104 protein-coding genes, 1 tRNA gene, 1 other RNA gene and 1 pseudogene (2 of these 107 cut by a window edge) are annotated in these 114,567 nt (G+C 60.9%); 44 read left to right on the top strand and 63 right to left on the bottom strand.

Annotation, left to right across the window (positions count from 1 at the left end):
• A protein-coding gene (locus A6U87_RS23330) for an arylsulfatase (RefSeq protein ID WP_065693688.1) crosses the window boundary here: on the top strand, positions 1-605 show its 3' portion. It extends 1,006 nt beyond the left edge of the window; only the last 605 of its 1,611 coding nucleotides appear in the window; its start codon lies beyond the left edge, outside the window; its stop codon occupies positions 603-605.
• Positions 606-739: 134 nt separating this feature from the next.
• Here the strand turns inward: A6U87_RS23330 and A6U87_RS23325 are convergent, their stop codons facing one another.
• From A6U87_RS23325 to A6U87_RS23290, 8 genes are all read right to left on the bottom strand, one after another.
• Positions 740-2,146: an adenylate/guanylate cyclase domain-containing protein gene (locus A6U87_RS23325; protein ID WP_065693687.1), complete on the bottom strand. Its 1,407-nt coding sequence runs from the start codon at positions 2,144-2,146 to the stop codon at positions 740-742.
• Between the two features lie 358 nt (positions 2,147-2,504).
• Positions 2,505-2,580, bottom strand: a tRNA-Lys gene (locus A6U87_RS23320).
• Positions 2,581-2,706: 126 nt separating this feature from the next.
• Positions 2,707-3,618, bottom strand: a complete 912-nt coding sequence (locus A6U87_RS23315; protein ID WP_065693686.1) for a PhzF family phenazine biosynthesis protein — start codon at positions 3,616-3,618, stop codon at positions 2,707-2,709.
• Between the two features lie 64 nt (positions 3,619-3,682).
• Positions 3,683-4,429, bottom strand: a complete 747-nt coding sequence (locus A6U87_RS23310) for an NUDIX hydrolase (protein WP_141684033.1) — start codon at positions 4,427-4,429, stop codon at positions 3,683-3,685.
• Positions 4,426-5,535 (bottom strand): endonuclease/exonuclease/phosphatase family protein, encoded by a 1,110-nt coding sequence (locus A6U87_RS23305; RefSeq protein WP_065693685.1) that lies wholly within the window; start codon positions 5,533-5,535, stop codon positions 4,426-4,428. The genes A6U87_RS23310 and A6U87_RS23305 overlap by 4 nt, the downstream gene beginning before the upstream one ends.
• Positions 5,536-5,605: 70 nt before the next feature.
• A complete protein-coding gene (locus A6U87_RS23300) occupies positions 5,606-6,634 on the bottom strand; it encodes an ABC transporter ATP-binding protein (RefSeq protein ID WP_065693684.1) in 1,029 nt (342 codons plus the stop codon).
• The gene (locus A6U87_RS23295; RefSeq protein ID WP_065693683.1) at positions 6,622-8,316 is read right to left on the bottom strand and encodes an iron ABC transporter permease; all 1,695 of its coding nucleotides are present in this window, start codon (positions 8,314-8,316) and stop codon (positions 6,622-6,624) included. The genes A6U87_RS23300 and A6U87_RS23295 overlap by 13 nt, the downstream gene beginning before the upstream one ends.
• 16 nt (positions 8,317-8,332) lie before the next feature.
• Positions 8,333-9,310: an ABC transporter substrate-binding protein gene (locus tag A6U87_RS23290; RefSeq protein ID WP_065693682.1), complete on the bottom strand. Its 978-nt coding sequence runs from the start codon at positions 9,308-9,310 to the stop codon at positions 8,333-8,335.
• A gap of 176 nt (positions 9,311-9,486) precedes the next feature.
• Between A6U87_RS23290 and A6U87_RS23285 the strand changes: the two genes are divergently transcribed.
• Positions 9,487-10,545, top strand: coding sequence for an aldo/keto reductase (locus tag A6U87_RS23285; RefSeq protein WP_065693681.1), 1,059 nt, complete (start codon positions 9,487-9,489; stop codon positions 10,543-10,545).
• Between the two features lie 21 nt (positions 10,546-10,566).
• On the opposite strand, the gene A6U87_RS23280 is transcribed toward A6U87_RS23285, so the two are convergent.
• Both A6U87_RS23280 and A6U87_RS23275 read right to left on the bottom strand, forming a co-directional pair.
• Positions 10,567-11,790 (bottom strand): PLP-dependent aminotransferase family protein, encoded by a 1,224-nt coding sequence (locus tag A6U87_RS23280; protein WP_065693680.1) that lies wholly within the window; start codon positions 11,788-11,790, stop codon positions 10,567-10,569.
• 202 nt (positions 11,791-11,992) lie between these two features.
• Positions 11,993-12,460, bottom strand: a complete 468-nt coding sequence (locus A6U87_RS23275) for a YidB family protein (protein WP_065693679.1) — start codon at positions 12,458-12,460, stop codon at positions 11,993-11,995.
• A gap of 142 nt (positions 12,461-12,602) precedes the next feature.
• On the opposite strand from A6U87_RS23275, the gene A6U87_RS23270 reads away from it, so the two are divergent.
• Both A6U87_RS23270 and A6U87_RS23265 read left to right on the top strand, forming a co-directional pair.
• Positions 12,603-12,860, top strand: a complete 258-nt coding sequence (locus tag A6U87_RS23270) for a GlsB/YeaQ/YmgE family stress response membrane protein (RefSeq protein WP_065693678.1) — start codon at positions 12,603-12,605, stop codon at positions 12,858-12,860.
• Between the two features lie 79 nt (positions 12,861-12,939).
• Complete coding sequence (locus A6U87_RS23265) at positions 12,940-13,527, top strand: bifunctional 2-polyprenyl-6-hydroxyphenol methylase/3-demethylubiquinol 3-O-methyltransferase UbiG (protein ID WP_065693677.1); 588 nt, start codon at positions 12,940-12,942, stop codon at positions 13,525-13,527.
• A gap of 48 nt (positions 13,528-13,575) precedes the next feature.
• Here A6U87_RS23265 and ilvC read toward each other — a convergent pair whose 3' ends face one another.
• The 3 genes from ilvC to A6U87_RS23250 all read right to left on the bottom strand — a co-directional run bounded on the left by ilvC (position 13,576) and on the right by A6U87_RS23250 (position 16,371).
• Positions 13,576-14,595 carry a ketol-acid reductoisomerase gene (ilvC, locus tag A6U87_RS23260; RefSeq protein ID WP_065693676.1) on the bottom strand — a complete coding sequence of 340 codons (1,020 nt, stop codon included), beginning with the start codon at positions 14,593-14,595 and terminating at the stop codon, positions 13,576-13,578.
• A 51-nt stretch (positions 14,596-14,646) separates the two neighbouring features.
• Entirely contained in the window at positions 14,647-15,297 is a 651-nt protein-coding gene (locus A6U87_RS23255) for a TetR/AcrR family transcriptional regulator (protein WP_065693675.1), read from the bottom strand.
• Positions 15,298-15,462: 165 nt separating this feature from the next.
• Complete coding sequence (locus A6U87_RS23250) at positions 15,463-16,371, bottom strand: AraC family transcriptional regulator (protein WP_065693674.1); 909 nt, start codon at positions 16,369-16,371, stop codon at positions 15,463-15,465.
• 284 nt (positions 16,372-16,655) lie between these two features.
• Here A6U87_RS23250 and A6U87_RS23245 point away from each other — a divergent pair, with 284 nt between their 5' ends.
• Positions 16,656-17,045 (top strand): hypothetical protein, encoded by a 390-nt coding sequence (locus A6U87_RS23245; RefSeq protein ID WP_065693673.1) that lies wholly within the window; start codon positions 16,656-16,658, stop codon positions 17,043-17,045.
• A 140-nt stretch (positions 17,046-17,185) separates the two neighbouring features.
• On the opposite strand, the gene A6U87_RS23240 is transcribed toward A6U87_RS23245, so the two are convergent.
• Positions 17,186-19,954, bottom strand: coding sequence for an autotransporter outer membrane beta-barrel domain-containing protein (locus A6U87_RS23240; protein ID WP_065693672.1), 2,769 nt, complete (start codon positions 19,952-19,954; stop codon positions 17,186-17,188).
• 489 nt (positions 19,955-20,443) lie between these two features.
• On the opposite strand from A6U87_RS23240, the gene A6U87_RS23235 reads away from it, so the two are divergent.
• Positions 20,444-21,490: an NAD(P)-dependent alcohol dehydrogenase gene (locus A6U87_RS23235; protein ID WP_065693671.1), complete on the top strand. Its 1,047-nt coding sequence runs from the start codon at positions 20,444-20,446 to the stop codon at positions 21,488-21,490.
• A gap of 44 nt (positions 21,491-21,534) precedes the next feature.
• Here the strand turns inward: A6U87_RS23235 and A6U87_RS23230 are convergent, their stop codons facing one another.
• Entirely contained in the window at positions 21,535-22,800 is a 1,266-nt protein-coding gene (locus A6U87_RS23230) for an NAD(P)/FAD-dependent oxidoreductase (RefSeq protein ID WP_065693792.1), read from the bottom strand.
• A gap of 213 nt (positions 22,801-23,013) precedes the next feature.
• Here A6U87_RS23230 and A6U87_RS23225 point away from each other — a divergent pair, with 213 nt between their 5' ends.
• From A6U87_RS23225 to A6U87_RS23210, 4 genes are all read left to right on the top strand, one after another.
• Positions 23,014-23,718, top strand: coding sequence for an aspartate/glutamate racemase family protein (locus A6U87_RS23225; RefSeq protein WP_065693670.1), 705 nt, complete (start codon positions 23,014-23,016; stop codon positions 23,716-23,718).
• Between the two features lie 69 nt (positions 23,719-23,787).
• Positions 23,788-24,705, top strand: a complete 918-nt coding sequence (locus A6U87_RS23220; protein WP_065693669.1) for a helix-turn-helix domain-containing GNAT family N-acetyltransferase — start codon at positions 23,788-23,790, stop codon at positions 24,703-24,705.
• A gap of 61 nt (positions 24,706-24,766) precedes the next feature.
• Entirely contained in the window at positions 24,767-25,384 is a 618-nt protein-coding gene (locus A6U87_RS23215; protein ID WP_065693668.1) for a TetR/AcrR family transcriptional regulator, read from the top strand.
• Between the two features lie 76 nt (positions 25,385-25,460).
• Positions 25,461-26,678: an MFS transporter gene (locus A6U87_RS23210; RefSeq protein WP_065693667.1), complete on the top strand. Its 1,218-nt coding sequence runs from the start codon at positions 25,461-25,463 to the stop codon at positions 26,676-26,678.
• On the opposite strand, the gene A6U87_RS23205 is transcribed toward A6U87_RS23210, so the two are convergent.
• Entirely contained in the window at positions 26,675-27,094 is a 420-nt protein-coding gene (locus tag A6U87_RS23205; RefSeq protein ID WP_065693666.1) for a helix-turn-helix domain-containing protein, read from the bottom strand. The two genes, A6U87_RS23210 and A6U87_RS23205, sit on opposite strands and share 4 nt — an antisense overlap.
• 119 nt (positions 27,095-27,213) lie before the next feature.
• Between A6U87_RS23205 and A6U87_RS23200 the strand changes: the two genes are divergently transcribed.
• Positions 27,214-28,101 carry an SDR family oxidoreductase gene (locus A6U87_RS23200; protein WP_065693665.1) on the top strand — a complete coding sequence of 296 codons (888 nt, stop codon included), beginning with the start codon at positions 27,214-27,216 and terminating at the stop codon, positions 28,099-28,101.
• 49 nt (positions 28,102-28,150) lie between these two features.
• Here the strand turns inward: A6U87_RS23200 and A6U87_RS23195 are convergent, their stop codons facing one another.
• Positions 28,151-28,903 (bottom strand): pyridoxine 5'-phosphate synthase, encoded by a 753-nt coding sequence (locus A6U87_RS23195; RefSeq protein WP_065693664.1) that lies wholly within the window; start codon positions 28,901-28,903, stop codon positions 28,151-28,153.
• Positions 28,904-29,332: 429 nt separating this feature from the next.
• Here A6U87_RS23195 and A6U87_RS23190 point away from each other — a divergent pair, with 429 nt between their 5' ends.
• Complete coding sequence (locus tag A6U87_RS23190; RefSeq protein WP_065693663.1) at positions 29,333-30,028, top strand: MerR family transcriptional regulator; 696 nt, start codon at positions 29,333-29,335, stop codon at positions 30,026-30,028.
• Between the two features lie 41 nt (positions 30,029-30,069).
• Here the strand turns inward: A6U87_RS23190 and A6U87_RS23185 are convergent, their stop codons facing one another.
• Positions 30,070-31,197: an ATP-dependent RecD-like DNA helicase gene (locus tag A6U87_RS23185; protein WP_065693662.1), complete on the bottom strand. Its 1,128-nt coding sequence runs from the start codon at positions 31,195-31,197 to the stop codon at positions 30,070-30,072.
• A 135-nt stretch (positions 31,198-31,332) separates the two neighbouring features.
• On the opposite strand from A6U87_RS23185, the gene A6U87_RS23180 reads away from it, so the two are divergent.
• From A6U87_RS23180 to A6U87_RS23170, 3 genes are read left to right on the top strand one after another with little or no spacing between them, the layout of a single operon-like run.
• The gene (locus tag A6U87_RS23180) at positions 31,333-31,713 is read left to right on the top strand and encodes a hypothetical protein (RefSeq protein ID WP_065693661.1); all 381 of its coding nucleotides are present in this window, start codon (positions 31,333-31,335) and stop codon (positions 31,711-31,713) included.
• 21 nt (positions 31,714-31,734) lie between these two features.
• Positions 31,735-32,250 carry an RNA polymerase sigma factor gene (locus tag A6U87_RS23175; RefSeq protein ID WP_065693660.1) on the top strand — a complete coding sequence of 172 codons (516 nt, stop codon included), beginning with the start codon at positions 31,735-31,737 and terminating at the stop codon, positions 32,248-32,250.
• Positions 32,247-33,029, top strand: coding sequence for an anti-sigma factor (locus A6U87_RS23170; RefSeq protein WP_065693659.1), 783 nt, complete (start codon positions 32,247-32,249; stop codon positions 33,027-33,029). Before A6U87_RS23175 ends, A6U87_RS23170 begins: the two co-directional genes overlap by 4 nt.
• Before the next feature lie 3 nt (positions 33,030-33,032).
• Here the strand turns inward: A6U87_RS23170 and A6U87_RS23165 are convergent, their stop codons facing one another.
• The 3 genes from A6U87_RS23165 to nthA are packed head-to-tail and all read right to left on the bottom strand — an operon-like array spanning position 33,033 to position 34,700.
• Positions 33,033-33,404 (bottom strand): nitrile hydratase accessory protein, encoded by a 372-nt coding sequence (locus A6U87_RS23165; RefSeq protein ID WP_065693658.1) that lies wholly within the window; start codon positions 33,402-33,404, stop codon positions 33,033-33,035.
• Positions 33,391-34,050, bottom strand: coding sequence for a nitrile hydratase subunit beta (gene nthB / locus A6U87_RS23160; protein WP_065693657.1), 660 nt, complete (start codon positions 34,048-34,050; stop codon positions 33,391-33,393). Before nthB ends, A6U87_RS23165 begins: the two co-directional genes overlap by 14 nt.
• Positions 34,047-34,700: a nitrile hydratase subunit alpha gene (gene nthA / locus A6U87_RS23155; protein ID WP_198928750.1), complete on the bottom strand. Its 654-nt coding sequence runs from the start codon at positions 34,698-34,700 to the stop codon at positions 34,047-34,049. The genes nthB and nthA overlap by 4 nt, the downstream gene beginning before the upstream one ends.
• Positions 34,701-34,798: 98 nt before the next feature.
• On the opposite strand from nthA, the gene A6U87_RS23150 reads away from it, so the two are divergent.
• Positions 34,799-36,082, top strand: coding sequence for an SDR family oxidoreductase (locus tag A6U87_RS23150; protein WP_065693655.1), 1,284 nt, complete (start codon positions 34,799-34,801; stop codon positions 36,080-36,082).
• Positions 36,082-36,484 (top strand): annotated as a pseudogene (locus A6U87_RS23145) (DUF2269 family protein). The gene A6U87_RS23150 and the pseudogene A6U87_RS23145 overlap by 1 nt, the downstream one beginning before the upstream one ends.
• Here the strand turns inward: A6U87_RS23145 and A6U87_RS23140 are convergent.
• Positions 36,476-37,069, bottom strand: a complete 594-nt coding sequence (locus A6U87_RS23140; RefSeq protein ID WP_065693654.1) for a LysE family translocator — start codon at positions 37,067-37,069, stop codon at positions 36,476-36,478. The pseudogene A6U87_RS23145 and the gene A6U87_RS23140 overlap by 9 nt on opposite strands.
• Positions 37,070-37,226: 157 nt before the next feature.
• Between A6U87_RS23140 and A6U87_RS23135 the strand changes: the two genes are divergently transcribed.
• Entirely contained in the window at positions 37,227-38,075 is an 849-nt protein-coding gene (locus A6U87_RS23135; protein ID WP_065693653.1) for an aldo/keto reductase, read from the top strand.
• Between the two features lie 37 nt (positions 38,076-38,112).
• Here the strand turns inward: A6U87_RS23135 and A6U87_RS23130 are convergent, their stop codons facing one another.
• The gene (locus tag A6U87_RS23130; protein ID WP_065693791.1) at positions 38,113-39,237 is read right to left on the bottom strand and encodes an alkene reductase; all 1,125 of its coding nucleotides are present in this window, start codon (positions 39,235-39,237) and stop codon (positions 38,113-38,115) included.
• 85 nt (positions 39,238-39,322) lie between these two features.
• On the opposite strand from A6U87_RS23130, the gene A6U87_RS23125 reads away from it, so the two are divergent.
• Entirely contained in the window at positions 39,323-40,300 is a 978-nt protein-coding gene (locus A6U87_RS23125; protein WP_065693652.1) for a LysR family transcriptional regulator, read from the top strand.
• Positions 40,301-40,376: 76 nt separating this feature from the next.
• On the opposite strand, the gene ilvN is transcribed toward A6U87_RS23125, so the two are convergent.
• On the bottom strand, positions 40,377-40,949 hold the full coding sequence (ilvN, locus tag A6U87_RS23120; RefSeq protein ID WP_065693651.1) for an acetolactate synthase small subunit: 573 nt from the start codon (positions 40,947-40,949) through the stop codon (positions 40,377-40,379).
• Positions 40,950-40,975: 26 nt separating this feature from the next.
• Positions 40,976-42,769, bottom strand: coding sequence for an acetolactate synthase 3 large subunit (locus tag A6U87_RS23115; RefSeq protein WP_065693650.1), 1,794 nt, complete (start codon positions 42,767-42,769; stop codon positions 40,976-40,978).
• 345 nt (positions 42,770-43,114) lie between these two features.
• Between A6U87_RS23115 and A6U87_RS23110 the strand changes: the two genes are divergently transcribed.
• Entirely contained in the window at positions 43,115-45,211 is a 2,097-nt protein-coding gene (locus A6U87_RS23110; protein ID WP_065693649.1) for an ATP-binding protein, read from the top strand.
• Between the two features lie 9 nt (positions 45,212-45,220).
• Here A6U87_RS23110 and miaA read toward each other — a convergent pair whose 3' ends face one another.
• Positions 45,221-46,114 (bottom strand): tRNA (adenosine(37)-N6)-dimethylallyltransferase MiaA, encoded by an 894-nt coding sequence (gene miaA / locus A6U87_RS23105; protein ID WP_065693648.1) that lies wholly within the window; start codon positions 46,112-46,114, stop codon positions 45,221-45,223.
• On the opposite strand from miaA, the gene serB reads away from it, so the two are divergent.
• Positions 46,113-47,003, top strand: a complete 891-nt coding sequence (gene serB / locus A6U87_RS23100; protein ID WP_065693647.1) for a phosphoserine phosphatase SerB — start codon at positions 46,113-46,115, stop codon at positions 47,001-47,003. The genes miaA and serB overlap by 2 nt on opposite strands.
• Before the next feature lie 32 nt (positions 47,004-47,035).
• On the opposite strand, the gene A6U87_RS23095 is transcribed toward serB, so the two are convergent.
• The 5 genes from A6U87_RS23095 to A6U87_RS23075 form a co-directional block, all read right to left on the bottom strand.
• A complete protein-coding gene (locus A6U87_RS23095) occupies positions 47,036-48,625 on the bottom strand; it encodes a DegQ family serine endoprotease (RefSeq protein WP_065693646.1) in 1,590 nt (529 codons plus the stop codon).
• Positions 48,626-48,824: 199 nt separating this feature from the next.
• Entirely contained in the window at positions 48,825-49,751 is a 927-nt protein-coding gene (gene hflC / locus A6U87_RS23090; RefSeq protein WP_065693645.1) for a protease modulator HflC, read from the bottom strand.
• 3 nt (positions 49,752-49,754) lie between these two features.
• Positions 49,755-50,840 carry an FtsH protease activity modulator HflK gene (gene hflK, locus A6U87_RS23085; RefSeq protein WP_065693644.1) on the bottom strand — a complete coding sequence of 362 codons (1,086 nt, stop codon included), beginning with the start codon at positions 50,838-50,840 and terminating at the stop codon, positions 49,755-49,757.
• 156 nt (positions 50,841-50,996) lie between these two features.
• Positions 50,997-51,509, bottom strand: a complete 513-nt coding sequence (locus tag A6U87_RS23080; protein ID WP_065693643.1) for a dihydrofolate reductase — start codon at positions 51,507-51,509, stop codon at positions 50,997-50,999.
• 12 nt (positions 51,510-51,521) lie between these two features.
• Positions 51,522-52,316, bottom strand: a complete 795-nt coding sequence (locus A6U87_RS23075) for a thymidylate synthase (protein WP_065693642.1) — start codon at positions 52,314-52,316, stop codon at positions 51,522-51,524.
• A gap of 115 nt (positions 52,317-52,431) precedes the next feature.
• Here A6U87_RS23075 and ssrA point away from each other — a divergent pair.
• The 5 genes from ssrA (at position 52,432) to A6U87_RS23050 (ending at position 55,195) form a co-directional block, all read left to right on the top strand.
• Positions 52,432-52,801: a transfer-messenger RNA gene (ssrA, locus tag A6U87_RS23070) on the top strand.
• 130 nt (positions 52,802-52,931) lie between these two features.
• A complete protein-coding gene (locus A6U87_RS23065; RefSeq protein WP_065693641.1) occupies positions 52,932-53,444 on the top strand; it encodes an SspB family protein in 513 nt (170 codons plus the stop codon).
• Between the two features lie 50 nt (positions 53,445-53,494).
• Positions 53,495-53,689 (top strand): DUF4169 family protein, encoded by a 195-nt coding sequence (locus A6U87_RS23060; protein WP_065693640.1) that lies wholly within the window; start codon positions 53,495-53,497, stop codon positions 53,687-53,689.
• A gap of 97 nt (positions 53,690-53,786) precedes the next feature.
• Positions 53,787-54,002 carry a ribbon-helix-helix domain-containing protein gene (locus tag A6U87_RS23055; RefSeq protein WP_065693639.1) on the top strand — a complete coding sequence of 72 codons (216 nt, stop codon included), beginning with the start codon at positions 53,787-53,789 and terminating at the stop codon, positions 54,000-54,002.
• Positions 54,003-54,268: 266 nt separating this feature from the next.
• Positions 54,269-55,195, top strand: a complete 927-nt coding sequence (locus A6U87_RS23050) for a hypothetical protein (RefSeq protein ID WP_065693638.1) — start codon at positions 54,269-54,271, stop codon at positions 55,193-55,195.
• 252 nt (positions 55,196-55,447) lie between these two features.
• Here A6U87_RS23050 and A6U87_RS23045 read toward each other — a convergent pair whose 3' ends face one another.
• From A6U87_RS23045 to A6U87_RS23035, 3 genes are all read right to left on the bottom strand, one after another.
• Positions 55,448-59,203, bottom strand: coding sequence for an AsmA-like C-terminal region-containing protein (locus tag A6U87_RS23045; RefSeq protein WP_065693637.1), 3,756 nt, complete (start codon positions 59,201-59,203; stop codon positions 55,448-55,450).
• A 201-nt stretch (positions 59,204-59,404) separates the two neighbouring features.
• Positions 59,405-60,817, bottom strand: coding sequence for an FAD-binding oxidoreductase (locus tag A6U87_RS23040; protein ID WP_065693790.1), 1,413 nt, complete (start codon positions 60,815-60,817; stop codon positions 59,405-59,407).
• Positions 60,818-60,923: 106 nt separating this feature from the next.
• Positions 60,924-61,958: an aldo/keto reductase gene (locus A6U87_RS23035; RefSeq protein ID WP_065693636.1), complete on the bottom strand. Its 1,035-nt coding sequence runs from the start codon at positions 61,956-61,958 to the stop codon at positions 60,924-60,926.
• A 91-nt stretch (positions 61,959-62,049) separates the two neighbouring features.
• On the opposite strand from A6U87_RS23035, the gene A6U87_RS23030 reads away from it, so the two are divergent.
• Complete coding sequence (locus tag A6U87_RS23030; RefSeq protein ID WP_065693635.1) at positions 62,050-62,952, top strand: LysR family transcriptional regulator; 903 nt, start codon at positions 62,050-62,052, stop codon at positions 62,950-62,952.
• Between the two features lie 166 nt (positions 62,953-63,118).
• Complete coding sequence (locus tag A6U87_RS23025) at positions 63,119-64,213, top strand: AbrB family transcriptional regulator (RefSeq protein ID WP_065693634.1); 1,095 nt, start codon at positions 63,119-63,121, stop codon at positions 64,211-64,213.
• Here the strand turns inward: A6U87_RS23025 and A6U87_RS23020 are convergent.
• Positions 64,173-65,060 carry an AraC family transcriptional regulator gene (locus A6U87_RS23020; RefSeq protein WP_065693789.1) on the bottom strand — a complete coding sequence of 296 codons (888 nt, stop codon included), beginning with the start codon at positions 65,058-65,060 and terminating at the stop codon, positions 64,173-64,175. The genes A6U87_RS23025 and A6U87_RS23020 overlap by 41 nt on opposite strands.
• 33 nt (positions 65,061-65,093) lie before the next feature.
• Between A6U87_RS23020 and A6U87_RS23015 the strand changes: the two genes are divergently transcribed.
• The gene (locus A6U87_RS23015) at positions 65,094-65,501 is read left to right on the top strand and encodes a DUF2000 family protein (RefSeq protein ID WP_065693633.1); all 408 of its coding nucleotides are present in this window, start codon (positions 65,094-65,096) and stop codon (positions 65,499-65,501) included.
• Positions 65,502-65,552: 51 nt separating this feature from the next.
• On the opposite strand, the gene A6U87_RS23010 is transcribed toward A6U87_RS23015, so the two are convergent.
• The 4 genes from A6U87_RS23010 to A6U87_RS22995 all read right to left on the bottom strand — a co-directional run bounded on the left by A6U87_RS23010 (position 65,553) and on the right by A6U87_RS22995 (position 71,975).
• Entirely contained in the window at positions 65,553-66,218 is a 666-nt protein-coding gene (locus tag A6U87_RS23010; protein WP_065693632.1) for an OmpA family protein, read from the bottom strand.
• A 203-nt stretch (positions 66,219-66,421) separates the two neighbouring features.
• Positions 66,422-67,417, bottom strand: coding sequence for a flagellin (locus A6U87_RS23005; protein ID WP_065693631.1), 996 nt, complete (start codon positions 67,415-67,417; stop codon positions 66,422-66,424).
• A 251-nt stretch (positions 67,418-67,668) separates the two neighbouring features.
• Complete coding sequence (locus A6U87_RS23000) at positions 67,669-70,824, bottom strand: efflux RND transporter permease subunit (RefSeq protein WP_065693630.1); 3,156 nt, start codon at positions 70,822-70,824, stop codon at positions 67,669-67,671.
• Positions 70,821-71,975, bottom strand: a complete 1,155-nt coding sequence (locus A6U87_RS22995) for an efflux RND transporter periplasmic adaptor subunit (RefSeq protein ID WP_065693629.1) — start codon at positions 71,973-71,975, stop codon at positions 70,821-70,823. The genes A6U87_RS23000 and A6U87_RS22995 overlap by 4 nt, the downstream gene beginning before the upstream one ends.
• 11 nt (positions 71,976-71,986) lie before the next feature.
• Here A6U87_RS22995 and A6U87_RS29800 point away from each other — a divergent pair, with 11 nt between their 5' ends.
• Positions 71,987-72,280, top strand: coding sequence for a hypothetical protein (locus tag A6U87_RS29800; RefSeq protein WP_141684032.1), 294 nt, complete (start codon positions 71,987-71,989; stop codon positions 72,278-72,280).
• Between the two features lie 27 nt (positions 72,281-72,307).
• On the opposite strand, the gene A6U87_RS22990 is transcribed toward A6U87_RS29800, so the two are convergent.
• Positions 72,308-72,568, bottom strand: a complete 261-nt coding sequence (locus tag A6U87_RS22990; protein WP_065693628.1) for a hypothetical protein — start codon at positions 72,566-72,568, stop codon at positions 72,308-72,310.
• A gap of 269 nt (positions 72,569-72,837) precedes the next feature.
• Here A6U87_RS22990 and A6U87_RS22985 point away from each other — a divergent pair, with 269 nt between their 5' ends.
• Positions 72,838-75,315, top strand: coding sequence for an ATP-dependent helicase (locus tag A6U87_RS22985; RefSeq protein WP_065693627.1), 2,478 nt, complete (start codon positions 72,838-72,840; stop codon positions 75,313-75,315).
• 337 nt (positions 75,316-75,652) lie between these two features.
• Here A6U87_RS22985 and A6U87_RS22980 read toward each other — a convergent pair whose 3' ends face one another.
• Entirely contained in the window at positions 75,653-76,000 is a 348-nt protein-coding gene (locus A6U87_RS22980) for a hypothetical protein (RefSeq protein WP_065693626.1), read from the bottom strand.
• 287 nt (positions 76,001-76,287) lie between these two features.
• Here A6U87_RS22980 and A6U87_RS22975 point away from each other — a divergent pair, with 287 nt between their 5' ends.
• The 3 genes from A6U87_RS22975 (at position 76,288) to A6U87_RS22965 (ending at position 79,869) form a co-directional block, all read left to right on the top strand.
• Positions 76,288-77,124: a siderophore-interacting protein gene (locus A6U87_RS22975; protein WP_065693625.1), complete on the top strand. Its 837-nt coding sequence runs from the start codon at positions 76,288-76,290 to the stop codon at positions 77,122-77,124.
• A gap of 369 nt (positions 77,125-77,493) precedes the next feature.
• Positions 77,494-77,991, top strand: a complete 498-nt coding sequence (locus tag A6U87_RS22970) for a hypothetical protein (RefSeq protein WP_065693624.1) — start codon at positions 77,494-77,496, stop codon at positions 77,989-77,991.
• A 237-nt stretch (positions 77,992-78,228) separates the two neighbouring features.
• Positions 78,229-79,869 carry a Na+/H+ antiporter gene (locus tag A6U87_RS22965; RefSeq protein WP_065693788.1) on the top strand — a complete coding sequence of 547 codons (1,641 nt, stop codon included), beginning with the start codon at positions 78,229-78,231 and terminating at the stop codon, positions 79,867-79,869.
• 22 nt (positions 79,870-79,891) lie between these two features.
• Here A6U87_RS22965 and A6U87_RS22960 read toward each other — a convergent pair whose 3' ends face one another.
• A complete protein-coding gene (locus A6U87_RS22960; protein ID WP_065693623.1) occupies positions 79,892-80,398 on the bottom strand; it encodes a GrpB family protein in 507 nt (168 codons plus the stop codon).
• Positions 80,399-80,714: 316 nt separating this feature from the next.
• On the opposite strand from A6U87_RS22960, the gene A6U87_RS22955 reads away from it, so the two are divergent.
• Both A6U87_RS22955 and pncA read left to right on the top strand, forming a co-directional pair.
• Positions 80,715-81,989, top strand: a complete 1,275-nt coding sequence (locus A6U87_RS22955) for a sugar MFS transporter (RefSeq protein WP_141684040.1) — start codon at positions 80,715-80,717, stop codon at positions 81,987-81,989.
• 107 nt (positions 81,990-82,096) lie between these two features.
• A complete protein-coding gene (pncA, locus tag A6U87_RS22950) occupies positions 82,097-82,723 on the top strand; it encodes a bifunctional nicotinamidase/pyrazinamidase (RefSeq protein ID WP_065693621.1) in 627 nt (208 codons plus the stop codon).
• Here the strand turns inward: pncA and A6U87_RS22945 are convergent, their stop codons facing one another.
• On the bottom strand, positions 82,724-82,972 hold the full coding sequence (locus A6U87_RS22945) for a DUF2164 domain-containing protein (RefSeq protein ID WP_065693787.1): 249 nt from the start codon (positions 82,970-82,972) through the stop codon (positions 82,724-82,726).
• Between the two features lie 131 nt (positions 82,973-83,103).
• Here A6U87_RS22945 and A6U87_RS22940 point away from each other — a divergent pair, with 131 nt between their 5' ends.
• Together A6U87_RS22940 and A6U87_RS22935 are read left to right on the top strand one after the other, a co-directional pair.
• A complete protein-coding gene (locus A6U87_RS22940; protein ID WP_065693620.1) occupies positions 83,104-83,820 on the top strand; it encodes an AzlC family ABC transporter permease in 717 nt (238 codons plus the stop codon).
• Position 83,821: 1 nt separating this feature from the next.
• Positions 83,822-84,130: an AzlD family protein gene (locus A6U87_RS22935; protein WP_065693619.1), complete on the top strand. Its 309-nt coding sequence runs from the start codon at positions 83,822-83,824 to the stop codon at positions 84,128-84,130.
• A gap of 18 nt (positions 84,131-84,148) precedes the next feature.
• Here the strand turns inward: A6U87_RS22935 and A6U87_RS22930 are convergent, their stop codons facing one another.
• A complete protein-coding gene (locus A6U87_RS22930) occupies positions 84,149-85,984 on the bottom strand; it encodes an aminopeptidase P family protein (RefSeq protein ID WP_065693618.1) in 1,836 nt (611 codons plus the stop codon).
• Positions 85,985-86,259: 275 nt separating this feature from the next.
• On the opposite strand from A6U87_RS22930, the gene A6U87_RS30230 reads away from it, so the two are divergent.
• Positions 86,260-86,433 carry a hypothetical protein gene (locus tag A6U87_RS30230; protein WP_198928749.1) on the top strand — a complete coding sequence of 58 codons (174 nt, stop codon included), beginning with the start codon at positions 86,260-86,262 and terminating at the stop codon, positions 86,431-86,433.
• A gap of 159 nt (positions 86,434-86,592) precedes the next feature.
• Here the strand turns inward: A6U87_RS30230 and A6U87_RS22920 are convergent, their stop codons facing one another.
• The 3 genes from A6U87_RS22920 to A6U87_RS22910 are packed head-to-tail and all read right to left on the bottom strand — an operon-like array spanning position 86,593 to position 89,221.
• Positions 86,593-87,471 carry a 50S ribosomal protein L11 methyltransferase gene (locus tag A6U87_RS22920; RefSeq protein WP_065693616.1) on the bottom strand — a complete coding sequence of 293 codons (879 nt, stop codon included), beginning with the start codon at positions 87,469-87,471 and terminating at the stop codon, positions 86,593-86,595.
• A 15-nt stretch (positions 87,472-87,486) separates the two neighbouring features.
• Positions 87,487-88,614, bottom strand: a complete 1,128-nt coding sequence (locus tag A6U87_RS22915) for an NAD(P)/FAD-dependent oxidoreductase (RefSeq protein ID WP_065693615.1) — start codon at positions 88,612-88,614, stop codon at positions 87,487-87,489.
• A gap of 4 nt (positions 88,615-88,618) precedes the next feature.
• Positions 88,619-89,221: an SCO family protein gene (locus A6U87_RS22910; protein ID WP_065693614.1), complete on the bottom strand. Its 603-nt coding sequence runs from the start codon at positions 89,219-89,221 to the stop codon at positions 88,619-88,621.
• A 362-nt stretch (positions 89,222-89,583) separates the two neighbouring features.
• Here A6U87_RS22910 and A6U87_RS22905 point away from each other — a divergent pair, with 362 nt between their 5' ends.
• Entirely contained in the window at positions 89,584-91,548 is a 1,965-nt protein-coding gene (locus tag A6U87_RS22905; RefSeq protein WP_065693613.1) for a methyl-accepting chemotaxis protein, read from the top strand.
• A 2-nt stretch (positions 91,549-91,550) separates the two neighbouring features.
• Complete coding sequence (locus tag A6U87_RS22900) at positions 91,551-92,021, top strand: chemotaxis protein CheW (protein ID WP_065693612.1); 471 nt, start codon at positions 91,551-91,553, stop codon at positions 92,019-92,021.
• A gap of 75 nt (positions 92,022-92,096) precedes the next feature.
• Here A6U87_RS22900 and A6U87_RS22895 read toward each other — a convergent pair whose 3' ends face one another.
• The 3 genes from A6U87_RS22895 to A6U87_RS22885 all read right to left on the bottom strand — a co-directional run bounded on the left by A6U87_RS22895 (position 92,097) and on the right by A6U87_RS22885 (position 94,265).
• Positions 92,097-92,966: an aldose 1-epimerase family protein gene (locus A6U87_RS22895; protein WP_065693611.1), complete on the bottom strand. Its 870-nt coding sequence runs from the start codon at positions 92,964-92,966 to the stop codon at positions 92,097-92,099.
• Between the two features lie 114 nt (positions 92,967-93,080).
• Positions 93,081-93,575: a CreA family protein gene (locus A6U87_RS22890; protein WP_065693610.1), complete on the bottom strand. Its 495-nt coding sequence runs from the start codon at positions 93,573-93,575 to the stop codon at positions 93,081-93,083.
• 99 nt (positions 93,576-93,674) lie between these two features.
• Positions 93,675-94,265 carry a 3'-5' exonuclease gene (locus tag A6U87_RS22885; RefSeq protein WP_065693609.1) on the bottom strand — a complete coding sequence of 197 codons (591 nt, stop codon included), beginning with the start codon at positions 94,263-94,265 and terminating at the stop codon, positions 93,675-93,677.
• Positions 94,266-94,536: 271 nt separating this feature from the next.
• Between A6U87_RS22885 and A6U87_RS22880 the strand changes: the two genes are divergently transcribed.
• Complete coding sequence (locus tag A6U87_RS22880; RefSeq protein WP_083199652.1) at positions 94,537-95,064, top strand: GNAT family N-acetyltransferase; 528 nt, start codon at positions 94,537-94,539, stop codon at positions 95,062-95,064.
• A gap of 9 nt (positions 95,065-95,073) precedes the next feature.
• On the opposite strand, the gene ligA is transcribed toward A6U87_RS22880, so the two are convergent.
• From ligA to aqpZ, 9 genes are all read right to left on the bottom strand, one after another.
• Positions 95,074-97,236, bottom strand: coding sequence for an NAD-dependent DNA ligase LigA (gene ligA, locus A6U87_RS22875; protein ID WP_065693607.1), 2,163 nt, complete (start codon positions 97,234-97,236; stop codon positions 95,074-95,076).
• 108 nt (positions 97,237-97,344) lie between these two features.
• Entirely contained in the window at positions 97,345-99,018 is a 1,674-nt protein-coding gene (gene recN / locus A6U87_RS22870) for a DNA repair protein RecN (RefSeq protein WP_065693606.1), read from the bottom strand.
• 6 nt (positions 99,019-99,024) lie between these two features.
• Positions 99,025-99,891 carry an outer membrane protein assembly factor BamD gene (locus A6U87_RS22865; protein ID WP_198928748.1) on the bottom strand — a complete coding sequence of 289 codons (867 nt, stop codon included), beginning with the start codon at positions 99,889-99,891 and terminating at the stop codon, positions 99,025-99,027.
• 274 nt (positions 99,892-100,165) lie between these two features.
• Positions 100,166-101,122 (bottom strand): UDP-3-O-acyl-N-acetylglucosamine deacetylase, encoded by a 957-nt coding sequence (lpxC, locus tag A6U87_RS22860; protein WP_065693604.1) that lies wholly within the window; start codon positions 101,120-101,122, stop codon positions 100,166-100,168.
• Between the two features lie 287 nt (positions 101,123-101,409).
• The gene (gene ftsZ / locus A6U87_RS22855; RefSeq protein ID WP_065693603.1) at positions 101,410-103,152 is read right to left on the bottom strand and encodes a cell division protein FtsZ; all 1,743 of its coding nucleotides are present in this window, start codon (positions 103,150-103,152) and stop codon (positions 101,410-101,412) included.
• Between the two features lie 56 nt (positions 103,153-103,208).
• Positions 103,209-104,540: a cell division protein FtsA gene (ftsA, locus tag A6U87_RS22850; protein WP_065693602.1), complete on the bottom strand. Its 1,332-nt coding sequence runs from the start codon at positions 104,538-104,540 to the stop codon at positions 103,209-103,211.
• A complete protein-coding gene (locus A6U87_RS22845; RefSeq protein WP_065693601.1) occupies positions 104,537-105,469 on the bottom strand; it encodes a cell division protein FtsQ/DivIB in 933 nt (310 codons plus the stop codon). Before A6U87_RS22845 ends, ftsA begins: the two co-directional genes overlap by 4 nt.
• Positions 105,457-106,383: a D-alanine--D-alanine ligase gene (locus A6U87_RS22840; protein ID WP_065693600.1), complete on the bottom strand. Its 927-nt coding sequence runs from the start codon at positions 106,381-106,383 to the stop codon at positions 105,457-105,459. Before A6U87_RS22840 ends, A6U87_RS22845 begins: the two co-directional genes overlap by 13 nt.
• 238 nt (positions 106,384-106,621) lie before the next feature.
• Positions 106,622-107,308 carry an aquaporin Z gene (aqpZ, locus tag A6U87_RS22835; RefSeq protein ID WP_065693599.1) on the bottom strand — a complete coding sequence of 229 codons (687 nt, stop codon included), beginning with the start codon at positions 107,306-107,308 and terminating at the stop codon, positions 106,622-106,624.
• A gap of 213 nt (positions 107,309-107,521) precedes the next feature.
• Between aqpZ and A6U87_RS22830 the strand changes: the two genes are divergently transcribed.
• Both A6U87_RS22830 and A6U87_RS22825 read left to right on the top strand, forming a co-directional pair.
• Positions 107,522-108,826 (top strand): MFS transporter, encoded by a 1,305-nt coding sequence (locus A6U87_RS22830; protein WP_065693786.1) that lies wholly within the window; start codon positions 107,522-107,524, stop codon positions 108,824-108,826.
• A gap of 140 nt (positions 108,827-108,966) precedes the next feature.
• Positions 108,967-110,040, top strand: coding sequence for a metallophosphoesterase (locus tag A6U87_RS22825; RefSeq protein ID WP_244499562.1), 1,074 nt, complete (start codon positions 108,967-108,969; stop codon positions 110,038-110,040).
• 3 nt (positions 110,041-110,043) lie between these two features.
• On the opposite strand, the gene murB is transcribed toward A6U87_RS22825, so the two are convergent.
• The 4 genes in view from murB to ftsW are tightly spaced (at most 6 nt apart) and all read right to left on the bottom strand, a layout consistent with a single transcriptional unit that may run on beyond the window.
• A complete protein-coding gene (murB, locus tag A6U87_RS22820) occupies positions 110,044-111,018 on the bottom strand; it encodes a UDP-N-acetylmuramate dehydrogenase (protein WP_065693597.1) in 975 nt (324 codons plus the stop codon).
• The gene (murC, locus tag A6U87_RS22815; RefSeq protein ID WP_065693596.1) at positions 111,015-112,430 is read right to left on the bottom strand and encodes a UDP-N-acetylmuramate--L-alanine ligase; all 1,416 of its coding nucleotides are present in this window, start codon (positions 112,428-112,430) and stop codon (positions 111,015-111,017) included. The genes murB and murC overlap by 4 nt, the downstream gene beginning before the upstream one ends.
• Entirely contained in the window at positions 112,427-113,557 is a 1,131-nt protein-coding gene (gene murG, locus A6U87_RS22810) for an undecaprenyldiphospho-muramoylpentapeptide beta-N-acetylglucosaminyltransferase (RefSeq protein WP_065693595.1), read from the bottom strand. The genes murC and murG overlap by 4 nt, the downstream gene beginning before the upstream one ends.
• A 6-nt stretch (positions 113,558-113,563) precedes the next feature.
• Positions 113,564-114,567, bottom strand: the 3' portion of a protein-coding gene (gene ftsW / locus A6U87_RS22805) for a putative lipid II flippase FtsW (RefSeq protein WP_065693594.1). The gene runs 151 nt beyond the window's last position; 1,004 of the gene's 1,155 nt are visible here — the last part of the coding sequence; the start codon falls outside the window, past its right edge; the stop codon is at positions 113,564-113,566.

Below are 114,567 nucleotides of genomic sequence, written 5' to 3'. Positions count from 1 at the left end.
GCGTTCCGGCTATGGTTCGTTGGCCAAATCATATCAAGCCAGGCGTCGTATCGAATGAGATGGTATCCGGGCTTGACTGGTTCCCTACCCTTCTTGCGGCGGCAGGCGATACGGACATCAAGCAGCGCCTCCTGACGGGAGCCAGCATCAACGGCAACCAGTTCAAGGTTCATCTCGATGGCTACAACCAGCTTCCCTACCTGACAGGACAGCAGTCGAAATCGGGACGCGAGGACTTTTACTATTTCAATGATGACGGCGCGGTCGTTGCCTATCGCTATGGCGACTGGAAGATCGTCTTCTGCGAACAACGAGAGCCGGGAGGCTTCCAGGTGTGGGCCAATCCGTTTACCTGCCTTCGCGCGCCAAAGGTCTTCAACCTGCGGATGGACCCCTTCGAGCGGGCGGACACGGTCTCTGACCAGTACTATGACTGGCTGGCGAAAAACGCCTATCTGATCCAATACGGCGTCTGGCGCGTTGCACCGTTCCTGCAGACGTTCAAGGATTATCCCCCGAGCCAACACCCGGCAAGCTTCAGCATCGACCAGATGGTGGAAGCCTTGATGCGAAGCGTGGAGCAAGGACCCGCCGCCGGCAAGTAGCAAGGCGCTGCGAGCGGGTCGCCGTTTAAGCGGTCCGCTTAACCCGTCCTTTGGCCCCCGACATCCAGAAATAGGGCCGCGCGGACGATCTCAGGAACGGTAACGCGGCCCAACAGCATGTGGCATCCATGACCCTACGACAGCGCGAAGATCTTCACCTCTCTCGCGATGCCATGCAGTTCCTCCATCCGCGAGACCGAGTTGATGCTCCTGTCATGCAGGATCGCTGAAACATGGCTATCCGCAACAATGGCCTCCGTCGTCAGGATCACATTGGGATCGGCGAGCCCCTGAACCCGTGACGCGATATTGACCGTCTGACCGAAGTAGTCCTGCCGGTCGTTCAGGCTGACGGCAAGGCATGGCCCCTCGTGGATGCCTATCTTCAGAAGCAGATCCTCGCTGCCGCGCTCGGCATTCAGCCGCAGCATGGCCTCCCGCATCCGAAGAGCAGCAGCCACGGCGCGATCCGGGCTCGGGAAGGTTGCCATGACAGCATCCCCGATCGTCTTGACCACTGCCCCCGCTTCCGCGGCGACAATCTCATGAAGAACCCTGAAATGCGCCCGCACCAGATCGAACGCCGCGAGGTCCCCGACACGTTCGTAAAGCGCGGTCGATCCCCTCAGGTCGGTGAAAAGAAACGTCAGGCTTGTGATCTTGAGGCGCTGGTCGACATCCAGCGTATCGGTCCGGTAGATGTCCCTGAAACTCTGGTTCGTCAACAGACGCTTGGCCGTGAGGAAGGCGCGCCTTCGACCGAGAATGTCATGCAACTCATCTCCCGCGACGCAGACATTCGGCACGACCCTGCGGTCGGTATGATTTTCCAGCGTAAGGCGCAGCGGGCCGGGCCGCAGCGTAAGCGTTTCGTTCGAGGCATGACCGGGGCTGATGACCATCGACAGGTTCTGCCGCTCGGCGGTGGGTTCGCCCGTCACGTCGATGAACTGCGCCGAGTGCGTCACGGCATCGAAAATGATGACGAATTGCGCCGGTAATTGCAGCGAGACGAAAGCCCTTTCGCCCGGGTCGAGCTCGATCATCTCCAATACGCTGCTTCCAAACCGCGATTCGAAGTCCTCCGGCAGGTCGACTCCGGAACTGAAGAAGATTTGCCGATAGTACTCCATCGGGGGCAGCAGGTCGGGTTCGTGGGCCGCAATCCTGCGCACGCGCGGGCTGACGGTAAACGTAACCTCGACCATCTCGTCGAGGGTCGGTTCATATCCGGCCGCACAGAGCGCGCAATGGTAGCTCTCCTGGTCGACACCTTTCAGTGTAGTGCCGCTATCCAGGACGCCGCCACACCCCGGACAAAGAACATTCCATGTCATCTCGAACAGACCTATTCGGGCTGCGTGGAGAAGCGCCGCGATGGTTTTCTCCTGATCGAGATGATGCTTGTCGGCGAATGCGAGCGCATTGATACGATTGAGATCGCGGTCGGAGCCGCGCATGACCACGCTCTCTATGCACTCGACCGTCTGCGGATCGGCAGCCTGTCGCAGGGTGGCAAAAAGCACGTCTACTTCGCTCATTCGACAGGTCTCCGCGTGTAACGCGATGGCGAACAACGCCAGCCTATCAAAATTATAGCACGAGAAATTCTTCACCGATATCGCGGTGCCCGGCTCGAAAATCGTTTGGTCTAGCCGACAAAAAATGCACCCGGCGGCCGTGATGACGGCGACGGCACACCATCTGCGAATCATCCGATGTTCGTTCGTCTACGACGAAAACCGAATCGCTTTCGATGGCATTGCCGCTTCAATTTAAAGAAGTGATTCTGTCGGAAACTTTGCGAGAAAAATCAGGTGACATGGACATTTCTCGACCTGTTACCACGTGCGCCCAAAGGGCGTTTCTATCTGCTATTTGAGAGTAGAAACAAGAGTTTGGTGGGTGATGTAGGGCTCGAACCTACGACCCGCTGATTAAGAGTCAGCTGCTCTACCAACTGAGCTAATCACCCGTCCGCCGCGCTTGTTTGCGTGGTGTGAGAGGGCGTATAAACAGGATCGTTCAGCTTGTCTAGCGCCCTTCCGAAAATTCTTTCAACAATCGCGAAGTTTTTGTGCATGGCTGAAATGCAATGAAATCAAAGGTCCAATGTACCGCTTGCGAGACGCACTGCCTGGCCACCAATCCGGGCGTTGGAAATCGCCCCGCCTTCGATATCCATATGCAGATGAATGAATGAGGGACGGCCCATTTCCACACCCTGTTCGATCAACACGCCATGGTGACCATCCGTCAGACGGTCGAAGTGGTGGATCGCGCCCGAGAGCGCTGCCGCCGCCGAGCCGGTCGCCGGGTCCTCCACGATGCCCATGCCGCTGGCGAACATCCGCGTGTGGAACTTCGCGACGTGGTTCACGCCACCGCGACAGTAGATGTAGGCGGAGGCAAGCGCGCCATCGACGAATGGCACGGTCGTTTCCCACAGCTGCGGATCGAAATCGAGCCGCTGTGCCGCACCGACGTCGTGCACCGGCACCATCAGAAACGGAACGCCGGCGCTCCACAGTGAGGGCAAATGGTTCTCGAACCCGATCTCGGTCACTTTCAGCGATAGGGCATTGGCGATGCCCAGCCGGTCGAGCGGCATGTTGATCTGCTGCGATTTCCGCGGCAGGTCGAATTCCGCAAAGCTCGCATCCTCGGCCTTGAGCTTGACCGCGCAGCGTACGGGCCCGACGTTCTCCTCCAGCACCGAGACGATATCGATCGTGCTGCCGCCATGCGCCTGCTCGGCCAGCGCAATGGCCGTTCCCACGGTCGGATGCCCGGCAAACGGCAGTTCGCGGCCGGGCGTGAAAATGCGAAGTCGCGCCGTATAGGCCGGATTACTGGCACGCTGGACGAAGACCGTCTCCGAGAGATTGAACTCCTTGGCGATCGCCTGCATCGCCTCGTCGCTCAAGCCGTCACCGTCGAAGATAACGGCCAGTGGGTTTCCGGCAAGCCGGCGATCGGTGAACACGTCATAGACGCTGTAGCTGCGCGCCACATCGGCCTCCTACTGTCGATCCTCGTGCGTCAACCTGCCCGACACCGAAAGCAAGTGCAAGGCGTCAGGCGCCCCGCTCTCCACCGAAGTACCAGTCGATCACCGGCAGCATCGCAATATTGTAGGGTTGCGCAGTGTGATCGGCCGATCGGATTGCAACCGCACCTGATATCTCCTGATCCTCGGCAACCAGCATGTGTGCATGGATACGTTCAGTCACTTCATCGGCAGTCATGTCGAACCGGAAAAGGCGCAGCACCACCACTGTCCGCCCGATACGGCTTGCGAAATATCGGTCCCCAGCCCGAGCCGCCTTGAGATCGAGGCCGGTCTCCTCGAGGACTTCGCGCCGCATGTTGGCCTCCAGATCGCAGCGCCCATCCACGACATCCTCCGGCTCCAGCGAGCCTGCAGCGAAATAGACCTGCCCTGGATTGGCCGTGTGCGCCCCCATACGGATGGCGACAAGCGCGCCGTCGGATGTTTCCAGGACGGGATAGGCAAAGAGATGGATGCCGCCGCGTCGGTCGGACTGCTTGCGCCACCACATGAAGGCAGAAAAAGGAATGACATGCCCCTCGCCCGCCAAGCCTTTATCGGTCAGCGTCAACCGCCTTTGAAAGACCATCCGCCCGTCGAACAAGGCCGGGTTGGCAGCCGTTTCCCTGGCCCAGTTTTCGGCAATCGCTTCTTGTTCAGCAAGGTAAAGCGGATGATCGCCGGGCATCACCCGGAGATCGAGCCCTGAGAGAGGAAAGACCGTCCGTTCGGCGCGCCAGCCTATGAAGTCATCAGGTACAGGTGCGTTCATATCAGATCCAATGTCATGACGACGGGGCAATGATCGGAGGCCTTCGGTCGGTCCCACCCCGTTCGAGGATAGCGTTCGACCTCCTGCCCCGGCGGAAAGACCGTCCGGTAGGGTTGGCCATTGCGGACAATTTCAGGGAGCCGTCCGGCGTTCGCTTTCGCAAGCGCCGGAGACAGCCAGATGTAATCAAGTTGGCACAGCCATTGTTCCTCCGGTCCGCGGGCGTGGTAGAGCGTCCAGCGATCAAGCGGATCGCGCCGGCGAACGACGTTCTCAGAAAACCCGTCATGGCTGAAGACATCGAGCGCGCTCTCGCTCTCGACTTGGTGGTCGAAGGTGTAACCCGCGCGGCGCGCGCCAATCACATCGACGCGCTCCTGATAATCGTTCATGTCGCCGCAGATGACGAAGCGTTTGCCGGCAGTGTGCCCGGCCCCGAAGCGGTCTTCGATGATGCGACGCACCGCCCTCGCCTCCGCACGGCGGACAGGCATCGTGTAGCGCCGCCCATCGAGCCCATCCCGTGGCGACCCCATGGATTTGAAATGGACGACATAGAGCGTCATCGGGAGACCTCCGACAAGAAGATCGAGCTCAAGACAATCCCGCTTGAAGATCTTGTCGTCGATATGGCTGGTCGCGGCCAGATTCTCGTCGAAAAGGCCAAGATCGCGATAGGTCGTCATCGCGTGGCTCTTGATCTCCTTGAGCTCGATCTTTTGGCCGTCACGGGTTTCCTCGCGCATCAGCACGGCAACATCGATGCCACGGCTGTCATTTCCCTCGACGAGGTACTTCTGGCGATAGCCGGTGCCCACCATTCGGAAAAGATAGCCGTATTCGAAGGCCTGCAGCGCCTCCATGTTGTCGATTTCCTGCAGGCACAGAATATCGGCGTCGGCATCAGCGATCGCCAATGCTGTCATCTGCCGCGTGTCGTCGGTGGAGGCGATCACACGGGCCTGCTCAAGCTGTTGGTAAACCCCTTCGCTGCGCACCTCGAAGAGCTTGATCACGCGATCCTGGCGCAGCTGGTTGCGAAACCCGGTAAAGTCGAAACGCGTCATGAGGTTTTCGACGTTGAACGTAGCAATGCGTAACGACATCAGGCATTTCCGATTGGCACTACACCATTAGTAGAGACGAACGACCGGTTCGAAAAGCCCGGTTCGCCGTTCACAACCGCCACGCACCACGAATGACCACCCTGACCTCCTCGCCGATCGATAAAGGCAGGCGGCTGTAGGCACGCAGGATCTGGCCGTCAGCAAGCCGCAACCGGGCGGCGTACCGCTCGCCCTCGTAAAGCACGGATTCGACGGTGGCGGCGATGCCCTCGGCATCCAGAACGACATCCTCCTGCCGCACGAGAATATCCGCGCTCCGGTCACCGTTCGCCCTGCTCGCCAGCAGTGGCGCGATCGCCGTCCACTCCAGCTGCCTGATATCACCAGCCGGAGACGGAAGAGAAAGGATGGCCCCGCGCCCGATCAGCCCGCCCACGATGCGTCCTTCTGGTCGCGCATAGATGTCGGCTGGGGGCGCCACCTGCAACAGTCGCCCCTCTGACATCACGGCAACATCAGTGGCCAGTGCCATCGCCTCGCTCTGGTCATGCGTAACGTAGACCATCGTTGCGCCGGAGCGCTGGTGGAACTCGCGAAAGGTCTCTTCCATCTCCTGCTTCAGATGCCGGTCGAGATTGGCGAGCGGCTCGTCGAGCAGGACGACGTCAGGCGATGTCACGAGGCAGCGCGCCAGCGCCACCCGCTGCCTCTGGCCGCCCGACAGATCAGCCGGACGCCGCTCCGCGTAGTCGCCAAGCCTCACCGTCGACAGCGCCTCGCCCACTTTCTGCCGATAGGCGTCGCCAGAGATGCCGCGCACCTTCAGGGGGTAGCCGACATTGTCGGCAACATTCATGTGCGGCCACAGCGCGTAGGACTGGAATACCATAGCCATGTTGCGCTTTTCCGGCGGCAGCGCCTGGGACGCATCGGCCAGCAGGCGCTCGCCGAGATGGATGGAACCGTCCGTGGGCGTCTCGAAGCCCGCGATCATTCGCAGCACCGTCGTCTTGCCGCAGCCGGAGGGCCCGAGCAGCGCCAGGAAGCCGCCTTCCCGGACATCCAGCGACAGGTCGCTGACGGCCGCCCGGCCCGTGCCAAAATCCTTTGCAACACGATTGAGGATCAGCTTCGCCACGGAACGACTCCCTTCGGCAGCCGCTTTGCCAGCAGTTCCAGCAACAGCATCATGAAAACGACCATGAGAACGACAAGCACGGAGAGCGCCGAGGCAAGATCGGAGCTGCCGCTGTCATCGAGATTGTAGATTGCAACGCCGAGCGTCTGCGTCCCTGCCGACCAGAGCAGAGCCGAAATCGTCAGCTCGTTGCAGGCAATCAGGAAAACCAGGATGACGGCGGCGCCCGCCGCCGGTGCGATCAAGGGCACGATGATGTCCTTCAATCGCCGGAAGAAGCCAGCGCCGGACAATCGTGCCGCCTCCTCGAGTGCCGGATCGAGCTGGTGGAAAGCACTGACGACGGGCTTGAGGCTGACAGCGAAGAAGCTGGAGAGATAGGCGATCAGGATGATCCAGATCGTTCCATACAAGGTCACATGGATGAGCGGGATCGGCGCGGCAAAGACGAGAATGAACGATACAGCCATCACGATACCGGGCAGTGAATACGGGATCTCGATGACGCTCGAAACGATCCGGCTCAGCACATCCCTGCGCTTCGTCAGCGCGTAGGCCGCAAGCATTGTCACCAGAAGGAGACACATGGCAGTCCCGCTCGCCAGCGACAATGAATTGACGAAGGCAGTCCTGGTTACCGCCTGCCGGAACAGGATTTCATGGAAGGCATTGAACGACATCGTCTTGAAGGTGAGCGGCACACCGTAAGCAGGAACGAGCGCACCTGCCAGAAGCGCGAAGAATGGCGCGGCAAGCATGAAGAACAGCGTCAGCCAGAGAGGCGGCGCCACGAGCAACTTCCAGCGGCCAAGCTGGAACGCCGCCGTCGCACCCGAAAGGCCGAGCACGCGATAATCACGGCCGCGCAGGGCACGATCCTGGATAGCAAGACCCGCCACCGATATGATCGCGATGATCGCCGACAACAGCGCCACATCGCCGAACGTCCGGCTGGTGAAAGCGGAGAACTTCGTGAAGATCAGCGTCGGCAGGGTGTAGATCGAGGCAGGAATGCCAAGGATGGCGGGAATACCGAAATTACCGGTGCAGGAAACAAAGGAAATCGCGGCCCCTGCGATGATCCCCGGCAGCGACAGCGGCAGGATGATATCGAGAAACACACGCAAACTGGAAGCGCCCGACAGCCTCGCCGCCTCGACGCCATCACGCGGCAGGGCCATCAACCCTGCCCGCAGCGCCAGAAAGACGAGCGGTGCATGCTGAACGCCGTAGAGAAGCGCAATGCCGCCGACCGAATAGAGAGGCTGCGGCGAACCGAGCGGCGGCGCGATGTGCAACGCCTTCAGAAGCGGGCTCGAAGGCCCCGACATCTGCACCCAGGCAAGTGCCGTGACCTGCGGCGGGATCATCATGGGCAAGACAAACAGAAAGCTCAGCAGGCCCTTTGCCCCGACATCCGTCAGCGTCAGCAGAAAGGCAAATGCGCAGCCGATCATCAGCGAAATGATCGTGCCGAACAGAGCCGTCACCAGGGTGTAATAGGTCGCCGACCATAGCGCCGGATCGCCAAGGGCCCCGGCAGCTCCACCATTGGCAAGCGCTGCGGCGCCTGTCATCGCCAGCCGCGCCAGCGGAAGAATGCTGAGGATCAGGACGATTAAGACGATAAAGGGAAACAGCCAGGCGGGCTGGCTGTTTCCGGGACGAACATATCCGTGCATCGACTGTCTGCGTCGATCAGTTGGAGCCGTAGATGCCCGAGAAGGTCTTCAGGTCGGCATCGGTGCTTTTCAGCGCCGCGGCAGCGTTGATCGGCAGCACCTTGATGCTGTCGCGCGCCGGGAAACCTTCCGGAACCGACATGCCATTGCGAGCCGGGATATAGCCGAGCTTGAGGAAGCCTTCCTGGCCCTTTTCCGACAGAACGTAGTCGACAAATTTCTTCGCCGCGTCGGCGTTCTTGCTGCTGGAAAGAATGCCCACCGGCTCGGTCACTGCGGAGACGCCTTCGCTCGGGAAGACGAACTCGATAGGAGCGCCCTTCGCCTTTTCGCGGATCGGCATGTAGTCGACGATCATGCCGTATGCCTTTTCGCCCGAGGCGACCGCCTTCAGGATCGCACCGTTGCCACCGGCAGCGGTTGCGCCGTTCGCCGCCAGATCCTTGTAGAGGTCCCAGCCGAGACCATCGACACCGGCGAGCGTCTGCGCGTGGATGAGAGCGGCGCCTGAGGTCAGCGGGCTCGGCATCGTCACCAGGCCCTTGGCCTCAGGCTTCGTCAGGTCCTTCCAGCTGGTCGGCTTCAGGGTTGCGGACGTGTTGTAGACGATGCCGGTGGTGATCAGCTTTGTCGAGTAATAGTAGCCGTCTGCGTCATAGAGCGCGGCATCGTAATTGGCAGCTTCCGGCGACTTGTAGGCAAGCAGCTTGCCTGCTTCCTTAAGGCGCTCGAGCGTCACCGTATCGGCGATGAGGAGAACATCGGCAACCGGGTTTCCGGCCTCGATCTCGGCCTGCAGCTTCGCCATGATCTTCGGCGTTCCGTCACGCACCCAATCGACCTTGATATCTGGATTGGCAGCCATGAAGCCATCGACAGTTGCCTGCGCATCCTCGTTCGGCTGGCTCGTGTAGAGCACGAGATTGGCGGCGGCCGCAGGAATGGCAAACAGGCTCGCGGCGAGAAGCGCTGCGGCGGAAACAATGGTCTTCATGGATAATGCCCTCGGTGACGGAAGGCCTGTTCCATAGACAGCTGGATTAACATGATTGTGACAGTCGGTTTTCGGCGAGAAGCGAATGCACCGACCAACCGCCCTTGACCCCGTCACCTCACCTCTATCTTCTAGCGCGCGTTTTGATTGTTCATTTCGGGATCGGAGGAAGACTTATGGAATACCGCCAATTGGGCCGCTCAGGCCTCAGGGTTTCGACGCTTACGATGGGCACCATGACCTTCGGCGGCAAGGGCTGGGCGAAGACCGTGGGCGACCTCGGCGTTTCGGAAGCGCGCCGTCTGGTCGACATGTGCATCGACGCCGGCGTCAACCTCATCGATACGGCCGACGTCTACTCGGCGGGCGCCTCTGAGGAGATCATCGGCGAAATCCTCGGCGGTGTCAGAAAGAACGGCACGCTGATCGCCACCAAGGCTCGCTTCCCGATGGGCGAAGGCCCGAACGACGCCGGCAATTCGCGCTACCACCTGATCAGCGCCTGCGAAGCGAGCCTCAAGCGCATGAAGACCGATGTCATCGATCTCTATCAGGTTCATGAATGGGACGGCCAGACGCCGCTCGAGGAAACGCTGGAAGCGCTCGACACGCTCGTGAAACAGGGCAAGGTCCGCTACGTCGGCTGCTCCAATTTCTCCGGCTGGCATATCATGAAGGCACTCGGCATCAGCGAGCGCGAGCGCCGTGAGCGCTTTGTCAGCCAGCAGATCCACTACACGCTGGAGGCCCGCGACGCCGAATTCGAGCTGCTGCCGATCAGCCTCGACCAGGGGCTGGGTGTTCTGGTCTGGAGCCCGCTCGCCGGCGGCCTTCTATCCGGCAAGCACCGCCGGAACCAGGCCGCCCCCGAAGGCACACGCCAGTTCGCCGGCTGGACGGAACCGCCGATCCGCGACGAGAACCGCCTGTGGAATATTGTTGAGACGTTGGTATCAATCGCCGAAAGCCGCAATGTCTCGGCCGCCCAGGTGGCGCTCGCCTGGCTCATTGGTCGCCAGGCGGTGACATCAGTCATCATCGGCGGGCGCACGGAAGCGCAGTTCAAGGATAATCTGGCGGCAGCCGAACTCAAGCTGTCGACGGAAGAGTGCAAGCGGCTCGACGATGTCAGCCTGCCGCAGCTTCTCTATCCCTACTGGCACCAGCGCAACACCGCCAGCGACAGGCTTGGCGAGGCCGATCTATCCCTGCTCGGCCCGCACCTTAATCGATAAGAGACCGAAACGGTCGGCGGCTCACTGGCCGCCGATCTCGCCTGCGATCAGCTTTCCGAGACGGGCGATGCCTTCCTCGATCTTCTCCTCGTTGCTCGAAGAGAAGCTCATGCGCAAGGTGTTCTCGCCCGAACCATCAGCAAAGAAGGCGCGCCCCGGCACGAAGGCCACCTTGACGGTCTCGATCGATTTCGCGAGCAGCTTGGCACCATCCATGCCCTTCGGCAGCGTGACCCAGACGAACATGCCGCCCTCGGGCTTCGTCCAGCTCACGCCCTCTGGCATATGCTTTTCGAGCGCAGACAGCATCACGTCGCGACGCTTGCTGTAGGCTGCCCTGATCTTCGCAACCTGAGCGTCGAATCCGTTCCTCGCGACCTCGGTGATGGCGATCTGGTTGATCGTCGAGGAATGCAGGTCGGCGGCCTGCTTCATCAACACCAACTTGCGGATGACGGGAGCGTTGGCGACGATGAAACCGACGCGAAGCCCCGGCGCAAGCGTCTTCGAGAAGCTGCCGCAATAGATGGTCCGAGTGTGGTTGATGTCGCCCTTCTGGGCGATCTCGAGTGCTAGGATCGGCGGGATCGCCTCGCCGTCATAGCGCAGCGACTGATACGCCGCATCTTCGATGATGGCGATGTCCATCTCGTCTGCGAGCTTAATCAGCTTCTCTCGCCCTGCGAGGTCGACGGTCTCGCCGGTCGGATTGGAAAAGTCAGCGGAGAGATAGGCGAATTTTACCTTCCCGCCCGCTTGGACCGCCTGCGCACGATATGAATCCGGCGTCCGGTTGCCGTTGGGCGTCAGCTGGTCATAGGCCGGCTCGTAGGCGTTGAAGGCCTGCAGCGCACCGAGATAGGTTGGCCACGTCACCAGCGCCGTATCGTTCGGTGAAAGGAAGAGCTTGCCGAGATAATCGAGCCCCTGTTGCGAGCCGGAGACGATAAAGACGTTATCGACACCGCACGGGATGCCGAGCTTGCCCAGTTCGCCGACGAGCCATTCGCGCAACGGCTTGTAGCCCTCGCTGACGGAATATTGCAGCGCTGAATTCACCGTCGTGCTGTCGAAAATGTCGGCATAGGCGGCTTTGAATTCCTTGTCGGGAAACAGGGCCGGATCAGGAATGCCACCGGCAAACGAGATGATATCCGGCTGGTCAAGCAGCTTCAAAAGCTCGCGGATTTCCGATGCGCGCATCCGCGAAGAGCGCGTTGCAAAGATGCCATCCCAATTCAACATAGGGGTTTCCTCGTAATTTTTTGTCTTTAAGGCAGAGAAACACGCAACAAATGATAAGTCAACATTGCTGACCTATTAGTTTGCTACCGTGACAATTTTTCGCGGCCGTCAGTCCAAAAAATCGAGGTCAATGAGCATGCGCTTCCTGCCCTTGCTCCCATCCGGGAGCAAGGATTGTGCTTGCGTTTGAGTGATGTGCTGATCAGGAGCGGAAGAGCGAAGCAACCTGCTCCTGGCTTGGAATCTGGCCTTGCGGCGTGAGCTTGTCAACGACACCTGGCAGGACGGTCGAAAGCTGCTTCAGCAGCTCCTGCTCGCTGATGCCGGCATGCCGGGCGAGATCGCTGATGGTCTGTGAGCCAAGCGCACTTTCGAGGCTTCCGGGTGCGATCGGCTGGTTCTGGCCAGGCTTGACCCAGGAGTCGACCGTGGATCCCTGCCCTGCTTCAGCCAGTTTTCCGAGCAGGCCGCCCAATCCACCAAGACCGCCCAGACTTCCGAGCAGGCCTCCATCGTCACCCGCCTGCGCGTTCGGCTGCTGCTGCTGGGGTGCCGCGTCCTCCGGTGCACCACGACCGCCGAGAAGCTTGCCGACAAGCAACGCGCCGAGCGCGATCATGATCGGCTTCGAAATATTGCCGCCGGGAACGGCGTCATCAAAGATTCCCATGTCATCCTCCTTTTTCAATTTCTCGGCGAGAAGAGTAAAGACGCAATATGCAGCCAGCCGAGGCTTGAATTCCCGCATCTTCACTTTAGCTACAAAACGGAAATGGTCGGATTATTCGGCCATTCAAGGAGGGACTTCACAGATGTCTGTTATCGGCTGGATTATTCTTGGATTGATTGCAGGTTTTATTGGCAGCAAGATCGTCAACAAGACGGGCTCGGGCATGCTGATGGACATCGTGCTCGGCATCGTCGGCGCCATCGTCGGCGGCGTGATCTTCACCTTCTTCGGGGCATCCGGCGTAACCGGCTTCAACATCTACAGCCTGGTGGTCGCCGTCATCGGCGCGGTCGTCGTGCTCTGGCTCTACCATGCCGTGAGTGGCCGCCGGTCGATCTGATGCCTGTCGGGTAATGCCCTTCGGGCGCCGCGCGTAGGCGAAAGCTGGCGCGCGATCTCAGCGATTGAAATGAGCCAGCATGTGCAGCGAAGGCACGTTCTCATTCTACAGACAGAACGCGGTCGACTATGCCGCGCGCAATCGAACGCTTCCCATTCGGCGGCTCGATGCCTTCCTCTCGGACCTCCCGGCAGGCGCATCGGTCATCGAGCTCGGTTGCGGTGGTGGTCAGGACAGTGCCTACATGCTGTCGCAAGGCTTTGAGGTCACGCCGACGGACGGATCGGCAGAGCTGGCGGCGCAAGCCGAAGCCCTGCTCGGACGCCCTGTGGAGGTGATGCGCTTTGATGAGCTCGATGCCGAAGACGCATTCGACGGCACCTGGGCTGAGGCCTCTCTGTTGCATGTACCGCGCACGGAGCTGCCGGGCGTTCTCGAGCGCATCAGGCGCGCCCTGAAACCGGGCGGGATATTGCACGCCACGTTCAAGGCCGGCGATGCCGAAGGGCATGACGGCTTCGGGCGTTACTACAATTATCTCTCCGCAGAATTGCTTTCAGACATGCTGGGCGGCACCGGCTGGCACCAGATCGTCATATCGGAGGCCGACGGCATCGGCTACGACCACGCGCCGACACGGTGGCTCGCGATGCGCGCACAAAAATAAGGGCCGGCGCTTTCGCACCGACCCTCGAAGATCTTGCGATCGCAAAGCTTAGTTGACGGACTTGTCGACCAGCTTGTTCTTGCCGATCCAAGGCATCATGCCGCGCAGCTTGGCGCCGACTTCTTCGATCTGGTGGCTGTCATTCATGCGGCGGATGCCCTTGAAGCGCGAGCCGCCAGCCTTGTATTCCTGCATCCAGTCGGAGGTGAACTTGCCGGTCTGGATGTCGTGCAGGACGCGCTTCATTTCAGCCTTGGTTTCAGCGGTGATGATGCGCGGACCGGTGACGTATTCGCCCCACTCAGCCGTGTTCGAGATCGAGTAGTTCATGTTGGCGATGCCGCCTTCATAGATCAGGTCGACAATGAGCTTCACTTCGTGCAGGCACTCGAAGTAGGCCATTTCTGGCGCGTAGCCAGCTTCGACCAGCGTTTCAAAACCGGCGCGGATGAGCTCGACGAGACCGCCGCAGAGAACGACCTGTTCGCCGAAGAGGTCGGTTTCGCACTCTTCGCGGAAGTTGGTTTCGATGATGCCCGAACGGCCGCCGCCAACGCCGCAAGCGTAGGAAAGAGCGAGTTCAAGAGCGTTGCCCGAAGCGTTCTGGTGAACGGCAACGAGGCAGGGAACGCCGCCGCCCTTCTGGTATTCGCCGCGAACCGTGTGGCCCGGGCCCTTCGGCGCGATCATGACGACGTCGAGCGAAGCCTTCGGCTCGATCAGGCCGAAGTGAACGTTGAGGCCGTGCGCGAAGGCGATAGCGACGCCATCACGGATGTTGCCGGCGATGTCGGTCTTGTAGATTTCGGCCTGCAGTTCGTCAGGCGTCGCCATCATGATCAGGTCGCCCCACTTGGCGGCGTCGGCAACGGTCATGACCTTGAAACCATCGGCTTCTGCCTTCTTGATGGTCGGCGAGCCGGCCTTGAGAGCGATCGCCACGTTGGCATGACCGCTGTCCTTCAGGTTCAGGGCGTGTGCGCGACCCTGGGAACCGTAGCCGACGATGACGACGTTCTTCGACTTGATGAGGTTGAGATCTGCATCACGATCGTAATAGACGCGCATTTGAATGTCCTTCCCTTTGCTTGTCTTGTTTGACTGTCAATAAAAGCGAAATCAGCCGATGAGCGGCATCTCCGCGAGAGCTTTTTCCGAGCCGTAGAGCCTCAGGAAGGCGGTCACCGCCTTCTCCGCCTGGCGCGCAGTATCCTTGCTACCCGGCTCGCCGAGCAGCATGCGGACATGGAGGTCGGAAACGATCAGGCCGTAGAGCGTATGATACGCCTCATCGGCATCGTTGAAACGAAGCAACCCGGCGCGCTTGCCGGAATCGATCAGCCCCATGGCGCGGCGATCGATCTGGCGCCGACCGCGCTCCAGCAGCAGCTTGCCGAGCTTGGAGCCGTCGCGGTGCGACTGGCCGATCGCGAGGCGATTCAGCGCCAGCGACACATCGCCCGCAAGCACTTCGAGAAGGTCACGCGAGAAGATCACCAGATGGTCATGCAGGGAGGTCGCCGTCAGGCGCTCGCCATTGCGTTCGAAGGTACGGACCTTGCTCGCCTGGTAGGCGATCATCGCCGAAAGAAGGCCGTCGCGATCACCGAACCACTTGTAGAGGCTTTCCTTCGAGCAGTTAGCCGCACGAGCGACGCCCGAGGTCGTCAGAGCCTTTTCGCCGCCGTCCACGAGCAGCCGCAACGCCTGTTCCAGAACAGCGTTCTGGCGCGGCGAAAATTCGCTGGGCTCCAAGTTTTCGACAGACACGACGTAAGCTCCCGATAAGTACCGTACGGTACGGTTCGTGGGCTTTATGCTGCAAACCGCCTTGTGCGTCAAGCAGCATTTTACGAAATCGCGGACCGGAAAACCGGTCCTGAAACAGCATCGTCCACCGAAGCAGGTGGACGGGTACACGATACCGGCCGCAGGCTACTCCGCGGCCACGGGATCGCGCGCCGACTCCACGTCCCTCAGTGGTGACAAGCCGTAAAGCCGGCTGTATTCACGACTGAATTGCGACGGGCTCTGATAGCCCACACGAAAGCCCGCCGTCCCGACATCGAGCCGCTCGACGACCATCAGGCGCCTGGCCTCGTGCAGCCGAAGCTGCTTCTGATACTGGACCGGCGTCATGGCCGTCACCGACTTGAAATGGTGGTGAAACGACGACACGCTCATGTTGACGCGCTCGGCAAGTTCCTCGATCCGCAGGGGCTTGGAGAAATTTCCGCGCAGCCATGCCACCGCACGGGCAATCTTGTTGCCCTGGTTTTCAGCCATCGCGATGTTGAGAAGGCGCGGGCCATCCGGCCCCATCAGGATACGATAGAGGATCTCCTCAACGATCAAGGGCGCCATCGCGGCGATCTCGTCCGGACGATCAAGCAGCCGCAAGAGCCGCACGGCGGCGTCAAGCAACTCCGGAGGCGCGACGTTGACCGCCATGCCCCGCAGGACGCTGGCATCCGTCGTCTGCCGCGGCACATCGATCCGCCTGAGCAGCGTGGCCAGTGTCTCGCCGTCGATGGCAAGCGCCAGACAGAGATGCGGCTGTTGTTCGCTCGCTTCCGTGACCCGGGAAGCCACGGGCAAGTCGAGCGATGTCAGCAGATAGTCGCCCGTGCCGTAATTCAACGTATCCGAACCGAGCCGCAAGCTCTTTGCCCCTTGCAGGACCAGCGCGAAACACGGCCGGTAAGCCGTATGAAGCGGCTGTGTCGGACTGGATCGCCGGCTCAGGAAAAGATTGTCGATCGGTGTCGCGACCTCACCATCCCCGCAGACGAACCGCGCCGCAATCGAGGCTATTTCCTGGTAAGGACTGAAAGGCAAGGTCATGCGCGGAAATCCGTGTCTCGAAGCAATGGAAGCTGCGTTTATTTAGGACAATGCCGCGCCACTGCAAGAGAGGGATATTTGCGCGATCGTGCGGCCGACACCGCGACGGCCGCCGGCAGGCGAAAGCAGACGAGAGTTCACGTTCAAGGACGCGCCAATGCCATTCCCAACATTAGCGTCTTCCACGCAATGTACCGCGTGGACATTCGATGAGCTCTCTTGGCGCTACCTCGCCTCTTTATGGTATGCAGGCGGCGGTAAGCCGAACGATGGGAATTGTCCGCATGAAGTGCCTGCGCATCTATGCCACCCCGGACGGCGAATCGCATTTCGACGAAGTTGAATTGCCGACGACAAAGAGGTCGGTGCATCCCGATGCCGTTCCATTTGACGTTACGGCCAGCTACCCGGCGTCCCGCGTCCGCCTCACCCATATCCCCGCGGGAATGCGAGAGGTTGCCTGGCACACGGTCCCTGAGCCGGTGCTGACCGTCAGGCTGGACGGATCGGTTGAATATGAAACGAGCGACGGAGAGACACGCCACGTCCATGCGGGCGGCTTCGTGCTGGTGGAAGACACGCATGGCAAGGGCCATCTGTCGCGTCATTCGCCGGAGGCCCAGACCGTCATCTGGATCTCACTGCCAAACGGTCTTGATCTGCCACCTGTATAGTCTCTTTCATACAACGCCGGCATCAGGAACTGAGGCAAACGCATCCCACGGCATGACACCATTCGCCGATGGCAAACGTCTACGCTCTGGTCGGGTCGTGGTCTACCGCCAAAAGAGGTGAACTCCTCCGTGAGGCAGTGTCAGAACGCGGTGCTGAATCCTACCGTACCCTTGAAGCCATTGCTGCCGTCGAAGCGTGTCGCGGCAAGTGCTTCGCCATACAGATTGTACTTGCCGTCGGCCCACCTGTAGGTTCCACCGACGCCAACCTCGGCGCCAAGGGACTTCGGCTCGAACTTGGTGACGACGTCCGACACGTTAACACGGGTTCCATCAAGAAAATCGTAGGTCAGGTTGGCGATGGCATAGACATGGCTGTTGTTGGCGCTCGCGCCTTCATCATAGTCCACAGCCACCCCGATGCGACCTTTAGCGCTGTCCGCACTATCAAGGCTTACATGTGCATTGAAACGATCGGTGAAGCTGTCGAAGTTCACCGAGTTGTACGAAAACTGCGCCTGGGGCATGATCGACCAGCTGTTGTTGATGGCCATCTTACGACCGGCTTCGATGCTGACGCCATAGCCATTGCCGTCGTTCCGGTCCACGAGCCTGCCGACTTCGTCAGCGGAGAGATCGGTCGACAGTCGTGCGAGCGTGGCTTGTCCATCGACATAGGAACCGTCGTTGCCGTACCATGTCAGCGTCGCGCCGATGCTGTAGCTGTCGGTATCGTTGTCCCCGTTCCCGATTGGCGAGATGACGTTGGCGTGCGTCTGGCCGTACTGAACGTTCAAGCCACCGATCAGCAGTCCCTTGTCGGATTCACTGAGCAACCCGTCGATACCGACCTGCACCAGATAGTGGTTGCTATCGTAGGACGCGCCCGTGGTCGAACTGCCTTCCTCGTGGCTATGTCCGCCTTCGATCCGGGTCCAGAAATTGCGAGGTCCTGTGTAGCCATTGGCGGCACCAAATTCCTCCTGATCAGACAAATAGCGATCGCCGACGCGCTGCCGCAGCGTTGGCAACTCCGTCATGCCGAGGAGAATGACCGGATAGCTTTCGTAGACGGGTACTGTTGGGGCGAGGCCAGCGCTGCGCAGATACCAGTCACCATCCGTCGGATCGGTGATGCCGTTCTGATAGAGGTTGTAGCGGTAAGCTCCGCCGATCGCAGGAGAGCCGAGGACAAAGACGTCGGACGCCGAAATACCGTCAACGTCGACGACCTTGATTCCGTCGCCCGTCGTCTCGCCGCCGACCCCACTGAGGTTGGTCACGAAGATCCTGGTCGCACCGGTGCCAAGAATGGTGTCGCCGGTGATCATGAGAAGATCGGTCGGAGATGAGTCATCATAGAGCACGGATTCGATCTGGAGGGCACCGCCGTTGCTCGTATAGTCACCATTGATCGTCAGTGTACCGATACCGTTGACCCCAGGCGCGATCGAACCGCCGGAATTGTTCGTCGTATCGCCGACCGTACCTATGCCGCCAAGCGTTCCGCCCAGGACGTTGACTATCCCGCCGAGAATGCCGTTCACCTCCAGCATCCCGCCGTAGATGCTCGCCAAGCCGGAAAAACCGGTCTGGTCGGCGTTGAATATGGTCCGGCCTGCATACTGGTTGACCGCGCCGCTGCCGTTGATCGCCGTATCGAATACGTAGCCGGTTTCGGTGTGGTTGAAATTGATCTCCGCGCTGGCAGCAAGCGTCACCGCAGAGGCCACAAGCGTACCAGCCGCCGTTGCCGCCGCGCCGACTGCCCCGCCGATGTTCAGCGTGGCGTTGCTCTCCGGATCGGTGCCACCAAGGACGAGCGCGGAAGCGCCACCATTGATGAGGACCTGACCATCGTCCGCAATCGTGAGAGTACCGGTCCCGTAAGTCCCGACATTCAACGCCAACGCTTTCAATTCCGACCCATCGCCGGACACTAGGACAGCGAAAGTGGGAACGATCGAACCGGTGCTCGTCGCAATGTTTACTGCGGCCGTTGCGTCCAAAACAGCGCGGTCGAGGATCGACAGCGAACCTCTGTAGAGGTTCATGGCGCCCGTGTTGGTCCATTTGGAACCTTCACCCGACACGATGACCGAAACCAGTGCTCCGGCGTAGGTTGTGGTTGTGAGGCCACCGAGACTAGTGAGACCGTTGACGTTCATCACGCCGCCGTCGAGCACGTTGATATAGGTCGTACCGTAGTAGGATCCCAAATTGGCGGTGCTGAACGATGAGTTCTCACCGAGAACGTTGATGGTTGCAGTGCCCTGAGAACCAGTTGTGTGGATCCGGATAGCGCCAGCGGTATTGTAAGACGCCCCATCTTCGACCGTGAAGACCGATGTGCTCAAGCCCCCGCGACTGAGATCAGTCGGTTCGGTGCTTGTCGTAACCACACTCGTACCCGCGCCCGTGATTGTGAGGCTTGTTACCGAGCCAGCAGCCGAAGCGAGGGCGAGCTGTGCCGTCCCGCTGGCACTGGACGGGCCAAATTGGACCAACCCACCACCGTTGATGATCGTCTGACCGCCGTTCAGGTTGATCCTGCTGATCCCGGAGGCCGTACTGTCCAGTACGAGTGTGCCACTGCCAGTCTTACCCAGCACTGTATTGCCGTCCAGGAGCTGACCGGTAAAGGTGAGTATAGCACCAGCCGCCACATCGAAGGCCGGTGCCATCGAGAATGTCAGCGTGTTGGTTCCGGTCTCGACAGTGATGGTTTTGCCAGTGACGGCGGGAAAGGCACTGGTGAGCGCGAAGCTTCCCGTTAGAGTGATGGTGGAGGACGCATCCGCACTGGCCTGAGCGTCCGCTATCGCCTGATAGAGTTCCGCTTGGTTCGAGGCTGTGAAGGTGGCAGCAAAAGAGGGCTGAAAGGTGCAGCCGAGTGCTAGGGCACCCAAGGAAACACCTGAAAGGAACCGTAACTTTCGATCGGTTTCGCCTGAAGCCCGCGCCCCAAACCACAATGCCATGATCAAATTCCCATGCAGATTTTGATATATCTGCTACCTATTGGCGATCATGAGTTTTGAGAATTGTCAAATTTCACAGGTACTTAATTAGGATATCCACTTCACGTCACTATCGTCATGGTTGATTAAAGCTTAACTGGAATCTCGCGAACCGTTCCGGTAGAAAGGTCACCGATGCCCCCTGCTGCCGGCTTTGAGCGTTGACGGGATCGATAATCACGCGGCTTGGCCGACTTGGCCGTCGGATATCTGCTTGCGGCTCAGAGTCAGGGTTTTGTGTCGGCGGCGGTCTTCGTCAAAGCCGGACATTTGCAGGATCGTGCAAAAAGCTAGGAGGATCGCTCTAACGCCAATGGCGGTCGATGCGTCATAAGTCTCACCATCAGATTCCCGACCACAAACAGATGGAGTTCTCCCATGGCTATTGCAAAAGGCTATGCCGCGACCGACGCGTCGAAACCTCTGACGCCCTTTACCTTCGAGCGTCGCGAGCCGAACGCCGACGACGTCGTCATCGACATCAAGTTCGCCGGCATCTGCCACTCGGACATTCACACCGTTCGCAACGAATGGAAGAATGCCGTTTATCCGATCGTGCCGGGCCACGAGATCGCCGGCATCGTTTCGGCCGTCGGTGCCAACGTCACCAAGTTCAAGGTCGGCGATCACGTCGGCGTCGGCTGCTTCGTTGACAGCTGCGTCGGCTGCGCCACTCGCGATCTCGACAACGAGCAGTACATGCCCGGCCTCGTCGGCACCTACAACAGCGTCGAAGCCGACGGCAAGACGGCAACGCAGGGCGGCTATTCCGACTCAATCGTCGTCAAGGAAGGCTATGTCCTGTCGATCCCCGAAAACCTGCCGCTCGATGCCTCCGCTCCGCTTCTGTGCGCCGGCATCACGCTCTACTCGCCGCTGAAGCACTGGAATGCCGGTCCTGGCAAGAAGGTCGCGATCGTCGGCATGGGCGGCCTCGGCCATATGGGCGTGAAGCTTGGTGCGGCCATGGGCGCGGATATCACCGTTCTCTCGCAGTCGCTCTCCAAGAAGGAAGACGGACTGAAGCTCGGCGCCAAGGAATATTACGCCACGAGCGATGCCGCGACCTTCGAGAAGCTCGCCGGCACCTTCGACCTGATCATCTGCACGGTCAGCGCCGAGGTTGACTGGAATGCCTATCTCGGCCTGCTCAAGGTCAACGGTTCTATGGTCGTCGTCGGCGCTCCCGAGAACCCGATCCCGGTCCACGCCTTCTCGCTGATCCCGGGCCGCAAGAGCCTGTCCGGCTCGATGATCGGCTCGATCAAGGAAACCCAGGAAATGCTGGACTTCTGCGGCGAGCACAACATCGTCTCGGAGATCGAGAAGATCAACATCCAGCAGGTCAACGAAGCCTATGAGCGCGTTCTGAAGAGCGACGTTCGCTACCGCTTCGTCATCGACATTGCGTCGCTGGCGGCCTGAGGCTGCCAAGCGTCAAGAAGACCTGGGCGGCTCGCAAGAGCCGCCTACCCCTCGTCGCGCATCGTTTCCCTTTGCGTGATCAGCCGGGCGCTATGCTGGCCGCTGAGATAAATCCATAGCCAGCTCCACGCGACCGCAAAACGCGAACGCGTTCCGATCAGGAAGTAGATATGGGCGAGACCCCATATCCACCAGGCTAACCATCCCTTCAGCTTGATCTTGCCGAAATCCACGATAGCAGCACTTTGTCCGATCGTGGCAAGGCTTCCCTGGTGCCGGTAGCGAAACGCCGGTGGCGGCGCCTTTCCGGCCAGTCGCGCGCGGATGACCCTGGCGGCATAGCCGCCCTGCTGTTTGGCGGCAGGCGCGATGCCCGGCACCGGCGCGCCGTTGTCCCTCATGACCGAGGCGGTATCGCCGATCACGAACACCTCCGGCAAACCAGGCGCCGTCAAGTCCTTTTCGACGATCGCGCGTCCCGCGCGGTCAGCCGGAATATCCAGCCACCGGGCCGCCGGTGACGCTTGCACGCCGGCCGCCCAGACGATCGTCCTAGAACCAATGAACTCTTCTCCGATCTTGACGCCATCGACCGAGCATTCCGTCACCGCCTTGCCGAGACGCACCTCGACGCCGAGATCCTCCAGTGCCTTTTGCGCATAGGCCGAGAGCTCCTGCGCGAAGCTCGGCAGCACGCGGGGCCCTGCTTCCACCAGGATCACCTTGGTTGTTCTGGTGTCGATGTTGCGAAACTCCTTCGGCAATGTCTTGTGCGCCAGCTCCGCGATGATGCCGGCAAGCTCCACGCCGGTCGGTCCGGCGCCAACGATCGTGAAGGTCAGCAGCGCTGCACGGGCGGCGGCGTCGGTGGCGGTCTCGGCGCGTTCGAAGGCCAGCAGGACGCGGCGACGGATCGTCGTTGCATCCTCCAGCGTCTTCAGGCCCGGCGCCACCGGCTCCCAGTCGTCCCGGCCGAAATAGGCGTGCGTGGCGCCGGTGGCGAGAACGAGCGTATCGTAATGCAACGCCGTTCCGTCGCGCAGTTTCACTTCCCTCGCCGCCGTATCGACAGCCGACACCTCACCGAGCAGGGTCGTCACCTCGGGCCGGTCGCTGTACAGATGGCGGATCGGCCAGGCGATCTCGGAGGTCGATAGAATCGTCGTCGCCACCTGGTAGAGAAGCGGCTGGAAGAGGTGATGGTTGCGCCGGTCGATCAGCGTGATCCGTACGCCGGCGCCCTTCAGGCCGTTCACCAGTTGAAGGCCGCCAAAGCCGCCTCCGACAACGACGACGTGGTGTTCGCTCATCATCTGCCCTTTCGCTCGATACGCGACGACGATTAGTCATTGGTCGAACACAGTTTTCAACTGCCGTTTAGGCATAGCTCATCTGCACTTGCGCGGGAACGGCGGGCGGGCGATGGACTGGGCTGCAATTTTGCCTTTCAATGACGACAACGCAGAAACGCGCACCAACCCGCGCGTACTCAGCACAACAAAATGCCATGGGAGCACCACCGGATGCAGACAATCGGCCTCATCGGCGGCATGAGCTTCGAGAGCTCGGCCGTCTACTATCGCTTGCTCAACGAGATGGTGCGCGAGCGCCTGGGCGACCTCGCCTCGGCCGAATTGCTGCTCTATTCCGTCAACTTCGAAGAGATTGTCGTGATGCAGAAGGCCGGCGATTGGGCTGGTGCGGCCGCGCGGCTCGGCGATGTCGCGTCGCGCCTGGAGACGGCCGGCGCCGCCTGCATTCTCATCTGCAGCAACACCATGCACCTCGTCGCCGATGAAGTCGCGTCGCGTGTTTCGGTGCCCTTCCTCCATATCATCGACGAGACGGCAGCATCGCTGAAGGCCGCCGGCTGCAAACGACCATTGCTCCTTGCTACCCGCTACACCATGGAACACGGCTTCTACACCGATCGCATGCAGCGCCTCGGCCTCGATATCGCGGTCCCTGAAGCAGCCGATCGCACGACCGTCCACGACATCATCTTCAACGAACTCTGCGCCGGGAAGGTGCTGGAAAGCTCGCGTGAAAAGTTGATGCGCATCATCGAACGCGAGCGCGCCGCAGGTGCCGACAGCATCATCCTGGGATGCACCGAGATTTGCCTGATCCTCGATCCGGACAATCTGCCCCTGCCCGGATTCGATACCACAAAGATCCACGCAACGGCCGCAATCGATTTCGCACTAAGGCAAACGGCAGTGGCTTAAGTTCGTATAATTTTATTTGACTCAGTCAACTAATTGCATGACAAAGTCTCCCACCAGGAGATCTTTGCCATGCCCGATTCCGCCCTCATCGAAACCGTTCGCGACTTCAACCGCTTCTACACCAACTTCCTTGGCGTCCTGAACCGAGCCTATCTCGATACGCCGTTCACCCTCACGGATGCGCGGGTGCTCTTCGAGATCGGCTCCCGGAACGGCGTCAGCGCCTCTGCCTTGACGCGCGACCTCCAGCTCGACGCTGCCTATCTGAGCCGCATCCTCAAGCGTTTTCGCAGCGAAGGACTGATCGAAACGGAAGCCGATCCTGATGACATGCGAAGCCAGATCATCAGTGTCACCGATAAGGGATGCGATCAATTTCAGGAGCTTGGAAGGCGCTCGAATGTCCAGATCGCCAAGCGCTTCGACACGCTTGCGGCGGGGGCACCGCAAAGCATCGTCACCGCCATGACCACGATCCGCGCACTGCTGGAACCGAACGCCGCGCCGCCGGCGACGATCCTCCGTCCACATCGCGCCGGCGACGTGGGCTGGATCGTACAGAGCCAGGCGAAAGCCTACACGGAGGAATACGGCTGGGACATGCGCTTCGAAGGGCTGGTTGCGGACGTTGCCGGCAAGTTCCTGACCAACTTCGATCCGGCCATGGAATATTGCTGGATCGCCGAGCGCGCCGGCGTCAACATCGGATCTGTCCTGATCGCCAACGGCGGCGACGGCATCGCCAAGCTTCGGCTGCTCTATGTCGACAAGGCAGCACGCGGCCTTGGGCTTGGCAAGACGCTGGTCGACGAATGCATTCGCTTCGCCAAGGCAAGGCAATATCGCCAGCTATCGCTGTGGACGAACGACATCCTCCACGCGGCCCGCGGCATCTACGTCAAGGCAGGCTTCCGCCTCGTCTCCGAAGAGAGACATCACATGTTCGGCCGCGAGGAAAACGGCCAGACCTGGGTTCTGGATCTGTAATCCGCACCCGGCTCGAAAGCTTCGCTTGATTTGGAAACGAACATTCCCTAATTAGGTCGTCATGACGACCGAAACTTTTGAATCAAAGAACCGAGCGCGTGGCCGCCCGCGCGAATTCGATGCGGATGCGGCACTGGATAAGGCGCTTGCCGTCTTTTCCGAGCGCGGCTACCACGCCGCGTCCATCAGCGAACTGACGGAAGCGATGGAACTCGCCTCCGGCAGTGTCTACAAGGCGTTCAAGGACAAGCGTGGCATCTTTCTTGCCGCCTTCGATCGCTACCGAAAGGTCCGGCGGAGCATCCTCGATGCGCGATTGACAACGGTTGAGACTGGCCGCGAGAAGGTCCGCGAAGTCCTCGCCTACTATGCCGCTTCCTCCCATGGCGAATCCGGCCGGCGCGGATGCCTTGTCGTCGGCAGCGCCAACGAACTGGCAATTTTCGATGAGGAAGCCGCCGAACGCGTCGCTACGGCCTTTGATGCCAATGAAAAACTGATCCTGGATCTTGTTCGGCTCGGCCAAGCGGACGGCTCGATTTCCACAGCGATCGATAGCGAAACAACCGCCCGCGCACTGCTGTGCCTGACAAAAGGCATGCGCGTCGTCGGAAAGACCGGACGCACCGAGAACGACATGGCAAGCGTTGCCGAAGCAGCCATGAGGCTGCTGGGGTGACGCTTTCATCATGCGAGCGCCAGCCCTCCCGCTCGCCGACACCACGATAATCTGATCCTCCCACCGGAGTCCTAGCATGAGCCTATCTGCGACAACGCGCGAAGCCGTCGCCCCTCAGTCGATTTCGCCCCTGATGACATTCCTGTTTGCCGCGGCCTGCGGGCTGGTTGCCGCCAACCTCTACTATGGCCAGCCGCTCGCAGGCCCGATCAGCGCCTCGCTTGGCTTCAGCCCGGCGGCGACGGGGTTGATCGTGACGCTGACGCAGATCGGCTATGGCCTCGGCCTGTTGCTTATCGTCCCGCTCGGTGACCTTCTGGAAAACCGTAAGCTCGTGCTGACGCTCATCGCCGTCTCCGCGCTGGCTCTCATCGGCGCGGGATTGGCGTCGACGCCGATGATGTTTCTTGCCGCATCGCTTTGCATCGGCCTGGCATCGGTTGCGGTGCAGGTGCTTGTGCCCTTCGCGGCCAACATGGCGCCCGACGCCACACGCGGCAGGGTCGTCGGCAACGTCATGAGCGGCCTTCTCTGTGGCATCATGCTTGCCCGCCCCTTTGCGAGCTTCCTGGCCGAAGCGACCTCCTGGCACACGGTCTACTTCGTAACGGCAGCGATCATGGTCCTGCTGGTCGCGATCCTGCGCGTCAAATTGCCGGTTCGCGTTCCTCACACCAAGTTGAGCTATGGCGAGCTGCTTGCCTCAATGGCTCACCTCGCCCTCCACTCTCGCGTCTTGCAGCGCCGCGCGCTCTATCAAGCCGGGATGTTCGGCGCCTTCAGCCTTTTCTGGACGACGACGCCGCTGCTTCTGGCGGGGCCGGAGTTCGGTCTGACTCAGAACGGGATTGCGCTGTTTGCGCTGGCCGGCGCCGCCGGCGCCATCGCCTCGCCGATCGCCGGACGTCTTGCCGATCGTGGCCTGACGAAGATCGCCTCGACCCTCGCCATGCTGCTTGGAATGGCCGCGTTCCTCATCGGCCACTTTGCCGCCGATGGTTCGATGGCAGCCCTGCTTCTGCTCACGGCTGCAGCAATCCTGCTGGACTTCGGCGTCACCACCAATCTCGTCGTCGGTCAGCGAGCGATCTACGCAATCAGCCCCGAACACCGGAGCCGCCTTAATGGGCTCTTCATGGCGACCTTCTTTGCCGGAGGCGCCTTCGGCTCGGCGATCGGCGGCTGGGCGTTTGCTACCGGCGGCTGGGCAATGACGGCCTGGATCGGCCTGTGCTTCCCCACCTTCGCTTTCCTGCTGTTTCTGACGGAAGGCCGCCAGCTCAAGGCAGCTTAGGCTTCAGCTGAATCGAAGCGCAGACGGGCGGAGCGAACCGCATCATGGTTCGCCTCCGCCCAGTTCAGCAGCAGCGCCAGCGTTCCATACAGCGATCGACCGAGGTCCGTCAGGCGATACTCGACGCTCGGCGGCTTGGTTGGGAACACTTCACGCTCGACGTAACCGTCACGCTGCAGATCGCGCAGCGTCTGTGTCAGCATGCGTTGCGAAATATCCGGGATCATCCGTCGCAGCTCGCCAAAACGGTAGGGGCGCTGCGACAGTGCCTCCAGCATCAGCGTCGACCACTTCCCGCCGATCTGCTGCATCATGTCCCTCACGGGGCAGTTGTTGAAGTCGAGCGCGCTGAGGTCGACCTCACGCCGGATCCGTGCCTCGGACTTGCTCTTCAGATTGACGACTGCGCCACTCATTAGTGGTTCCCTTTTGGTAACGTATGGCCCAAAAACTGCCTGCTTTACAGCGTCGCGTCAATTCCTATTCTAGTGCTAGTCTCTTTTTGAGACCACAAAGCGAACCTAGAGGCAATCACATGAGCGACACCATTCTCGTTACCGGCGCAGCCGGCCAGCTCGGCCAGCGTGTCATCCACCACCTGCTCGAAACCTACAAGGTTCCGGCGGCCAAACTCGTCGCCGCCACGCGCGATCCCTCAAAGCTTGCGGACCTCGCCGCCAAGGGCGTCGCCACCCGCAAGGCGGACTTCGACGACACGGCTACGCTTGAGGCAGCATTCCAGGGTGTCGACCGGCTGCTGATCATCAGCACGGACGCGCTTGCTGTACCGGGTCAGCGCCTGAAACAGCACACCGCCGCTGTCAGCGCCGCCGTCAAGGCCGGAGTAAAGCACATCGCCTATACCTCGATGCCGTCGCCGGACAAGTCGCTGGTGACCTTTGCTCCGGACCACCTGGGAACAGAGAACGCGATCAAGGCAAGCGGCCTAGCCTACACGATCCTTCGCGACGCATGGTACATGGACAACTACCTGCATGGCATGCCGCACAATCTGCAGTCCGGCACATGGTACACGTCCAGCGGTGACGGCAAGGTAGCAAACATTTCCCGTGAAGATTGCGCGCTTGCGATTGCAGCAGCCCTGGCGTCGGGCTCCAGCGACAGCGCCACCTATACGCTGACGGGCTCGGAATCGCTCAACGCCAACCAGATCGCGGCCATCGTCGCCGAGGCTGCCGGCAAGCCCCTAGCGGCTGTGGCGGTCACTGATGAACAGCTTGGACAGGGCATGCGCGGAGCAGGCCTTCCCGATTTTGTCGCCGACATGCTGGTATCCGCCGATGCCAACATCCGTGCCGGCAACTTCGACCTTGTGACCAGCGACTTCACCAAGCTCACGGGCAAGCAGCCCGAAACGCTGAAGGCCTTCTTCGTGGCGCACAAGGCCACCCTGATCGCCTGATTTTTGACAGCGCCCGCTCTGCGCAGCATGGGCGGGCGTTGACCCTATACTAGATCGTCTGTCCGCAGGCTCGGCAGAAGCGCCGCACCGTTTCGGCCATGCCATACTCGAGTGCATCGGCGGTCAAACCGTGACCGATCGACACTTCGGCAAGCTTCGGAATACGCTTCACGAGCGGCGGAAGATTGGCAACGGTCAGATCGTGCCCAGCATTGACGCCCAATCCAAGCGCAAGCGCCGCATCCGCGGTCTTCCCAAGCGCTTCGAGGATCGGCCCAGCCCGCTCCGGCGCGTCGTAGCAGCCGCCATAGGGACCGGTATAGAGTTCGATCCGGTCCGCCCCCACGGCCTTGGCAATCCCCACGGCCTCCGCATCGCCGTCGCCATCGGCAAACAGCGACACGCGGGTTCCTGTCTTCTTCAGGCGCGCGATGACATCGGTCAGCAGATCGCGATGCTTGCGGAAATCCCAACCGTGGTCTGAGGTCGCCTGTGACGGATCGTCGGGCACCAGCGTCACCTGTTCCGGTGCGGCACTGGCGCAGAGTTCCAGAAACTCCTCCGTCGGATACCCCTCGATGTTGAATTCGGCATTCGGGAATTCGTCGTCGATCAGGTTGCGGATCACAGGCAGATCGGAGAAGCGAATATGCCGCTGGTCCGGCCGTGGATGCACCGTCAAGCCGCTTGCCCCCGCCTTCAATGCTATTCGCCCGAGATGCTCGACACTCGGCCAAGGAAGGTCGCGGCGATTGCGCAGCATGGCGACGGCATTGAGATTCACGGAAAGGGTTGTCGGCATTGGTGTTTCCATTGAAGCGATGGCTGCACCGCTTTTAAGCCAATGCAACGCTTAGGGCCAACGAGATTCATGCATGAGTGCATGTGAATTTCTGATGACCGGCCACAAACGTCCCTGACGCGACGGGTGGAAGTAGTATCCGTTCGGTTTTCGGAGATTAAACGATTAAAATACAAACACCTGCGCAACCAAAGCAAACATTCCGGAACCGACTGCAATCAGTCGATTACATTGCCATCCAAATTAGAAGTCACTATTTTTAAGACTAACAAAAGGTATCCGGCACGGGTAATCTGAACGCAATGCAACAGAGAAATACGCGACCGTTGCTTCGAATAACAAAATAGTACGCCTAGAGGAAAACCCCACTCGACCGCGTTCCTTTCGTCGCAGTGTGTGAGCTGCACGATGTGCACAACAGGAGGGTTCATGGCAGACAGTTTCAAGCAGACGCTTACTCAGGGGTCACAAGGCGCTCCGCCGCGTCCTCGAGCAAAAATGCCGTTTCTGCCGTTCATTGCCCTGCCGCGGGAACTACCGCCGGGTCGCGTGCCGATCGCCGACATGGCAAATGCGTTTGGGGTGACGCACCGAACATTGCACTTCTACGAGGAAAAGGGTCTGATTTCCTCCAGCAGGATCGGGCTGATGCGGGTCTACGACGCGTCCGAAGTCATGCAGATGGCCGTGATCAACGTCTGTCGTGAGACCGGCATGGCTGTCGCGGTCATCCAGGAACTGATGAACGAACTCTGCGCCGTAGAATCACAGCACACCGCCGAAGCCGTGTTTCGCTCGGCACTTGCGGCCCGCAAGCGGGAACTGAGCGCGGAGATGTCGACACTACATCGCCAGCTGCAGCAGGTTGCCGAACTGCTGGATAGCAACACGGAAGGCGATGGTCCGCACAACGACAATGCGGCCGAGCAGGCTCTGACCGATCAGGAGCTTCGCTGCCTGGCACTGATGGCGGAGGGTCTGTCGACGCAGAAAATCGCCCGCCACCTCGATCTCAACGAGAGCGAAGCAAAGTCCATCGAAGCATCGATCATTACCAAACTCCGGGCGAACAACCGCTTTCAGGCCATTACCAAGGCCGTTCTGCTCGGGGTGGTCCAAGTCTGACGTTCCGCAACGCTTGAAGCGGCCGCCACCGCATCAAACTCCTAGCGAACGATTGTCAGCGTTTCCGCTGCACGCGTGATGGCCGTATAGAGCCAGCGCTCCCGGGTGTCTCGAAACGCCCAGCTTTCATCGAACAGAACAACATTGTTCCATTGCGAACCCTGCGCCTTGTGCACGGTCAGCGCATAGCCATAGTCGAACTCGTCGTAGCGCTTGCGGGTATTCCACGGAATTTCCCCCTCGACGTCCTCGAAGGCCTGCTTGAGCAGCTTGATCTTGGCTGCACCGCGATCCATGTCGTCGTCCTCTGGACGGATCAGCAAGTTGATGCCGGGCTTCGTCGTCTCCCGGGAGGAGGTCATGACCTGCCATAGCGAACCGTTGAGGAGCCCCTTCGCCGGGTCGTTACGCAGGCACACGAGCTTGTCGCCGGTCTGCGGATAGTCGGCCGTGAAGCCCTTCAATTCGCGCAGGCGCTGATTGTAGCGGCGGCGCGTCCGATTGGTTCCGACCAGAACCTGATCCGCATCCAGCACCAGTGACTGCGTCACGTCGTTCTTGGAAATCACCTTCGCGGTGCCATAGTCGCCATAGGCGATCTCATTGCCCTCACGCACCTGCATCGCAAGCTTGATGATCGGGTTGTCGCGCGCCTGGCGGTGGATGTCGGTCAGCAGGTAGTCGGGATCCTGGTTGGTGAAGTATCCGCCGCCGGAAACGGGCGGCAGCTGGCCGGGATCGCCGAGAACGAGGATCGGCGTACCGAAACTCATCAGGTCCTTGCCGAGCGCCTCGTCCACCATCGAGCATTCATCGACGATGATCAGCGCGGCTTTTGCCACCGGGCTTTGCCGATTGATGGAAAACATCGGGGCGATCGATGTCTTGCCCGTCTCCTCGTCCTCGACCGCCTCCTCACCGCGAGGGCGATAGATCAGCGAGTGAAGCGTCTTGGCATTGCTGGCGCCCCTGGAACGCAGGACCTGCGCCGCCTTGCCGGTGAACGCCGCAAACAGCACATCGCCGTCGACATGTTCGGCGAAATGCCGCGCAAGCGTGGTCTTCCCCGTTCCGGCATAGCCGAACAAGCGGAAAATCGGTGACTTCCCCTCCTTCAGCCATTTGGAAACGGCCTTCAGGGCGTCGTCTTGTTGCGGAGCGAATTGCATGGTCAGCGACTTGGCAGGATTCGCTTGGGATAGGCAACTCAAAAACTCCTGAGATGCCGGGAATAAAATGGCCCTCGCCCGTGTCTCATGTCCGGCAACGCAAGAAAGCCTGCCGTAACGTGTGAGGAGAAAACCATGAAGTCCCTAACCACGCTGATCGTATTGGCTGCGCTGTCAGCCGCTGCAACACCCGCTTTCGCCGACGCTCCGGTCAAGACAGTCGATTCCGCCAAGGGCAAGATCCTGGCCGGCGAAAACGGCATGGCGCTCTATACCTTCAAGAAGGACACGATGGGCGTATCCAACTGCTATGACGATTGCGCCAAGGCATGGCCTCCGCTGCTGGCAGTTGGCAATGTGAAGACAGAAGGGGCATACTCGCTCATCGAACGCAAGGACGGGACAAGGCAATGGGCCAAGGATGGCATGCCGCTCTATTTCTGGGTCAAGGACAAGAAGATGGGCGATGTCACCGGTGATGGCTTCAAGGATGTCTGGGATGTTGCAAAGCCTTGAGCAGCGGACGGGGCGACACGCATGAAGCCACCCGCTCCTGACACCTTCGAGGGCCAGGTCCTGGCCCTCCTCCCGTCGCTTCGGCGCTATTCCAGGAGCCTGACGCGCTCCGATAGCGACGGCGAAGACCTGCTGCAGGATTGTGTCGAAAAGGTCCTGGCCCGGCGCGGCCAGTGGCGTGGCCTCAACCTGCGGGGCTGGGTCCTGACGATCATGACGAACCTCTACCGCAACGGGCGTCGCAAGAACACCGCCAACGCATTCGTGGACATGGACGGGGCGGAGAACCTGGCAGCTGTGGAACAACCATCGGACCCGCTCGAGCGCTCCCGGCTGGAAGGCGCGTTAAACGCCCTGTCGGAGGAAAACCGGTCAGTGCTCATGCTCGTCGTCATGGAGGGCTACACCTACCAGCAGGTGGCCGACATGCTCGACATCCCGATCGGAACCGTCATGTCCCGCCTGTCGCGTGCCCGCCAGAAGATCGCGGAGCAATTGCGCGCGGACAATATCATTACGCTTCGGAGACCCAAATGAACGAACCCATCCCCACCGTGACCGAAGCGGACCTCCACGCCTATGTCGACGGGCAACTGCCCGAGGCCACACGCGCGCGTGTCGAAATCTGGCTGCGCGAGAATCCCGACGAGGCCAGCAAGGTCGCCACGTGGCGGGCTCAGAACGCCGAAATCCGCACGCTGTTCGCAGGCTTCGAGACAAGCAAGGACAGCGATGTCGCCCTCGTCGCGCGCCGGCGTTTCGCTATCGTCTGGCCAAGGTACTCGGCCATCGCCGCCTGCGCGGTCGTCCTTTTCGGGCTCGGCGCGCTGAGCGGCTACTATGGGCCACAAATCTTCGACAAGCCGCAGCTTCAACTGACCGAGGTTCAGACGTTCCCACAGGAGGCCCAGAACGCCTTTCTGGTCTATGCCGGCGAAGTCAGACATCCCGTGGAAGTCTTTGCCAACGAAGAGGAGCATCTGGCGACCTGGCTCGGCAAGCGCCTGAGCATTCCCGACCTCAAGGTGCCGAATCTGCAGACGGTCGGCTTCCATCTTGTCGGTGGCCGGCTTCTGCCGGTCGACGGAAGACCGGGCGCGATGTTCATGTATGAGGATCAGGCTGGCGAGCGGCTGACTGTTCTCGTCGGGCGTAACCCTGCCAACCGCACGACGAGTTTTCGCTTTGCCTCAGCGGACAATGTCGAGACGTTCTACTGGATCGATGGCGAACTAGGCTATGCCGTGACCGGCGAGATATCCCGCGACACGTTGAGAAAAGTGGCCGAGGAATGCTACCGGCAGTTCCCTTCCTGACCCCTATCGAAGCGGGTCGTTGGCAAGCTCTATCGGGTGACCGTGCGGTGTCGCCTCCGCCGCGCGTTGCCAGCTGCGCTGCAGGGCTAGAAGCGCGTCGGCATCGGCAATGCCGCGCTCGACCAGAACGGCAGACAAGGCCGCAACCCAACAGTCGAAATAGTCACTGCCGTCCACGGCGCGCCCCGGCTTGTGGAGCTCCCGCGACAGGTTCTCCGCCCATTCGTTCCAGCTGAACAAGCCACGCTCGTGCAGATGCACCGTCATGGCAAAGGCTTCCGCCGCCCACGGCTCCGGAAAGACCGGCTCGCCGTCAGCCGAGATCGGCAGCTGGGGGGATTGCGCCAGCGGCGATGAGGTCTCACACCGGCTCAAGGTAGCTCTCCCATGCATCGATCGAAACGCTGAGCGAGGGATCAACACCCTCGCCCCAGATCTCACCGCCATCGAAGACGACGGTATAGACCCATTGCGGATTCTCGCCCTTGCCATGTGCATTGTCGTCGGGAAAGACGAAGGAGCCCTGGACGGCCTCAACGACCCCGGATTTGGCGCGCGCATAACGTGGCAGTCGCGTGTGGCCGGTTGGATTGAAGTTCTTCGTCCGAACTCTGTCGCCGACTGCAAAGTGCGGCAGTGTCTCGACCGGCCGGTCGCAGGGACCGCCTTTCGCAAGCACGCCTGCGACCATATCGGCCTTGAGAACACGCTTGGGGCTTACGCCCTCGCTCTGCTTGTGGCCGGCTTCGATCTCACCGTCCGCAACGAAGCCATGGCGCGTCAGCAGCACTTCAAGTGCCCTGATCCAGACCTCGTAGTAGCTGGCGGCAAGGTAATCCGCAGGCGGAATGTTCTCCCGCGCATGGCGGCTTTCATCGATGTTCCACGCGCCAAACGCGCCGCAGGACAGCGTAACGCCAAGCGCCCGCTTTTCCCACTCGGCATGGAAATAAGGTTCATCCTTTTCGGGAGCAACAGGACCGAAACCCATCTGCCCGCCTAGATCGTGAGGACCGTTCATGCCGGGCCTCCGGGGGTTGCCGCGACACCGGTGCCAATCATCGCGTCGCGACTGACGAGGTTTGCCAGTCGCTCCTCGCTCCAGCCATCTGTGCCATCAGGCCGCTCGGGAATGACGAGATATCGCAATTCGGCCGTCGAATCCCATACGCGGATCTTCTTGCTCTCCGGCAAGACGACGCCGAACTCGGCCAACACGCCGCGCGGATCGATCACAGCGCGCGACCGGTATGCCGGCGCCTTGTACCAGACCGGCGGCAACCCGAGCACGGACCACGGGTAGCAGGAGCAAAGCGTGCAGACGACGAGATTGTGGGTATCGTCGGTGTTGAACACCGCGCGCATGTGCTCGCCCTGGCGACCGGTATAGCCGAGGCTCGCAATCGCAGCCGTCGCGTCACGCTTCAGCCACTCGGCGAAATCCGGATCGCTCCAAGCCTTTGCGACAACACGTGCACCGTTGCGCGGCCCGACCTTGGTCTCGTAGGTCTCCACGATCGCATCGAGCGCCGCAGGATCGATCAGGCCCTTCTCCGTCAGAACCGTCTCAAGCGCCCTCACCCGCGCCTGCATGTCGGAGTAGTGATTATCGTGGTGATGGTCATGATTATGGGGATGATCGTGATCGTGGTGGTGGTCATCATCGTGCACGAGAATAGTCCTCCGAAGTGGCGCCTCATTCTTAGGCCGACGCAGAGACACTGCCAAGACCTCCTATGCGCATGCAACTTTTCGGATAGTCTCGGCGCATGCATATACTGATTCTCGGAGGAACTGGCTTTATCGGCGCGGCCGTCGCAGCGCGCCTGTCTGCCGAAGGCCACATCGTCACGTGTCTTTCGCGCAAGCCCGGCCGCATGCGCATACGGCAGCCAGCCATACGGTGGATCGCCGCCGATCTGTCGACGATGACGGCGGCCGCCGATTGGACACAGGTACTGGACAGCCAGGACGTCGTGATCAGTTGTGCCGGCGCATTGCAGGATGGCCTTTCCGATCACCTCGCCGCCACTCAGGCCGATGCGATGCTGGCGCTCTACGCAGCCGCCCAGAAGTCCACGCGGCCTCTGATCGTGCAGATATCGGCCCGCACAAGCGGCGCGGCAAGCGGCCTGCCATTTCTCGCCACCAAGCGCCGGGCTGACGATGCGCTAGCCGCGAGCGGTCTGCCCTATGTCATCATTCGTCCCGCTCTGGTGCTCGGCCGAAATGCGCATGGCGGTTTTGCGCTGCTGAGAGCGCTCGCCGCATTCCCCTTCTGCCTGCCTCTCGTCCACGCAAGCAATCCGGTTGAGACGGTATCCCTCGACGATGTTGCCACTGCTGTCAGCGACGCAGTGGCAGGGAGGCTCCCTGTCGGCACGGATATCGATGTGGCTGGCAGCCAGACACTCTCGCTCTCCGAGCTCGTCGGGCTCCACCGACAATGGCTTGGCTTGCCTTCTGCTCCCGTCATCTCCATTCCACCCGCCGCGGCGCGGCCGATCACCTTGCTGGCCGACCTTGCCGGCCGCCTCGGCTGGCGCTCGCCTTTGCGTTCAACAGCAATGACAGTCATGTCGGAGGGCGTGCGAACATCGTCAGCAGCAGGCGCCTATGCGCAAGTCAAAACGGCAGCGGCAACACTCGCCGCCAACCCGGCGGGCGTACAGGATCTGTGGTTCGCAAGGCTGTATCTGACGAAGCCCTTGATGATCGGCGGCCTGTCGGTCTTCTGGTTGCTGTCTGGGCTGATACCGCTTGCAAGGCTCGAACAAGCAAGTGCCCACTTCCTGCCATTCATGCCCGCACTGACAGCGACTGCCCTGACGGTCCTGACCTGCCTTCTCGATGTGGCATTGGGAGCCGCGATCCTTGTTCGCCCATTTGCGCGGCGTGCGCTCCTCGCGATGCTTGCCACTTCCCTTGCCTACCTTGCGGGCTCTGTCGTTCTGGAGCCTGCATTATGGCTGGATCCGCTCGGGCCGATGGTCAAGGTGATACCGGCACTCATCCTGACGCTTGCCACCCTTGCCATCCTGGATGAACGGTGATGCTGGAAGAACTCCTCCTGCTGGCGCATGTGATCGGCGCGACGGTCCTTTTCGGAACAGGTGCCGGCATCGCCTTTTTCATGACGATGGCGCACAGGACGCGCGATCCGGTGCTGATCGCACATGTCGCCGCAACAGTGGTGATCGCTGATACGATCTTCACCGCGACGGCAGCGATTTTTCAACCCGTGACGGGCTACCTTCTGGCAAGACTGATCGGCTGGCCGCTGACGGAAGGCTGGATCTCGCTGTCGCTGCTGCTCTATGTCTTCACCGGCCTGTTCTGGCTGCCGGTGGTGTGGATTCAAATTCGCCTGGTTCGCCTGCGGCTTCCCTGCCTTTTTCGCGGTCGTCGGCATTCTGTGGCTGATGCTGACCAAGCCATCGATCACACTATTTTAGCATCGGCCAGAGGCTTAGCACCAAAAGCACCGCCATGGTTATGTTGAACCATTTCAGCCGCACCGGGTCTGATAACCATTCGCGCAGCGCCGAACCGAAGCCCGCCCAGGTGGAAACGCTCGGCACATTGACCAGCGCGAAGGCAGCGCCCACCATGAGCACGCTCGCGAAGTAGATATTGGGAATGGTATAGGTCGCCATCGCCGTGACGGCCATGACCCAAGCCTTCGGATTGACCCACTGGAAAGCGGCGGCCGACAGGAAGGACATCGGCTGCGCGGCGCTCTTTCCTTCGCTCAGCGAGCGCGATGTGGCGATCTTCCAGGCGACCCAGGCGAGATAGGCCCCGCCGGCGAATTTCAGCACCGTGTACAATACCGGCACCGTATGCAGGAGCGCGCCAAGCCCCAATCCGACGCCCAATAGCAGAGAGAAGAAGCCAGCGCCGATGCCCAGCATATGCGGAATGGTCCGGCGAAAGCCGAAATTCACGCCCGACGCAAACAGCATCATGTTGTTCGGCCCCGGCGTGATCGACGTCGTAAAGGCAAACAGAAAGAGGGCCAGAAAGGTATCCAGCGGCATGGGGCCTCCCGAACCCGCAGTTCATGCAACGGGCCTTGTTGATTTAGGTCAACCTATTTGACCTATATTCGAGATGCCACGTTTGCATTGTCACGGTGACAGGTTTGGTCGAAAGATAGCTGCGACTCCAATCTTGTTCGGAAAAACGGGCCACGCGATGCAAGACGATCCTATCCCCACCACGCTGCTGCCAAACGGCAGGGAAATTCCTGTTCTCGGTCAGGGAACCTGGAACATGGGCGAGCACGCCTCGGAGGCGAAGCGCGAGATCGAAAGCCTGCGCGCGGGTCTCGATCTCGGCATGACGCTGATCGACACCGCGGAAATGTATGCCGAAGGTGGAGCGGAGAAGATCGTCGGCGAAGCGATCCGCGGCCGCCGCGACGAGGTCTTCCTAGTCACCAAGGTCTACCCCTGGAATGCCAGCCGCAAAGGCACGATCGAGGCCTGCGACAACAGCCTGTCGCGCTTGGGAACAGACCGCATCGATCTCTACCTCCTGCACTGGCGTGGCAATCATCCGCTTGCCGAAACTGTCGAGGCTTTCGAGGAACTGAAGGCCTCAGGCAAGATCGGCGCCTGGGGCGTCTCCAATTTCGATACATCAGACATGGAAGAACTGCTTGCCGTCCCCTCCGGAAAAAACGTGGCCGCCAATCAGGTGCTCTACAATCTCGCCCGCCGCGGCATCGAGTTCGACCTTTTGCCCTGGTGCCAGAAGCGCAACATCCCCGTCATGGCCTATTCGCCGATCGAGCAGGGCCGCATCCTCCACAATCCCGAGTTGATCCGCATCGCCAAGGCCAACCAGGCGACGCCAGCGCAAGTGGCACTCGCCTTCCTGCTGGAACGTGAAGGCGCGATCGTCATTCCGAAAACGGCGAATGCCGCCCGCGCCGCGGAGAATCGTGAGGCCGTCTCACTCGATATCACCGACGAGGATTGGGCAGCGCTCGACGCCGCCTTCCCGCCGCCCGCACGAAAGAAGCCGCTGGAGATGCTGTGATCCCCGGCGACTTCGATAGCTCGTCAGGGGCACCACATCAGGCCGCCTTTGTCTCCGACACCTCAGCATGGACCGGATAGTCAGTGTATCCCTCGGCACCGCCGCCATAATAGGTCTCGCGGTTCGGCGTCGCCAACGGCAAGTCCCGCTGCAGTCGATCCACCAGGTCGGGATTTGCGATGAACGGTTGACCGAAGGCGGCAAGATCGATCAGGCCGTCATACAGGAACTGCTCCGCACGACGCTTGTCGAGAGCACCAGCGAGTATAAGCGTGCCCGAATAGCGCTCGCGGAACTTGCGCAGGAAATCGTTGGAAATCGCCGGAGCGCTGGCGGGTCCCTGGTCTTTCAAATGCACGTAGGCAAGGTTTCGTTCAGCGAGCTGCGACGCAAGGTGCAGGTAGGTTTCCTCGATCAACGGATGATGCGGCATGTCGAACAGTTTGCCGAATGGTGAAAGCCGGATGCCAACCTTCTCGGCACCGATCCGCGCCACCACTGCATCGACAATCTCAAGCGCGAACCGCGTCCGATCCTCGACATTGCCGGCACCGTATCGGTCGGCACGGGCGTTGATCTCAGGATTGAGAAACTGCTCCAGCAGATAGCCGTTCGCACCGTGGATTTCGACGCCGTCGAATCCGGCCGCAACGGCATTGGCCGCGGCTTTTGCAAAGTCGTCCACGACCCGTGAGACCTCATTGGTTCCGAGCGGTCGCGGTACGCTCGCTTCGACGAAACCGGCAACGCCCTCCTCGTTGAATGCAAAGGCCGTACTCTTGTCGTCTCGAGCGGGCTTCGCGCTGGCGCTGACCGGCTGTCCGCCACCTGGCTGAAGAGAGGTATGCGACATGCGACCGACGTGCCAGATCTGCGCAAAGATCTTCCCGCCCTCCTCATGCACGGCCTTCGTCACGCCCTTCCAGCCGCGAACCTGATCGTCGGACCAGATGCCGGGGATGAAGGCGAAGCCCGTTCCCTCTTGTGAGATCGGCGTTCCCTCGGAAACGATCAGACCGGCGCCGGCGCGCTGGCGATAATAGTCGGCAGTCTGCTGGTCGGCGATGCCGTCCTTGGCCCTTGCTCGCGTCATCGGAGCCATGACAACGCGATTGCGAAGCGTCTGGCCACGAAGGTCGTGGACTTCAAAGAGAGACTTCATGAGCGTCATTCCTTAATTCGGTTGATTATCATCGACCGAGTAGATATCTCTGGCGCATTCATAAATCCAACACATGGAAATCATGATGTCGATCGATCACGCTCATATCTTGAAATTCGACCTCAATCTGCTGGTGGCGTTTGATGCCCTGATGAGCGAGCGCAACGTCACGCGAGCGGCACAGCGCATCGGCACATCCCAATCCGCCTTGAGCCACAATCTCGGGCGCTTGCGAGCGCTTCTATCGGATGAGCTGTTTGTTCGCTCGGCGCGCGGGATCGAACCGACGCCACGGGCGCAGGAACTCGCGGAAACCGTGAGCGGGATCCTGTGCACGATCCAATCCCGCCTGATCGAACCGGAGCAATTCGACCCGGCAACGGACGAGCGAACCTTCACGCTCGGAATGACCGACTATCTCGAAAGCCTACTGATGCCGCCGCTTCTCGCGTCCGTTCGCGAACAGGCGCCGCACGTGGATTTCGTGATACGGTCGCTGGATCAGGATTATCCCGCTGACCTCCTGGACAGTGGCGAAATCGATCTCGCGATCGGCAAGGTCGAGACTGGCAACGAGCTCCATAAACGTCGCAAGCTCTGGGCCGAGCGCTATGTGATCCTCAGCAATCCCGAGACAACCGGCGGTCCCGGCGCGATCGACCTGGAGACGTTTCTTTCGACCCCACAGGCCGTGATCGTCAGCAAGGACGGTCGCTGCCGGCTCGTGGACGAAGTGCTGGCTGAGCGTGGATTGAAACGGCGCGCAGCGGTGACGACGCCACACCTGTTCACGCTGCCGATCCTGGTTCGGGATACGCACGTGATCGCCGCCGTGCCGGCAAGCTTCGCTCGAGCCTGGGCACCGGTGTTCGGCCTGGCCATCAGCCCAGGGCCGGTGGACATTCCACCCTATGACATCTCGCTTGGATGGCACACCTCGTCCGACCGCAACGCCGGCCACGCGTGGCTACGCCAACAGGTCCTTTCGGCTCTTGAACCGGTTCGCGCCAAGGTGCTTCAGGCAAATGCGGGATCCGACATCACGATGATCGCCGCCGAGTAGAGTTCATCGCCGCGCCCCATCGGAGGCATCGGGACGAAGATGTGCCGGACACCAGGGTGCCCGGCAATCTGTTTGCTTACATGCCCTGCTGGCCGCGGTTCATCGCGGCGATGCCGGTGCGGCAGACCTCGATCAGGCCGAGCGGCTTCATGATCGAGACGAACTGGTCGATCTTCGAAGACTTGCCGGTGATCTCGAGAATGAAGTGATCGACCGTTGCGTCGACGACCTTCGCGTGGAAGGCATCGGCAAGCCGCAGCGTTTCGGCGCGGGTCTCGCCCGTACCGACGATCTTGACGAGCGCCACTTCCCGCTCGATCGGGCGCTCCTGGCCCAGTTCGCGGGCACGAACCGTCAGGTCGACCACGCGATGAACAGGAACGATACGCTCGAGCTGCGCCTTGATCTGCTCGAGAACGTGGGGCGTGCCTCGCGTCACGATGGTGATGCGCGACAGATGCGCCTGGTGCTCGGTCTCGGAGACGGTGAGGCTCTCGATGTTGTAACCGCGACCCGAGAACAGGCCGATGACCCGGGCGAGAACGCCCGGCTCGTTGTCGACGAGAACGGAAAGCGTATGGCTCTCGACTGCCGCTGTCTCCGGCGAAATGAAATAGGCAGAGCCCGTCGGCTGTAGGTGTGCGTTCATAGTCTTGGGTTTCCTCTACCTTATTATCAAACGAGCGCGCGGCCCTTGGCGTCGATCGCATTTGCGACCGCCTCGTCGGTGGCTTCGTCGGGCAGCAGCATCTCGTTGTGTGCCTTACCCGATGGGATCATCGGGAAGCAGTTTGCGAGATTGGCGACGCGGCAATCGAAGATGACCGGCTTCTTGACGTCGATCATCTCCTGGATGGTCGCGTCGAGATCGCCGGGCTTTTCGCAGCGCAGGCCAACGGCGCCGTAGGCTTCCGCCAGCTTGACGAAATCGGGCATCGCCTCGGTGTAGGAGTTCGACAGACGGTTGCCGTGCAGCAACTGCTGCCACTGGCGCACCATGCCCATGTACTGGTTGTTCATGATGAAGATCTTGATCGGCGCTTCATACTGGATCGCCGCCGACATTTCCTGGATGCACATCTGGATCGAGGCATCGCCGGCGATGTCGATGACCAGGCTCTCTGGATGCGCGATCTGCACGCCGAGGGCTGCCGGCAGGCCGTAGCCCATCGTGCCGAGACCACCCGAGGTCATCCAGCGGTTCGGCCTCTCGAAACCGTAGAACTGCGCCGCCCACATCTGGTGCTGGCCGACTTCGGTCGTGATATAGGTGTCGCGATCCTTGGTCAGCGCATAGAGGCGCTCCAGTGCGTATTGCGGCATGATGACGTCGTTGCTGTGCGTGTAGGCAAACGAATTGCGCGCACGCCAGCGCGTGATGTCAGCCCACCATTCGGCGGTCTGGCTCTTCTCCGGCTTCTTCGGCAGGGCACGCCACAGGCGGACCATGTCCTCCAGGACATTGCCGACGTCACCACGGATCGGAACGTCGACGCGAACGTTCTTGTTGATCGAAGACGGATCGATATCGATGTGGATCTTCTTCGAGTTCGGCGAGAACGCGTTCAGGCGGCCGGTAATGCGGTCGTCGAAGCGCGCGCCGATGCAGACCATGACGTCGCAATCGTGCATCGCCATGTTCGCCTCGTAGGAGCCGTGCATGCCGAGCATCTTCAGCCAGTTCTTGCCGGAGGCCGGATAGGCGCCGAGACCCATCAGCGTCGAGGTGATCGGGAAATCGGTGAGCTCGACCAACTCACGCAACAGCTTGGACGCCTCCGGTCCGGAGTTAACAACGCCGCCGCCGGAATAGATGATCGGACGACGCGCCTTCGACATCATCTCGATCGCCGCATGGATCTGGTTGAGATCGCCCTGAACCTTCGGCTGGTAGCTCTTCTGGATCGCGTGGGCTGCCGGCGGCGTGTAGGTGCCGGTAGCGAACTGGACGTCCTTCGGAATATCGACGAGAACAGGACCCGGACGGCCCGACTGCGCGATGCGGAAGGCTTCATGGATGATCGCCGCCAGATCGTTGACGTCCTTGACCAGCCAGTTGTGCTTGGTGCAGGGGCGTGTGATGCCGACGGTATCGGCTTCCTGGAAGGCGTCGGAGCCGATCAGAGAGGTCGGAACCTGGCCGCTCAGGCAGACGAGCGGAACGGAGTCCATCAGCGCATCCTGCAGCGGCGTGACGGCATTGGTGGCGCCAGGACCCGATGTGACGAGCATGACGCCAACCTTGCCGGTGGAGCGGGCATAACCTTCGGCCGCATGGCCGGCGCCCTGCTCGTGGCGAACGAGGATGTGCTTGATGTCGTCCTGCTGGAAAATCTCGTCATAGATCGGAAGCACGGCACCACCCGGATAGCCGAACAGGTGTTCGACGCCATTGTCCTTGAGCGCGCGGATAACGATTTCCGCGCCTGTCATCCGATTTTCGTCCGTCTGCTTGTCCGTGCCCGTCATGTTTCTTTTCCGTTTTGACTGCTGGGATTTGAATTCTGTAGCGAGGAGACCCGAATTTTGGGCATAAAAAAAGGCCCCTGTGGGAGCCTTCGTCTAGCGCATGGGTGGCTATCGCCGGATGGTTACACCATCCTGCCCATGCGCCTTCCCACCACGATAAGAGCTACTGCGATTTTCATGGGCCGAAGTGATAGACAGAAAATTTCGCATCGTCAACGCTTGCCGCAATAAAAAATTGACCACTTTTCGCCACCGTTGACACGAGTAGGCGGCGCTCCAAGGGCCGCAAAAGAGTTTGTTAAATGTTCCCCCTTATCCTCCTTTGCTACCGCAGGGAGTAGCCCTTTGCTCAACAACGACTTGCAGACGTCAGGTGAAGCAGGCGAGCATGACCGCCGCGACAGCCAAGTGCCGGGGAACCGTTTCCTCGGTCGCGTTGTTGCGTGTAGCGGTTCTCGGGCAACCATCGCCGCCATTGCCGAAGCCGGTGGCACGGATCTCACGGAACTTTGGTCCGTCGGAAAGCTGATCTCCATTAGCGTCGGACGCAACCGCGTCGTCGCGCTCGTCTATTCCATGAATACCGGCAGCCACGCGTGGGGTGAAGGCGAAGACAACTATTTCAAAATCGAAACCGAGCTGCTTGGCGAAGTCCGCGTGGATGAAGACGGGCATGAGGAGTTTTCGACCGGTATTTCGCGCTATCCCTATCTCGGCGCTGTTGCCCATCGGATTCGCTCGACCGACCTGATGCGCATTTATGATGCTGGCACTGGCACGACAGCCGTCATCGGCAAGCTCACCCAGGACGAAAGCATCGACGCATCGATCCACGTCCCCTCTATGCTCTCCAAGCACTTCGCCATCGTCGGCTCGACCGGCGTCGGCAAATCGACGGCAGTCTCATTGCTGCTTCACAAGGCGATCGAGGCAGACCCGAAGCTGCGCGTGCTCATTCTCGATCCGCACAACGAATTCGCCGCTGCATTCCCGAAGCACTCGGTCGTCGTCGATACCGACACGCTCGACCTGCCCTTCTGGCTGATGCGACTGGAAGAGTTCGCCGAAGTCGTCTTCCGCGGCAGAACGCCGGTACCGGAAGAACTCGACATGCTGCGCGACATCCTGCCGGAAGCAAAGCGTGCCTTCCGCGGCAGCGACAATTCCCTGGTGCGTCGCACCACCGAGAAAAGCTCGATCACAGCCGATACGCCGGTTCCATACCGCATGGCCGACCTGCTGGCGCTGATCGACGAGCGAATTGGTCGCCTTGAAGGCCGCAGCGAGAAGCCGGCCCTTCGATCGTTGAAAATGCGCATCATCGCCGCGATCAACGATCCGCGTTACCATTTCATGTTCTCCAACAACACGATCAGTGACACGATCATGGAGACGGTCGCCGAGATCTTCCGGGTTCCCGGCGACAACCGCCCGATCTGTACCTTCCAGCTATCCGGCATCCCGTCGGAAGTCGTGAACTCGGTAGCGTCGGTGCTCTGCCGCATGGCTTTCGAAATCGCTCTTTGGAGCGATGGCGCCATCCACATGCTGGTCGTCTGCGAAGAGGCGCACCGCTACATTCCGTCCGACCCGAACCTCGGCTTCTTCCCGACGCGACAAGCAATCGCCCGCATCGCCAAGGAAGGCCGCAAGTACGGCGTGTCCCTCGGCATCATCACCCAGCGACCGGGGGAACTGGATCAGACCATCCTCTCACAGTGCTCGACGCTCTTTGCCATGCGCCTTGCCAACGATCGTGACCAGGAAATCATTCGCTCGGCCATTCCGAATTCGTCGATCTCGACGACGAGCTTCATTTCCTCCATTGGCAACGGCGAAGCCATCGCCTTCGGCGAAGCGATCAGCGTGCCGATGCGCATGCGCTTCTCCCGCGTCTCGGAAAACCTGCTTCCAAAGGCAAATGGTGCTGCTGTCAGCGCCAAGGTTACCGACGAAGATCCTGATAATGTCGATCTGCGCAAGATCGTGACACGCATGCGCGCCGTCAGCGGCCCCGATATCTCGGCCTTCCAGCAAAGCTTCAAGGCAGCGACCGCCGGGATGGAGCCAGACGACGACGATAACTACGCGCCGCAGTTTACTGATACGGTCGCTCCCACGTTCACAGCGGCACCTGTTTCGAACACGCCGCCGCTCGCACCGATCGAGCCCTATCGTCAGGACATGCTGCCGACCGGCTATGTAGCGCGTGAGCCCTCTCCGCTGGCCCCGACGCGTGAAGCGTTCGGCAGCGCCACGGAAACATCGATCGACAGCCGGCTGGAAGCCCTGCGCCGCGAAATGCGCGCCGATATCCGCCAGACGCAACAACGCCCAGCCGAACAACCCACGCAGCAGGCCAGTATTCGCCGGGAACCGGGCGTCTCGTTGCGGGAGAGCATCTTGAAGAAGCCACTCAGCAGTCTCTACGACAAGGATTGAGGCGAACGCCTAGCTGCGGCGCACCCAGCTGTCGTCCATCTGGTTGCGGAACCACGTCATCTGCCGCTTGGCATATTGGCGGGTGGCAGCGGCGCCCTTCTCGAGCACGTCCTTGCGCGTCATGACGCCATCAAGCATCGCCGCAATTTGCGAAACGCCAATCGCCTTCATCACCGGCGATTCAGGCTGCAGGGAAAGGGCAAGAAGCGCCCTGACTTCGTCCTCGGCCCCCTGCTCGAGCATCTTTTCGAACCGCCCGTTGATCCGCGAATGCAGAACCGCACGCTCCGGCAGGACAACGATTTTTTGCGCTGTGTCCGGCTCCACGATCACCGGTCCGGCTTTCCCCTGAAAAGCCGAAATGGATTGCCCGGTAGTTTCAAGGACCTCCAGCGCACGGATAATCCGCTGCCCATCCTGCGAGCTGAGCGCAGCCGCCATTGCCGGGTCGCGCTCGGCCAGGCGGGCGTGCAGGCCGGCCGGCCCCTCCTCCTGCAATTCGGCGCGCAGACGCGTCCTGACGTCATCGGGGATTGCCGGCATATCGGAGAGGCCACCGGTCAAAGCCTTGAAGTACAATCCCGTGCCCCCGACGAACACCGGCAGGCGTCCTTCGCTCTGAAGGCGCGGCAAGAGCTCCGTCACATCACGCAACCACGCGCCCGTCGAATAGGAGGTGCCTGCCGGCACATGGCCGTAGAGGTGGTGCGGAACTCCCTGCATATCCTCCTGCGACGGACGCGCCGTCAGGACGCTCAGGGTGTCATAGACCTGCATACTGTCGGCATTGATCACCACGCCGTTATGACGTTTCGCCAATTCCACAGCCAGCGCGGACTTGCCGCTGGCGGTCGGCCCGGTTATCAGGATCGCGTTCGCTGTATTCAGAAGGTTTTCCATCATGGCTCTCGTTGCCACGCTTGTTGCCAATCCGTCAAATCCCGTTCTTACAACCGGCCTCGCCGAACGGGCGGCCGAAGCCATCAAGGCCTCGGGTCTTTACTGGCTGGCCGACGGAATCGCCTGCGATATAGCGCTTCGCGACGACACTGATGCCGAGGAGGCGGAAGCTGCCATCCGCGCCATCATCGGCTCGGCCGCCATCGACCTTGTTGTCCAGCAGGCGGAAACCCGCCGCAAGAAACTGCTCATTGCCGACATGGATTCGACCATGATCGGCCAGGAATGCATCGATGAACTCGGTGCCGAAGTCGGCCTCAAGGACAAGATCGCTGCCATCACCGCGCGCGCCATGAATGGCGAAATTGCCTTCGAACCGGCCCTGCGCGAGCGCGTGGCGCTCCTCAAGGGACTGCCCATTTCGGTCGTGGACGAGGTGGTCGCCAAGCGCATTACGCTGACGCCGGGCGGCCCGGAGCTGATCGCGACCATGAAGGCCAGGAACCACTACACCGCCCTGGTGTCCGGCGGCTTCACGGTGTTCACCAGCCGTATCGGTGAGACGCTCGGCTTCCACGAGAACCGTGCGAACATCCTGCTTGAAGACGACGGCCGCCTGACCGGCTTCGTCGCAGAACCCATTCTCGGCAAGCAGGCCAAGGTGGATGCCCTGAATGATATCGCCGCCAAGCTCGGCATCACGCCCGAGGACGCCATCGCCGTGGGCGACGGGGCCAACGATCTCGGCATGCTTCACCTCGCCGGATCGGGCGTCGCGCTTCACGCCAAGCCTTCCGTCGCCGCTGAAGCGAAGATGCAGATCAACCACGGCGACCTGACCGCCCTGCTCTACATCCAGGGCTACAGAAAGACCGACTTCGTAACCGCCTGAAACGATGGGGCCTGAGCCCCATCAGCCGAAAATCACTCCATCGGGACGGCGACGAAACGAAGATCGCCGTTCGGCGAAGCAATCATCATCTGCGCGTTGCGCCGACCTTCCTGCTTCAGGGACTGCACTTTTGCAGCCACCGCCTCGGGTGTGCGCATGAACTCCTGCGCCACCTCGACGATCACCTCGCCGGCCTTCAGACCCTTTTCGGACGCAAGCGATCCCGGCGCCACCTCAGCAACCAGAACACCGTCGACACTTTCAGCAATACCGAAGGTCTTTCGGGTTTCGGCGTTCAGCGTTGACAGCGATAGCCCGAGAACGTTCTTGGCGTCTGGCGCGGTTTCGGCAGGCTTGCCCTTTCCATCCGGCACTGGCTGGCTCTGATCGCCATCCGGCTCGTCCATATCCTGGTTCTCGCCAGGATCCGGATTGATCACGCCACCCTGGGGCTTATCGGAATCGGCGTCATTCGACGCAGCCTGGTCGCTGTCTTCAAGACGACCGAGCGTGACCTTGACCGTCTGCTCCTTGCCATCGCGCAGCACGACCACATCGACCTGCTTGCCGACCGGGCTTTCCGCCACGACGCGCGGGAGATCGCGCATCTCGTTCACGGCCTTGCCGTCGAATTTCAGGATGACATCGCCAGCCTTGATCGAGCCGTCATCGACCGGTCCTCCCTTGATGACGCCGGCCACAAGCGCGCCCTTGGCGCTCGATAGCCCGAGGCTATCGGCGACGTCATCTGTCACCGGCTGAATGCGAACGCCGAGCCAACCGCGCCGCGTTTCCCCGAATTCCCGCAACTGCTCGACGACGCTCGCTGCAAGTTCGGAGGGAACAGAAAAGCCGATGCCGATCGATCCGCCACTCGGCGAGATGATCGCCGTGTTGATGCCGATGACCTCACCCTTCATGTTGAAGAGCGGACCGCCTGAATTGCCCTTGTTGATGGCGGCGTCGGTCTGGATGAAGTTGTCGTACGGGCCCGCATTGATGTTGCGCCCGCGGCCCGAAATGATCCCGACCGTCACCGATCCGCCGAAGCCGAACGGATTGCCGATCGCCATGACCCAGTCGCCGATGCGCATCGTGCTGGAATCGCCGAACTTGACGAATTTCAGCGGTGTTTTCGGCTCCACCTTGAGAACCGAGAGATCGGTCTTCGTGTCGGTGCCGATCAGCTTTGCCTTGAGCTTGCTGCCGTCGGCGAAATTCACCTCGATGTCGTCCGCGCCCTCGATCACGTGGTTATTGGTGACGATGTAGCCCTGCGGATCGATGACGAAGCCGGAACCGAGCGAATTGACGTTATGGTTGCCGCCCGGCTTGCCCTTCTGCTTGTTGAAGAAGTCGTTGAAGAACTCCTGGAAGGGCGATCCGTCCGGTGCGCGAGGCGCTGGCCCTGCGCCTTCATCGTCTTTCACGTTCTGAGACGTGGAGATGTTCACCACCGCATCGAGAAGCCCTTCGGCAAGATCGGCAACGGATGCCGGACCGTTCGTCGGTGGTGTGCCCTGTGCGTGGACCACCCCGGTGAAACCGATATTAGCCAGAAGTGCAGCGCCGGCCAGAAGAGCGAGCGATCGTCTGTAGGTCGGGCGTATCGTGGGGGCCATCAAGCATCCTCATTTCGGTCAAAAGCGCACTCTGACCATGAGCATAAGGCGGAATGATGGAGTACGAAATCACCTTTTCGAGAAATCCCGTGCAATCTGCGTGCGCGCGCTTCCAAGCGCCTGAAAGCGGCGGATATTCCCTCAAAAGCAAGGGGCCGGCAAGATGCCGGCCCCCAGTAGAATGGTCGATGATAGCCGATCAGTTCGCCGGCGGCGTCGGAGCAGCCGGAGGTACGGCGGCAGGCAAGCCAGATGCGCTGTTGAAGTAGCGGAAGAACTCCGTATTCGGCGACATCACCAGCGTCGTGTCGGTCGAGGACATCGCCGTGGTGTATGCTGCCATCGAACGGTAGAACTCGAAGAAGCTCGGGTTCTTATTGAAGGCATCGGCGAAGATCCGGTTCCGCTCAGCATCACCCTGGCCGCGCAGGATTTCCGAGTCACGCTGCGCTTCCGCGGTGATCTCGACAACCTGTCTGTCGGCGATAGCGCGACGGCGCTGGCCCTCTTCGCCACCCTGTGCACGCAGCAGTTCGGCTTCAGCAAGACGTTCCGCCCGCATGCGATCGTAGGTCTTCGGCGCAACTTCGCGCGTCAGGTCGGTACGACGGATACGAACGTCCTGAATGTTGAGGCCAAGCGCCTCTGCATCCCGGTGCAGGTCATCGCGAACCTCGAGCATCATGGCGACGCGCTCTTCGGAAAGGGCGGCGTCGAAATCACGCAGACCGTAGACACGACGCAGCGACGAGTCGAGCTGAGTGCGAAGGCGAGCTTCGGCAGACTCGCGATCGCCCGATACCGTTTCACGGAAGCGGCGGACGTCCTTGATGTCGTAGATCACGAAGGCATCGACGTCGAAGGTCGCACCACCGCGCACCTGGACACGGATGTTGTCGAGGTCGAAGCGCAGTGCCTGCCTTTCAACGATCTGAACGCGATCGGCATCCATGAAGGTGAACGGCAGCTTGAAGTACAGGCCCGGCTCGGTCTTCACCGACTGGATTTGACCGAAGCGGACGACAATGGCCTGCTCACGGGCATTGACCACGAAGATCGACGAATAGAGGCCGAGCAGAACAACGGCGAGGATAATCAGAATGACGGGAAGTTTGTTCGATGTCATGGCTCAACCTCCCTGCTGTGCCGGCTTGCCGATCTCGTTGAGCGGCAGGTAGGGCACGACCCCCTGCTTCTCGTCGATCACGACCTTCTTGGAGTTCTTCAGCACCTGTTCCATCGTTTCGAGGAACAGTCGCTTGCGCGTCACTTCGGGAGCCTTGGTGTATTCGTCATTGATGGAGTTGAAGCGCTGCGCTTCACCTTCCGCTTCCTTCACCACGCGGTCCTTGTAGGCCGCGGCGGCTTCGCGGATCTGAGCCGCGTCACCGCGGGCCTGTCCGAGCTTCTGGTTTGCGTACTGGTTAGCCTCTTCGACCAAACGCTGCTTGTCCTGGTCGGCACGCTGCACTTCTTCGAACGCGTCGGCCACTTCACGCGGCGGCGCAACGTCCTGGATGGTGATGGCGTTGATTGAAATACCACTGCGGTAGCGATCCATCGTGCCCTGCACGATGTTGGCGACTTCGGTCTCGATCGGCTGACGGTTGTCACGGAATGCGTCTTGCGCCGGGCGACGTCCGACGACTTCGCGCATGGCGCTCTCGGCGACCTGCTGCAGCGTTTCTGCCGGGTTCTCGACGTTGAAGAGATAGGCCTTCGGGTCAGTCACGGTGAAGAAGACGGAGAACTGGACGTTCAGGATGTTCTGGTCACCGGAGAGCATCAGGCCGGTCGACGACGAGGACGACGTCGCGCCGATGTTCTGCTGCTGGACCGTTACCTTGACGATCTCGACCGTTTCCATCGGCCACAGATGGAAATGCAGGCCGGGCATGGAAATTTCCGGCTTCGGGTTACCGAAGCGCAATTCGACGCCACGCTCGTCCGGCTGGACGATGTAAATGCACTGGAAAAGCCAGAATGCGACGATGATCGCCGCAGCGATAAGCAGCGCGCCGGTATTGAAGCCGCCGGGCACGATGCCGCGCAGCTGATCCTGGCCACGCCGGATGATATCCTCGAGATCGGGTGGACCACCCTTTCCGCCGCCACCGCCGCGCGGGCGGTTCGGCCCCTGCCCCCATGGTCCCTGATTGTTACCGCCGCCGCCGCCCCAAGGGCCGCCGCCGCCATTCTGATTGCTCCAGGGCATCAAAACCTCGTTGTTCGTTAAAAACTTGCGATCGCTCAACCCACGGGGGCGACGGATATCCGCGATCGTGACCGTTATAGGTATCGCCGCATCGGCTTTCAACGCGGCATGAGGAACTTGGCGATATTTATTGGAAAATAGTGGATTTTTGCGCCCTCAGCGCCTGTCGTAAACCACAAAACGCGTCGGATAGCTGTCCTTGTCGCCAGCAGGCACCTCGATCGTCTCCCCGGCACCCCAGACAGAGGGATCGATAGCCGGGAAAAAAGTATCGCCCGCAACCGTCGTCTCGACATGAGTAACGCAAAGACGATCGGCAAGGCCGATGGCCTGCCCGTATATCTGCCCACCCCCGATGATGCAGATCTCGTCCTCGCCTTTCTGCGCGGCCATGGTCTCCGCGATCGCAATGGCGTCCGCCAACGAGGACACCGTCGTCACCTCGGCATGATCGATTGCGGCCTGCCTGGAGATGACCACGTTTGCACGGCCCGGCAACGGTTTGCCGATCGAATCGTAGGTCTTGCGACCCATGATGACCGGCTTGCCAAGGGTCAGGGCCTTGAAGCGCTTGAGGTCAGTCGACAGCCGCCAGGGCATGTCGCCATCGCGGCCGATAATACCATTTTCGGCGACGGCAACCAGGATCGTCTTACGGATATCGGACATGTATTTCCCTGGTCAGACGGCGATCGGCGCCTTGATGCTGGCGTCGGCCTCATAACCGATCAGCTCGAAATCCTCGAACTTGAAGCCGAAGATATCCTTCACATCAGGATTGAAGCGCATGAACGGCAAAGGCTTCGGCTTGCGCGTCAGCTGCAGCTTCGCCTGCTCGAAATGATTGTGATAGAGGTGCGCATCGCCGAGTGTATGGACAAAATCACCCAGCTTCAGGCCCGTCACCTGCGCCACTATCATCGTCAACAACGCATAGGACGCGATGTTGAATGGGACGCCCAGGAAGATGTCAGCGGACCGCTGATAAAGCTGGCAGGAGAGTTTGCCGTCGGCCACATAGAACTGGAACAGGCAATGGCATGGCGGCAATGCCATGCTGTCCACCTCAGCCGGATTCCAGGCCGAGACGATGTGACGGCGCGAGTTCGGATTTTTCACGATACCCGCAACGAGATTGGCGATCTGATCGATATGCCCACCATCAGGTGCCGGCCAGGAGCGCCACTGCGCGCCGTAGACGGGACCGAGATCGCCGTTTTCATCGGCCCATTCGTCCCAGATCGAAACGCCGTTATCCTTGAGGTAGCCGATATTGGTCTCGCCCTTGAGGAACCAGAGAAGCTCATGAATGATGGAGCGAAGATGCAGCTTCTTGGTCGTCAGAACCGGAAAGCCCTCTTCGAGGTCGAAACGCATCTGATAACCGAATACCGACCGCGTGCCCGTACCGGTCCGATCGCCGCGATCGGTTCCGCGTTCCATCACATGGTCCAAGAGATCGAGATACTGCTTCATCGTCTGCCGCCGATTCCTATTTCCCCGTATTTAAGCGCATCGAGCGTCAAAACCAATCGTTACCCCCGTTTATCCCGGTAAATCTCCACCCAGCCGCGATGGATTTGTGACGATGGCTCTTCCCATGGGGATCGGAAAACACTATATCAGCCTTGCCGGTCCTCGGATCGGCTATGGCGATAAATGAGCGGTGTAATAAACCTATTGGACCCGGGGGCGGTACCCGGCGCCTCCACCAAAAACCGGCGGCCCTGCAATGAGATGGCCGGCTTTTGATGGGGGCGAAACAGGATCGACAAGGGTGTAAAGATCGTCTTTTTGCTCGGCATTGTACCACCGTTATCGGGCTAAAATTGTAGTTGCAAACGACAACTATGCGGAAGCTCGTCTCGCTGCTTAATCGCGGTGTGACACTTCAAATAAAGCCCTAGTGGTTCGCACCTCTAGGCGGGGTCCGAAGGCACCTGGCAACAGAAGCCTTCACCTTCTCCCTCGCGTTCAAATCATGTATGCTTTCCGAAAGCATGACTCGGCTTCGGCCTTTTCGACGGCGCACTGGCGTGCCATATAGCCTCGAGAAAAGACGTCCGAACGAAAAGAAAGACAGGATAAAGCATGGGGCAGGATCATATCCGTTACGACATTCTGGCACAGGACGCGCTTCGCGGCGTCATCCGTAAGGTATTGTCTGAAGTCGCGACAACGGGCCGCCTGCCGGGCGAGCATCACTTCTTCATCACCTTCCTGACCGGCGCACCGGGCGTTCGGATTTCGCAGCACCTGAAGTCACGCTATCCGGAGCAGATGACGATCGTCATCCAGCACCAGTTCTGGGAAATGAAGGTCACGGAAACGAGTTTCGAGATCGGCCTGTCCTTCTCCGATGTTCCCGAGAAGCTCTTCATCCCGTTCAACGCCATTCGTGGCTTCTATGACCCGTCTGTCAATTTCGAGCTGGAGTTCGACGTACCGCTGGCCGATGGCGAGGAGCTGCCGGATGCGGAGATCACCGCCTACCCTGTCGGCCAGGAAAAAGTGGAAGACGCCCAAGCAGCAAAGCCTGCCGACGGCGACGAGAAGAAGCCCGGCTCAGTCGTCTCGCTCGACGCGTTCCGTAAGAAGCAGTAACGGCAAGGGAAGCGGAAGCTTCCCTTTTTTAGTACAGGATTGAGGCAGTCATGAGCGCCGAAATCGTCAATCTCCGCCAGTTCAAGAAGAAGCAGGCCCGCTCCGAAAAGGAGAAGCAGGCCGAGCAGAACCGTATATCCTTCGGTCGCACGAAAACCGAAAAGCAGCTGACGAAGGCGCTCAACGAGAAAGCCGAGCGCGCGCTTGAACAGGGCAAGATCGAGAAAAAAGACGGCGACGAGTGACGCCAGACCACCCCTCGAAAAGAACCTATATTCATAGACTTGGCTATACTGGCGGACTCTTTTTCTCAACTCACCTGCCCAGCGAGCGAACCCCAGGATGATCCGGAAGCACTCCGCCACCTTGCACGGACATCGCACGAGCTTTTCGCTCGAAGACGAGTTCTGGAACGAGCTGCGGGCCATTGCAGCCGCCCGCTCCATCCCACTCGCCGTCCTTATCTCGGAAATCGACGATCAGCGGCAGCCGGAAGCCAACCTCTCCTCCGCGCTTCGCCTGTATGTCCTGGCGTGGCTGAAACGCAGCGTCGTTTAGCAGGACTACCGACAGTCCTCAGTTCAGCAGGCAGGTCTTGGTCGTTGCCGACCTCGGGGGCGTTCATCGAATGCCATCTGTCCGACACTCGGGTCCGCGACCTTATCAGCGATCATGACAAAGTTTAACTTTCATCCTAACCATTGCTGCAGGGGTTGCATTCTAATTTAGTCATTATTCAACTGTCGCGTGGTTGCCATAAACCAACGCCGGAACGACTAGAAAAGGCATGGCTGGGCTCATCAAATGATTCGGAGGAATAACGCATGCGCAAAATCGGTAGTCTGACCATTGTGAGCTGTTTGTCTGCGACCTTCGCCGCCGCGCCTGTCGTTATCGATCTGCACAGCCCGCTGAAGCTCACGACGTCGATCGTTTTCGCAGGCAATGGGAACGGCGGCGGCCATGGTGGCGGAAACGGTGGCGGCAATGGTGGCGGAAACGGTCGCGGCAGCAGTGAAGGGCATGCCTCAGCCAGTCATGGAAAATCCGGGCTTTCGTCACGTGGAGCGAACGAGCAGAGCTCTTCCGATGACCCGATAGCAACTACGCTTGGAAAGCTTTTTGGCACCGGCAAGAGCGAAGAAACGCACGGTAAAAAGGCGCCAACGAGAACCGCGAAGGCAGAAAAAAACGATATAAAGGGAGTCAAGCCGACCCCCAGACCGGAGCAGCCAGCTGTCGTAACGGAAGTAGCTGCGGTCGAAACGGAAGAGCCGGCGTTGAAGGATAAACCCGATCTCGCAGCAAAGCTCGGGGGGCTACACTCCCTGCAACGCAACTATCATGCCTACCTCAACTCCAACGATCCGCGCATGGCCGCCATCCGCTCTTATGTCGTTGCCTACGCTCAGTTTGAGCTGGACAACGGGATCGATGCCGTTCCGACCGATCCCGCCCTCAGCGACGAGGCTCTGAGTGCCGCGCTGCAGGCAGCAGCGAACAAGGATATTGGTACGGCTCAGCCGCCTGCCGCTCTCGGAACGGTAGATCCTGAAGTGATGGCATGGGCGAAAGACGTCCTCGGTGTCGGCCCAGCCGTTGGCAAGATCGACCACGTGCGCGATGACATGGCGACCAAGCAGCCGACTGACGAGGCAGCGGAAACGGACCCCGTGACCGAACCAGAAACCGAAGACGCGGACAAACTCGTTGAGCCAACTGCAACAGCGCAGGTAACCGAGGCCGAATAATCGCTTTTAGTAGAGGCCTTCAATCACCCGATCGGCGCCCCTTTGGCGGAAGCACTCATCGTAACTTGGCGAGCCGCTGTCACGAAAGGCGGGCAGCGCTTGGCCGTCTCAAGCACGCCCTTCAATTCGATAAAACGCGAACTCTGTAAATTGGGTAATTGCAGACTATAAGTGCCCCCTTCACGGCACCGCACCTGAGGGAGCAGCAGCCCGCGGACACGTGTACAGCCTCGCGAGGACGACGATCGTCCGCTATTGCGGCATCTGCACCCCGGGAAGCCCGGGTATGCTGCTATTGTTTTGCGAATTTATCGGCGGCAGGGAGAGCTGCTCGCGGGTGCGCCGGGCAGTCTCGTCGGCAGCAGCCTTCGCTTCTGCTTCCGCCTTTGCCTTGGCGACAGCAGCGTCGGCCTCTGCCTTTGCGCGCGCTGCGGCTTCAGCCTGCGCCCGTTGCTCCGCCTCGACCCTTTGCCGCTCCGCCTCGGCGGCGAGCGCGCGCAGTCTCAGTTCTTCGTCACGGCGCTGCTTTTCGATGACAGCAGCCTTCTCCCGCTCCATGTCATTGAACTTGTAGAGCGCCGTCTCGCGGCGAAGCCGTTGCTTCTCCAGCACGTTAGACTGCAAACGCTCCACGCGCCTGCGCTCCCGCTCGAAGGCGCGCAACGACAGGAAACCGGTGATATCGGTGACATCGACGGTCCGTCCAGGCGAGGCGAGCAAGCCGGAGAAATCCAGTCGGACGGCGGGTTCGGCTCCTGCAAACGCCTCACTGCCGGGATCGAGGACGACGTTCAGCGAAGCATTGATCCGCCTCTGCGGCAAGTCGAGCTGCGCATTTGCTGCTAGCTTCGCCTGTTCGGCTTGAACCCCCACGTTCTGGACGCGCAGCATGCCATCGGTGACATTGAATGGGATGGCGATCGGCGGCAGCTTGGCTTCCCCGTTGTTGAGCAAGGTCTCAACGATCGGATGGACTTTGCCGGCATTGAGCTGATCTTGCATCGGATCGGTCGCCGCAAGCAGCGGAGCCAGCATTCCGAGATTGAGGCCGCGAACACTCGTCTCAGCCAGGCGCAACTCGCCCGAACCGTTGAGGGACGCCGCGATATCCTTGGCCGACTTGCCGGAAGCTTCCGTCGACAGGCTCAGGCCGAACTTGCCGTTTGCGACAGGAGCGCCATCGCGGCTCCATACGACACCCGCCAGGTCTGCATCCGTCAGCTCAAGCTTCGTCTGAAAGAAGCCGGTCCCATCCGCATTGGTGAACAGCAGGTTGCCATCGATATGGCCGCCGTCCCATCCGCCCTTCATCTCGTTCAGCTGCAACTCGTCGCCCTTGTAGGCGACGGTCGAGGTAAAGTCGGAAATCGCACCGGACCAGCCGGGCCAGAACTCTTTTGCCGAGAGCTTCAGATTGACATCCATGTCCTTGAACACCGGCAGTCCAAGCGCCCCACCAGACAGCTGGCCGTTCGTGGCGTCGGTAACGGGACCGTAGATGGCTTCCGCCAACCAGGTCGCATCGACCTTCGAAAGCGCCAGATCACCGCTTGCCGTCGTGTTATCGGCCTTCCTATCGACCGTGAGCGAGCCACCGAACTGGTTGTCGGCTGCGTGGCCCGCAATATCGGTCAAGGCGATCTTGTCGCCGTCAATGGTCGCCGTCGTGGTGAGCTTGAACGGCAATCCGGTGCCCATCTGTGGCACGCCGATGCCGTTCATCACAAGGTATGGATCGAGATCGGCGCTCTCCAATGAAACCGCCAACTGGCCGTTCATGAACGTCTGCGGATGAACGTCGACCTTGCCGCTCGCGGTAAACGACGTCCGATCGGTGGCGAACGTCAGTGCAGCGTCTGCCGGATCCGTCCCTTCCGCCTGAACCTTGAGCGTCAGGCGACCGTTGGCATCGGCATCCACCGGCAGCGGGTCAAGCCCAGCCTGGCCGAAGAGGATCGACGTCACATTGTTCTCGAGCGTTGCCTCTAGGCTTGTCGTCCCCTTGCCCGTCAGCGCAAGGATGTTCGACATCCGGTAGTCGAGATTGACGCGACTGCCGTTTGCAACGCCCGCCAGCGTCAAGGAGAGCCCGTCTCCCTGATCGCCGCCAAGCGTCAGCGCGCCTCGAAGGGCGGTATTCGTGTACCAGGCTGCATTGCGCACCAGCCGGTCCATGACTGGATGCTGCGGCAATTTCTGCTTGAGCATGGCAAAGAACGGCCCGGGATCGGCGGACTTGAAGGTGATCTCCCCGGATCCCTTGTAGTCGAGCAGCGAACCCTCGGCCCGGCCCGTTGCCGTCAGTTCGGCGCCCGCCAAATTCTTGACCGCGAGCTTCTCGATGGCGAGCGCACCATCGGCAATGGTGAAACTGGTTTCGACATCCCCGGCCTCGACACCGAAGGCCGTGAACTTGTCGGCCTTGAGCTGCGCCCGGATCTTGTGATCGAGCACGTTGTCGCCTGCATCCTGCCCCGTGAACAGGCCGGTCAGGGCACGAAGGGCATCGAGATCAAGCGCGTCGCCGGCGAGCGACACATCCAGGGTCGATGGCTGGTTTGCAACCACCCGCCGTTCGAGCCGTCCCTTCAGCGTCGATTGCCCCACGGCGACTTCCAGATCGTCGAAGGTTTGCTGCGCGTGCGTGAGGTTCACCTTGGAGGAAAATCCTGCCTGCCGCAGCTGCCGGATTGCCGGATCGACGGAGCCAGCCAACCAAGCGGCCAGTCCTGTCGGCTGTTTCGATGCAACGGTGACCTGCCCCACGAAGGATGGCTGGCCTTGCAGGTTGAGACGCCCTTGCGCCTCCACCTGGGTACGTCCTGGCAGCGTGCCGAACGCATTGTCGATCGTCCAGCCGTTTCCGGCCGGTTGCAGATCGAGCTGCACGTCGCGGATCGTCGTGTCGCCTGCAACGATCGCGGGCAGCCTGACACTCGCCTTGCCCGGCACCTGCGGCACCGGCACCTGCGACACGATCTGAATAAGAGTGTTCAACCGCTGGCGGGCCGACAAGGCGGGATCACGCGTTGTCTTGCCGCCGGCTCCCTGGTTGCCGATCCGGTTGACATCGATCTGCTGACCGTCGGCGATCAGCAGAAATTGCGGCTTGGCACCGGTGTCGAGCGTCGCTTCGCCGGTAATGACGTAAGGATCGCCTTCGGCGCCGATCTCCAGCCGATACTCGGGAATACGGATACTCTCGTTTGTGAGCTCGAACTTGCCCTTCAGCCTCGGCGGAACATGAGCCTTGTCGGCTCCCTTAGCACTGCTTTCGATCGCGGCGGAAATCGTGCCCTGGTAGTTAGGCTTGCTGTCGACGAGCTTCAGTTCGCCGTCGAGATCGACCGTTACGGGATGCCGGTCGGGCTGTAGCCGGGTGCGCATCCGCAGCACGCCGTTGTCGTCCGGCTGGTTGCTTGAGATGAGGAAGCTCCCATGCTCACCGTCCAGCGCCGCATCGCCGTCGATGCGCCAAGGCCCTGCCAGCGATTTCGCCGACATTTCCGCGTTCAGCCCCGTGACATGGCGTGACCGGCCGGACTGATCGTCGATGAACTGGATGTCACCGCCGGTAACGTGAACCCTCTCGAGCACGACCGTTTTGGCCGGTATCTCCGGCTGGCTGCCGCGCGTCCAGTCAAGCGTGCCATCCTTGAGAAGCCTGAGCTTCACCTTCGGATTGACCACGCGCATATCGAAAATGAGTGCTTCGCCCGAAAGGAAGGGTGCAAGCTCCGCATCCATCGAGAACTGCTCGATCTGCACGATCGGCGAGCCGTCCGTCTCCTGGCCGACACGCACGTCATGCATCGTCACGGACGGGAACGGCAGCAATCGTGCATCGACCGAACCGTGTACGACGACCTTCTTGCCGATGATGCGGCTGGCCTGATCCTCGAAATTCTTGCGGAAGCCGGTCCAGTCAATGAACAGCGGCGCCAGCAGCGCCACGAACAGCGCCACGACCACCACACCACCCAGCACGACGAGGAACCGGCCCACCACGTCAGTCATTCTCCATTCGGGATATCATCGCGGACACTAGAGCATTAAACCGAAAGGTGTGAAGCGGCTTTCCGGCAACATCATGCTCTATTTCCTTGCTTTAACGGTACCTTCGGGACGCCGGCCCGAATCGATATCCGATCCCTCATCTCTAGTGGCACTCACCCAGCCGGTAAGCCAAGAGCAATAGAATGTTGATTTTCAGGCACGGTGGAAAATCTTGCCTGGATTGAAGATATTGTCCGGGTCAAGGGACTGCTTGATCTGGCGCATCAGGTCGACGGCACCGCCGAGTTCCTGTTCGAGGAAGGCCATCTTTCCCTGCCCGATGCCGTGCTCCCCGGTGCAGGTGCCGTCCATCGCCAGCGCTCGCTTGTTGAGCCTGCCCACGAACTCTTCGGCGACGGCGATCCCGGCATCCGTCTTGTCGTCGAAAAGCAGCAGGACATGGAAGTTGCCGTCTCCCGCATGGCCAACGATCATCGCCAGCAATCCATGCTCCTCGATATCGGCCTGGGTTTCACCGATGCAATCGGCAAGGCGGGAAATCGGCACGCAGACATCCGTTGAAAGCGCTGCCATCTCCGGCGCAAGGGCGCGCGATGCCCAGTATGCATCATGACGCGCCTTCCAGAGCTTGTTGCGCTCGTCGGCGTTGACCGTCCACGCGAATTCACCGCCCCCGCACTCTGCGGCGATCTCGGCGAACTGTTCCGATTGTAACGCAACGGTCTCGTCGGTGCCGTGAAATTCGAGGAACAGCGTCGGCTTCTCGTCGTAGCTGAGTTTCGAGTAGGCGTTGCAGGCGCGGATCTGCAGCGCATCGAGAATTTCGATACGCGCAACGGGAATGCCCATCTGGATCGTCATGATGACCGCATCGCAGGCGGCGCGAACCGTCGGAAACGCGCAGACGCCGCCACCGATCTTCTGCGGTATGCCCTGCAGCTGCAACGTCACCGACGTCAGGATACCGAGCGTGCCCTCAGCGCCGACGAAAAGTCGAGTCAGGTCGTAACCGGCGGAGGACTTGCGGGCGCGCCGTGCCGTACGGATCTCCTCGCCGTTGGCCGTCACAACAGTCACGGCGAGCACGTTGTCCTTCATCGTGCCGTAGCGAACGGCATTCGTTCCCGACGCGCGCGTCGAGGTCATGCCGCCGATCGACGCGTTGGCGCCCGGATCGATGGGAAAGAACAAGCCGGTGTCGCGGAGGTAGGTGTTCAGCTGCTCGCGCGTCACGCCGGGTTCGACCGTGCAGTCGAGGTCTTCGGTATTGACCTCGAGGATACGATTCATTTTGTTGAAATCGATGGAAATGCCGCCGTTCGGCGCATTCACCTGCCCTTCGAGCGACGAACCGGTACCGAAACCGATAACTGGCACCTTGTGGTCGGCGCAGATCTTTACCGCCGCCTTCACATCATCGGCGCTTTCGGCAAAGAGCACGCCGTCAGGCAGTTGCGGGGGTATGTAGGTCGTCGTATGCGCATGCTGGGCGCGAAAGGCTTCGCCGGTCTGAAAGCGCTCGCCGAAGCTTTGCTTCAGAATGCCAAGAACGGCTGCGATCCCGGCCTCGTTTCGTGTTCCAGCCTTTGCGTCTTTGAGCGCCATCTCGTTGATCTCCATAACCTTCGCCGCCCGGAGGCAGGTTGGTATGAGACATGAGACGGCGCCTGTCTAGTGCAAGAATCGACGCAACAGCCCTGTCGGGTGGTCCTTAGACGAGCGGCGGATTCAGCCGCGCGAAACCCTCCTGCCGACGGTACGGGAAATACGGATAGGGTGCAGTCGCAAGGCTCGCTCTATCGAGCTTTTCCACCTGCTCGCGCGACAGCGACCAGCCGACGGCACCAAGGTTTTGCCGTAGCTGCTCCTCGTTGCGCGCGCCAATGATGACGCTGGCCACCGTCGGGCGACCGATGAGCCAGTTCAGCGCAATCTGCGGAACAGTCTTGCCGGTCTCGGCGGCAATATCGTCGAGCGCATCGATGATGTCATAGAGCTTTTCATCATCGACCGGCGGCCCGTAGTCGGCAGTCTGGTGCAAGCGGCTCTCCGCGGGCAGCGGAGCACCGCGCCGGATCTTGCCCGTCAGCCGTCCCCAGGCGAGCGGGCTCCATACCAAGGCGCCCACGCCCTGGTCGGCAGCAAGCGGCATCAACTCCCACTCGTAGTCGCGGCCGGCGAGCGAGTAGTAGACCTGATGGGCGACATAGCGCGCGTAACCGTCGCGCTCGGAAACGGCAAGCGACTTCATCAATTGCCATCCGGAGAAGTTCGAGACGCCGATATAGCGGATCTTGCCCGCAGCAATCAGCCCGTCCAGCGTCGAAAGCACCTCTTCCACCGGCGTCGATGCATCAAAGGCATGAAGCTGCAGCAGATCGATATAGTCGGTTCCGAGCCGCTTCAGGGCGTCCTCGGTCGAGCGGATCAGGCGGGCACGAGACGTACCCCAGTCCGCCGGGCCATCGCCCATCGGCAGAGCCATCTTGGTCGAGATCAGCACCGCATCCCGCCGCCCCTTGATGGCGTGGCCGAGAACCTCCTCCGACGCGCCGGCGGAATAGACGTCGGCGGTGTCGAAGAGGTTCACACCGGATTCAATCGAGATATCGACCATGCGCCGGGCTTCCGCCGCATCCGTATTGCCCCAGGCACCAAAAAGCGGCCCCGAGCCGCCGAAGGTGCCGGCACCGAAACTCAACACCGGCACCCGAAGACCGGATGCACCAAGATTTCTGTATTCCATGGTCTGTCTCCTGTTGTCTCAAGATAGATAGACACTGCGCATACGATGACATAGATTGCCTGAGGAAATGCATTCATGAATTGAATTCATCATGAGCCGACAGGACGTCAATCGCTCCGGCGAAATGGAAATCTTCGTGCGCGCGGTCGAACTTGGCGGCTTCACCGCAGCCGCCCACGCCTGCCACATGACGCCATCCGCGGTCAGCAAGCTCGTGGCCCGTCTTGAAACGCGCCTCGGCACCCGCCTCGTCAACCGCTCCACGCGTAAACTGCAGCTCACACCCGAGGGCTGCGCCTTTTACGAGCGCAGCATATCAATCCTCGCCGATATAGCCGAGGCCGAACGATATGCCTCCGCCGGCGAGCAGGCAGCCGGCCCGATCCGGATCAACACCAGCGCCTCTTTCGGCAATCATGTGCTTGCACCGCTCGTGCCGGCTTTCCTTACGCTCCACCCGGCGGTCACCCTGGACATAACGCACACCGACAAGGTGATCGATCTGGTCGAGGATCGGGCCGACGTCGCCATTCGCGCCGGTCCGCTGAAGAGTTCAAGCCTGATCGCACGCAAGCTCGGCGCGACCCGCAAGATCATCGTCGCGTCGCCGACCTATCTTCAAGAACACGGCACACCTAAATCGGCCACCGACCTGAAAGACCACCGCCGCATCGGCTTGTCCTATGCACGCAGCATCGCGGGATGGCCGATCCTGCACGAGGGGCAAGTTGTCGAGCTGCTGGTCACGCCGGCGATACAGGTGGGAGATGGCGAAGCGATGCGGCATCTGGCGATATCAGGTGCCGGCCTGGCACGGCTCACGAGCTTTACCGTGCGCGCTGATATGGAGGCAGGCCGATTAATCCCGGTCCTGGAGGATGCCAATCCCGGCGATATCGAGGAATTTTACGCCGTCTACATTGGTCAGGGCGGCCCATTGCCCGCCCGCGTCCGCGCTCTGCTTGATTTCCTGGCCGAACACGTCCGGCTCTGAGGATGTCGAAGGCGGATTTGGCAATTGACCTACCGCGCCCACGAAGCCTATATCGCTGGCAAGCCATCCGGCCTCTTTGGCCGATTTCCTTTCCCGGCTGGTGCTGCTCCCCTGCTCTCCGTCCCATCGACCGAGATCCCGGCATTGGCAAGACATGCACAGGACCATGCCGTTGAAGGATGCCAGCCGCGCACGCCCCAAAGCCAGCCTGCCGCGTTGGGCGCTGCTCCTGTCCCTCTCCGCCTTGCTCGTCTTCGGACTGGAACTGCTCGGCCTGCCCGCCTCGCTCCTCATCGGCCCCATGGTGGCGGCCATCGTTCTTGCACTCACCATCGGCCAGGGCCCGTTGCGCGTTCCGCGCTGGCCATTGCTTTTCGGGCAGGCGCTTGTCGGCTTCCTGATGGCCAGGGCCATCACCGTGGATATCCTGCAGACGATGGCTGCCGATGCCCCGCTGTTTCTCGCGATGATCTTCTCGGTCATCGTCGCAGCCGCCCTGCTCGGCTGGGTTCTGACACGCTGGCAGGTTCTGCCCGGGACAACGGCCGTATGGGGTTCTTCCCCGGGTGCCGCGTCGGCGATGGTCATCATGTCGGAGGCCTACGGCGCGGACGCCCGGCTGGTTGCCTTCATGCAGTATCTGCGGGTGGTGTTCGTGGCCGTCGCCGCCTCCGTCGTCTCGCGCCTTTGGGTTGCCGCCGACGGTGGCGAACCGCCGCCGCTGATCCTGTTTCCGCCGATCGACTGGCCGGCCTTCGCGCTGACGGTTGCCCTGACCGCTCTGTCTGCCTTTGTGGCGGTGCGCTTCCGTATCCAGGGCGGCACCATCATCGTACCGCTGATACTCGGCTCGGTTCTCCAAGGCTTCGGTCTGATGAAGATCGAGTTGCCGATGTGGCTTCTTGCTCTCAGCTATGCGCTGATCGGCTGGAGCATCGGCCTGCGCTTCACGCGCGGTATCATCATGCACGCAGCACGCGCCCTTCCCCGCGTTGCTGCTTCGATCCTGGTACTGATGTCACTCTGCGGCGGCATGGCCTTTGCCCTGCATAAGTTTGCCGGCGTCGATCCCCTGACCGCCTATCTCGCCACCAGCCCGGGCGGTGCCGATTCCGTTGCGATCATCGCCGCCTCGAGCGACGTCGATATGCCGTTCGTGATGGCCATGCAGACCGGCAGATTTCTGGTGATCCTCTTCACCGGCCCGATGCTTGCGCGGTTTATCGCGCGGCGATCCGGTCTTGCCGAAAATCCCGCCTGAGCGTCGCCCATTGGCCCGGCGTCATGCCGTACGCCTTCTTGAAGTGACGATGAAGGTGGCTCTGATCGGCAAATCCAGTCGCCGCTGCGACGTCGGATAATCCATCTCCCGCTCCGATCATCGCACGTGCCTGCTGCAGCCGTCTCATCAGGAGATAGCGGTGCGGGCTCGTGGCGAAAGCCGCCCTGAAGTGCCGCGCCAGCGCGAAGCGATCGAGCCCCGTCACCGCTTCAAGCTCACCGGACCGAACCGTCTCCGTCGCGTGCGCCTCGAGGTAGTCGCGCGCCAGCCTGGCGCGCCGCCAGGCGACACTGCCAAGCGGACGCTGCGGCGTCCTTGTATGCCGTGCCAGCCCGTCGGCCACACGAGACACGAAGTCATCGACGAAGAGCTCATCCAGTTCACGGTCCAGTTCACCGAGCGCCGCCAGCAGGGTTCCGGCCAACAGCGGATCGCCGATGACGGGCTCATCCACGAACGGCAGGCCGACCCGTGCGGCTTCCAGGCATTCGACCAGCATCGCCGGCTCCAGATAGAGCATGCGATATTGCAGGCCGTCATCGGTCCCAGCTCCCCCGTCGTGCTCTTCGTCCGGATGCAGCACGATCACCTGCCCGGGCATGCTGAACCGCCGCTCGCCGCGATAAGAGAAGGTCTGCACGCCCTTGGTGGTCACCCCGAGCGCATAGGTATCGTGTCGATGGGGCTCGTAGGCGTTGCCGGCAAATTGCGCACCGATGCGCTCGATACCGGGAAACGCAGGCGCGATCGTAATCCCGTCCGCGCTCTGCTCCGTGCACAAACGTTCAAGACCTTCATAGGCGTGACGATTTACATCCTGGCTCAACGCGACGTCCAAACCCGCATGAAAGAGACTGAAATGTTTGATACCAAAATTGCGATCGTGCTGCGAAACAATCTTGCATCCTGGCAGAAGCTGAACGTCACGGCTTTCCTGATGAGCGGCATCGCTGGCCAGAACCCGGAGATTATCGGCGAAGCCTACAAGGATCGCGCCGGCAATCTCTACAATCCGCTATCCATCCAGCCGATCATCGTCTTGTCGGCGGAGAACGACACGATGTCGACGATCCACCGGCGCTCACTGGAGCGCGGCGTGACGTCATCGCTGTTCATCGAGGAAATGTTCTCGACTGGCCACGACGCGGCCAATCGCGCTGTCTTTGCCGAGTATGCCCCCGATGATGCCAAGGTGGTCGGCATCGCCATCAGGGCGGACAAGAAGACGGTCGACAAGATCACCAAGGGCGCGACCATGCACCAATAACGACAAACGGCCGGGAAAAACCCGGCCGTTTGCAATTCAAGGCAACCCCGATTAGCTCTGGGTAACCGGCGCGATCTGGATTTCGACGCGGCGGTTCTGGGCGCGACCCGCTTCCGTGGCGTTGGAAGCGATCGGCTGCGACGGACCGAAGCCGACAGCGGACACACGGCGCGGATCGACGCCCTGCGTACCGAGATAATCCGCAACCGAGGCGGCACGGCGCTGCGACAGATCCTGGTTATGCTGCAGGCTGCCTGTAGAGTCGGTATGGCCGTTGACGTCGATCAGCGTGCGGTTGAACTTGCGCAACACGATCGCGACCGAGTTCAGCGTCGGATAGAAGCCGGACTTCACTGCGTCCTGATCGACATCGAACGTGATGTTCGACGGCATGTTCAGGATGATGTTGTCGCCATTGCGGGTCACGGAGATGCCGGTGCCCTGCAGCTGCGCGCGGAGTTCGGATTCCTGCTGATCCATGTAGTTGCCGATCGCGCCACCTGCCAAGGCGCCGACACCTGCGCCGATCAGCGCGGCGTTGCGGCGTCCGTGTGCGGAACCGCCGACAGCAAGGCCGGCCAGCGCGCCGACGCCTGCGCCGAGCATGGCGCCGCCAGCCGTGTTCGACATCTTCTGTTCACCCGTATAGGGGTCGGTGGTGGTGCACGCGCTGAGATAGGTTGCGGCAACGGCCAGAAGTATGAATTTCTTGATCATGGACAGGCGTATCTCCGGTTCGAAATGGTGATGCGAGCAGTATTAAGGAATGCGGCAACAAGATGAAGCGGACGAGTTCGATACCGAAAAATCGCGGAATTGCACAGCCCTAGCGGGGTTTTAACAGCAGTGTCTCATTTAAGTCGTGCAAAAAGCGCCGCCAGCAAGCAGAGCGGGCGGCGCTTGGGGATCAAAGGCAACCGTCAGAAATTCTGGAACAATTGCCGGACCGTGTCATAGCTCGCATTGGCGATATTCAGCGACTGCAGCCCCAATTGTTGCTGTGTCTGCAGGGCAGCAAGCCGGCTCGATTGTTCCTCCATGTCGGCATCGACCAGGCGCCCGATGCCGCGCGACAACGAATCGTCGAGCGCCTGCGCGAAGTCGCTTTGCAAGCTGATGCGCGTTTCGAGCGCTCCAAAGGCAGCACCTACGGTGGTCATCTGGTTCAGCATCTTGTCGACGACCGAGATCATTTCGTTGACCTCATCGGTGGTCGTGCTGGAGGATATGCCGATCTCGACCTGCCCGCCGGAATTGCCTGCGGTCGTCAGCATCACGTAGTTCTGGGACGCACCGACCTCCGTCGCGAAATACTGCGACGTAAGCGCTCCGTATTCGCCGGAACCGGTCGATCGATCGTCGATCAGGTATCGCGCGTCCTTCGACGAAACAGACCCCACCGGAGCGAGATCCGCCTCATAGGTGAGCGTGCCTACCGTAATCGTGCCATCGGAATTGCGCGTGAACGACGCCGGGATCTCACGCGGCTTCGATGGATCGTCGGAATCGTCGATCGAGACCCAATTCTCGCCGTTGAACGTCGCCGACTGCGCGACCGAGCGCAATTGGTCCTTCAGCTGGGTGATATCCAGATTGATCTTGTCCTTGTCGACGCCGGATTCCGTCGCCGCCACAAGCTTTTCCTTGATCTGACTGACGATATCGATGGTGTTGTCGACAGCCTCGGAGGCCGTTCCCATCGTCGCGGCTGCAAGCCCCAGCGCGTCGCGGATCGCGGACTGCGCCTTCTGGTCACCCTTCAGCGAGGAACTGATGGCCCAATAGGCGCCATTATCCGACGCCTTTTCCACCCTGAGCCCGGTTGATACCTGCCTCTGGGTCTTCGTCATATCGCGACCGATGTCGCGCAATACATAAAGCGCGGCATCCACCGAAGTGCGCCGATAAATACTCACGGATACTGAACTCCGAACACAACAATACGCAACTGATACAAATCAACCGGTACCGCGAACATTCATGTCCGGGAGCGCCAAACACAGCGCTGGACGGCCCTCCGAAACGCTGGAGAAACCTGTCGGTTACTATCGAAGATGATTACCGGTTACGCTTAAAAAACCGCTAAAGGTTGAAATTAATTCACCACGTTTGCGGACGTCTCGTAAACCATGACATGCGCGACACCTTCCCCGCTCCGCAGGTCAGCTTACTCGGCCGCTTCCAGGCTGCTCGGCTTGGCAACCGGGCGTGGCCGCGACGCATGCGCCATCTCTTCGTGCAGCCGCGCTTCTTCATGCGCGTGCGGCTTCGCAAAGCGGGCGATCAGAAGATAGGCGACCGGCGTGATGAAGAGCGTCACCAGCGTCGCAAAGCCCAATCCGCCGACGATGACCCAACCAAGCGCCACCCGCGCCTCCGCACCGGCGCCATGGGCGAAAACAAGCGGAACGCCGCCGAGAATGGTCGCGATCATCGTCATCATGACGGGGCGAAGGCGCAGTTCGCAGGCATTTTCGATCGCAGTGCGCACATCGACGCCGCGATCGCGAAGCTGATTGGCGAACTCGACGATGAGAATGCCGTTTTTCGCCATGACCCCGACCAGAAGCACGAGGCCGATCTGGCTGTAGATGTTCAGGCTCGAGCCGGTGATAACCAGCGCAAAGACCGCGCAGGCAAGACCAAGCGGCACCGTCGACATGATGATCAGCGAGGACAGCACGCTTTCAAACTGGGCCGCGAGCACCAGGAAGATGATCACGATGGCGAACCCGAAGGTCAACGCCATCCCGTTTGAATTTTCCGCAAGGGTCGCGGCTTCGGCGAGCGGCACAAGCCGCGCGCCGGACGGAAGCAACGGCTGCGCAAGTGCCGTCGCCTCTTCAACGGCATTGCCGAGCGAAATACCGTCCTTCAGGCCCGCCGTGATCGCAACGGATGCCAGTTGCTGCTCGCGATTGAGCTGTGGCGCGACCGCGCCCTCCGTCAGCGAGGCAATGACCGACATCGGCACGATCTTGCCGTCGCCTGTTTTCAGGAAGACGTTCTCGAGATCGGTCGGATCGTCGAGCGGTCGCGTATTGGACGTCAGAACGACAGGATAGGCTTCGCCCTTGACGAAGACGTCGACCACCGACCGGCCTTCCAGCAGCGACTGCATCGCGACGGAGAGACCCGAGATATTGATACCGAGATCCGATGCCCGTTCACGGTCGATCGATACCGAGACCTGCGCCTGCGTCGGCTCGTTGGCGAGACGTGGGGATTCGTAGTGACCCGTAGCTTCCAGCGCCGACACCAGCTTGATGGCAGCCGCCGTCAGTGCTTCATAATCGCTCCCGACGACCGCCATTTGCAGGCCGCTGCCGGCTCCACGAATGCGCAGGCTGTTCGACTGGAATGCGCCGCCTCGCAACGCCGGAACGCGTGCCGCCACGGCGTTGATGTCATCGATGATCTGCGCCTGGGTTCTCTCGCGCTCTCCCCAGGGCGCCAGCGTCAGGACCAGAAAGGCACCGTTGTCTTGCCCACCGCGGCCCGACATCGCAAAGATATTGCGGATCTCGCCGCTGTCGCGAAGAGGCTGCAAATATTCTTCGACCAACTGCAGCTTGTCAGCCGTATATTCCAGGCTCGAGCCCTGCGGCGTGGCCATCCACATCATCGCCATAGCACGGTCTTCGTTCGGCGTAAGCTCGCTCTTGACCGTCGTGAAAGACACCACGGCAGCGCCCGCGAACATCAGGCAGCAGACGATCACGACCAGCGGCGCATTGAGGCACCGCTGGAGCGCCCACTTGTAAAGCGCCGCAAACCCCTCGCCGAAGCGGCCGAGAACGCCGTGATCCTCGAGCATTTCCCTCGTCAGCATTCGCGAAGCCAGCATGGGGCAGAGCGTCAGGGCAACGATCGAGGATAGGCCGACGGAGATGGCAAGGACGAAACCGAACTCACGGAACAGCCCTCCGACCTGACCGGGCAGAAACGACAGGGGGATGAAGACGGCCGCAAGCGTCGCCGTCGTTGCGATGACGGCGAAGAAGACCTCCCGCGTACCGAGCACCGCCGCGGCGCGCGGTCCCATGCCCTCCGAGCGCCTCCGGACGATGTTCTCGAGCACGACGATCGCATCGTCGACCACAAGACCGGTGGCCAGCACGATCGCTAGCAGTGTCAGGATATTGATCGAAAAGCCGGCGAGGTAGATCGCAGCCAGCGTCCCGATCAAGGCAACCGGCATGCTCACTGCCGGGATCACCGTCGCCCGCCAATCCCGCAGGAAAAGGTAGATGACGACGGTAACGATTGCCGCCGCCAGGATCAAAGCGAGGACGACCTCGTGAATTGCGCCCTGAATGAAGACCGCATCGTCGCTGGTGATGACGATCTGAGTGCCCTCCGGCAAGGTCTTCGACAGTTGTGCAACCGTGGCCTTGATGCCGGTCGATATGTTCAGAGTGTTGGACTGCGCCTGGCGGATCACCCCGAGGCCGATACCCTGCTTGCCGTTCGAACGCAGCGCCGTCTGTCCATCGCGCGGGCCAAGCGTCACGGTCGCGACGTCGCCAAGCCTGATGCGGTTCTTCAGGATCAGATTGGCAAAATCGCTCGGCGATTGCAGCGTGGCTGTTGCCCGTACGACCAGGCTTTGCGAACCGCTCTTCAGGGAGCCTGCAGGGACGTCGAAGGCCGCACTCGACAGCGCCTCTGTGAGGTCGCCGATGGTCAGTCCGCGGCTTGCAAGCTCGCCCTGATTGATGTCGACGCGGAAAGCCTTTTCCTGCTCGCCGTATGTTTCCACATCGGCAACGCCTTCGACGGCGGCCAACCTGTCGACGACTTCGTTCTCGACCAGCAACGTCAGATCGTCCATGTCGAGCTTGGTCGATGTGACCGCGAGCCGCAGGATCGGCTGCGAATCCGCGTCCGCCTTGACGATCTGCGGCGTATCGGCGTCATCGGGAAGAATTTGCGTGATCCGCCCGACAGCGTCGCGCACGTCGTTGGCCGCAACAGAAAGATCGACAGCATCCGAGAACTCGAGCGTCACGCGGCTCTGCCCGAACTGGGAACTGGACGAAATCGACTTGAGCCCGCTGACCCGTGCAACGGCGCCTTCGATGACCTTCGTCACCTCCTGGTCGATCGTCTGCGGCGCCGCGCCATCGAACTTCGTCTGGACGGTGACAACTGGGCGATCGACCTCTGGCAATTCGCGCACTTCGATGCCGAAGTAAGCGGCAAGGCCGGCGACGATCATCAAGGTGTTAAAGACCAGCGCGAGAATTGGCCGCCGCACGAAAAGCGCTGTAAACGTCTCCTTGCCGCCAGCCGGCTTCTCGGGCGTCTCGACCACCTTCATCGCGTCGCAACCCCGCTCGTGGATGCGACCTCGTCCGCCCATCGCACTGCGCCGCCGTCACGCACGCGCTGCAGACCCTGCGTTACGATCAGGTCGCCATCCTGGATATCGGCCTTGATGAGGACGAAGTCGGGATTGCGTTGCACGATGCTCACGGGAACCTTGCGCGACTTTCCGTCGACCACCCGCCAGACGAAGGAACCCTGCGCGTCCCACTGGACCGACAGCGGATCGACGGCCGGATACTGGTCGCCCTTGAACCGCATGCCGACATTGAACGACATGCCGGCCAGCAGCTCGTCCGAGGCGTTGTCGATCCGGGCACGGACACGCAGCGTCCGGCTTGCCGCATCGATGCGGTTGTCGACGGCTTCGACGACACCCGAAAAGACCTGGCCGGGACGCGCGACCGAGGTCGCTTCTACCGCCTGGCCGACCGACACCGAGTTTGCGAAGCGCTCAGGCACCCAATAGTCGACCAGTATCTCGCTGCGATCGTCGAGCGTTGCGATCGGTGTTGTGGTCGAAACATTGTCCCCGATATTGATCGGTATGATGCCGACGATCCCATCGATGGGCGCGACGATGTTGCGCCGCTCCAGATTGAGTTCAGCCGCCTGCAGCTGCAGTCTCGCACCCTGCTCCGCGATCTCCGCATCGAAGACATCCATGCGCGACACGCTGGATTTGATGTTGTGATAGAGGCTGGATTTCTCGATCGCGCTCTTCAGCACGACCTCCGCCTGACCTTGGGCGATCACCTGCTCTTCGCTATCGAGCTTGGCGAGAATCTGCCCCTTGGAGATCCGTTCGCCGGATTTGATCAGAATTTCGCGGATGATACCGCTGGCCTGGGGCGTCACGACGACCGAGCGAACTGCCTCGCCGGTGCCGATCGCGTTGAGGCGGTCGTTGACGATGCCTTGCACCACAGGCTGGGTAACGATGAGGACTGCATCGGAACGCCCGCTGCCACTGCGCCTCTCCTGTGCCCCGCCTACCGCCTTGTCCGGTGTCGTAGCACCAACCAGCCGCTCAGAGACGCCAACCTTTCGCAGGAAATCCGTCGCACCGGGCACGAACACGACCCATGCCGCGAAGCCGGCAACAACAATGCCGAGGCAGAGGACGAACTGTTTGCGTAAGGGCATTCACGTCTCCGATGAACCGTGAACCGGTTCGTTCAACAAGCGGGGGCGTCGCGGGCGAAATCGCCACACGGCTGCAATATCCACTCTCCGGCGGCCCGCAGCAAGCTTATCAGACCTTGATAACGCAATTGTCATGTCAATATTCGGTAGCCGGCGACCGCGCGCAAATTGCAATTCACGAGCACCACGTCGGTTCCGGCCTGCATGGCAATGCCTGTCAGCAAGCGCACCTCATGCGCTCCGGCTATGTCAAATCAAATAACGCTGTTATTTCCTACCATTACGCTGCTCCCCGCCTCTGCTGACGCTACCGGCGCAAAGCCGTTCCGGCTCTATTCATCAAGCGCCAACGGGATGACGATTGTGCCGGAGATTACCACCAAAGATGGAAGCAGGATTTTCCATAACGACTGGGGTCCGGCGCAGCCGATCTTCTTTTCACACAGCCGGTCGCCCAGCGGCGATGCTCGCAATTCTTGGAGGATCTCGGCATCCCATTCTATCGCCTCAATCGCGACGGCACCAAGGTGAACGTGAGCCTGCGCGAAACCTTTCGGTTGATGGCTACAATCGGCGGCATCAAGGACGAACATGATTGCATTAGTGCGTTCTCAGGGGCGACTATGCGGAGCCATGGCTTGGCTCAACGCTGACGTTATCGCCTTCATCAAGGGCTGGCAGCACAATCACAGGACGGCCAGGCTAGTTGCCGGGCCGGACAACACAATAGGTTGGAACGATCGATCTCGCGCACTTCGCCGCCAACGCGCAGCGCGCAGCCACTTGAGGATAGCAGCAGGCCCAGAATGAAAGCAGAACATCTTTTCTGGTCTTTCCATCCCGAATCACTACATTACGCGCCATGAGCAATAGTTTCGACGATATCCCCTTCTTCGATGAAGAGCCGGGCGAAGCGCCGCGCAAGCAGCAAGCCCCCGCCGCTCATGCAACGGGAGGGTTAGCCGCCCGCGCCATGGCCGCCCGCAACGGCGGCAGCCGTCCGGACTATCTGACCGGCCTCAACCCGGAACAGACCGAAGCCGTCGAAACGCTGGAAGGCCCCGTTCTCGTGCTCGCAGGCGCAGGCACCGGCAAGACGCGCGTGCTGACCACCCGCATTGCCCATATCCTCAATACCGGCCGCGCCTTCCCCTCGCAGATCCTCGCCGTGACCTTCACCAACAAGGCCGCCCGCGAGATGAAGGAACGCATTGCCGTTCTCGTCGGCGGCGCCGTCGAAGGCATGCCCTGGCTCGGCACCTTTCACTCGATCGGCGTCAAGCTCCTGCGGCGCCATGCCGAGCTCGTCAACCTGCGCTCGGATTTCACCATCCTCGACACCGACGACGTCGTGCGTCTCGTCAAGCAGCTGATCCAGGCCGAGGGCCTCGATGACAAGCGCTGGCCGGCCAAGCAGTTCGCCGGCATGATCGACACATGGAAAAACAAGGGCCTCGGCCCCGCCGACATCCCCGAGGGTGACGCCCGCGCCTTCGCCAACGGCAAGGGCCGCGAACTCTACTTCGCCTACCAGCAGCGCCTATCTTCGCTGAACGCCTGCGATTTCGGCGATCTCCTGATGCATCCGATCGCGATCTTCCGGAAGACGCCCGATCTGCTCAAGGAATATCATCAGCGCTTTCGCTATATCCTCGTCGACGAGTACCAGGACACCAACACAGCCCAGTACATGTGGTTGCGCCTGCTCGCCCAGCGTCCGAAGGGCGAGCCCCAGAACGTCTGCTGCGTCGGCGACGACGACCAGTCGATCTACGGTTGGCGCGGCGCGGAAGTCGACAACATCCTGCGCTTCGAGAAGGATTTCCCCGGCGCCAAGGTGATCAAGCTCGAGCGCAACTACCGCTCGACCGCCCATATCCTGGGCGCCGCAGCGCATCTGATCACCCACAATGAGGGCCGCCTCGGCAAGACGCTGTTCACCGACCGTAGAGACCCCGACGATATCAAGGTGCAAGTCCACGCCTCCTGGGATTCCGAAGAGGAAGCTCGCGCCATCGGCGATGAGATCGAACAGCTTCAGCGCGGGGCCTCCGGCCAACCCCATGCGCTGAACGACATGGCGATCCTCGTGCGCGCCTCCTTCCAGATGCGCGAGTTCGAAGATCGCTTCGTCACGCTCGGCCTCAACTATCGCGTGATCGGCGGCCCGCGCTTCTACGAGCGTCTCGAAATCCGCGATGCCATGGCCTATTTCCGCCTCGTCGCCCAGCCTGCTGACGATCTCGCTTTCGAACGCATCATCAACACCCCGAAGCGCGGCCTCGGCGACACCACGGTGCGCGCGCTGCACGACTATGCCCGCGCCCGCGACATCCCCATGCTGGCGGCAGCCGCCGACATGATCGAGACCGACGAGCTCAAGCCGAAGGCCCGCAAGGCGCTGTTCGACGTGATTCAATCTTTCCGCAGATGGCAGGAAAGACTTGAAAACACGCCACATACCGAGCTTGCCGAGCAGATCCTCGAAGAGTCGGGCTATACCGACATGTGGAAGAACGACAAGTCGGCAGATGCGCCCACACGCCTCGACAACCTGAAGGAACTCATCCGCTCGATGGAGAGCTTCGAGTCGATGCGCGGCTTCCTCGAGCACGTCTCGCTGGTCATGGACGCCGAGCAGAACGAGAACCTCGATGCCGTCTCGATCATGACGCTGCATTCCGCCAAGGGTCTCGAGTTCGACACCGTCTTCCTGCCTGGTTGGGAAGAAGGCCTCTTCCCACATCAGCGCTCGCTGGACGAAACCGGCCGCGCCGGCCTGGAGGAAGAACGCCGCCTCGCCTATGTCGGCCTGACGCGCGCCAAGCGCCGCTGCCACATCTGGTTCGTCTCCAACCGCCGCATCCACGGCCTCTGGCAATCGACCATCCCCTCGCGCTTCCTCGACGAACTGCCGGATACTCACGTCGAGGTCGCCGAAGTCGAGCAGAGCTACGGCGGCTACGGCCGCGGTGGCTACGGCCAATCGCGCTTCGACAAGGCCGAGCCCTTCGCCAACAGCTATTCCACGCCCGGCTGGAAGCGCGCCCAGCAAAACCGCAACGACGCCACCCGCGACAATTGGGGCTCCCGTTCCGGCCATTCCGTCGAACGCATCGGCTACGGCGAAAGCGGACCGAAGACCCGCACCATCGATGGCGAACTGATTGCCAAATCCACCGCCAGCGAACCCTCGAAGTTCAAGACCGGCGACCGCGTCTTCCACCTCAAGTTCGGCAACGGCAACATCAAGTCCATCGAAGGCAACAAGCTGACGATCGAATTCGACCGCGCCGGTGAAAAGCGCGTGCTGGACGGGTTTGTGGAGCGGGTTTCGTAGCGCGGCCCGTTCACCGACCGTTGGCATGGCGGCTCTGGCAGCCGCTACCCGCATGCCGTGTCACCCATTCGTGACTTCGTATCGGGCCTCTTCTGCGACATACTCGACTCCCGCAGATGCTGTTTGCGGGCTTGAATAGGAGGATGCAGATGAAACGCTACTCACTATCATTGATCGGACTATCATTGGTGATCGCCATCGTGAGCAACCCCAGCATCGCGCTCGCCTGCAACAAGATCATCGGCACGTGAGACTAACCATGCCTGAGGAGTGGGCCTAGAACTGCCCCTCATGGCACCCGAGGAGGCAGGCGGCGGTTTCATGATTTCGCCGACCCTCACCCCAAGATCGGCATCGATCCCAGTCCCAATATATCGTTGAGCAACGCCAGCCCGATCCCGGCGGCCACGATGCCCAGGCCGACAAGAAAGAGCCGACGCGAGCGGTCGTATTTCGCCGCGATCAGGGAGTCGCGCGCGAGTAGGTCGGCGAAGACCTTGACCTGGATGGCGATACCCGCCGTCAGCAGCAGCATCGGCAGGATGTCGATCTTGCTCCAGTCGTTCGGGTTAGAAACCCAGTGGCTGATGAAATTCAGGGAAAAGCCGAGGATGATGCCGGCGGCCGTCAGCGAGCCGTTGCGGAAGGTTGCATCGATCTTTTCCTCTGGACCGGGCTCGGCCATGGCGTTTGTTTCCGGCTGATCATCGATGGCCAAGGAAGGCAGAAATCCGTGAGAACGGCAAGAGCCGCAAAAGATTACAAATCCTTCACATAAAAATCATGTTTTCTTCTTGCCAGACCAGCAACACCCCGTTAGATCGGGATGACATCTGCCCGTCCCTCTCAGCGAGGAACGTTGCACGTAAGCGTTAACGTCAACCAACGCGCTGATCGAACCCGAACCCGGGGTGCGAGCGGCGCGGCGTGCCTGCGTCTTACGCATTCCCGGTTCCATCAAAGGAACCACTGATGACGGCCAACACCGCCTCCACCTCTCCCGAAAAGCGCCACCTGATCGAACGCGTCCGCCACGAACTCAAGCGCCGCGTGCTCACTGTCCGCCGCATCGAGCATGTCACGCCGCAGATGCTGCGCGTGACACTGGCCGGCGCCGACCTGGACGGTTTCGTCAGCCTCGGCCATGACGACCACGTCAAGGTGCTTGTTCCCCGCCCCGGCGAAGAGCCGAGCTTTCCGGAGATCGGCCCCGACGGCAAGCCGATGATCGATCCGGCCAATCGTCCGTCGCTGCGCGACTACACGCCGCGCCGATACGATGCCGCGACCGGGGAACTCGACATCGACTTCGCGCTGCACGAGGCAGGCCCCGCCACCGAATGGGCGATCAATGCGAAGCCCGGCGACAAGCTTGGCCTCGGTGGCCCGCGCGGCTCCTTCGTCGTCGCCACCGATTTCGACTGGTATCTGCTGGCCGGCGACGAAACCGCCCTGCCCGCCATCGGTCGTCGCCTTGAGGAACTGCCCGCCACCGCCAAGGCGCTCGTCGTCGTTGAAGTGGCAGGCCCCCAAGAGGAGCAAGCGTTCACCAGCAACGCCGAGGTTTCCTGCATCTGGCTGCATCGCGGCGCCGAACCCGCGGGCACGACCGACGGGCTCGACCAGGCGCTACGGGGTCTCGCCCTGCCCACGGGCGATGGCTATGTCTGGATCGCCTGCGAAACCGTCATCGCCAAGCGTCTGCGCGCCGTCATGGTCAACGAGCGGCAGCATCCCAAGGCCTGGATCAAGGCCGCCGGTTACTGGAAGCGTGGCCAGGCCGACTTCCACGAAACGCACGGCGATTGAGTCGTAGCCAGATGTTTGCTCCGCCTTTCAGGGCGGGGCAACGCCACGACGCGCAGAAGAAGACGAAATGCCGCAGGCCGATCGCCAACGCGCCAGCCGCCTCAGCGCGCGTTGCCCATCATTCCATGACAAAATGGTGGTCATTCGAACGGAATATGCCTGACGGGCCGGATTTTCCGCGTCAAAAACGTCAGCAATTTCAAGATAATGCAAAGCGTAAACGAAAGGTTAAACTGCTTCGGCCTGTTTGGTCAATCGGCTGAAATTCATCACAACATTCCCGTTTTGACGTCGGGGGCAAATCATCTTAGCCCGTTTGCGTCCGCCCATGAAAGGCGGGTTTCACGATGAACTCTAAAGGAGATTCAGGTGACCAGTGTTTCCTCCCTGGGCAGCAGCACGTCCACATATATTTCCAGCCTCGACAAGAATGGCGACGGCATCGTTTCCGCTGACGAACTGGCGGCCGCCAACGGCAGCTCCACGTCGACCACCTCCACGAAATCGACGGCCAGCGGCGGCAGCGACAGTGCCAGCGTCACGCAGAAGATCGCAGCCGACATCGTCTCGATCATGCTGCAGATGCAGCAGTCCAGCGCCAGCGACGACAGCAGCACGGATGACAGCGGCGACGACAGCAGCAAGGGCATTCTTGCCTCGCTGGATGCCAACGGTGACGGCAAGCTGACCACTGACGAAATCCTTTCCGCGGATACGTCGAGCATTGCAAGCAGCGCCAATGGCAGTGACGACCCGATCCTGACGCAAGTGCTGAACGACATGCAGACAGCGCTTCGCGCATACCAGAGCACATACGGCTCTTCGGCAGCAGCCGATACGACAAGCGACAACGTGCAGTCCGTCTGATTGCCGCGTGGCACGGCTCCGCCGGGGGAGCCAAAGCCACCCGCGATAAGACCGCCGCCTGCCGTGTTCGGGTCAGGCGGAGCGACTTTTGCTTCGACGTCTTGGCCATCCTGAGAGCCACGACCGGAAACACCGCTGATCGGCGGGGCCATCCGGAAAAAGGCGTTCGCGCGGTTGCACGGGCAGCCGAAAAGACGCAGAAACGATCCATCGCGAATGATGAAGGATCGGCATTTCATGGAAAGTATTGGCGTCGCGTTGCTGCTGCTGTGTGCAGTGGTCATCAGCGGAACACTCACGCGCCTTTCGCCGATTCCGGTGCCGCAACCAATCGTGCAAATCGCACTGGGCGCGGTCATAACGGTCTTCGCTGACCTGGGTGTCAACCTTGATCCAGACCTGTTTTTCCTGCTGTTCCTGCCGCCTCTCCTGTTCCTCGATGGCTGGCGCATTCCCAAGGAAGGTCTGTTTCGAGACAAGGCCGTCATCCTCGAACTGGCGCTTGGCCTCGTCGTCTTTACGGTTCTTGGCGTGGGTCTCTTCGTTCACTGGCTCATCCCCTCGATGCCCCTTGCTGTCGCCTTCGCGCTCGCCGCCATCGTCTCGCCGACCGATCCCATCGCGGTCTCGGCGATCGCCGCGCGCGTCCCGATTCCAAATCGGCTTATGCATATCCTCGAGGGGGAATCGCTGCTGAACGACGCATCGGGCCTCGTTTGCATGCGCTTCGCAGTTGCCGCAGCGCTGACCGGTACCTTCTCGCTTGTCGAGGCGTCGGGAACCTTTGTCTGGGTCGCCGTCGGGGGCATCCTGATCGGTGTCGCATTGGCTTGGGTGATCTTGCGAACCCAGAGCTTCTTTACGCGTCGTCTCGGCGAGGAAACCGGATCGCAGATCCTCATCAGTCTCCTCATTCCTTTCGCGGCCTATCTCGTGGCCGAGCATCTTGAGTGTTCTGGCATCCTGGCGGCCGTCGCGGCCGGCATCACCATGAGCTACGGCGAGCAAGGCGGCAGGACGCTGGCGATCACCCGCGTGCGCCGGACAGCGGTATGGGACACCGTGCAGTTTTCGATGAACGGCATCATCTTCGTGCTGCTTGGCGAGCAGTTGCCCCAGATCGCGTCGGGTGCCGCTCGCGTCGTCCGCGAGACCGGGCATCATGACCCAATCTGGCTGATCGGGTACGTCATTGCCATCAATCTGGCGCTCGGTATTCTTCGCTTCGTCTGGGTGTGGGTTTCGCTGCGCTTTACGTTGTACCGTGCCGCAAAACGAGGCCAAGTCATCGTTCGGCCTAGCTGGCGCCTCATCGCGGCTACCTCGGTCGCAGGCGTACGCGGCGCCATCACACTGGCGGGCGTGCTTACGCTGCCGCTGGCCATGCCGGACGGGTCGGCCTTCCCTGCCCGCGATCTTGCCATCTTCCTGGCCGCCGGCGTCATTATCGTATCGCTGATCGTTGCCAGCATCGGCCTCCCCGTCCTGCTGAAGGACCTCCAGATACCGCCGGAGCCGTCGCATCAGCGCGAGGAGGACGAGGCACGCATCAAGGGAGCAGAAGCAGCGATCAGGGCCATCGAGGCCCTGCAACACGACATGAGCGAAGGCCGGGCCGATGCGGATATCTACACGGATGCCGGCGCGCGGCTGATGGACATCTACCGGCGCCGCATCGATGGCCGCTCCAAGACCGGCGACGACGCGGACCTGGCAAGGCGCATCGAAGAGATCGAACGCAAGCTGTGGGTCGCCGGCGTCAGGGCCGAACGCGCCGAGTTCTTTCGTCTCAGAAAATCACGCAAGCTTTCGGAAGAGCTGATGAAAAAGCTGGTGCGCGAAGCAGATCTTGCCGAGGCCAGGTTCGGCTCACCGTGACCCGATCACCGCAGCGGTAAGCCTAGCGGTGACTGGCTTTTCGAAGGATGTCCTCGACAAACGCCCGCTTGCCTGCGGTGTATCGATCCCCGTCATAAGAAAACGCGATCGCCAGCGTTTGCTTGAGAGAGGCGTATTGCCCCGCGGCATCAGGATGGGCGCGCAGATAGTCGCGAAACACCATGCGACGCCTGTGAGTCTCATTGCCTGGAGGGCAAAGATAGACACGTTGCTTCGGCACGCTTGTGTGCTGCATGAACGCCCACATGTCGTCGTCCCAGCGATTTCCGCGCGGCTCATAGCCAGAAGCAATGAGCTTTTCGCTTGCGGCGGGAACATCCGGCAGACTGCGCAGAGTGATATCCACGTCGATCACCGGCTTGGCGGAAAGACCCTGAACCGAGGTGCTCCCAACATGATCGATCGCCAGCACGACCGTTCCCAGCAGCCGATGCAGATCATTGGCGATCTGATGGAATAGTCTCGGCCAGTTCTCGTCATACGGAACGATTTCGACCAACGTTGCCATCGAACGCGTTCTCCGCTCCCCACCGGTCGAATCAACAGTCTGCCCCACAGCGTAGACTTCGGGACGGCAGCCGCAACGTTGTTCAGCATTGCGCCCACCCTGTTCGCAATCGCAAAAATCTTTTCGCAAAGCACAATAAAAATCGTTTGAATACTATCGAAATTCTTCGCCGCGGCTTATATGAGCTCTGTGGCTTGTTGCACGCTTCCTCCCAGAGTGCTCGCCGAGCCACCGCCGGCCCGTCGTATCAGACGGCTTTCAACGGAAAATACCCGGCGCCAACAAGAACAAGAGGTATAAGAAAGTGGCTGGTATCATCACCAACAATGCCGCGACGACACGCCCGGCTTCGCCTGCATCCTCCCCCGCTGCGAACTATCAATTTGCCCTCGTGGCGTTGACGTCGCTCTTCTTCATGTGGGGCTTCATCACCTGCCTGAACGACATTCTCGTGCCCCACCTGAAGAATGTGTTCCAGCTGAACTACACGCAGTCCATGCTCATCCAGTTCTGCTTCTTTGGCGCCTATTTCGTCGCCTCACTGCCTGCCGGCGCCCTCGTCAAGCGCATCGGCTACAAATGGGGCATCGTTCTCGGCCTCGTCGTCGCCGCGATCGGCTGCGGCCTGTTCATCCCGGCCGCGAGCTATCGTGTCTACGCCCTCTTCCTCGGCGCATTGTTCGTGCTGGCGAGCGGCATCACGCTGCTCCAGGTCGCGGCCAATCCTTACGTGACCGTGCTCGGCCCGCCGGATACAGCTGCCAGCCGACTGAACCTCACCCAGGCCTTCAACTCGCTCGGCACAACACTGGCGCCGATGTTCGGTGCGTTTCTCATTCTTTCGGCAGCGACAGCGGCCGTTGCCGGCGCAACGCCGGAACAGCTCGACGCCATCAAGCTCGCGGAAGCAAGCGCGGTGAAATTCCCCTACATGCTGCTGGCCATCGCCTTCCTGCTACTTGCAGCACTGTTCGCGGCCTTGAAGCTGCCGGAAGTCGACGGCAGCGAAGACCTCGAGCCGATCACCGGCGGCGGATCCGCCTGGCAGTATCGCCACCTGGTCCTAGGCGCTGTCGGCATTTTCCTTTACGTCGGCGCCGAAGTCAGCATCGGCAGTTTTCTCGTCAACTTCATGAGCCAGCCCGACATCGCAGGCTTCTCTGAAGCCGAGGCGGCGCACTATGTCTCCTACTTCTGGGGCGGCGCCATGATCGGCCGGTTCATCGGTTCGGCTGCGATGCGCTACGTTGACGACGGCAAGGCGCTCGCCTTCAACGCAGTTGTCGTCATCGCCCTTCTCCTCTTGACGGTCTTCTCCGGCGGCCATGTGGCCATGTGGTCCGTGCTGGCGGTCGGACTGTTCAATTCGATCATGTTCCCGACGATCTTCAGCTTGGCGCTTTACGGTCTTGGCAAGTACACGAGCCAGGGCTCCGGCATTCTATGCCTGGCCATCGTCGGCGGCGCTCTGCTACCGCTGATTCAGGGCGGGCTCGCCGATACCATCGGCATCCATCTCGCCTTCCTGATGCCGATCGTCTGCTACGCCTACATCGCCTTCTACGGCCTCAAGGGGCATCGCCCCGCCTGATCCGCACCCATGACGCTTCGCCGCCCGCGCGGCGAAGCGTTTCCGCCCTTGCACGTCGTCGACCGGCTTGGCATCTTGCGCTGCAACAACAGTTGGAGACGCATTTCATGAAGGCCTTGCTGCTGGTCGATATCCAGAATGGTTTTTGCCCGGGAGGCAATCTTGCAGTCCCTGGGGGCGACGAGGTGGTTCCGGTCGCCAACCGGCTGATCGACAGTGGCACATACGATCTGATCGTCGCCTCCCAGGATTGGCACCCTGCTGACCACGGCAGCTTCGCATCCTCTCATCCCGGCAAGACGCACTTCGAGATCGGAACACTTTCCGGCAAGCCGCAGATGATGTGGCCCGACCACTGTGTACAGGGCACGCCCGACGCAGAATTTCATCCCCACCTTAGAACCGCTGACATACATTTCATCCAACAGAAGGGTCAGGATAGCGCGGTCGACAGCTACTCGGCCTTTCGCGACAACGATCAGGACGCGACGACCGGCCTTGCCGACTACCTCGCACAACAAGGCGTGACTGATCTCGATGTCTGCGGCCTTGCGACCGATTACTGCGTGAAGTTTTCAGCCCTCGATGCTGTGGAGATGCTGCCGGGCGTAACAGTTCGCTTCATCGAGGATGCCAGCCGCGGCATCACGCCGGAAGGCATTACGGCCGCGATCGAGGAAATGCGTTCGCGCGGAATCGCCATCGTCACGAGCGACCAGGCGATCGCCGGCTAGTCATTCCGTGGCATCGCGCTGCAGTTGGTAGACATCCTCGGCGAAGTCATCGATGCGGCGAGCTAAGGCGATCTGCGCGTCGTCGATGCCTTGCTTGTAGTAAGCCGCGCCGATCTCCTTCGCGAAGAAATCGAGCACGAACTCTGCCTTCAGCAGCCCGATCTTCTGGTCGAGTTCGGCATCAAAATAATGCTGTACGCGTCCGATCAGGGCCGTCTTTTCTTCCTTCGTGAGTTCGATCGCCTTCATCTGTTCCCTCGCCTGCGACTTGCCATCCCGGGAACCGTTCAGCGAAATCGATCTTTCAATCAAGGAAATTCGTTTGCGGCAGCGGCCCCATCACCGTAGACGGAGCGAAAATTCCAGAAGGATGGTCGCCGATGAGTCGTGCGAATTTTATCGACGGTCTGCGCGGCGGTTTTCCCATCACCGTAGCAGCTGCTCCGTTCGGCGCGCTATTCGGTGCGCTCGCCGCAGATCACGGCATGTCGCTTGCCGAGCTCACGCTCATGAGTGCGACTGTCTACGCCGGCGCGAGCCAAATGGTGGGTATCGAGCTTTTCGGCCATGATATTCAGGCCTGGTTGATCGTCGCCTCGATCCTTGCCGTCAACTTCCGCCACGTGCTCTATTCCGCTGCCCTGGCGCCCTATGTGAAGCATTTCACGCCGGTGCAGAAGTTCTTCACCTTCTTCCTGCTTGTCGACCCGCAGTTTGCAGAGACGGTCAAGCGCGGCGAAGCCGGCAAACCGGTGACCTTTGCATGGTACCTCGGCTTCGGTCTCGCCATCTATGTTCCCTGGGTGATCGTCAGCCTGATAGGCGGGCTGCTGGGCAGCTTCATCGGCGATCCGAAGTCGATCGGCCTGGATATCCTTCTGCCGGCTTACTTCCTGGGCATCGTGCTGGATTTTCGCCACCGCGACAATTTCCTGCCCGTATCGCTGGTAAGCGCCGTCGCCTCGATCATCGCCTATCGCTACGTCGGGTCTCCCTGGCATGTCAGCCTGGGCGCGGCTGCCGGCATTCTGCTCGCTGCCTTGCTGCCCCCGCCACCGCATGAGCAAGAACTCGAAACCGATCTGCACGAGGTGTGACATGACATTGGATCTTCACATGGTGCTGATCATCCTCGCTGCGGCTGTGGCGACATACGCCACCCGCATCGGCGGCTACATCCTCATCACCACAATGAAACGCATACCGCCACGCATGGAGGCGGCACTGGCCGCCGTGCCTGCTGCCGTGCTGACAACGCTGGTCGCCCCGGCGTTTTTCACAGGTGGATGGGAATCGAAGCTGGCGCTCGTCGTCGCCTTGCTGGTCGGCCTGCGGGTATCCCACAGCTGGATGTTGGTCGCCGCATGGGTCGTCGTCATGGCCTGGCGTCACACCATCGGAGTGTGACGCCCTCTCCGCCGCCTCTTAGTATTCCAGCGGCAGCGTTGCGTTTTCCAGCCACGCCTTGACATCGTGATCGTGGATCAGCGGCATCAGCGCTTCGCGGGTTCGCTGATGATAGTTGTTGAACCAGTGCAGCTCGTCGTGCGTCAGCAACTCGGGAATGACGAGGTTGCGGTCGATCGGGCAGAAGGTCAGCGTCTCGAAGCCGAGCATCGGCGTGTCGCCGCCCTCGATCGCCTCGGCGTCACGCACATAGATCAGGTTTTCGATACGAATGCCGAAAGCGCCCGGGCGATAATATCCGGGTTCGTTCGAGAGGATCATGCCGGGCAGAAGCTCCTGTGTCGAAAGCCGCGAGATCCGCTGCGGTCCCTCATGTACGGAGAGGTAGGAACCGACACCATGGCCGGTGCCATGGCCGAAATCGGCACCCGCCCGCCACAGCGCAATTCGCGCCAACGGATCGAGATCGCAGCCGCGCGTACCCTTGGGAAAACGCGCCGTGCCGATCTGGATCATGCCCTTCAGAACAAGCGTGAAGAAGCGCTTGTGTTCTTCCGAAACCGTGCCGACGCCGACCGTCCGGGTAATGTCCGTCGTCCCGTTGATATACTGCGCACCGGAATCGATCAGAAACAGTTCGCCCGCTTCAAGCTTGCGGTTGCTTTCGGTCGTGACGCGATAGTGCATGATCGCTGCATGTTCGCCGGCGCCCGAGATCGTGTCGAAGGAAATGTCCTTGAGCGGGTTCTGCATCAGATCGCCAACGCGCGCCCGCACAGCCTCGAGCTTCTCCGCCACTTCGATTTCGGTAACGGTCCCCGGCTTCGTCTGCGCAAGCCAGCAGAGGAACTCGACCATCGCCGCACCGTCCTGCAGATGCGCGGCAGCCGATCCGTTGATCTCGACGCCGTTCTTGACCGCCCGAGGCAATTTCGCCGGGTCGTTCCCCTCGACAACTTCGCCGCCAGCCTTTCGAATGATGTCGGCCAAGCCAAAGGACGTCAGATCGGGGTCGACAAGGATGCGCCCACCATCCTTCGAGACGGCGACAAGCCTCTCGTCGAGCGCCGATGGCGGCAGCTGCAGGCACATCTGCGCCAGATAGGCTTCAGCCTCGATGCCGGTCTTGCGCTTGTCGAGAAAGACGTCTGCCTTACCGTCCGCGTAGACGATGGCACGTGCAAGCGGATGCGGCGTATGCGGCACGTCCGCACCGCGAATGTTGAGGGTCCACGCAACCGACGAGGGATCGGCAATCAAAACAGCCTTCAGGTTCTTCTTGGACAGGTCAGCCGCGATCGTAGCGATCTTGTCCGTCGCCAGCACGCCTGCCTGCGCAATGTTCTGGATGGCAACGGCGCCAAGCGGCTCCTGGGGCCGGCCGGTCCACAGCTTGTCGAGCGGATTGTGCGGCAGGATGACAAGCGAGCCGCCGATTTCGGCCAGCGCCTTCTCCAGACGCCGAACCTCGGCTCCCGAGTGCAGCCAGGGATCAATACCGAGGCGCAATCCCTTGGAACCATTCTTGCTCAACCAGAGATGCGCTGGCTCGTTGACGAGGTCGCCGCCGGTAAAGACCGTGCCATCCACCTGTTCGGCAAGTTGCGTCACATAGCGCCCGTCGACGAAGACGATTGCCTGCGAGCGCATAACCAGCGCCATCCCTGCCGAGCCGGTAAAGCCCGTCAGCCAGGCCAGCCGCTCGGCGCAGGCGGGAACATATTCACCGTTGAACTCGTCTGCGCGCGGCACAAGGAAGGCATCGATACCCAACGCATCGAAACTTTCGCGAAGAGCCGTGACGCGATCACGGCCAAATTGCGGCGATGAAGTGACTTCGAAAGACTGGAACATGCTCAAGAACCTGGTGTTTGCTGCGAATCCCGAAAGGCGGATCGCGGCTATGTTATCGGAAAATCAGACAAAATGCGAAAGAAGAGCCGCCCGACATCCCCGCAGACCGCCCAACATTTGGGCGGAAATGGGGCGGCAATAATCAAACTGGCACGCTTTATGCATTCGCTGCATGGCTCCCATGAACGAAACCCTCTGCCTCAACTTTTCTAAATAGCTATATAGGCGCCATCAAACGGGTTCGAGACGAACCTCAAACGAAAAGGAATTTTGAAATGACTGCCTCTCTGTCGCGCTTCGCTTACAGCAGCCCGGTGCAGGCTGGCGAGCGCCAGACTGTCCGTCATATCATCGGCTCGCACCGTCCGCAGAATGAGGGAACCCTCACGATGCTCGGCGCCCGCCACCAAGTTACGCGCCACCAGGGCGCAACCAGCTACGCGTTCTGAGCAACTCGCCGCTCCGTTCTCCTCCTCCCTCACCGGACCGGCGATCAGAACAAGTAGAAGCCCGCTCGAGCGTCTCTCCTCCTTTGAGCTCGCGGGCATTGACCGGGAAACCGGTCTCAAGGCGGTGCCATCGGCACCGCCTTTTCTTTTGCTCTCGCCTCAGGGGCGGTCGAGGTGAATGGTTACCCAGCCATTGCGCCAGATGGTGCGAACATGGCGCAGATGCGCTCCGTTATAGGCCGCCAGAACCTTCCAGCGCTGCGATGCGAGAATGCCCGACAAGATGACCGAGCCGCCGGGCGCCAGATGCGTGACGAGCTGCGGCGCCATCTTGATCAATGGCCGCGCCAGAATGTTGGCAATGATCAGATCGAACGGACCATGCGACGAGAAGGCTGTCGAATGGAAGCCCGGCGCCGTTTCGGTCGAAATGCCCGTGGCGATGCCGTTGCGTCGGACGTTCTCGGCAGCGACCCGCGTGGCGATCGGGTCGATATCGGTGGCCAGAACAGGAATATTCTTCAGCTTCCGCACTGCGATCGCCAGAACGCCGCTTCCCGTTCCGAGGTCCAGCGCATTGCGCACCTTGCGCGACCGCACCACGCGGTCGATCGTCTCCAGGCAGCCCGCAGTGGTGCCGTGGTGGCCGGTTCCGAACGCCTGCCCCGCGTCGATCTCGATGGCGATGTCGCCGGAGCGCACCTTGTCGCGGTCATGCGAGCCATGCACCAGGAAGCGCCCTGCCCGCACCGGCTTCAGTCCTTCGAGCGACTTGGCCACCCAGTCGATCTCCGGAATGACTTCGCGTTCGACCTTGGCATCCGGGAAGCTGTGCGCCAGCGCTTCTTCGACGCGGACACGGACTTCGTCCTCGTCCTCGCGCATCATGTAGACGGATGCTTCCCAGATGTCTTTCTTCTCATCGATCTCGGTGGTCGCGATCGCGAAATCTTCTTCGCCGAAGACGTCGGACAGCAGATCCAGGATCTGCCCGGCCAGCACTTCGGTGGTCGTCACGTAGAGGCGTATTTCACTCAAGGTCGGTCTTTCCGTTTATAGCGCGCCATCGATCCATGGCGGTGGCGGCGTGTCGTATCCCGAAACGCCGTGAAGCAATCTTTGTGAAAATGCAGGTAGTCTGAAAAGCACCGGTACCGCAAGGTTGCGGATCGCGATCGCCAGCGGATTCCGCATCGTGATAAGAGATGTGAGCTGACGCGTCTGCTTGAGCACGGTCTGGACGGCAGGCATGCGCAGCGCGGTGTACTCGGCCTCGCGGCCTTCCGAGATCAGCCAGGCAAGCCAGCATGCATCCTCGATCCCGAGATTCATGCCCCGCGCGCCAGCGGGCGAATGGATATGGGCGGCGTCGCCAGCCAGAAATACATTGCCTCTCGACATTGTATCGACATGGCGGAAATGAACCCGGAAATTCGAAGCCCAGACGCGCTCGGCAATTGGCGCCGGATGCTGGATGCGCGTTTCGAAATCCGGAAGTGTCGAAATGTAGCGCAACACATAGCGCTCCAGCGGCAACCGTCCGATCATTCCGGGATCGACAAGGCTGATCTCGGCAAAGTGCGAGTCGACCGGTTGGCTGTAGCGAAAATCGGCGAGATAAAAGCTGCTTTCCAGCGCCTCTCCGGGAAAGCCGATACCAATTGCCTTGCGCACCGTCGAATGAGCGCCGTCAGCGCCGATGACAATATCGAAGCTTGCGCTTTCCACGGAGCCGTCGGCCTTCCGAAGTGTCACCCGCGGCTTGGAACGATCATCTGAAACGCTGACGATGGACGTCTCCCATTCCGGCACGACCTCATAGTCGGAAAGCTTTCCGACGAGCAGGCGCTCCGTGTGCCCTTGCGCGAGGGCGTGCAATGCGCTGTAGGGGCCAGCAATCGTCGTTGTATCGAGATCTGCGAGCCTCCGCCCCTTCGAGACGACACGGAAACGCGCGATCTGTTGCGCCTCCTGCAATATCGCATCGGTCACCCGCGACGGCGCAAGGAGGGTGAGCGTCCGCGCATTGACGCCCAGCGCGCGGCTTTCGATCAGAGGAACAGGGCCGGCATCGCTATCGACAATCCGCGGGTGAAATCCCCGTCTGGCGAGTTCCAGGGCAGCAGCCAGACCAGTCGCGCCGGCTCCGGCAATCAGGATGCTGCGATGCCCAGGCGCCATGACGTCATCCCTTGTTGACGAGGTTCTCCAGCTTTTTTACCGCCGTATCGGGATTTTCACCATAGGCGATCGTTCCGGAGAAGCGGCCGGCCGAATCCAGCAGGAAAACAGATGCCGTATGGTCCATCGTGTAATCGCCGTTCGGATTGTTCTCGTCGACGGGCACCTTCTTGGCGTAGACACGATAGCCCTTGATCACGTCCGCGACCTTGTCCGGCGCTCCTGAGATCCCGATAATGCGCTTCGAGACGTTGGAGACGTACTGGTTCATCACATCAGGCGTATCGCGCTCGGGATCGACGGTCACGAAATAAGCCTGCAGCTTCTCACCCTTGGGATCGATCTTCTCCAGCCAGCCATTCAATTCGAAGAGTGTCGTCGGGCAGACCTCCGGGCAATGTGTAAAACCGAAGAACAAAGCCGTCGGCTTGCCGCGGAACGCCTGCTCGGTGATCGGCTGGCCATTCTGCGCAACCAGCGTGAACGGCACGCCGAACGGCCCGTCCGACAGGGCTTCCTTCGTCTTGGTGACATTCAACGTCAGCCAGCCAAGAATGCCGGCCATCAGCAGCACCGCAACCCAGACCGCAATGCGGACACTCTTCATCGATCAAATTCCTCGCAGGCGGGGACCGTCCCCTCCTCTGCCTGATATCGCGTCGTGCCCCATCAGGCAATTCAACAAGACGTTTTCTCGCCGTGGTCGATTGCCCCACCCGTTCTCTGCCAGCACCGCCGCAGGGAAGCGAAATATGTCATTGGTTTTCAAAGCAATCCTCGCCTTACCCGGAAATCCGAATATTTCAGATCGTTAGGAAATACTTAAAAAATCATATCTATATTTAGCTATGGATGGAACGCCCACCGTTCCCATGACATGACGTCTTTCTGGTGTCCCAAAATCCCGGATATCCGCATGTAGGCGAACGAGAACATCCCGCGTCTCATCGCGGAGGGGACAGTCTTCACATGGCAGACATGACAATGCGCAGGAGCCTCTCGGTGAGCCAGAGGCTCTGGACGCTGGCGGGCGCCGCATTCATCGGCTTCGGTTCGATGCTGGCGGTCGGGTGGTATGAAAATGCAATCGTCGGCAACGCGCTGCACCGCGCGAACGAAATCCAGGCAAGCGTCGATCACATCAACGAGATGCGCACGGCCAACCTGACGCTCATCCTGGCCGCAATGGATACGATCGTCGACCGCAGCGACAAGGTGGTCGCGCCGGAACGCCTGAAGCTGATGAACGACTCCGTCGCCAAGCTCTCGAGCGGATCGAAGGAAATGCGGCTTCTCGCCGACGAATTGAACGCAACCCAGCTGCTCTCCAGCTACGACGCGGATGTCGCTTCGCTCAACAAGTCGATCGTCGGCGACCTGAAGGCTGCCGTTGAAGCGGGCGCGCCGGACAGTGCGTTCGACAAGCTCGACGATGCAATCGATGCAGGCGGCGACAAACTGACGGCAACGCTTGACAAGCTGGCACTGGACGGCGGCGATGTCGCCAAGAAGCGGATCGATCAGGCAAACGCGATATCCCAGCGTGCCGTCTATATCCAGATTGGCCTCGGCCTCCTCGCCATCCTCGCCATGGCGGCGCTTCAATATGTTCACGGCGGGTCGATCCGACGTGGGATCGAGGCCGTTCGCCGCAGCATGCAGCGGATCATGAACGGCGATCTCGACAGCGATGTGCCGGCCACCGATCGAGGTGACGAGATCGGCGACATGGCGCGCGCCGCGCAGAGCTTCCGTCTCGCCGCGATCGAAAAGCGGGCCCTGGAAAGCCGCAGCGAAAGCGAGCGCCAGCAAGGCGAGGCTGAGCGCAGAAGCCGCGAAGCGGCGAAGCTCGCCGACACCGAAGCGCTGAACGCTGCCGTCAATGCGCTGGGCCAGGGCCTCACCCGGCTTGCCGGCGGCGACGTTACCGTGACCATCGACAAACCTTTCAAGCCCGAACTCGAGCGGCTGCGCGACGACTTCAACCAGACGACAGTGACATTGCGCAAGGCCATGCTCGGCATCGCCCGGAATGGCACCTCGATCCAGGCAAGCAGCCAGCAGATGCGCTCGGCAGCCGACGATCTTGCCAAGCGCACCGAACAGCAAGCGGCCTCGCTCGAAGAGACCTCCGCAGCCCTCGATCAGATCACGGCCACCGTTCGCAGCGCGACCGACCGCGCCGAGGAAGTCGGCAAGATGGTCGCGCATACCCGTCAAAACACGACCAAGTCGGACATCGTCGTCACCGACGCCATGGCGGCCATGGAGCGAATCGAGGCGGCCTCCCGCGAGATCGGCACCATCATCAACGTCATCGACGAGATCGCCTTCCAGACGAATCTGCTTGCCCTCAATGCCGGCGTCGAGGCGGCCCGCGCCGGCGAGGCCGGCAAGGGTTTTGCGGTCGTCGCCCAGGAAGTGCGCGAGCTTGCCGGTCGCGCCGCGGGCGCAGCCAAGGATATCAAGGCCTTGATCGGAAAGTCAGGCGCCGAGGTGAAGATCGGCGGCGAACTTGTGACGGCGACTGGCGAGGCATTGCGCCAGATCGGCGAAGATGTTTCGCGGATCGACGAACATGTTAAATCAATCGTAACCTCTGCACGCGAACAATCGGTTGGACTGAACGAAATCAATACGGCCATCAGCCAGATGGACCAGGTCACGCAGAAGAACGCGGCCATGGTGGAAGAGACGAACGCTGCAAGTCATACGCTTGCGGCAGACGCCGACAACCTGATCCACCTGATCGAGACGTTCAAGATCGGCGAGGGCATGAAGGCCCGTCAAACGCCGCGGGAAGCAACAGCCGTCTCGCATCCGAAACCATCCCCCGCACGAAGCCTGATCGGCAAAGTCGCGGGCGCATTCAGCGGCGGCGCTGCCGCCAGAGCAATGGCCGCACCGGCCGGAGACAACTGGGAAGAATTCTGATCATGAATAACAATGTCATCAACCAGACCGGCTCGCATCTCGAGATCGTCTCCTTCCATCTCGGTGAGCAGGAATTCTGTATCGACATCATGGCCATCCGCGAAATCCGCGGCTGGGCGCCTGTTACCCCGATGCCGCATACACCGCCTTACGTTCTCGGCCTGATCAACCTGCGTGGCGCGGTGATCCCGGTCATCGATATGGCCTGCCGCCTCGGCATGAAGATGACCGAGCCGTCCGAGCGTTCCGCCATCATCGTCACCGATATCGCCGGCAAGCTGGTCGGCCTTCTGGTCGAGCAGGTTTCCGACATGATGACGATCAAGAGCGAAGACCTGCAGCCGGCGCCGGAGATCATCCCGGAAACCCAGCGCGCCTTCTGCCGTGGCATCGTCGCCCTGGAGAAGACCATGGTCTGCTTCCTGAACCTCGACACCGTCATCGCCGACGAACTGTCCCGCGAAGCCGCCTAAGGCCTACCGAACATATCAAAAAGCCGCCCGCGACAGATCGTTGCGGGCGGCTTTTTTTTGTAGCTTCGGCAAAGCCTATTCGACGATTTCGACCGAGAATGCGAAGCGGGCCGTGGCCCCTGGCGCAAGAGTCTGCGTGTACGGCCGCGCGGAAAGCTCATTCGAGGCCCCCTTTTCCGCAGCCATGCCGTGCCACGGCTCGACGCAGATGAACGGCGCACCCGGTTTTTGCCACAGCGCCAGATTGGGCAGATTGTCGAAATGGAACTGCATCGCCGGTCCGCCTTCGACGCCGTATCTCAACCCTTTGCCCGCACCTTCAGGAAAGATCATGGCATCCAGCTCGAACATGCTGTGTTCCAGGACGAGGCGACCAGCCTTGAACGGCGAGGAAAGCCTTGCAGGCGCAAGCAGTCCACCCTCCACCCGCGCCAGCTGCGGCTCTGCGCGATTGTCGAGCGTGACGACATGGTCTTGCCCTGCCGCACCCGGCAGCGGCCAGACGAAGGCCGGGTGAAAGCCGATACCGAAAGGCATCGGCCGCCCGTCGCGATTTGTCACCTCGGCGGAAACGGTCAGCACCGGCCCCTCGATGGCGTGCTCCACGGCAAGAAGGAAATCGAAAGGATAGACAGCATTGGTTGCGGGAGAGGACGAAAGCTCATACCGGCACATCGTCTCGTTCGACGATGCAAGGGTAAACTCCGAGCGCCTTGCGAAGCCGTGCTGGCCCATTGCATAGCTTTGACCGTCGATCCCCACGGTATCATCGGGAGCCTTGCCCACGATCGGGAAGAGCACCGGTGAACGACCGCTCCAGAAGGCCGCATCACCACTCCATAGCCAGGACCGCCCATCCCCTGTCGTCAGCGCCTGCATCTCGGCGCCGAGTGAAGAGACATCGACAGTCAGATATTGATTTGCGATCCGTGTGGAGCTTGGCATCGGTGGTCCTCTTCGGTTTGTTCCGGCCGGACCATATCTGCGCCGGCCAGCGATTTCCATCCTCCGAGCAGTGCTGGCGCGACCGCTCACCAAGAGTTGCTCGGCCTCTCCAGCCTATTGCGGCTTGCCGTTTTTCCAGACCACATTCTGCCCATACAGCGAGATGGTCGATATCGCCATTTTAGCCGAGCCGTCGGTCAACTCGCGGGAATGGACAAGGTAGATCAACGTGTCGTTCTGCTTGTCGTAGATCCGGTTGACCACCAGCTTCTTCCAGACAAGCGAGATGCCCGACTTGAAAACCTCGTCGCCTCCCTTCGACAGATCGATGTTGCCGATCTCGATTGGCCCCGTCTGGTGGCAGGAGATCGCGCTGTTGGACGGATCCTCGAACCAGTTGCCGTTCTTGACGCGATCGATAACGCTGCGGTCGAAATAGGTGACGTGACAGGTGACGCCCTTCACCTCGGGGTCGGCCACGGCATCGACGATGATGTCGTTGCCGATCCAGTCAACGCCGACCTTGCCGACGACATCGGCGGAGACCGAGCCGGCGCAAAGACCGACCAGCGAGGCTACAGCAAGCATTGTATTGCGTTTTCTGGACATGACGGCTCCTTGGCTGCTCCGCATCTAAGATAAGTGCGGGGCACGCCTTTGCAAGAAAGGCTAGGCTTTCCCGGGAAGGCTCGCCCTTCCCGGGCCGTGTCAGCCCTTGCGGCAGGTGCAGGGTTCGTAGCCGTTGGCCAACAGCCGGCCTGGCTTCATGCCGATCAAATCAGGAATGGCGTGAACGGCCGCAGCCCCCACTTGCCGGGCGATCTCGATCGCGGCCTGCGCGCAGACCGCAGCGTCTTCGGCGGCATTGTGGTGCGCGAAACGCAGCCCAAGATGCTCCGCGAGGATATTCAGCCGGTGCGAAAGAAAATGCGGCCAGACGCGCTGCGACATCTTCAGGCTGCAGAGATAGGTGAGTTCCGGATAGGATTGACGGTAGAGATCGAGGCACGACCGCCAGACGCTGAAATCGAAGGCCGCGTTGTGGGCAATCATCGTCGCGCCGCGAAAATCATCCTCGAACTCGTCCATCACCTCGGGAAATTCCGGCGCATCCTCGACATGTTCGGGACGGATGCCGTGGATCGCGATGTTCATTCCCGAGAAACGCATCTGCTTGGGACGGATCAGGCGCTCCTCGACGCGTGTGACACGCCCGTCCTCGATCCAGGCGAGTCCGACGGAACAGGCACTGCCGCGCTGCTCGTTGGCCGTCTCGAAATCAATGGCGATAGTCTTCAAGGCAAGGTCCGATTCGATTGCTTCAATCAGGCATAACGCCCCCGTCCTGCCGGTGCAAACATCGGTACCTTGACATCAACAACCCTGTCGCGAGACAGTGCGATCCATGAACAGATCGCTGATGACAGCCACGCTTATGCAGATCACGACGACCCTTACGGGGTTGCCGGGAGCGATGGCGCGTTAGAGCAATCCGTTCATCCCGAAAACCCTGCCGAGGCGAGCAGGGTTTGGGAACCTGCTCTCCTCCTATCAGAAAATGGAGAGTCGAATGTCCGAACCACCCGCGAAACCGATATCCAAAGGTCCGCAAGGACTGCTCATCCGTGCCGTCCGCTCGTCGGATGCCGAGGGATTGACAACGCTTGTCAACCTCCCCGGCTTTCGCGCCGGAACGCTGCGGCCGCCTTACCAGAGCATCGAGGAAACGCGCCGCCATCTCGACAGCGGCAATGCGGATGCCATGCGCCTCGTGGCGGTCATTGACGAAAGCATCGTCGGCGACATCGGCATGACGCGATATCGCGGCCGCCGCAACCATGTCGCAGGCATCGGTATGGGCGTGCATGACGACTTCACCGGCAGAGGCATCGGCAGCGCCCTCCTCGCCGCCGTCATCGATGCCGCCGACAATTGGCTGAACATCAGGCGGCTGGAACTCACCGTCTTCACCGACAATGAACCGGCCATCGCGCTCTACAGGAAATTCGGCTTCGAGACCGAAGGCACGCTACGCGCCTATGCCTTCCGGGCAGGCCACTACGTCGACACCCACGCGATGGCGCGGCTGCGCGACTAGCTGCTCACGCTATCCGCCGATCAAGGCCAGCCACTCATCCTCGTCCATCGTCTGGACGCCAAGTTCGCGCGCCTTGTCCAGCTTCGAACCCGCACCGGGGCCCGCGACGAGGATATCGGTCTTCTTGGATACCGAACCGGCAACCTTGGCGCCGAGGCTTTCGGCTCTCGCCTTCGCCTCGTCGCGGGTAAACTTTTCCAGCGATCCGGTAAAGACCACGGTCTTGCCGGCAACAGGGCTGCCCGATGTTACCGGCTGCTCCGCCACCTCCGGCTTCACCTCCTGCAACAGGCGCGTGATGACCTCGACGTTGCGCGGTTCCTTGTAGAACTCGACGATGGCGCGAGCGACAATCTCGCCAATGCCCTCGATGGCATTCAGATCGTTCCACGCGTCTCCGGTGAGTGGAGCCGCTTCCTTCATTGCTGCCTCGAAGGCTTCATAGGTGCCGTAGGAGCGCGCCAGCAGCTTGGCGGTGGTTTCGCCCACGTGACGAATGCCGAGCGCGTAGATGAAACGGTGCAGCGCAATGTTGCGACGCTCGTTGATCGCTGCGTAGAGCTTGCCGACGCTGACCTTGCCGAAGCCGTCGATGTTTTCGAGCTTGGTGAGCGTCGAATCCGCCTGCCGCTTTTCCAAGGTGAAGATATCTGGCGCGCTGCGGATCTGCAGCGACGGATCTTCGCTTTCGAAGAAGAAGTCCACCTGCTTGGAGCCGAGCCCCTCGATGTCGTAGGCGTTACGGGAAACGAAGTGCTTCAGATGCTCCGTCGCCTGGGCGCGGCAGATGAAGCCGCCGGTGCAGCGCGTGACGGCATCGACCTTTCCGGTCTTCTCGTTCACCTCGCGCACAGCATGCGAACCGCAAACCGGGCAGGTCTTCGGGAAGACATAGGGCTTGCTCTCCGATTCGCGCTTTTCCATCACGACATCGACGATCTGCGGAATGACGTCGCCGGCCCGCTGAACGATCACCATGTCGCCGGTGCGAATGTCGCGGCCCTCGCGCAGCGGCTCGCCGCTGTTGCCGATGCCCTTGATGTAATCCTCGTTGTGCAGTGTCGCATTGGTGACGACGACCCCGCCAACGGTAATCGGCTCAAGACGCGCAACGGGGGTCAACGCGCCGGTGCGCCCGACCTGGATGTCGATCGCCTGCAGGCGAGTGAAGGCCTGCTCCGCCGGAAACTTGTGCGCGGTCGCCCAGCGCGGGCTGCGCGAACGAAAACCGAGGCGGGCCTGCAGCTCGAGACTGTCGACCTTATAGACGACGCCGTCGATGTCGTAGTCGAGATCCGGCCGCTTGAGGCCGATGTCGTCATAGTGGGCAAGGATGTCCGCGACCGAGTTCAAGCGCTTCATCAGCGGATTGACCGGGAAGCCCCATTCCTTGAATGTCTGCACCATCTCGAACTGGGTCTTCGGCAAATCGTTTGGCTCGGATATCTCGCCCCAGGCATAGGCGAAGAATCTCAGCTTGCGGCTGGCGGTCACCTTGGCGTCGAGTTGGCGTAGCGATCCGGCGGCCGTGTTGCGCGGGTTGACGTAGGTCTGCTTGCCCTCCGCCTCCATCTGCTTGTTGAGCGCGAGAAAGTCGCTCTTGGCCATATAGACCTCACCACGCACTTCGACGATGTCAGGCACTCCCGCGGGCAGTGTCTGCGGAATCTCCTTGATGGTCCGGATATTGGCGGTGACGTTCTCGCCTGTCGTGCCATCACCACGCGTCGCCGCGCTCACCATCCTGCCGTTCTCGTAGCGGATTGACATGGAGAGGCCGTCGATCTTCGGTTCGGCGGTAAAGGCGATCGACTGGTCGGGCAGGCGACCGAGGAAGCGATAGACGCTCCCTACGAAGTCCTGCACATCCTCCTGCGAGAAAGTATTGTCGAGCGACAGCATTGGCCGCGCATGCACGACCGATGCGAAGGTGACCGAGGGTGCTGCGCCGACGCGCCGCGAAGGGCTGTCCTCACGAATGAGCTCCGGAAAGCGCGCTTCGATCGCGTCGTTGCGGCGTTTCAGCGCGTCATACTCGGCGTCTGAAATCGCCGGCCGATCCTCGCCGTGATAAAGCGCGTCGTTGCGGGCGATCTCCTTGGCAAGCCGCTCGAGTTCGACGGCGGCTTCCTCGATCGTCAGGGCATCAACGGCTACGGCTTCGGTCGACATAAGGCTCTCGCTCCACGGAATGTGGAGTCGTTTTAGAGCAAAATGGATGGATTGAAAGAGAGCGAGACGACATCTGCAACGCCTCTCCCCAACTCGAGGCTTGCGAGATCAGCCGTTGCCGGCGAGCAGCCGGGCAGCTGCCGCCCTCGCCTCTTCCGTCACCGATGCACCGGCCAACATACGGGCAATCTCTTCCGTGCGGTCACCCGGCTCCATGGTCGCCACGCGCGTCGCGATCTTTTCGGAGCCATCTGAAACGGGTCCCTTCGAGATAAGGAGATGCGTCGCCGCGCGTGCCGCCACCTGCGGCGCGTGCGTTACCGACAACACTTGCACGCGGTCGGAAAGCCGCTTCAGCCGCTGACCGATCGCGTCCGCAACCGCACCGCCGACCCCTGTATCGATTTCGTCGAAAACCAGCGTCGGCGCCGAACCGCGGTCAGCAAGCGCCACTTTCAGCGCCAGCAAGAAGCGCGACAGTTCACCGCCGGAAGCAACCTTCATGATCGAACCGGGACGCGTACCGGGGTTCGTCTGCACGTGGAACTCGACAATGTCTATACCTTCGGCTGCGGCCTCCTCGGGGTCGGTGGTGATCTCCACCATGAAACGCGCCCGCTCAAGCTTCAGCGCCGGCAATTCCGCCATGACGGCAGCCGCGAGGGACTGCCCGGCATGGTGACGCTTCTCGGAGAGCGATCGCGCCGCCACGTCATAGCTTGCCTTGTGGACGCCGACCTCGGCTTCGAGCTTGGCGAGCCTTTCCTCGCCAGCGTCCAGATCCGCCAGATCGTTGATCATGCGCACAGCCAAGGCAGGCAGCTCCGTTACCGGAACAGAATATTTCCGCGAGGCGCCGCGCAGCGCAAACAGCCGCTCCTCGACGCGCTCCAATTCCTTCGGATCGTACTCCGTCTTCCGCAGGGCCGCCTCGACCTCCATCTGCGCATTGGAAAGCTGATCAAGCGCGGCATCCAGAAGCGCCACGGTGTCTTCCAGCAGTCCCGGCGCTTCATGGCTCTTGCGCTCCAGCCTGCGCACCAGCGACGCGATGTGGGGCACGGGAGAGGCATTGCCGTTGAGGAACTCGGAGGCCTCGGCGATATCGCCGGCAATTCGCTCCGCCTTCATCATCTTCTGCCGGCGGTCGGCCAGTTCGTCCTCTTCACCGTCCTGCGGCGAGAGCTTTTCAAGTTCCTCGACCGACGAGCGGATATAGTCCGCTTCGCGAGCAGCGTTCTCGACCTTCTCGCGCTGCTTCTTCAGCGTCCGTTCGGTATCGCGCCACTTACGGTAAAGCTCGGAAACGGCAGCAACCTCGTCGCCGATGCCGGCAAAGGCATCGAGCAGGATGCGGTGGGCATGAGTGTCGACGAGCGCTCGGTCGTCATGCTGGCCATGGATCTCGACAAGCATCTGGCCGGCCTGGCGCATGAGCTGCACGCTGAGCGGCTGGTCATTGACATAGGCCTTGGTGCGGCCGTCGGAGGTCTGCACGCGACGGAAGATCAGATCGCCATCATCGTCTATGCCGTTCTCGCGAAGCAGCCGACGCGCCCTGTGGTCCGGCTCCACGTCGAAGACGGCAGTCACCTGCCCCTTGTCTTCGCCGTGGCGGACAAGGCCACCGTCGCCGCGCCCGCCAAGCGCGAGCGAAAGACTGTCAAGCAGGATGGATTTGCCCGCACCCGTCTCACCGGTCAGAACCGAGAGGCCGGTCTCGAAGGCAAGATCCAGCCGCTCGATCAGGACGATATCGCGGATCGAAAGCTGGATCAGCATTTGGCCTCAGGAACCGAGCAGTTTCTTGCCGGCGGCCGAAATCCACGAGCCCTGATTTTCACGCGGCTCGGTGCCGTTGCTCTTCAGGAGCTTGTAGGAATCTGCATACCACTGGCTGTCAGGATAGTTGTGGCCGAGAACGGCAGCAGCCGTCTGGGCTTCTTCGACGATACCCATCGCGTAATAGGCCTCGACCAGGCGGGCGAGCGCTTCTTCGATCTGGTTCGTGCTCGGATATTTCTCGACGACGTTGCGGAAACGCGAGATGGCGGCAAGGTATTCCTTGCGCTCCATATAGTAGCGGCCGATCTGCATTTCCTTGCCGGCGAGCTGGTCGCGCGCGAAGCGGATCTTCGCCTGCGCATCGTCGACATATTCGGAGTCAGGATAGTTGTCGACGACGGCCTGCATGGCCTCGATCGTCTTGGCCGCTGCGCGCTGATCCTGCGTCACGTCCACGATCTGCTTGGAATAGGTCAAGCCGATCAGATACTGCACATAGGGTGCGTCCTTCGACTTCGGGTACTGCGCCATGTAGCGATTGCCGGAGGCAAGCGCGTCATCCAGGCGGCTCTGGCGGTATTTCACGAAGGTGCTCATCACAAGCGCCTTGCGAGCCCACTCGGAGAACGGGTTCTCCCGATCGATGGCGTCGAACTTGCGCGCCGCCTCGTTCATGTTGCCCGCCTTCATGTTGGCGAGGCCCTGCGTATAAAGAACGTCCGGCGGATCGTTTTCAACGCCGAGCTTGGTAATGTCGATATCGGGGTCCGACTGGCATCCGGAAACCAAGGCACCTGCGCTCAGCACCAAGAGCGATGCGAACAAAGCGCGCGCTGTCTTCATCATACTTTCAGACCCTGCATAACCCATCGGAACAATCCCAACCGCCGCCATCCCTCAACGGCGGCCACGCCTTGCTGGCGTTTCTAGCCACAAATGTATGGCCAGAGCAACGCAATGATGATGCATTAACGCATTTTTGTGGCGGCACCGGCCATAATGTTGAGTTTTGCCCAGAGAAGGACGCATCTGTTGCCGCTAAACATCTGCTGCAAAACACCTATCGGGAATCGCAATGGGCCATCCTCATAAAGAAACCGCCTCCCGAAGGAAGCGGCCCTGGCCTTAAAAAATGCGGTGGAGGTCAAGCCGACCAGGGAGCAAATTCCGGTGCGTTGACCCGGATGAAGTCCCGGGGAGCAACACGCTGGCGCGGTGCAGATGTCTCGACAACTTCATAGGCTGTCGGATCGTTGAGCAGCGCCTTAAGGGCATTGGCATTCATCTTGTGGCCGCCGCGATAAGAGCGGTAGCAGCCGATAAACGGAGCACCGGCAAGCGCCAGATCACCAACGGCATCCAGCGTCTTGTGACGGACGAATTCGTCCTTGGCGTAACGCAGGCCTTCGACGTTGATGACCGTATTGTCGTCGGAGATGACAACCGAATTCTCGAGCGACGAACCGAGCGCGTGGCCAGAGGCCCACAGACGTTCCACATCGCGCATGAAGCCGAAGGTACGGGCGCGCGACAGTTCCGACTTGAACGTCGCAGCGGTCATGTCGCCTTCCCAAGTCTGGCGGCCAATCAGCGGCGTGTCGAAATCGATCTCGACTTCAAAGCGCATGCCGTCATAGGGACGGAATTCGCTCCACGAACCGCCATGTTCGATACGAACCGGCTTGGTGACGCGGATGTAACGACGCTTGACGCCGAGGGATACCAGACCGACCTGCTCGATTGCTTCGATGAAGGGCATGGAGCTACCGTCCATGATCGGCATTTCAGCGCCGTGAACTTCAATCAGGACGTTGTCGAGGCCAAGCGCGTAGACAGCTGCCATGACATGCTCGATCGTCGCGACGGAGCGCGCCGGCGAGAAACCAAGAACCGTGCAGAGGTCTGTATTGCCGACCTGCGAGGAAACGGCACGCAGCTCGGTAACTTCACCGTTCTCGTGCATACGGTTGAATACGACACCAGTATCTGCTTCAGCCGGGTTGAAGGTGATCGAAACGTCAGCACCAGAATGAACGCCGATCCCAGAAAGCGTGACCGGGCGTGATACCGTCGTTTGAAAACCCAACATGCCAATAACCATAAATCTTGCCTTTATTATCCCCGGCGATTCGCTGCGGCTTATCTGCCGAAACCCATCTACCGAGGTTTATTTCGCTCCGTCCAAGTCCTGCAATGAGTGCACGAAGACGGTTTTGTTAGTCCATACATACGTGCGCCCGCGCTCCAATCCAAATCACTGTTTCTTTCGCTTTGTTACGAAAGCATGCTTTTGAAATTGCTGCATAATTTGCCTGAATTTCGGCACCTTGAAACACAGATGCCCGGGAGCGAACTCCCGGGCCTGAGCGTGGCGATTCTGTGTCGACCTCAGTTCGACTGGCGGCGAAGGAAGGCTGGAATTTCCAGCTGATCGTCTTCCTGCATCATGCGGGCCTGAGGAACGCTGCGGCCCTGATCGTCAAGGTTTCCACGGCGCGGAGCGTAAAGGCTGGCTTCCGGAGACAGCGGACGGCGTTGCTGCGATGCAGCGGCCGGTGCCGATGTCATCTCCGGAACGACTTCCTCGTCACGGCGTCCGAGCGAATTGGTGATTCGCTTCAGAAGACCCATCGGACCGCGCTCTTCGTGAACCTGCGCGGCGACTGCAGGCTGTGCGCGGTGGTCGAGCTCGGCCTGAACGACCGGCGGGAAGTCTTCAACCTTCGGCATGCGAACCGGCTGCTGCTGAGCGGCCATCGGCTGCTGCATAACCGGCGCCGGCTGCTGCATGACAGGCGCTGGCTGCTGCATCACAGGAGCCGGTTGGCTCATGATCGGCGCCTGGACAGGAGCCTGCTGAACCGGGGCAGGACGGATGATCGGAGCGGCTTCCGGAGCTGCGAAGATGCGGCTCTGCGGGCGGAAGGTTTCCTGCTGGACAGGCTGCTGTACCGGCGCTGCCGCACGAGGAGCGTGGATTTCGAGTTCACGTTCCATCTCGGCTTCCGCGGTGCGGATCGCCTGTGCGATCGGATCGACGGCCTTCGGTGCCTGCTGCATGACTGGTGCAGGCTGAACTGCGGCCGGAGCCGGAGCAACGGCCGCGGAAGGACGGATAATCGGCTTCTGGACCTGCTGGAAGTTCTTGCCGGAGTCCTGGTTCATCGCACGGTCGATGCCGGTGGCGACGACGGAGACGCGGATGATGCCTTCAAGCGATTCGTCGAAGGTTGCGCCGAGGATGATGTTCGCATCCGGATCGACTTCTTCGCGGATACGGGTCGCAGCTTCGTCGACTTCGAAGAGGGTAAGGTCGCGACCACCGGTGATGGAGATCAGCAGGCCCTGCGCGCCCTTCATCGAGGTTTCGTCGAGCAGCGGGTTTGCGATGGCAGCTTCGGCAGCCTGCATTGCGCGGCCCTGGCCGGAAGCCTCGCCGGTGCCCATCATCGCGCGGCCCATTTCGCGCATGACCGAACGAACGTCAGCGAAGTCGAGGTTGATGAGACCTTCCTTCACCATCAGGTCGGTGATGCAGGCAACGCCCGAATAGAGAACTTGGTCAGCCATCGCGAACGCATCGGCGAACGTCGTCTTGTCGTTGGCAATGCGGAAGAGGTTCTGGTTCGGAATGACAATCAGGGTGTCGACCGACTTCTGCAGTTCCTGGATGCCCGATTCGGCCAGACGCATGCGGCGTCCGCCTTCGAAGTGGAACGGCTTGGTAACGACGCCGACCGTCAGGATGCCCTTGTTGCGGGCGGCCTGCGCGACCACAGGAGCAGCACCCGTACCGGTGCCGCCGCCCATGCCGGCGGTGACGAAGCACATGTGGGTGCCGTTCAGGTGATCGACGATCTCGTCGATGCACTCTTCAGCAGCTGCACGACCGACTTCCGGCTGCGAACCAGCACCCAGACCTTCGGTGACGCTGGCGCCGAGCTGGATGATCCGCTCTGCCTTCGTCATCGTCAGGGCCTGTGCATCCGTGTTGGCGACAACGAAGTCGACGCCCTGGAGGCCTGCGGAAATCATGTTGTTGACAGCATTGCCGCCGCCGCCGCCAACACCGAACACGGTGATCCGCGGCTTCAGCTCTGTGATGTCAGGCTTATGCAGCTTGATAGTCATGGTACCGTTCCTTCTCTTTATGGCCGCATCGCCACGCCGGCCAATTCATTAAATCTCTAGAAGCTTTCCTTCAGCCACTGGCCCATCCGGGCAATGCGGCTGCTATTTCCGCCAAGCGACATGAGCAGACCGCTCTGTGACGCATGTGTTTCCATGTCCGCAACCTGCGGATAGATCATCAGGCCGACAGCCGTCGAAAAGGCCGGGCCCTTGGCCGCCGTCGGCAGGCCCGAGACGCCCATCGGTCGACCGATCCGAACGTTGCGGGCAAGGATCTTGCGGGCAACGTCTGCAAGGCCTGTCAGCTGGCTCGCGCCGCCTGTCAGCACGACGCGCTTGCCGACGATCGGGCTGAAACCGGAACGCTGGATGCGGTCGCGAATCAATTCCATTGTCTCTTCGATGCGGGCGCTGACGATGCGCGACACCAGGGCACGCGGCACCTGTGTCGGCAGATCGCGGTCGTCCTCGCCGATCGGCGGGATCGAGATCAGCTCGCGCTCATCCGAAGAGTTCGGCATGGCCGAAGCGTGAACTACCTTCAGCCGCTCAGCATCTTCTATGCGGGTCGAGAGACCGCGGGCCAGATCGGTGGTGACATGGTGGCCGCCGAGGCTCACGGCATCCGTATGGACCAGCTTACCTTCCGCAAAAACCGAAATCGTCGTCGTGCCGCCGCCCATGTCGATCGCGGCGCAGCCGAGTTCGACTTCGTCGTCGACCAGAGCAGCAAGACCCGATGCGTAGGGCGTCGCAACGATGCCTTCGACCGAAAGGTGAGCGCGGTTGACGCTGAGCTCAAGGTTCTTGAGCGCCGTGCGTTCCGCCGTCACGACATGCATATCGACGCCGAGAACGTCGCCGTACATGGCCAAGGGATCACGGATGCCGCGTTCGCCGTCGAGCGAGAAGCCCGTGGCCAGTGAGTGCAGGACGAAGCGATCCTGGCGCAGCGACTGCTGGCAGGCTGCTGCCAGAACCTTCTTGAGATCGTTGAGCTCGACTTCCTGTCCACCGAGGTCGATGGTCGCGGTGTAGATGTCGCTCGCAAGGCGGCCCGCCGTCAGGTTGACGATCAGGCTCTCGACCGTCAGGCCCGCCATGCGCTCGGCCGCATCGACCGCCAGGCGGATGACGCTCTCAAGCGCATCGAGGTCCGAGATCGCGCCGGTCTTGATACCGCGCGAACGCTGATGGCCGATGCCGATGATTTCGATGTTGTGCGTGCGACCAGGCAGAACCTGGCTCTCCTCGCGCGGCGTCAGCCGCCCGATCATGCAGACGACCTTCGTCGAGCCGATGTCGAGGACGGAAACGACATGCGACCGCTTCGACGAAAGCGGCTTCAGGCGCGGCAATCCAAAGTGGGATGAACCGAACAAGCTCATATATTCTGCCCCGCCTTTTTCAAATCCTTGGTACGCTGATCAAGCACCAGCTGGCGCCGAGCCATCGCCTCGGGGGTTAACTGAATGGCCGTACGATCGGCGAGCCTGAGATCGACTGCCGCGATATCGCGATCCAGCAGATCCTGCTCCTTGGAAAACTTCGAAAGCCGCGCGAGCGCCAAATCGATGTCATCTTCCGGCAGCTTGACGACGACGCCGTTATCCATGTGCAGATCCCAGCGACGACCGGAAACCCATACAAAGGCCTTCACACGCGACTTGATATCCGGCCACTTCGCAAACTCGTCTTCGAGCGAGGCCGCTGCGACTTCAGCGCCGCGTCCGACAACCAGCGGCAACTGCGAGAACTTGTTGTCACGAAGCGGAGCGATGACCGCCCCACCCTTCTCCACCAGAGAGAGCTCCTGCCCGTGCTGCCAGATCGCGTAGGCCTGGCGCTCCTTGAGCTTCACCTCGATCGTCTTCGGATAGACCTTGCGAACCTCGACGTTCTCGACCCAAGGCAGCTTGGCAATCTTCTGGCGGGCAGCGTCCACGTCGAGAGCGACCAGCGAGGTCGTCCCATCAAGCCCGATCAGCTGCAGGATATCGATTTCCGAGGTTTCGGAATTGCCGGAGACCTTCACGTCTTCAATCGCAAAACCGGCGGCCGTCGTCGTCGCCTGCGCAACCACTTCCGTGTGGCCACCCAGAGACATGCCATAGAGGCCGGTCGCAGCAAAAAACGCGAGTGCCGAAACAGTACCGGTGTGCGCCGGAATATGGATACGACCACTTCCCAGACTGACAAGGAAGCGCACAACACGGCGCAGCGGACGCGGCAAAACCATCCGGCCATCACCCTCGGCACACGAAGGCTCGGCATGATGGCTGGGGCGCCCTATCCTTTTGACCGTCACCGAGAACAAGAAGCGTCCTCCACCATCCAACGAAGAAACTCACCGAACGAGTAGCCGGCATGACCAGCCATTTCAGGCACAAGAGAGGTTGGAGTCATGCCCGGCTGGGTATTGATTTCCAGCCAGATGATTTCACCATCTTCGGAGAAACGATCATCGTAACGAAAGTCGGAGCGACTAACCCCACGGCAACCAATTGCTTGATGCGCCCTTAGCGCCAATGATTGTATTTTTTGGTAAATATTCGGTGAAATTTTCGCCGGAATGACATGTTTCGAGCCACCCGCAACGTACTTGGAATCATAATCGTAGAAACTGTGTCCCTGCGGCACGATCTCGGTCACGCCCAGTACACGATCGCCCATGACGCCGCATGTCAGCTCGCGGCCGTGGATGTAACGCTCGACGATAACCTCTTCACCGTAGCGCCATTCGGGCGAGCCGATGATCTGCGGCGGGTTCGCCTGATCTTCCTGAACGATCACGACACCGAAGCTGGAACCTTCGCGCACCGGCTTCACCACATAGGGCGGCTTCATCGGGTGCTCAGTGGGGAAAGCGAATCGATTGATCACCTGCGACTGAGCGACCGGAATGCCGGCCGCGGCAGCAACGCCCTTTGCCTTGCCCTTGTCCATCGCAAGCGCGGACGCAAGCACACCTGAATGCGTATAGGGAATCTCCAGATATTCGAGGATGCCCTGGATCAGGCCATCCTCGCCAAACGGTCCATGCAACGCATTGAACGCGACATCGGGACGAAGCGCCGAGAGCTTTGCCGATACGTCGCGATCAACATCGATACGGGTTACCTGGAAGCCCTCAGCCTCGAGCACATCAGCGCACGCCGCCCCGGACGAAAGGCTGACAGGCCTCTCCGAGGAAAATCCGCCCATCAGGACAGCGACATGCTTGCGACTCATAGGTACCCCCAAAATAACTGGCAGTCTGAAATTCGATGCTTGCTCCAAGCTTGTTTCTCTCCGAATCCCAATCCTTGGCGCCCGTGTATTAGAGCAGCATTATGGTTAACGAAGCGTTTACTTTCGTTAACTTCTGTCCTCTGGGCCGGTACGACGACCCGGCGATCGGGGCAGCGAAAACGCAAAAACCCCGCACCGACGGGCGGCACGGGGTTTTGAAAGAATTAAAGGAATGGGCTCAGGCTTCCTCGCCCACCGCCTTCCAGAGTACGCCGCCGATGATGCCGCCGACGATCGGTGCGACCCAGAACAGCCAGAGCTGTTGTAGTGCCCATCCTCCGACGAACAGCGCCTGGCCAGTCGATCGAGCGGGATTGACCGACGTGTTCGTAATCGGGATCGAAATCAGATGAATGAGCGTCAGCGCCAGCCCGATTGCAATCGGCGCAAATCCGGCAGGTACCCTGCTACTGGTGGAACCCAGGATGATGAAGATGAAGAGCATCGTGAGAACAGTTTCGATCACCAGTGCCGAGGTAAGCGAATAACCGCCCGGCGAGTGCTCGCCATAACCATTGGCCGCAAATCCTCCAAGTTCGAACCCTGCCTTGCCGCTGGCGACGACATAGAGCACCGCCGCAGCGACGATGGCCCCGATGACCTGTACCACGATATAAGGTATCAGGCGCCCGGCAGAGAACTTGCCTGCAACGGCAAGGCCAACCGAGACCGCTGGATTGAAATGGCCGCCGGAAATGCCGCCGACGGCAAACGCCATGGTAAGCACGGTGAGGCCAAAAGCAAAAGCAACACCCACAAAACCTATTCCAAGCTCGGGATATGCCGCCGCAAGTACGGCACTGCCACAACCACCGAACACGAGCCAGAATGTACCAAGAAATTCTGCAACAAGACTTTTCTGCATATTTCCCTCCTGCGCTCAACCAGAGCGTTACTGAAGATTCCGCCCATATTGATTCTGGTCAAGTAACGGCATCGAGAGCCCCCTCGCCGACCGAAATGGAAGCACCCTATTTTTTGTCCGTTTCTTGCGCGTTTTGCATTTGCCCCGAATTAAAATTGCGTTAAGAGCCGGATGCCCTTTGAGGCATAGAATGAAATCCCGAATGGAATGAAAATGTCAGACGCGATATCCAAAGTATCGCCGACCTCCGCATCATCGAACAGTGCACCGCTCAACTCGCCGGCACGCGTTCTGATCGCGAGCCTCGTCGGCACCACGATCGAATTCTTCGATTTCTATGTTTATGCGACGGCCGCCGTGCTGGTCTTCCCGACGCTGTTTTTCCCGAACAGCGATCCGACCACGGCGCTTCTCGCTTCCTTTGCCACCTTCTCGATCGCATTCTTCGCCCGCCCGCTCGGCGCCGTGGTCTTCGGCCACTTCGGCGACAGGATCGGCCGCAAGACGACGCTGGTTGCTGCGCTGCTGACCATGGGTATCTCCACGGTCGTCATCGGTCTTCTGCCCTCTTATGATTCCATCGGCGTACTTGCGCCACTGCTGCTGGCGCTGTGCCGCTTCGGCCAGGGCTTCGGACTCGGCGGCGAATGGGGCGGTGCCGTCCTGCTCGCGACCGAAAACGCGCCGGAAGGCAAGCGCAGCTGGTACGGCATGTTCCCGCAGCTCGGCGCCCCGGTCGGTCTCTTCCTGTCGTCGGGCATCTTCTGGCTGCTGCTGCAGGTCATGTCCCAGGACGCGCTTCTCAGCTGGGGCTGGCGCGTGCCGTTCATCCTGTCGATCATCCTGATCGTCATCGGCCTGTGGGTTCGTCTCTCGATCACCGAGACGCCGGCCTTCCAGAAAGCCATCGACAAGCATGAGCGTGTCGCGGTGCCGGTCGCGGAACTCTTCCGCAAGCACAAGCGTAGTTTGTTCCTCGGCACCTTCGTGGCGCTCGCCACCTTCGTGCTCTTCTACATCGGCTCGGCCTATCTTCTCTCCTACAACGTCAAGGTCCTGAAGATCCCGTTCCTCGACGCACTGGAAATCCAGATCGTCGGCTCGATCGCCTTTGGTATCTTCATCCCGCTCATTGGCAAGCTCGCCGAGCGCTTCGGACGCCGCGAAATGCTGATCCTGACGACCGTCCTGATCGGCGTCTTCTCCTTCTTCCTGCCCGGCCTGATGACCGGCGGTGAAGGCAGCATCGTTGTCTTTGCAATTGTCGCGATGGCACTGATGGGCATGACCTACGGCCTGATCGGCACGGCGCTGGCAGCCCCCTTCCCGACCGCCGTTCGCTATACCGGCGCATCGATCACCTTCAACCTCGCAGGCATCTTCGGCGCATCGCTCGCGCCTTATATCGCCACCTGGCTGCAGGCGAACTACGGGATGACCTATGTGGGCTACTATCTCGGTATCGCCGCAGTCATCACCCTCGTCTGCATCCTGGCCTCGGGCCGCGACGAAGTCTGACGCGACAACGATCTAAAATCAAAGGGCCGCGACGGGAAACCGCCGCGGCCTTTTTTTGTTGCGGTCTGTTAACGCCCTGTCTCTATTTTTCCACCGCATGAAATGCGGAGGCCGGGATGCTGACAAGACGATCGATACTCATGAATGGATTTGGCGCAGGTCTTTCGATGGCGCTGCCGCCATTCGCCCGGGCTGCAGCCATCCCTTCGATCGACGTTACCTTCCTTGTCATCAACGACGTCCACGCCTGCCGTGTTGGCGATGGGCTGAGCCCTAATTGCCTCGCGGAAGGCAAGACCGACGCCAACCTCCTGCGTCACATCAGGGCATTGAACACCATTCATCACCGGACATGGCCCGAAGAGATCTCGGGCAAACCAAGCGGCTTCAGCCTTGCCGGTCAGCCGATCGCCAAGCCGCAGGGGGTGGTCGTATGCGGCGATGTCACGGATGACGGCGGCGGACAGATGGCGGAGTTGAAAGAGGGCTCGCAGCTGCTGCAGTTCTCGCACCGCTACCAGCAGGGCCCCGGTGCCGATCACATCCACTTCCCGGTCTACGTCGGTCTCGGCAACCACGACCTCGACCAGGACGGCAAGCCGCCACAGGTTGATTGGTATCGCGACGAATTGCGCGACTACGTCCAGATGAACCACAAGCCGAGCGTCTTCTTCAAGCCGATCGTCCCGGTGGATAATTACGACGAGGGTTCCGACAACTATTCCTGGAACTGGGGCGGACTTCACCTTATCCAGGCCCAGCGATATGGCGGCGACGACACCAAGGGAACGGCGAGCAGTCTCGACTGGATGAAGCGCGACCTTGCGGCCAATGCGGCCGACGGCCGGCCGGTGGTCATCTTCCAGCACTATGGCTGGGACAGGTTCTCCGTGGAGCGCTGGGATCCGAATGCCAAGACCTTCACCGACAGCGGCAGCGGCGCTCCGCATTGGTGGAGTGATTCAGATCGTCAGGATCTGCTCGCAACGCTCAGAGGTTACAACGTAATCGGCATTTTCCACGGGCATGAACACGAAACGCCGATGGCCTACAGCGTCGGTGAGATGGATATCTTTAAAGCAAAAGCCGCCTACATGGGCGGCTTCTGCCTTGTCCGTGTGACAAGCACGACGATGGATGTTGCAATAGGCGAAGCGAGCGACGATGACGGCGGCGTTGTCTTTACGACCGCCTTCACCAAACGCCTGGCCTAACGATCACTCGGTCGTTGCGCCCTGGAACGGGCGAACCTCGCGGCCCGGCATGAAGACGCCCAGACGCTTGATCTCCCACTCGAGCTTGATCCCGGATTTCTCGAACACCTCGCGGCGCACCTGCTCGCCGAGATATTCGAGGTCATAGCCGGTCGCCTGACCGTTGTTGATCATGAAGTTGCAATGAAGCGACGACATCTGCGCGCCACCGATCACCAGACCGCGGCACCCTGCTTCGTCGATCAGCTTCCATGCGGAATGACCTTCAGGGTTCTTGAACGTCGAACCACCCGTCTTCTCGCGGATCGGCTGCACCGTCTCACGATGACTGCGAACGGCGTCCATTTCCGCGCGAATCTTGGCACGGTCTTCCGCGTATCCTTCGAACAGCACCGAGGTAAAGATCAGGTCGCTTGCCGCAGACGAATGCCGATAGCCGTAGCCCATGTCTGTATTCGACAGCACATGCCTGTTGCCCTGGCGATCAATCGCGGTGACCTCGATGACGCGGTCCCGGGTTTCTGCCCCGTTGGCGCCAGCATTCATCCTGGCGGCGCCGCCGATGCTGCCGGGAATGCCGTAGTAGAAATGGAATCCACCGATGCCGTTGTCCATCGCCATGGCGGCCACGTACTTATCCGGGCAGATCGCACCGGCACGAATCCGGTTTTCACCCGCAAGCTCGACCGAACCGAAACCCTTGGCCGACAGGCGCAGCACAACGCCGGGAATGCCGCCATCGCGAACGAGGATGTTCGATCCAACGCCGACCACCGTCAGCGGAACCTCGGCCGGCAGCAGCTTCAGAAACGCGATGAGATCATCTTCGTCGTGCGGCTGGAACATCAGCTCCGCAAGGCCACCGGCGTGGAACCACGTGACGCGATCCATCGGCGCATCAGGCGTCAGCCTCCCGCGAATGTCCTTTACACCGTCGCCGAGCGACGCAAGCAGCTTTTCCCCATTCACCTGTTTCATGCAGATATTCCCGAAAGGCTTTCCAGTTGCTTGGGCAGCGCTGCCGCCCAGTATGTGATACTCCCAGCCCCCAACAGAACCACAAAATCACCCGGCTTTGCAATCTCTGCGACCATTTGCGCCAAATGCTCCGGAGAAGCGAGGAAGCGCGCGTCGCGATGACCGCCTGATTTGATGCGAGCAACGAGCGTCTCGGCGTCTGCACCCTCGATCGGATCCTCGCCGGCCGCGTAGACGGGCGCGAGGAAAATGCTGTCGGCATCGTTGAAGCACGCGGCGAACTCTTCGAAGAGGCTCGCAAGGCGAGAATAGCGATGCGGCTGATGCACGGCGATGACGCGGCCCTTGCAGGCCTCGCGAGCAGCCTTCAGCACAGCCTTGATCTCGACCGGATGGTGCCCGTAATCATCGAAGATCTGCACACCGTTCCATTCGCCGGTCAGCGTGAAGCGGCGCTTGACGCCGCCGAACGAAGCAAGACCCTTTGCGATATCTTCACTCGATATGCCAAGGCGGTTGGCAACCGCGATCGCGGCGGTGGCATTGGAGATGTTGTGACGGCCGGGCATCGGCATGACGAGATTGTCGAGCCTGATCACCTGTCCGGTGCGGCGGCGACGGATCTCGACGTCGAAAATCGAACGCGGACCATCGATGCGGACATTCATGAAGCGAACGTCGGCCTGCGGGTTTTCGCCGTAGGTCACGATCTTGCGGTCCTCGATGCGGCCAACCAGCGCCTGAACTTCAGGGTGATCGAGGCAGAGCACGCCAAAACCGTAGAACGGCACGTTCTCGACGAACTGGCGGAATGCAGCACGCACCGCGTCGAAGTTTCCGTAGTGGTCCAGATGTTCGGGGTCGATGTTCGTGATGACCGCGACATCGGCGGGAAGCTTGAGGAAGGTACCGTCGGACTCGTCGGCCTCGACCACCATCCACTCACCCTCACCCATGCGGGCGTTGGTACCATAGGCATTGATGATACCGCCGTTGATCACGGTCGGATCGAGCCCACCGGCTTCCAGTAGCGTCGCCACGAGCGATGTGGTCGTAGTCTTGCCGTGTGTACCACCGATCGCGATGGCGTTACGGAAGCGCATCAATTCGGCCAGCATTTCGGCGCGGCGAACGACCGGCAGCAGCTTTTCACGCGCCGCCACGAGCTCCGGATTGTTCTTCTTGATGGCGGTCGACACGACGACGACTTCCGCGTCACCCAGGTTTTCCGCCTTGTGGCCGACAAAGACTTCAATGCCCTTGTCACGCAAGCGTTGAACGTTCGCGCTTTCGGCCTGATCGGATCCCTGCACGCGATGCCCGAGATTGTGCAGCACCTCGGCGATGCCGCTCATACCGATGCCGCCGATGCCGATGAAATGGACGAGGCCGATGGCCTTCGGCATTTTCATGCGCGTTTCCCCTTGAACTCTGCAATTGTACGTCGTGCCGCAATAGCCTCTACCATGTCGGCAAGCAAGTTCGCAGCATCGGGTTTGCCCGCCTGTCTGGCGGCAGCGGCCATTCGCGCAAGCTTTTCGGGGTCGTTCATCACATGGGTCAGGATCGAGGCGATCTTCTCCGAGGACAACTCGGCCTGCACGATCACCTTGGCACCACCCGTTGCCGCCAGCGCCGCGGCGTTCGCCGCTTGGTCGTGATCGAGCGCATGCGGATAGGGAACAAGGATTGCCGGGCGGCCGATGACCGAAATCTCCGAGACCGTCGACGCGCCGGAACGGCAGATCACCAGATGCGCCTTGGCCAACCGCTCGGCCATGTCGGTAAAGAACGGCGCGATCTCGGACGAAGCGCCCATTTCAAGCTTGGCGACACAATCGCCAACCATGCCCATATCCTCGGACCGAACCTGCTGCGTGATCCTGAGACGTCCGCGAAGCGCGTCGTCGAGCAAGCTTATCGCCGTCGGCATCGCCTTGGAGAAATACTGCGCGCCCTGGCTACCGCCGAAGACCACGAGATTGAATGGCTCGCCCGCATGCGACGGCGCATAGGGCGTTTTTGCCGCCTCGATGATCGCGGGACGGACCGGATTGCCTGTCGCCACCGTCTTGTCGGGAAACTGGCCGCCACCATCTGGCAGAAACCCGCCGGCAATCGCCTGAACGCGCGATGCCAGCGCCTTGTTGGCGCGTCCCATCACGGCGTTCTGCTCGTGGATCATGGTGGGCACACCGAGCCGGGTTGCCGCCAGCAACGGCGGCACGGTCGGATAACCGCCAAAGCCGACGACGACGGCTGGCTTCAACCGAGAAATCAGTCTCTTCGCCGCCCGCATGCCGCGCCAGAGCGTCCAGAGCGTACGGGCAACCGCCACCGGGTTTTTCGACGCGATCGTCGCCGATGGCACGACATGGATTTCGTCGGCCGGAAACTTGCCGGCGTAACGCTCGGCGCGGCTGTCGGTGACGAGGTGCACGGAATAGCCGCGCTCCTTCAGCTTGTAGGCCAGAGCTTCCGCCGGAAACACGTGGCCGCCGGTTCCCCCGGCGGCAAGCAGGACGATGCCTTTGCTCATGTACTCTTACTCCGCCGGCATTCCATGCGCGACGCGGAAGAGGCTCCGATCCTGCGCACGCTTTTCCGGCCTGTGACGCGTCAGCGCGAGAATGAACCCGGCGGTGACGCAGATAGCGACCATCGACGAACCGCCATAGGAAATCAGGGGCAGCGTCATGCCCTTGGCCGGCAGCAGTTCGAGATTGACGCCCACGTTGATGATGGACTGTATGCCGATCTGCAGCACGAGACCAGCGACAGCGAACCGATTGAAGTCGTTCCGCTCCTTGTAGGCGTGCGACAAACCGCGAAGGACGAGCACGGAAAACAGCGCCACTAGCGCCATGCAGAAGACGATACCGAATTCCTCGGCTGCGACCGAGAAGATGAAGTCGGTGTGCGCATCAGGGATGATGCGCTTGACGATACCCTCACCCGGCCCCTGGCCGAACCAGTCGCCGCGGATGATGGCTTCGCGCGCGGTGTCGATCTGGAAGGTATCGCCTTCGCCCGTCATGAACTTGTCGATGCGCAAAGCCACGTGCGGGAAGACATAATAGGCACTGACGAGACCGCCCGCGCCAAGAGCCCCGAGCACGATGATCCAGAGCCATGGCATCCCCGCCATGAAGAACATGCCGCCCCAGACGGCGGTGGTCAGGATCGTCTGGCCAAGGTCAGGCTGCGCCACAAGCAGCGCGGCCACGATACCGAAGAGAATGATCGCAAAGAGATTGCCCGGAATTTCCGGCTGGCGCGCGTGCTCGGCAAACAGCCAGGCGCAGACCACGACGAAAGCGGGCTTCATGAATTCCGATGGCTGAATGGAAATGCCGGCAAGCGTCACCCAGCGCCTCGATCCCTTCACCTCGACGCCGAAGAAGAGCGCCAGCAGCATCATCCCCAGCGCGACGATGAGAAGGATGATGGCGGTGCGCCGCACCTGGCGCGGCGTCAGGAACGACAGGCCGAACATCACGCAGAGCGACGGGATCATGAAAGCCGCGTGGCGCTTGACGAAGTGGAATG

Source organism: Rhizobium sp. AC44/96 (genome assembly GCF_001692185.1).
GTDB lineage: Bacteria > Pseudomonadota > Alphaproteobacteria > Rhizobiales > Rhizobiaceae > Rhizobium.
Note: the sequence above shows the minus strand (reverse complement) of the source record. Positions and strands in the feature narration are given on the sequence as shown.

Bases quoted from the DNA above. Each gene is read 5' to 3' on its own strand.
- A6U87_RS23180 (WP_065693661.1), top strand. From the start codon at position 31,333: ATGAAGTCCCTAACCACGCTGATCGTATTGGCTGCGCTGTCAGCCGCT.
- A6U87_RS23150 (WP_065693655.1), top strand. From the start codon at position 34,799: ATGCATATACTGATTCTCGGAGGAACTGGCTTTATCGGCGCGGCCGTC.
- A6U87_RS23295 (WP_065693683.1), bottom strand. From the start codon at position 8,316: ATGCACGGATATGTTCGTCCCGGAAACAGCCAGCCCGCCTGGCTGTTT.
- A6U87_RS22895 (WP_065693611.1), bottom strand. From the start codon at position 92,966: ATGCCAAGCTCCACACGGATCGCAAATCAATATCTGACTGTCGATGTC.
- A6U87_RS23250 (WP_065693674.1), bottom strand. From the start codon at position 16,371: ATGACCTTGCCTTTCAGTCCTTACCAGGAAATAGCCTCGATTGCGGCG.
- ilvN (WP_065693651.1), bottom strand. From the start codon at position 40,949: ATGAACGCACACCTACAGCCGACGGGCTCTGCCTATTTCATTTCGCCG.
- A6U87_RS23215 (WP_065693668.1), top strand. From the start codon at position 24,767: ATGACGACCGAAACTTTTGAATCAAAGAACCGAGCGCGTGGCCGCCCG.
- A6U87_RS23125 (WP_065693652.1), top strand. From the start codon at position 39,323: ATGTCGATCGATCACGCTCATATCTTGAAATTCGACCTCAATCTGCTG.
- A6U87_RS22945 (WP_065693787.1), bottom strand. From the start codon at position 82,972: ATGAAGGCGATCGAACTCACGAAGGAAGAAAAGACGGCCCTGATCGGA.
- hflC (WP_065693645.1), bottom strand. From the start codon at position 49,751: ATGACATCGAACAAACTTCCCGTCATTCTGATTATCCTCGCCGTTGTT.
- ftsZ (WP_065693603.1), bottom strand. From the start codon at position 103,152: ATGACTATCAAGCTGCATAAGCCTGACATCACAGAGCTGAAGCCGCGG.
- A6U87_RS23025 (WP_065693634.1), top strand. From the start codon at position 63,119: ATGCCGTTGAAGGATGCCAGCCGCGCACGCCCCAAAGCCAGCCTGCCG.
- A6U87_RS23275 (WP_065693679.1), bottom strand. From the start codon at position 12,460: ATGGGAATCTTTGATGACGCCGTTCCCGGCGGCAATATTTCGAAGCCG.
- A6U87_RS22840 (WP_065693600.1), bottom strand. From the start codon at position 106,383: ATGAGTCGCAAGCATGTCGCTGTCCTGATGGGCGGATTTTCCTCGGAG.
- A6U87_RS23035 (WP_065693636.1), bottom strand. From the start codon at position 61,958: ATGGAATACAGAAATCTTGGTGCATCCGGTCTTCGGGTGCCGGTGTTG.
- A6U87_RS30230 (WP_198928749.1), top strand. From the start codon at position 86,260: ATGACTGCCTCTCTGTCGCGCTTCGCTTACAGCAGCCCGGTGCAGGCT.
- A6U87_RS23280 (WP_065693680.1), bottom strand. From the start codon at position 11,790: ATGTTGAATTGGGATGGCATCTTTGCAACGCGCTCTTCGCGGATGCGC.
- A6U87_RS23205 (WP_065693666.1), bottom strand. From the start codon at position 27,094: ATGAGTGGCGCAGTCGTCAATCTGAAGAGCAAGTCCGAGGCACGGATC.
- miaA (WP_065693648.1), bottom strand. From the start codon at position 46,114: ATGATGGAAAACCTTCTGAATACAGCGAACGCGATCCTGATAACCGGG.
- A6U87_RS23245 (WP_065693673.1), top strand. From the start codon at position 16,656: ATGAAGTGCCTGCGCATCTATGCCACCCCGGACGGCGAATCGCATTTC.
- A6U87_RS22990 (WP_065693628.1), bottom strand. From the start codon at position 72,568: ATGTTCGTCCTTGATGCCGCCGATTGTAGCCATCAACCGAAAGGTTTC.
- pncA (WP_065693621.1), top strand. From the start codon at position 82,097: ATGAAGGCCTTGCTGCTGGTCGATATCCAGAATGGTTTTTGCCCGGGA.
- A6U87_RS22965 (WP_065693788.1), top strand. From the start codon at position 78,229: ATGGAAAGTATTGGCGTCGCGTTGCTGCTGCTGTGTGCAGTGGTCATC.
- A6U87_RS23000 (WP_065693630.1), bottom strand. From the start codon at position 70,824: ATGAAGGTGGTCGAGACGCCCGAGAAGCCGGCTGGCGGCAAGGAGACG.
- A6U87_RS23185 (WP_065693662.1), bottom strand. From the start codon at position 31,197: ATGCAATTCGCTCCGCAACAAGACGACGCCCTGAAGGCCGTTTCCAAA.
- A6U87_RS22865 (WP_198928748.1), bottom strand. From the start codon at position 99,891: ATGGGTTATGCAGGGTCTGAAAGTATGATGAAGACAGCGCGCGCTTTG.
- A6U87_RS23170 (WP_065693659.1), top strand. From the start codon at position 32,247: ATGAACGAACCCATCCCCACCGTGACCGAAGCGGACCTCCACGCCTAT.
- A6U87_RS22915 (WP_065693615.1), bottom strand. From the start codon at position 88,614: ATGGCGCCTGGGCATCGCAGCATCCTGATTGCCGGAGCCGGCGCGACT.
- ilvC (WP_065693676.1), bottom strand. From the start codon at position 14,595: ATGCGCGTCTATTACGATCGTGATGCAGATCTCAACCTCATCAAGTCG.
- A6U87_RS23285 (WP_065693681.1), top strand. From the start codon at position 9,487: ATGGAATACCGCCAATTGGGCCGCTCAGGCCTCAGGGTTTCGACGCTT.
- A6U87_RS23195 (WP_065693664.1), bottom strand. From the start codon at position 28,903: ATGCCGACAACCCTTTCCGTGAATCTCAATGCCGTCGCCATGCTGCGC.
- murB (WP_065693597.1), bottom strand. From the start codon at position 111,018: ATGAAACAGGTGAATGGGGAAAAGCTGCTTGCGTCGCTCGGCGACGGT.
- A6U87_RS23130 (WP_065693791.1), bottom strand. From the start codon at position 39,237: ATGAAGTCTCTCTTTGAAGTCCACGACCTTCGTGGCCAGACGCTTCGC.
- A6U87_RS29800 (WP_141684032.1), top strand. From the start codon at position 71,987: ATGAACCGTGAACCGGTTCGTTCAACAAGCGGGGGCGTCGCGGGCGAA.
- ligA (WP_065693607.1), bottom strand. From the start codon at position 97,236: ATGTCGACCGAAGCCGTAGCCGTTGATGCCCTGACGATCGAGGAAGCC.
- A6U87_RS23230 (WP_065693792.1), bottom strand. From the start codon at position 22,800: ATGAGCGAACACCACGTCGTCGTTGTCGGAGGCGGCTTTGGCGGCCTT.
- A6U87_RS23135 (WP_065693653.1), top strand. From the start codon at position 37,227: ATGCAAGACGATCCTATCCCCACCACGCTGCTGCCAAACGGCAGGGAA.
- A6U87_RS23305 (WP_065693685.1), bottom strand. From the start codon at position 5,535: ATGTCGTTACGCATTGCTACGTTCAACGTCGAAAACCTCATGACGCGT.
- A6U87_RS23225 (WP_065693670.1), top strand. From the start codon at position 23,014: ATGCAGACAATCGGCCTCATCGGCGGCATGAGCTTCGAGAGCTCGGCC.
- A6U87_RS23265 (WP_065693677.1), top strand. From the start codon at position 12,940: ATGTGCAGCGAAGGCACGTTCTCATTCTACAGACAGAACGCGGTCGAC.
- A6U87_RS22900 (WP_065693612.1), top strand. From the start codon at position 91,551: ATGAATAACAATGTCATCAACCAGACCGGCTCGCATCTCGAGATCGTC.
- lpxC (WP_065693604.1), bottom strand. From the start codon at position 101,122: ATGGTTATTGGCATGTTGGGTTTTCAAACGACGGTATCACGCCCGGTC.
- A6U87_RS23310 (WP_141684033.1), bottom strand. From the start codon at position 4,429: ATGAACGCACCTGTACCTGATGACTTCATAGGCTGGCGCGCCGAACGG.
- A6U87_RS22880 (WP_083199652.1), top strand. From the start codon at position 94,537: ATGTCCGAACCACCCGCGAAACCGATATCCAAAGGTCCGCAAGGACTG.
- A6U87_RS23050 (WP_065693638.1), top strand. From the start codon at position 54,269: ATGCGCAAAATCGGTAGTCTGACCATTGTGAGCTGTTTGTCTGCGACC.
- murG (WP_065693595.1), bottom strand. From the start codon at position 113,557: ATGAGCAAAGGCATCGTCCTGCTTGCCGCCGGGGGAACCGGCGGCCAC.
- A6U87_RS23060 (WP_065693640.1), top strand. From the start codon at position 53,495: ATGAGCGCCGAAATCGTCAATCTCCGCCAGTTCAAGAAGAAGCAGGCC.
- A6U87_RS22995 (WP_065693629.1), bottom strand. From the start codon at position 71,975: ATGCCCTTACGCAAACAGTTCGTCCTCTGCCTCGGCATTGTTGTTGCC.
- A6U87_RS23290 (WP_065693682.1), bottom strand. From the start codon at position 9,310: ATGAAGACCATTGTTTCCGCCGCAGCGCTTCTCGCCGCGAGCCTGTTT.
- A6U87_RS23015 (WP_065693633.1), top strand. From the start codon at position 65,094: ATGTTTGATACCAAAATTGCGATCGTGCTGCGAAACAATCTTGCATCC.
- A6U87_RS22830 (WP_065693786.1), top strand. From the start codon at position 107,522: ATGTCAGACGCGATATCCAAAGTATCGCCGACCTCCGCATCATCGAAC.
- A6U87_RS23270 (WP_065693678.1), top strand. From the start codon at position 12,603: ATGTCTGTTATCGGCTGGATTATTCTTGGATTGATTGCAGGTTTTATT.
- A6U87_RS23030 (WP_065693635.1), top strand. From the start codon at position 62,050: ATGAGCCGACAGGACGTCAATCGCTCCGGCGAAATGGAAATCTTCGTG.
- hflK (WP_065693644.1), bottom strand. From the start codon at position 50,840: ATGCCCTGGAGCAATCAGAATGGCGGCGGCGGCCCTTGGGGCGGCGGC.
- A6U87_RS23210 (WP_065693667.1), top strand. From the start codon at position 25,461: ATGAGCCTATCTGCGACAACGCGCGAAGCCGTCGCCCCTCAGTCGATT.
- A6U87_RS23065 (WP_065693641.1), top strand. From the start codon at position 52,932: ATGGGGCAGGATCATATCCGTTACGACATTCTGGCACAGGACGCGCTT.
- A6U87_RS22910 (WP_065693614.1), bottom strand. From the start codon at position 89,221: ATGAAGAGTGTCCGCATTGCGGTCTGGGTTGCGGTGCTGCTGATGGCC.
- A6U87_RS22985 (WP_065693627.1), top strand. From the start codon at position 72,838: ATGAGCAATAGTTTCGACGATATCCCCTTCTTCGATGAAGAGCCGGGC.
- aqpZ (WP_065693599.1), bottom strand. From the start codon at position 107,308: ATGCAGAAAAGTCTTGTTGCAGAATTTCTTGGTACATTCTGGCTCGTG.
- A6U87_RS23055 (WP_065693639.1), top strand. From the start codon at position 53,787: ATGATCCGGAAGCACTCCGCCACCTTGCACGGACATCGCACGAGCTTT.
- murC (WP_065693596.1), bottom strand. From the start codon at position 112,430: ATGAAAATGCCGAAGGCCATCGGCCTCGTCCATTTCATCGGCATCGGC.
- A6U87_RS23200 (WP_065693665.1), top strand. From the start codon at position 27,214: ATGAGCGACACCATTCTCGTTACCGGCGCAGCCGGCCAGCTCGGCCAG.
- serB (WP_065693647.1), top strand. From the start codon at position 46,113: ATGGCTCTCGTTGCCACGCTTGTTGCCAATCCGTCAAATCCCGTTCTT.
- A6U87_RS22890 (WP_065693610.1), bottom strand. From the start codon at position 93,575: ATGTCCAGAAAACGCAATACAATGCTTGCTGTAGCCTCGCTGGTCGGT.
- A6U87_RS23325 (WP_065693687.1), bottom strand. From the start codon at position 2,146: ATGAGCGAAGTAGACGTGCTTTTTGCCACCCTGCGACAGGCTGCCGAT.
- A6U87_RS22940 (WP_065693620.1), top strand. From the start codon at position 83,104: ATGAGTCGTGCGAATTTTATCGACGGTCTGCGCGGCGGTTTTCCCATC.
- A6U87_RS23095 (WP_065693646.1), bottom strand. From the start codon at position 48,625: ATGGCCCCCACGATACGCCCGACCTACAGACGATCGCTCGCTCTTCTG.
- recN (WP_065693606.1), bottom strand. From the start codon at position 99,018: ATGCTGATCCAGCTTTCGATCCGCGATATCGTCCTGATCGAGCGGCTG.
- A6U87_RS23140 (WP_065693654.1), bottom strand. From the start codon at position 37,069: ATGCCGCTGGATACCTTTCTGGCCCTCTTTCTGTTTGCCTTTACGACG.
- nthB (WP_065693657.1), bottom strand. From the start codon at position 34,050: ATGAACGGTCCTCACGATCTAGGCGGGCAGATGGGTTTCGGTCCTGTT.
- A6U87_RS22930 (WP_065693618.1), bottom strand. From the start codon at position 85,984: ATGTTCCAGTCTTTCGAAGTCACTTCATCGCCGCAATTTGGCCGTGAT.
- ftsA (WP_065693602.1), bottom strand. From the start codon at position 104,540: ATGAGCTTGTTCGGTTCATCCCACTTTGGATTGCCGCGCCTGAAGCCG.
- A6U87_RS22825 (WP_244499562.1), top strand. From the start codon at position 108,967: ATGAATGGATTTGGCGCAGGTCTTTCGATGGCGCTGCCGCCATTCGCC.
- A6U87_RS23235 (WP_065693671.1), top strand. From the start codon at position 20,444: ATGGCTATTGCAAAAGGCTATGCCGCGACCGACGCGTCGAAACCTCTG.
- A6U87_RS22905 (WP_065693613.1), top strand. From the start codon at position 89,584: ATGGCAGACATGACAATGCGCAGGAGCCTCTCGGTGAGCCAGAGGCTC.
- A6U87_RS23075 (WP_065693642.1), bottom strand. From the start codon at position 52,316: ATGAAGCAGTATCTCGATCTCTTGGACCATGTGATGGAACGCGGAACC.
- A6U87_RS22980 (WP_065693626.1), bottom strand. From the start codon at position 76,000: ATGGCCGAGCCCGGTCCAGAGGAAAAGATCGATGCAACCTTCCGCAAC.
- A6U87_RS23220 (WP_065693669.1), top strand. From the start codon at position 23,788: ATGCCCGATTCCGCCCTCATCGAAACCGTTCGCGACTTCAACCGCTTC.
- A6U87_RS23175 (WP_065693660.1), top strand. From the start codon at position 31,735: ATGAAGCCACCCGCTCCTGACACCTTCGAGGGCCAGGTCCTGGCCCTC.
- A6U87_RS23190 (WP_065693663.1), top strand. From the start codon at position 29,333: ATGGCAGACAGTTTCAAGCAGACGCTTACTCAGGGGTCACAAGGCGCT.
- A6U87_RS23080 (WP_065693643.1), bottom strand. From the start codon at position 51,509: ATGTCCGATATCCGTAAGACGATCCTGGTTGCCGTCGCCGAAAATGGT.
- A6U87_RS22935 (WP_065693619.1), top strand. From the start codon at position 83,822: ATGACATTGGATCTTCACATGGTGCTGATCATCCTCGCTGCGGCTGTG.
- A6U87_RS23040 (WP_065693790.1), bottom strand. From the start codon at position 60,817: ATGGCGCTCAAAGACGCAAAGGCTGGAACACGAAACGAGGCCGGGATC.
- A6U87_RS23115 (WP_065693650.1), bottom strand. From the start codon at position 42,769: ATGACGGGCACGGACAAGCAGACGGACGAAAATCGGATGACAGGCGCG.
- A6U87_RS22975 (WP_065693625.1), top strand. From the start codon at position 76,288: ATGACGGCCAACACCGCCTCCACCTCTCCCGAAAAGCGCCACCTGATC.
- A6U87_RS22960 (WP_065693623.1), bottom strand. From the start codon at position 80,398: ATGGCAACGTTGGTCGAAATCGTTCCGTATGACGAGAACTGGCCGAGA.
- A6U87_RS23010 (WP_065693632.1), bottom strand. From the start codon at position 66,218: ATGATCAAGAAATTCATACTTCTGGCCGTTGCCGCAACCTATCTCAGC.